This is a genomic window from Exiguobacterium sp. SL-10 (assembly GCF_004337025.1).
Taxonomy (GTDB): domain Bacteria; phylum Bacillota; class Bacilli; order Exiguobacteriales; family Exiguobacteriaceae; genus Exiguobacterium.
Window position 1 is genome coordinate 56,105 of sequence record NZ_SJUP01000007.1, and the last position, 88,920, is coordinate 145,024.

Here is an 88,920-nt window from a genome sequence, read left to right on the forward strand (position 1 = left end):
ACGGACCGTACTCTTGCTCGGCCGGTAAATAAACCGGCCGCTCGGCCCATTTGACCTTCCCATACAAGGGACGCACGCTTTTGGCAATCAATTCGAGCAACGTCGATTTCCCGCTCCCGTTCGTTCCGATACAGATGGTCAGTCCCGCCTGCTTCGCCTCGTAGGATACATGCTCGACCGCATAGGAAGCCTGCAACGGATGGCGATAGGACACGTCCGTCACGACAAGTTGGGGCTGACTCATGGTCGGATTGACGTGAAACGCGTCGGACGGGGTATGTTCGCGCGCCCTGTCCGTGTATGCAATTCGAACGCCGAGCCCGGTCAACCTGTTGAGCAACATCGTCAAGTGCTCGACCCGAAACCGATCCAAATGTTGAAACGGTTCAATCAAGACGAGCGCCTCGGATGAATCGGCGAGTGCGTGAGCGATGCGGACGAGTTGCCGTTCCCCACTTGAGCACTCGTCGAATCGCTTATGAAACAGATGATCGATTTGGAGAAGAGCAGCCAGTTCGGCTCCTCGCAGGGCATCACTCCCAGAAATGAGCGATGCGACTTTTCCGGCAAGCGGGGTGTCGAGGCGAACGACTCGCGCTTGTTCTTCCCTCACCCACTCCTCGAATTCTTCATGTCCGTCTGCCAAGGATAACCAACGCATCGCGCACCCCTCCCTTCGTCAAATATGGATATAGTAACCAAACGACCGGTGTGACCATAACCGCTGTCGCCCCGAAACCAGTGAGGACGAGGCATTGGACCCAGTCATGTCGTTCGAAGCGTCTCATCCGATTCGTCACATATACCGGCTCGAGGCGTTGGCTGTCGATGCCAACGACGACGGCCTCTTGCCAGTCACGTCGCGGATGACTGGCCAACGATAAACGGACCGCCCGTTCCATCGTCGGGACGAGCGCCCATCCTCCATAGAGCAATCGTGTCGAGCGCGGCCATTTGTTCAAGAACGGCAATAAGCGCTCGAGGCGCATGAACCGGTTCACCCAGATCATGCCGAACAAAAATGCGGATAATGGAATCAATTGATTCGTGATCCCCTTGAGAGAAACGTTCCACCCGAAAACAATCGGTGCTAACGAGATTAGCACGAACGCAGCCAATACACCGAGCATCGCCAGCGGAAACCGCCGTTCGAGGAGCAACAAGACGACAAGTCCAAACAGGAACCAGGACGAGTCATTCAAGTATGTCAAAATATACAGATGGGCCACTAAGAAAAAAAGGAGCGTGACCGGATGTCTGCGCTCCCAATCTGCCTCATTCGAAGAAAGAAATCGCATCTTCTTCGAAACGCCATTGAATGATATCGGTCGATTCGACTTCTTTGGCCCCGGCGCCTTCGTCGCCCGGGCTTCCATTAAAGGCGTAAACCCAGCCTGACGCTTGACCGGCCGACTTCTCTTCGATACCGTCGATTCCCGTCACATATGTCATTTCCCCGCTGCCGACCGATTCGATGTCGAGTTCGGTCGCTTCGAGGGCATCGAGTACCGTCGCCCCGTCCTCTAAACAGACGCTCTTCTCATTGAATAACGTCTCCTCGGTCGAAGCATCATATACGGAAATCGTCGGTTCGACGTCACAAGCTGCATTTCCGTTTGTCGATTGTTCCCCGCCGCATGCGGTCAAAAGTGGGACGAGTAAACTCATCAGGAATAGTTTTTTCATTGGTCGGTCAAATCCTCTCGTTGATGGATAGAATAATTGTAAAGAATCGTATATTTTTCACCCGTCGTTCGGCCCTCTCGTGTCAGTCCCGATAATTGGATGCTGTTCGCGAGCACAGGTTCGCGTTGCAACCAGAACTTGACGAGCCTGCGGTCTCGATTGATCATCAGCATCGACTCGTTCTCGAACGTGTACATGTCGTAGAGACCGTCAAACGAGAATTGGAGAAGCGGTGCATCGACTCGGTCCGCAAATTCTGACCAAGGCGTTTCACGTACGGCATCAAGCATGTGTTCAAAGTCGACCAGCTTCTCGAAAAACGCTCCACCAGAATCCGTATTCAGCTCGTCGACTTGGCGATATGTCAGCTCTCCAGACTCGTCATAGTTGATTCGAATCTGTTGAAACGAGTTCGCGCGCTCGACCATGAGTAAATACTCGAGAGAGCGCAAATCACCGGACTCAGTAAACACGATTTTGCTCCGATCGAGCTTGATTGAATCGCTATTGATGCGGCGCAAAATATTGTCCGTCATCCGGTCAAACGTCTCGTCTTGAATCGACACCGCCCCGATTTGTTGCGACTCCGCCCGAAACTCAGATTGATCAAACAATGGGACGAACAAAAGAACAATGAAGAAAAAGAAACCGACGAGGGCGCCATACCATTTATAGCGACTGTTCCGTTTCGGGAAAAATAAGAATGACATGAGAAAACCGATTGGGATGTGGAACCCTCCAATCGGAAACGACACGATTCCGAGTAAAGAGAAAAATAAAAATTTAAAGAAAAAGTTCGGTTCGGGTTCTTTCAGTTGATTCAAGCGTAAACCTAGCAACGTACTAATGACAAAAAAACCAAGCCATACGTATAGTTGTATCGTCACGTTAATCCCCCACTGTATACTCGAAGAAGTCATTGGCGACTAAGCAATGTTCGAACACGGTCCGGACTTCATCTAAAAATTCATCATCCCGCCCTTGATAGCGGGCCGAGATATGGGTGACGATCAAGCAGTCGGCTTGAACCGTCTTCGCGAGCGTCGCCGCCTCGACCGTCGTGGAGTGACCGTATTGACGGGCGAGCTTTGCCTCTCCGTGCATGAACGTCGCTTCGTGGACGAGCACATCAACCCCTTCGGCGAGGGAGACGGCGTTCGGACATGGGACCGTGTCCCCAAGAATCGCCACGATTGGTCCACGGACCGCTTCTGTGACGTATTCTTTAGACAGATAGGTTTTCCCTTCAAACTCGAACGTCTCTTCCTGCTTAATTGTCCGATAAATCGGACCGCTCGGAATCCCGAGCGCCTTCACTTTATCGACGAGAAGCGCTCCCGGCCGTTCAGGTGCCTCGATCCGAAAGCCGTACGACGGGAAACGATGTTCCAGTTTTTTAACCGTGACAAGATGACCGTCCTGTTCGAACGTATCGCCGTCCTCATACTCCACAATCGTCAAGTCATAACCGAGATACGACCCGGTCACTTTCATCGTCAACTCGAGCCACTTCTTGATTCCCTTCGGGCCGTATAACGTGAGCGGACTCGATCCATCGAGCGCTGAACGCGTCGACAAGAAACCGGGCAGGCCGAACACATGGTCACCGTGGAGGTGGGTCACCCAAACGGCTGAGACTTTGCGCGGTTTGATTTTCGTGTGGAGCATTTGGTGCTGAGTTGCTTCCCCGCAATCGATGAGCCACGTCTGTTTCGAAAGCGTGAGCGCCAGACCAGAAACGTTCCGCTGTTTCGAGGGCATGCCAGATCCGGTTCCTAAAAATTGTAACTTCATCTTTAATCGGCAAGGATACCCCTACTTCAATCGTGTCCCGGGCACAGCCCGACGATAAGTGGGGGGAGGAATTGCCGCCGGGGTCGAATCGGGCACGTCCGACCCCATGAACGGCACCGCCATCGATCCCCGGCTCCTACCTTGCCTCCTCCCTCCTACAACTTAGTTTTTAAACCATTCATGACGGGAAAATAATACTACTCCCATTGAAAGGTGGTGAACACGTTGTCCACTATCACTGCAAAAATACAAATCTACATCCAAGACTCTCAAGCCGCTACTCTGAGGGCAACGATGGACGCGTACCGGTCGGCCTGTGACTGGCTGTCGGGACACGTCTTCGAGACGAGGGACCTGGATCAGGCGAGTCTCAACGACTCGCACTATGCCGAGATCCGCCAACGCTTCGGCCTGAAGAGCCAGATGGCCCAGTCGGTCATGAAGACGGTGGTAGCACGGTACAAGTCGGCGAGGTCGAACGGGCACGCGTGGTCCCGGGTCGAGTTCAAGCGCCCCGAGTAAGACCTCGTCTGGAATCGCGACTATTCGCTCACCCGGGACCGGTTCAGCGTGAACACGCTGGACGGCCGGATCAAGCTGGACTATGCGCGCAAGGGCATGAGACGGTACTTCAACGGGACGTGGCGGTTCGGCACGGCCAAACTGGTGCACAAACACGGGAAATGGTTCCTGCACATCCCCGTGACGAAGGCGTTCCCCGAACTCGACGACGCCCATATTACCAACGTCGTCGGCGTGGACCTCGGCATCAACTTCCTGGCGGTCACGTACGACAGCCAGGGCGAGACCACCTTTTACGACGGGCATACAGTCAAACACAAGCGAGGCACGTTCAAAGCCACCCGCAAACAGCTGCAACGACGGCAGACCCCGTCGGCCCGCAAGCGGCTGAGACAGCTCGGCTCGAGAGAAAACCGTTATGTGACCGATGTGAACCATCAGGTCACGAAGGCACTCGTCTACCGGCATCCGAGAAGCACGTTGTTCGTGCTGGAGGACCTGACCGGTATCCGTGCCGCCACAGAGAAGGTGCGCGCGATGAACCTGTACCGGAAAGGCATCGAACACATCGGTGCAGGTGCCACGGGAGCATGACTCCCGTGGCAGGGGCGAGGTCGACCGTCCCGATGTTCCGCCACGCGAAGGTAGGAGGTGCACGAGCGCCGTCCGCACTACCGGGCAGGAACGAGCGTAACCGTACTCTACGAGGGTAGAGGCGCCGTCGAGGACTCGACGGACGCAAGCCCCCGCTTCAAACGGACTGTCAGTTCGTTAAGTGGTGGGTTGTTGACAAATAATATTGTCCTTTCTACTAGTCCATTCCATGCTATACTGTAGGCAATCGTTGATAAAGGATGTGATCCGTGATGAATAAAGTTGAACATTCCGATTCGATCTATGAACTGATCCGGGAACGGGCGACTTCAATGAATCGCAAACACCAACAAGAACTAGGCACCTCAATCCACATTCACGACATAGCGATGGAACTTCACTGTTCAGACGAACTCGTCTTGGAATCGTTGGAGTTCGCCGCATAATCACGCGAACACATAGGAAGAGCCGACATCACGTCGGCTCTTTTTCATTTCGTTTTCGATGCCGCGACGTGCTCGACAATTTGAACGACATATTCAACCAACTTGTATAGCTCGACAAGAGGCATCCGCTCGTTCGTCGTATGAATCTCTTCATAACCGACAGCGAGGTTGACGGTCGGAATCCCGCCCCCAGCGATGACGTTCGCGTCTGAACCACCGCCTGAATGTAAAATACGGGTCGGACGTCCGATAGCCGCAGCCGCCGCTTTCGCGACTTCGACGACTTCGTCCCCTTCTTCAAACTTGAAGCCTGGATACATAATGTCGATGTCGACTTCGGCCCGGCCACCATGTGTAGCTGCCGCCTCCATGTAAGCTTGTTTCATCGACTCGGCTTGGGCTTCCATTTTCTCATGGATGAGCGATCGCGCTTCAGCAAGCACCTCGACGTAATCACAGACGATGTTCGTGGCACGACCGCCCTCGAAACGTCCGATATTCGCAGTCGTCTCGTCATCGATCCGTCCGAGCTTCATCTTCGCAATCGCCTTCGCAGCAATTTGAATGGCCGAGACCCCTTTTTCAGGAGCGACACCGGCGTGTGCCGTCTTACCGTAAATTCTAGCGTTCACTTTCGCCTGAGTCGGAGCTGCGACGATAATGTCGCCGACCGGACCGTCCGAATCGAGCGCGAACCCGAACTTCGCGTCAATTTTCGAGAGGTCGAGTACTTTCGCCCCGACGAGACCTGATTCTTCGCCGACCGTGATGACGAACTGGATTTGACCGTGCGGAATCGCTTGTTCCGTCAATACGCGAACGAGTTCGACCATCGCCGTCAAACCGGTTTTATCATCCGCCCCGAGAATGGTCGTCCCATCCGTCACGACGTAACCGTCTTGAATACTCGTCTTGATCGCTTTACCTGGTGTGACCGTATCCATATGCGCCGTGAAATAAATCGGGTCGACGCCTTGTTTTGTCGCCGGTAGCGTGATGATCAAGTTGTTACCTGAATGAGCCGTTTTCGTCGACGCATCGTCTTCATAGACGTCGCATCCGAGCTCTGTGAAGACCGCCTTTAAATGCTCACAGATGACTGCTTCTTCTTTCGTCTCTGAATCGATCCCGACCAGTTGTAAAAATGTGTCAAGCACTCGTTTCTCGTTTACCATGAAAACATCCCTCCATCCAAACATTTCTAGGTTATTATAACAAACTCGTGCCGTTTGCACGAACCTTTTCCATTCTGTACAATGAGGACAAACACATTTGGAGGAACGTCATGAGTAAGAAACAGAAAAAGCGCCAACGCATCATTCAAATCGGTGTCGTCGTCATCGTATCCATCTTTTTATTGAGCACGTTTTTGTCCGGGGTGGCCATGTTCCTGTAACAACAGGATATACCGCTCTTTCAAAATCAAGTAGCTCTTCACGTCCGACAAAATATTTAGTAGCGACGAACGTACCTCAAATTCCTCACGTGACGTGGGGAGAGGTACGTTTTTTCGATAATGGTCGATGGTCTCCTCAAGCTCCCTCAAGAACGTCGAAGCATCGGCCCGTGGATTGACATTATCCCCGACACGTCGGAGGAACGTCGCCACCGGTTTGGCCTCATTGACGACCATCGTGATCTCACGGGAGTTCTCGGCGATGCGCTTCAAGATGTCATACTGCCGTTCCCGCATCCGGAAATACAAGTAGTCCATGTCTTCGTTCCGCTTCCCAATCGAGTTCCCCATCCGACGGAGCGCGAGGTCTTTCCCTTGTTTCAAATAATCCCGCGTCTTCAACAGCATCATCGAATGGTCGTTATAGACGCCCGTCTCGACACAGGCCGCCACGTCATAAAAATGGACAGCGAGGGCGCGGTCGATGTTGTCCTTGATGCGTTCGATTTCTTTATCGAGTGTCGGCATATACATGTTGACGACGAGCCCGACCCCGACGCCGATAGCGATCAATAACAGCTCGTTCACGAACAAATCGAACGAGAACCGTCCTTCCGTATACAAATGAGTCAAGATGACGACACTCGTGATCATGCCGTCCTGCAGTTTGAGTTGTTGAACAAGCGGGATGAACATGACAAAATAAAGTGTGAGCGTCGCCGGTGAATAACCGAGCAAGGTGAACATCAATGCCCCCATGCCGATCGCAATCAGGCTGGCCATGACCCGCTCATAGGAAGCCCGAAACGACTTTTTCCGTGTCTCCTGAATACTGAGGATGGCAATGATAGCTGCGAAGACGTAGTAATCGAGATGAATCGTCTCGGAGATGAGCATGGCGATTCCAGCTGCTGCTGCCGTCTTGAGCGTACGTGATCCGATTTTCATAAAATCTCCTCCTCTCTCACAAAATTGTTCACTAGTTTCTTCCGTTTGGCAATCCATATGTTTGGAAGTGATCGTATTGAAAAGAAAAAAACGTGGCGTGATTCCCACGCTGCTCACGCTCGCCCTCGCCGTTTTAGGTTTCCTATGGCTCCAAGACCGTCCGAGCGGGTCGTATACCGTTCAGACCTATGACAACGGGGACGTCTCGACCCGGACGTTCGAATCGCTCGATGAGGCGCGCGCCTACATGGAACGCGGGGGCAACCGCGCCCTACTCGATGCGTCAGGCGACGTCATCGATTTCACGGGCACCGGCATCGCGGTCACCCCGACCGACCGAATCACAAACCTATATCAGGACGCCGAGTTTAAGAAACGGCAGTCCTATGTCGCCGGTGGAACACGTCTCCGTCTCATGCAGACGGGCGACAAGCATTTGTTGGTAAATATCTCTGGGGCCGACGTCTACGTGAAGCCGGCCGACATGACGCTTTACCCGGACGCCGTCGTCGAGCGGCGCGGCTTCTATCAGATGCAGGACGGACAAGTGTTCCATACCGTCGAGGCGAACGGCAATTTGGCCGGGACGTTTCTCGTCGGACCGGCGCCGCAACAGTCGTCCGACCGCTATTACACGGAAGACGTACGCGACGTGTTCGATTCGCCGTATCAATTCGCTTCAATCGCGTCGAAGGCACCGTATTCGGCTCGCGAGCTCGACGAGTTCCTCGAATCACTCGACGATAGCCCGCTTGCTGGGAAAGGCGACGCCTTCAAGGACGCCGAGGCCGAATTCGGCATCAACGCCTTGTTCCTCATGGCGGTAGCCGGACACGAGTCCGGTTTCGGTACGTCTGCCATCGCCCGGGAAAAAAATAACTTGTTCGGCTTCCAAGCAACCGACAACGATCCGAGCGGAAATGCGGCCTCTTACCCATCCGTCGAGGCGAGCATCGATGCGGCGGCGCGACTATTCGCCGAAAAGTACGTAACAGGCGCCTATGAGCGGGGACCGTTCCCTGGCAATAAACAAGAAGGCGTCAACGTCTTTTACGCCTCGGACCCGTACTGGGGCGAGAAAGTCGCCGGGACGATGTATCGCATCGACCGCGACCTTGGATTGTCTTATTTAAAACAGCTCCAATGACGGCCCAAGCGGCCGTCATTTTTTTGCAGGAATCCCCCCTTCGCTGAGCGAATACCTAAATGAACGACCATTCATTTCAAAGGGGGATTTGTATGAAAACGATTTGGATCACGGGCGGCTCATCGGGGATGGGCAAAGCGATGGCGCTAAAATTCAAGACAGAAGGGTGGAACGTCGCCATCAGCGGCCGGAACGAGGAACGGCTGCAAGAAGCGATGGGTGAGCTCGAGGCCATCGGGGCCGGAGCAGCCATCGCCGTCCAGCACGATGTGCGCGACTATGAGGCGTGCACGCAAGCACTCGACCAAATCAGTGAACGGTTCGGATCGGTGCATGCGCTCGTCAACAACGCGGCTGGCAACTTCGTCTGCCCGATGCTCGACTTGACGCCAAACGGCTGGACGAGCGTCATCGATATCGTCTTGAACGGGACGTTCAACTGCACCCATGCGCTCGGCAAGCATTGGGAACGGGAGCAACTGCGTGACGGCTCGATCATCAATATGGTCGCCTCCTACGCCTGGCAAGCGGGGGCCGGTGTGGCACCAAGTGCTGCCGCCAAAGCCGGTGTGCTCAATTTGACGCGCACACTCGCCGTTGAATGGGGGTATCAGTTCGGGGCACGCGTGAACGCGATCAGTCCAGGTCCAATCGAGCGAACAGGTGGAGCCGACAAGCTCGCCGTCCACGTCAAGGAAGTCGAACGCATCCGCCGTAATGTGCCGCTCGGACGGTTCGGGACACCGGAAGAGATTGCCGACCTCGCCTTTTGGATGGCGTCGGACGAGATGCGCTATTTGAACGGAGAATGTATCTCGCTCGACGGCGGCCATTGGCTCAATAAACATCCATTCTAACCAAAAAACGGCCGAGGGATTCCTCGGCCGTTTCATATGTCTTGCCCCGTCCATTCCGCTTCGAACCGGTCCAAAAAAGTAACCATGAACGCGTGGCGGTCCCGGGCGATTCGTCTCGCCCGCTCCGTATGCATTTGATTCGCGAGCCGGAGCAACTTCTCCTCGAAGTGAGCGACCGCGCTTTTCGGGTCATCTTCGCCGTGGAGGCTATTGCCCCGTGCGCCGGCAAATTGGAACGTCCGGGCGATGCCGATTGCCCCGATCGCGTCGAGCCGGTCGGCGTCTTGCAACATCGCGCTCTCGCGTGACGACGGGGATCGTCCTTTTGAAAAGGACGCCTCTTCAATCATCGTCAGAATGTGAGCCCGTTGATCGGGATCGAGTGTCAACGTGTCGAGATGACTTGCGACGAGACCTTTGTCACGACCGAGCTTCTCATCCTCGACATCATGTAAGAGTGCAGCAAGCGTCAAAGCGAGACCGTCGACCGCCTCTCCTTCCGCGAGATGCGTCGTCAAACGGCGGACACGGTCGAGATGGGCCATGTCGTGGCCGGTATGGTCTCCGCCATGCAGCTTCGCCACGTACCGTTCAGTTTCGAGTATTGCTGGATGCAACATCAAATCTCAATCGTCGTATTCGGCTCGATCAAGAGACCGCGTTGATGCAATTGATCGCAGAACGCCCGGGCGTCTTGTTTGATCGGCGGGAACGTATCGAAATGGATTGGGACGACTCGTTTCGCTTGAAGCCAGTGCGCCGCATCGAGCGCGTCGGTCGGCCCCATCGTGAAATTGTCTCCGATCGGAAGGAAGGCGACGTCAATCTCGAAGCGTTCACCGTATAGTTTCATATCTGAGAATAGTGCCGTGTCCCCGGCGTGATACACCGTGAGCGCATTCGTCTCGATGATGAACCCGCCCGGCATGCCCATATAGACCGGGACGTCTCCCATATCAAGACTCGAGCTGTGGAACGCCTGCGTCATCGTGACACGGCCGAACGGAAACGAATGTCCGCCCCCGATATTCATGCCGTGCACCGAAAAGCCTTTCTTCTCATAGTATGTTGCCAGTTCGTGCGTCGCGACGATCGTTGCACCCGTCTGTTTCGCAATCAATTCGACGTCTTCGATATGATCAAAATGAGCGTGGGTAAGCAGGATATAATCTGCTTTGATGCTCGCCGGATTGACGTCTGTATGCGGGTTGCTCGTCAGGAACGGGTCGATCAAGACGGACGTCCCGTCGAGATCGAGTTGTACGGTCGCGTGGCCATAGTATGTGATCTTCATCGAAATCCTCCCTTTCTGATATCAGATGGAACGTTTCACTTATAAGACTTTTTCTAAGAAGCGTTTCGCACGGTCGGTTTGTGGATTGAGGAGCAGGTCGGCCGGTTTGCCTTCCTCCATCAAGATGCCTTCGTCGAGGAAGAGGACGCGGTCCGCCACTTCGCGGGCAAAGCCCATCTCGTGCGTGACGACGACCATCGTCATCCCAGAATCGGCGAGTCCTTTCATGACGTCGAGCACTTCGTTGACCATTTCCGGGTCGAGCGCTGACGTCGGCTCATCGAACAACATGACGTTCGGCTCCATGGCGAGCGCCCGGGCGATGGCGACACGTTGCTTTTGTCCGCCCGACAATTGACTCGGGTAGGCATCAATCTTCTCTGATAATCCGACGCGTTCGAGGAGCTTTTTCGCCCGTTCGATCGCCTCGGCCTTGCTCACTTTCAACACATTGATTGGTGCGTACGTCAAGTTGTCGAGCACGTTCATATGCGGGAACAAGTTGAACTGTTGAAACACCATCCCGATATTTTGTCGTGCTTTCGAGACATTGGCGCCTTTCTTCGTCAACTCATAGCCGTCGACGCTGACCGTACCGCTTGTCGGCACCTCGAGCATGTTCAAACAACGGAGGAATGTCGACTTACCGGAACCAGACGGACCGATGACGGCGACGACTTCCCCTTTCTCAATCGATGTCGTTATGCCTTTGAGTACTTCGAGGTCTCCGAATTGTTTGTATAAATCGTTTACTTGTATCATCTGCCATCACTCTTTCTAAGCCGTTTTTCTAGACGTTGACCAAGATACGTCAACACCATCACTATTGTAAAGTATATCACACCGGCAAACAGGAGCGGTTCAAAGTAGATTGCCTTTTGCCCACCGACGATTTGCGCCCGGCGCATGATGTCGAGTACGCCGACCGTCGAGACGAGCGCTGATTCTTTCGTGAGCGTGATCATCTCATTGACGAGGGCCGGCAAGATGTTTTTGAACGCCTGCGGTAAGATGATTGACCGCAGTTGTTTGACGTACGGAACACCTAGCGCGTCCGATGCTTCCCACTGTCCTTTATCGACTGCTTGAATCCCGGCCCGAATGATTTCCGAGATGTAGGCTGCCGAATTGAGTGAGAAGGCGATGACAGCCGATTGGTACGGTGTCGTGATGAAACCAGTCAACTGTGGCAACCCGAAATGGATGATCGCGAGTTGCAAGATGAGCGGTGTCCCACGGAACACGGCCGTATAGGCGTGCCCGATAAAATTGACGAGACGGTTCGGGACGATTTTGAATGTGGCAACGACGATCCCGAGCGTGACCCCGAACAATGCCGAGACGAGCACGACTTGAAACATGACCGGGATCCCTTCGAGAATATACGGGATAGAATCATAAATCCGACTAAAATCCATTGTGAGTTCCTCCTAAAAAAGGCTGACTGATGTTTTCAGTCAGCCTTCTCCAATCTTTATTCAGCTGGTGCTGCTTCTTGTTCGAACCATTTTTGAGCCAACTTCTCGATTTCTCCTGAGTCGATCATCTTGTTCAATTCTTCGTTGAATTGATCGCGGAGTTCATCGTCCTTACGGAAGGCGGCGGCAGAACCGGCCTCTTCCTCGTCGACGATTTCAAATGTCGTGAGTTCGCTGTCTTGATCAAGATATTTCTTCGCGACCGTGTCCTCGATGACCATCGCATCGATCCGACCAGTCTTGATTTCCTGGATGATTTCCGGGATTTTGTTCAAGGCGACAACTTCTGCGCCCGGGATTTGTTCTTTGGCGATCCCTTCTTGGATTGAACCAAGTTGGACCCCGACTTGCTTCCCGTCCAAATCTTCAAGCGTCTGGATGGCATCCCCTTTTGATAAGATCAAGTTTTTCGCCGTAAAGTAGATGTCTGAGAAATCAGCGTTCTCTTTCCGTTCTTCCGTCGGCGTCATACCCGCCATGACGAAGTCAACTCGACCGGCGTTGAGCGCTCCGAGCAGGCTACCGAAGTCCATATCTTCAATTTTTAATTCATAACCCATGTTTTCAGCCACTTGCTTGGCGATATCGATATCGAAACCGACGATCTCATCGCCGTTTGCCGTATCGACGAACTCATATGGGAAGTAGTCCGCACTCGTGCCCATGACGATGACCTTATCCTCCTCGTCGGTCGACGTAGTGCCTCCTTCGTTCACGTCTGCCCCGCAAGCTACCGTAAAAGCGGCGAGACTCGCGATACATAATGCTAGAAAACCTTTTTTCATCTTCATCGTCCCTTTCTTCACATAGGATGAAATTATCAGAACTTTAACAAAATTATGACATATATGTGAATGGTGCTCAACTGTTCTTCGACTCATCATATGTCCGACTTGTTCTTCAACCACTATATACACATAATTATTACTTGTAAAGTATATTCATGCATAAAACATAAAAAAATACGGTCACATTCGCTCGTAAGCAAAATAAGTGACCGTACCGTTGTCGCGAGAGCCATAGGGTTGCACCCGTTTGACCGACGCGATCGGGATGGTGCTATACACGTGGGGGTAGCGTTCCCCGTCCTCCTCAAACTCGTAGTGGAGCAGGCTGCCGAGACGTCCGACATGGAACGAGACGAGCACGACTCGCTGTCCATGATAGTGCCGACGCACGAATTTACCGATTTGTTGCGGGGTGCAACAACGAATATACCCTTCCGTCTGGAGGGTCGGTTCATTGATCTCACCACGCGACAAGGCGATCGTATATTCGGCCTCGCTCATGATTTTGACGACTGGTTCCATCTCATCGTTCCCTTCTTAAGGAAAAGCGCAAAGGCCAGGCCTCTGCGCTCACTTCTTAGGCGTAGTAAATATCGAACAACGTCTGTAACTGCTCGACGAGCTCCTCGGCCGTCGATGACTCGATCGTGCTCCGTTCGACCATCGTGACGATATTGCCGTCTTCTAACAGCGCGATCGATGGTGACGACGGGGCGTAACCTTCGAAGTATTCACGGGCGCGGTCAGTCGCTTCACGGTCTTGACCAGCGAACACAGTCACGAACTGGTCCGGTTTGACGCCTTCCATCTTATTCACGTACGCTGCTGCCGGACGAGCGATGCCACCAGCACAGCCACATACCGAGTTGACGAGCACGAGCGTTTTGCCTTCTTTCGTTAACGCCGCGTCGACTTCTTCCGGTGTCGTGAGTTCTGTGTACCCTGCAGCGCGTACCTCATTGCGAGCTTGTTCGACTACATCTTGAAAGTATAATTGAAAATCCATATTGTTTCCCCTTTCGACTTGCGTCTGTTCTTTCTTATTTTACGTCTAGTGGATCGGTTAGGACAAGTCTATCGCTCAATTGTCCTTCGAGGAACGGTGTCGCGTTCAACAGCGTCTTGAAGGCCACATAGCGGGCCCGCGCTTCAGCGGTCGCTTCCCGGTTCGTCAAATAGGCCCGGATGAGGATGTTCTTCGGCGTGTGCTCCATATCGATGAACTCGAGGAGTTGCGCCTCATAGCCGACGAGTCCAAGTAATTCGGCCCGAATCGAATCGGTGGCGAGCGCCGCGAACCGTTCTTTGACGAGTCCATGCTGCAACATGACGTCAAGGCTCGGTGCCTCAAGTTGACGGTTCAATTCTTTTTGACAACACGGCACGCTCAAGATGACTTTCGCCCCCCAACGCACGGCACGAGCGAGCGCCATATCCGTTGCGACGTCGCACGCATGGAGCGTGACGACCATATCGACCGCCGTTTCGCCTTCGAACTCGTTGATGTCCCCGACGAGGAACTCGAGACGTTCATACCCAAGGTCGCGCGCAATCCCGGCACATTCCTCGATGACTTCTTTCTTCAAATCGAGTCCGGTGATATGGACGTCATAGCCTTTCATTTCATGCAAGAAGTGATAGAGGGCGAACGTCAAATACGACTTCCCTGAGCCGAAATCGAGAATTCGGATGGTCCGGTCGGTCGGTAAATGTTTGATCGAGTCTTCGATGAATTCAAGGAAGCGGTTGATCTGTTTGAATTTGTCATACTTTTGGCGCTTCACTTTCCCATCCTCGGACTGGACGCCGAGTCGGATCAGGAACGGTACCGGCTCATCGAGCGGCAACACGTACTGCTTCTCGCGGTTATGACTCAGCTTCACTTGTTTGACGGCCGTCTCGCGCTCTTTGAACGTCACTTTGAACTTTTTAGACAGTTGAAAATGGAACTCGGACGCCTTCAACTGGAACTGTCCTTGGCGGAACGTCTCGAGCAATTCATCGAGTTCGATGACCGCCTCGTCCGGTGTGAGATTTTTATGTTTCATCACCCGTTCAAATTGGTATTCGAACTGTATATGGTACTCGCCTTTCAACAGGAGCGGCTTCAATTTGACCCGGCGTAAATCGTTCGATTTTAGACGGGGTTGGCTGATTGTCGCCGTGACGAGCTCGTTCTGGCGAATCACATCAGCCAGCCGTTCGGTTAATGCTGTATATTCCACTGCGTTCATCCTTTTTTTCAATAGTTTCGAAACTTTTAGTCACGTGTATTCGTACATACTATTACACGAACACGTGCAAACGTCAAAGGAGGATCATTGTATGTTCAAAAAGTTATTATCATCGATCGGAATCGGTGCCGCGACGGTCGATACGCGACTTACCGAGAGTGCTTGCGTGCCAGGCGGGAAGCTCGACGGCGTCGTCCATATCAAAGGTGGCAACATCGAACAATCGGTCGACCGGATTTACATCTTTTTCAACACGCTTTATAAACATGAAGTGAACGACAAGACGACGTACTCGACGTTCACAATCGAAAAAATCTCGTTGAACGAGGCGCCGTTCATGATTGGTCCCGAAGAAGTGAAAGAAATCCCGTTCACGATCGACGTGCCGTTCAACACGCCGATTTCGGTCAGTCAGTCGAAATCATGGATTGAGACCGGGCTCGATATCGCTCAAGCCGTCGATCCGAAAGACGAGGACTCAATTCTCGTCAAACCAAATCACGCGCAACAAGTCGTCCTCGACGTGCTTGACGATATCGGCTTCCGCTTGAAAAAAGCCGATACGGAGATGCTTCCGGCCCGCCATCGTTCTGGTCGCCTCCCGATCGCCCAAGAACTCGAATATTCACCGAACGGGACGAGCTATGGGCGCAAACTCGATGAGCTTGAAGTCGTCATGCTTCAAACGGAGTCTTCCCTTGACCTATTGATCCAAGTCGACAAGAGCGTCCATAATCTCGGCAGTCTGTTCGCCGACTTGACCGGGACCGACGAGTCGACACACCGCCTCAGCTACACGAACGCCGAGCTCGCCTCGCCCGAGCGCATCCGAAGCGACCTCGAGACGTTGATTGAACGTTCCATCTGAACCATGCAGCCACGGAAACAGATCCGTGGCTTTTTTGATACGAAAAATCCTGCCCTCGGTCGAAGGCAGGACGTGAATCAGTAGAGCGTATACGTGTCCGGGTCGATCGATTCGAGCGACTGCTTAATCGCCTGCAAGAATTGACCGGCGACGAGACCGTCGAGGACGCGGTGGTCGACCGACATACACAAGTTGACCATATCACGCGCCGCGAACATCCCGTTCACCCAAACGGGACGTTTCACGATCGACTCGACCGACAAAATCGCCGCTTGCGGGTAGTTCAAAATCGGCGCAGATTGAATCGAACCGAACGCACCGGTGTTATTGATCGTGAACGTGCCGCCGCGCATCTCGTCCGCTTTCAAACGGTTGCCGCGGGCACGGGCCGCCACGTCTTGAAGGGCGACAGCGAGCCCTTTGATGTTCTTCTCGTCCGCATGTTTGATGACCGGCACGTAGAGGGCATCGTTCGCCGCGACGGCGACCGATAGATGGATGTCTTGGTGGACTTTGATGTGGTCGCCCGCCCATTCCGAGTTCATCATCGGGTGTTTTTTCAGCGCCTCGATGGCCGCCTTCATAAAGAACGGCATGAACGTCAGTTTGACGCCTTCCCGTTTAAAGAACTCGTCTTTCAATTTAGCCCGGGTCGTGACAAGGTTCGTCACATCGACTTCGATCATGAGCCACGCATGCGGGGCCTCATGTTTCGAGCGGACCATGTTGTTGGCGATCGCTTGACGGACACCTGCCGTCGGAATCAACTCGACGCGGTCCGATGAGACGTCAGGAGCTGTCGTTACCGACGCCGTGACAGCCGGTGCGGCGACCGTCTCAGGTACGTCGAGCTTCGTTTGTGTCATCGTCTCTTGGACTGGTGCCTGCGTCGCCGCTTCCTGCTTGACCGGACGGCCTTCTGACAAGTAGCGGAGGACATCTTTGCGCGTGATGCGACCACCGAGGCCACTGCCGTCGAGTTCGTTCAAGTCGATCGCGTTCTCATTGGCGAGTCGGATGACGGCTGGCGAGAAACGGCCGTTATTCTGTTTTCGTGGCGCGGCCGACGCTGCAGTGACCGTTTGCTTCGTCTCGACCGGTGCCGCTTCGACTTGTGCCGGTTCTGCTTTCGCCGGCGACGACTCGCCACCTTCGACTTCCATGACGAGGACCGGTGTGCCGACGGCGACCGTGTCCCCTTCACTGATTAAAATCTGTTTCACGATGCCGGCACTTGTCGCCGGAATCTCAGCGGTTACTTTATCGGTCATAACCTCGGCGAGTGGCTCATACTCCTCGACGCGGTCACCTGGTTTGACGAGAAACGTTGTAATCGTCCCCTCCGTGACACTTTCCCCGAGCTGTGGCATGTTAATTGACTGTTCCATATGACCCCTCCTTAAAAGGCGGCGAGCTGACGAGCCCGCTCCGCGATTTTTTCAGGGGATACGATGAAGAACTTTTCCATCGGTGGTGCATACGGCATCGACGGAACGTCAGGTCCCGCCAGACGCTCGATCGGCGCATCGAGTTCGAACAGCGCTTTCTCCGCGATGATGGCCGCAACTTCCCCGATGATGCTGCCTTCTTTATTGTCCTCGGTGACGAGGAGTACTTTCCCGGTCTTTTTGACGGCTTCGACAATCCCCTCTTGGTCGAGCGGATAGATCGTGCGCAAATCGAGGATGTGCGTGCTGATGCCTTCGGCTTCGAGCGTCTTCGCCGCTTCCTGGGCCATATGGACACACAGACCATACGTGATGATTGTGATGTCGTCACCTTCCCGCTTGACGGCGGCCTTGCCGATTTCGACCGTATAATCGTCGGTCGGAAGGTCGGCTTTCAAGAGGCGGTACGCCCGTTTATGTTCGAAGAAGAGGACCGGGTCGTTCGAGCGGATGGCCGACTTGAGCAATCCTTTCGCATCGACCGGATCAGATGGGATGACGACTTTGAGTCCAGGCGTCGAGTTGAACATCGCCTCGACCGATTGGGAGTGATAGAGCGCGCCATGAATCCCGCCGCCGAACGGTGCTCGGATGACCATCGGGCACGTCCAATCGTTATTTGAACGGTAACGGATTTTTGCCGCTTCGGAGACGATTTGGTTGACCGCCGGCATGATGAAGTCGGCGAATTGCATTTCGGCGATCGGACGCATGCCATACATGGCCGCCCCGATTCCGACACCTGCGATCGCGCTCTCGGCGAGCGGCGCATCGATGACGCGGTCCTCGCCGTACTTCTCAATCAAGCCTTGCGTCGCGCGGAACACACCGCCTCGAACGCCGACATCTTCCCCGAGCACGAAGACGTTCTCATCGCGTTCCATCTCTTCGTGAATCGCTTCGTTGATCGCTTCAATAAACGTTTTCATCACATTTCCCCCTCGTACACATGGTCCATCGTCGATTCAGGAGACGCATATGGTGCCTTATCGGCGTATGCAGTCGCCTCATTGACTTCACGATCGACATTCGCCTCGATTTCTGCGAGTTCTTCCTCGGTCATGACGCCATCTTCAATCAAACGCTTCCGGAACAATTGATTCCCGTCGCGATTCTTAAGGTCAGCCAACTCTTCGACCGAGCGGTACGCTTTGTCATCGTCATCCGACGAGTGCGGTACGAGACGTTCGACTTCGGCTTCGATGAGCGTCGGGCCTTCGCCGCGAAGTGCGCGGGCGCGGGCTTCTTTCACGGCGACATAAACGGCGATCGGATCTGTCCCATCGACCGTGACGCCCGGCATCCCGTAACCTTTGGCGCGGTCAGATACGCGCTCGCAAGCGAGTTGCTTCGAGAGCGGTACCGAGATGGCGTATTTGTTGTTCTCACAGAACAAAATCACAGGCAACTTATGCACGCCCGCGAAGTTTGCACCTTCGTGGAAGTCACCTTGGTTCGATGAGCCTTCTCCGAACGAGACGAACGTGACGAGCTCTTCTTTTTTCAGTTTGGCGGCGAGCGCCACACCGACCGCATGCGGCACTTGTGTCGTCACTGGAGACGAGCCCGTCACGATGCGATGCTGTTTCGAACCGAAATGGCCCGGCATTTGACGGCCACCTGAGTTTGGGTCTTCCGCCTTGGCGAACGCCGACAACATCAAATCGCGAGCCGTCTGTCCGAAGTGGAGGACAACGGCGACATCACGGTAATACGGAAGAATATAGTCCGTCCCTTTTTCGAGCGCGAACGCCGCCCCGACTTGGGCCGCCTCTTGTCCTTGACACGAGACGACGAACGGGATTTTTCCGGCACGGTTCAATTTCCACATGCGCTCATCGATTTTACGGGCACGGACCATTGTCTCGTACATCGCACCGAGGTCTTGTTTCGTCAATCCTAGTTCCTCATATGAATTCACAGTCATCTGTTCCATTCTGTTTCCTCCTTAGGCGTGAATCGGTAATCCGTCAACGGCCAGTGCCGCTTCTTGGAACGCTTCGCTCAGCGCCGGGTGAGGATGGACGAGTTGGCCCATTTCCCATGCCGTGGCGTTCAAGACGAGAGCGAGTCCGCCTTCTGTGATCAGTTCTGTCGCTTTTGGTCCGACGATATGCACACCGAGCAGGTCGTCCGTTGACTTGTCCGACACGAGTTTGACGAATCCGTCCGCCTGTCCTTCGATGCGGGCCTTGCCGAGGCCGTTGAAGCGATACGTGCCCGTCTTCACTTCATGCCCGGCTGCTTTGGCACCTTCTTCGGTCATGCCGACCGATGCGACTTCCGGCACCCCGTACACGCAACGTGGGATCAACGCATAATCGAGCGGAGTCGGCTCGTGACCGAGAATCGTCTCGACCGCCTTCACACCTTCTGCCGAGGCGACATGGGCGAGCTGGAGCTTGCCGATGCAGTCCCCGATGGCGAAGATGTGACGTTCTTTCGTCCGATACTGTTCATCAACTTGGATGACACCGTTCTCGACGACAATCGATGTGTTCTGTAACCCGAGATGTTCCGTATTGGCGACCCGTCCGACCGAGACGAGCACACACTCGACCGAGATCGTCTCTTCGCCGACCACGAGCGAGACAGCATCGGTTGCTACTTCTGTACGCTCCGGGTCGACGGTGACGTTCTTCAACACACGGACGCCCCGTTTTTTCAGGAGTCGCTCGACTTCCCGTGACACCGCCTTGTCTTCGAGCGGCAACAGACGCTCCCCGACTTCAATCAGCGTGACCTCAACATCAAGGTCGATAAGCATCGAGGCCCATTCGACACCGATGACCCCACCGCCGACGATGGCGATGGATTCTGGCAACTGCTCAAACTGAAGCAGGTCGTCCGAGTTCAAGATGCGTGTATGGTCAAACGGCAGGCCTGGCAGTTCGCGCGGAATCGACCCTGTCGCGATGATGAGCTGGTTCGGCAAGATGAGTTCGGACTCCCCGGATTCGTCTTCGACCGCGACCGTTCCCGGCTGCGGCGAGAAGATACTAGGTCCCAAAATCGATGCCTTTCCGCGAAACACCTCGATTTTACCTTGCTTCATCAAGTGCTCAATACCTTTTTCTAGTCCCGCGACCAAGTCGCGTTTGAACGACTGGGCCCGCTCCATGTTGAACGTGACGGCCTCTGTCTCAACACCGTACGTGCTCCCGTGTTTTGCCGTCTGATAGACGTGGGCCGCTTTCAACAACGCTTTCGTCGGGATGCAGCCTTTATGTAGACATGTCCCGCCGAGTTTCTCGGCCTCAACGATTGCGACAGTTTTCCCGGCTTGGGCCGCCTTGATGGCTGCGACATATCCGCCAGGACCGCCGCCGATGACGACGATCTCAAATTCTCGTGCCATGTGTATCCCCCTCATATTCTCGAACTGCTTCTTCATGTCGAATGGCCCGGAGTGCGCCTTCGGCGAGTGCCTTCAGCTCATCTTCGCCCGGATAGATGTGGACCGGCGCCAAATAGCCGACGCGCGCACTGATTTGCTCGGTCAGCCAAGTCGAATAGGCGATGCCACCCGTCAACAGAATCGCGTCGACGTCGCCGCGTAACGTGGCGCCATGTTTGGCGATTTCCTGGGCGACGCGGTATGCCATTGTCTCGTAAAGAAGAGCGGCCTGTTCATCGCCATCTGCCATGCGCTGTTCGATCTCGATCGCGTCGAACGTTCCGAGGTGGGCAAACAGCCCTCCGCGTCCGACGATTTTCTGTTTCATTTCCGACTCTTTATACCTGGTACTATAACATAGTTCTACTACCTGTCCAACAGGAATCGAGCCGGCCCGTTCCGGTGCGAGCGGCCCATCGCCGTCGAGTCCGTTGTTCACATCGATGACGGCCCCTTTGGCGTGGGCCCCGACTGTGATACCTCCTCCGAGATGGGCGATAATCAAGTTGAGTTGTTTGTAATCGCTTCCATTTTCGGCTGCGAAACGTTTCGCGACCGCCTTTTGATTCAAGGCGTGAAAGATGCTGCGACGATTGATCTCTGGTATTCCCGTCTCACGAGCGAGCGGGCCTAGCTCATCGACGACGACTGGATCGACGATGAAATTCGGTACCTGAAATAATTCACCGAGTTTATAAGCAAGTAATCCACCCAAGTTCGAGGCATGCATCCCGAAGCGACCGCTCGCCAAGTCTTCCCGCATGAGCGAGTTGACGGCGTACGTCCCCGATGTCATCGGGGCGAGCAAGCCGCCGCGACCGACGATCGCGGACAAATCTTCGCCCGCGATGCCCGTCTCAGCCAATAAGTTCCGCACTTCACGTTCACGATATGGCAGTTGCTCCGGAAGTGACAATCCTGTGACGTCGGCTTCGTGACGGACGGTACGAGATAACATCTCGTCCGCTCCGTCAAACAAGCCGACCTTCGTCGACGTCGAACCCGGGTTGATGGCGAGAATGAGCTGTCGTGTCATATCAGCGCCCACCGAGCAAACTCTTTTCGACTTTCAAGAACTGGCTGCGCGAGCGCGACATCATCTGAATCCGCTCCTCTGCCATCTTCTCGGCGGCGACATGCGTCGGTACCCCGTCGCGTTCAGCGATCTCGAAGACGCGCTGCATGTTGTCATAGATGAGTTCGACTTTCTTCATCGCCCGCTCACGGTTATAGCCTTCGAGCTCGTCGGCCACGTTGATGACACCGCCCGCGTTGATGACGAAGTCTGGCGCGTAAAGAATGCCGCGCTCCTCGAGCATGTCCCCGTGACGATCCTCGGCGAGTTGGTTGTTCGCAGCACCAGCTACGATTTGGGCTTTAAGCATCGGAATCGTCTTGTCATTGATGACCGCTCCGAGCGCACACGGGGCAAAGATGTCACAATCGACCGCATAAATTTCGTCCGGTTTGACGACCGTCGCGCCGAAGTCCGTCTCAGCACGTTTGAGCGCTTCTTCGTTAATGTCGGTGACGACCAAGTGTGCCCCTTCTTCATGCAGGTGACGGCACAAGTTGTAGGCGACGTTCCCGACGCCTTGGACAGCGACCGTCTTGCCGGCGAGCGAGTCCAAACCAAACTTCCATTTTGCCGCCGCTTTCATGCCACGATAGACACCGTACGCCGTCACTGGAGACGGGTTACCGCTCGAGCCGAACGCAGGGCTGACGCCGGTCACATAATCGGTCTCCATGTGGATGAAGTCCATATCGGCGACCGTCGTGTTGACGTCCTCTGCCGTGATATAACGGCCACTTAGTGATTGCACGTAACGACCGAACGCTCTGAACATCGCCTCTGACTTGTCCGTCTTCGCATTCCCGATAATGACGGCCTTGCCGCCCCCGAGATTGAGCCCAGCCGCCGCATTTTTATACGTCATGCCTTTGGCGAGACGGAGGACGTCCGTGAGCGCCTCTTCTTCCGAGGCATAGTTCCACATGCGCAGCCCCCCGAGTGCAGGTCCGAGCGTCGTGTCATGAATTGCGATAATCGCCTTCAATCCTGATGCCTGGTCTTGACAAAAGACGATTTGCTCATAGTCCTCCGCCTGTAAGACGTCGAAAATACGAAAGCGTGGTTCCATGTTTGTTTCCATCATTAATGATTCCTCCATAAGTTTATTTTTTGGCATGTAAGAGCGCGAACGCGAGTGAGTAAAGCTTGGCCTCGGCCGTATCGGCCCGGCTTGTCAAAACGACCGGTGCGGCCGCGCCGACGACGATGGCCGCCACGCTCGCTCCGGCAAAATACATCATCGACTTATAAAGGACGTTGCCGACCTCTATGTATGGGACGAGCAATAAATCGGCTTGTCCTGCGACCTCGCTAGCGATGCCTTTTTGTTGGGCAGCGACCATATCGACGGCATTGTCGAGCGCGAGCGGTCCGTCGACGACACAGCCTTTGATCTGGCCGCGCCGGTTCATCTGACTGAGCAGTGCAGCGTCGAGTGTCGCTGTCATCTGCGGGTTAACGACCTCGACCGCCCCGATCGCAGCCACTTTAGGCGACACGTAACCAATGTCATGCATCGCCGCAACAGCGTTGTGAATGATCTCGACTTTTTCATCGAGTGTCGGGGCGATGTGGATCGCGGCATCGGTCACGCCGATCAGCCGTTCTCGATTCGGGATTTGGAACAGAGCGATATGACTGAGTGTTCGGTTCGTCCTCAGTCCCGCCTCGCGGCTGAGCACAGCTTTCATAAACGTCGATGTCGCGACCATTCCTTTCATGAGCACATCGGCTTCCCCTGTCTTGACGGCGAGCGTCGCCCGTTTGGCAATCTCTTTGTCGCCCTTGACGTGGATGATGTCGACTGCATCCTCGTCGATGCCCTGTTCGTCACATAACCGTTTGATTTCTCGGGCATCCCCGATCAGTTTAAACCGAGATAATCCGTGATCGGTCGCGAGCTTGACGGCGCGGATGACTTCTAAGTCGGCCGCCCCAGCAATCGAGACGGTTCGCCCGTGCAGCTGTTTCGCTTGTTCGAGCATCCGTTCAAAATTCATGTATGTCCCCCCTTGCCTGTCTTCTCTTATTACCATGCAAGTTTGATGCCAACTTTGAAAGCGCTTTAATTAGTGGACTACCATGCATTTATTTGCTTAGTATGAAAATATGTGCAGGTAATTTATTGCATACGGTCAAGTTTATTATACAGCGTTCGGATTGAAATGTGTAAGCGACGTGCCGCTTCCGACTTATTTCCGTCGGCCTCTTCGATTGCCCGTTCAATCAAATCCCGTTCATAACGAGCGACGGCGTCGTTAAGAGACAGGGCGTCCACCGGCCGCGTCGAGGTGACACGGGTCGAGAGTTGGAGATGGTGCGGGGTGATCCACTGATCCGCACTCGCCATATAAATCATCGCCCGACCAAGCACGTTCTCGAGTTCACGGACGTTGCCTTTCCAGTGTTGACTCTTCAACAGCTCGGTCGCCTCTAGGTTCACACCGCGCACGCTGCGGCCGTACTCTTGATTCAACTTGCGGACGATACGCTCACAGAGCGGTTCGATTTCCTCGAGCCGGTCCCGGAGCGGCGGAATATGGATCGGCATCCGGTTAATCCGGTAGTATAAATCCTCGCGAAACGTTCCATCGGCCACTTTCAGTTCGAGATCGGCGTTCGTCGCCGCGATGATTCGCACGTCGACCGGGATCGCACTCGTGCCTCCGACTCGGACGATTTCATGCTCCTGTAAGACACGTAGCAATTTGACCTGGACATCGACCGGCAACTCGCCGATCTCATCGAGGAAGAGTGAACCGCCATCGGCCTCTTCGAAATACCCGACCTTACCGCCTCGTTTCGCCCCGCTAAACGCTCCATCCTCATAACCGAATAGTTCGCTCTCGAGGAGCGTCGGCGAGATGGCGGCGCAGTTGACACGGACGAACTTTTTATATTTGCGGGGAGACTCGCCATGGATGGCATGGGCGAACAACTCCTTACCTGTTCCCGACTCACCTCGGATGAGCACGGTGACAGGGGTGACGGCGGCGAGCCTAGCCTGTTCGATGACAAATCGCATCTTCTCGCTCGTCGCGATGATATCGGCGAACTGATATTTCGCCTCAAGGTTTCGGATCCGTGTCTTTGCTTCCTGCAACTCGTCCCGGAGCGCCCGGATTTGGGACACGTCCCGGATGACGCCGACCGAACCACGCAGTTTTCCTTCGACGATAATCGGTTCGGCGTTAACGAGAATATCTCGGCGTGTCGCACCGATTTGCATCCGGATGTCACGGACGCCTTGCCCCGTCGAGAGGACTTTTAAATGGACGCTCTCCTGCATGCCAATGTCCGCTGTCGCCGGCTTGTCGACGACGTCTTCTTTTTTAAATCCCGTCAGCCGTGTATAGGACGGATTGATCAAGATCGTGTTCCCGTTATGGTCGGCGACCGAGATCGCCTCGCTCGTACAGTCGATAATCGCCTCAAGCATCTGTTGGTTCTGCTTCAAGCGTTCGACGACGATCCGAATAAATTCCCCAGGCAAGACGACCGCGTCCACGAAATGTTCTTTTAACTCATCAAACGTCTCAGTGCGGCCCGTCGTCTCAATGACGAAATCGAGGCGCTTATCGGCACACACCCGCCAATCTCCAGCCGTTTTGATGCCGTGGTTACGCGCGAGTTGCACACCTTCGGCCGTTGCTTCCGGGTCGATGACGGCGACGACCGTAACGAGCGGTGAGTCGAGCAACATCTTTAGCACCTCGGTCCCGCCTTTCCCCGCACCGACAATCATCAATCGTTTATTCATTCTCACATCCCCCATCTTACCTTTCTTCATTCATGCTACTGAACCTAAACTGATTTCGCAACCTCCTAAAAAAGGCCGTGTCGACGTATGTATTTTCTGTTAAAATAATGAGTGTTAAGGAGGAGATCCTATGCGCATGATCGCACTGCTGATCTTGATCATCCCTGGCCTGCTCGGTGTCTATGGCATCAAGTTACTCCGCGACAGCTTCTTCCTCAAAACGAGCGTCCCATTCTCTTGGATCGAGTCGGTGGCAGCCGCCTCAATGCTCCAAGGTACGTTCGGGCTGTTAATCGCGATGGGCGGGATTGGTTTTGTCGCAGGTTATATCTTCAATCGTGACAAGAAAACAGGCAAAGTACCGCGAATAGATTCTTGAACACAAAAAAAGGTTCCCAAACTTGACTTCATTTCAAGTGCGGAACCTTTTTATTCATATTGAATTGTGATCACTACGGATGATCTCCTCTCCTACTTGCTACAATCTTGTGACATGAGGTCCAATGGTCTTCTTAATGAAGAAGTTTGAAAGAAATTAGTAACTGCCGTCTTGCGTGAACGGAAATGTACCCATTCTAGTTACTAACGAATATTCATCGGGTCATGTCGAACCATCCATCGTGAAGTCGAACGCTTGCCATAAACTGTTCAACGGTTGACAACACTCCTTTTGGTCAACTGAACGATTCGTTTTCCCCGGACATAGTCCCTAGCTTCGAACTGATGCCGGAATCGCCTCGCAAATGAGCGTGCGCCGCGACCTCTCGTCGGGACGATGACGATTTGAGATGTCGTTCACACCTCTGAGCTATTGACGGATAGCGGTCCGAGATGATTTCTTGCTCTAACCTGTTCCGGAACATGTTAGAAAGCGTTCATCTGACGCTCGTCCAAGTAACTTGGTACACCTTTATTATAACAAGTTCCTCTCGATTTGCAAGCGCTTTCTTTAACAAAGTAAAAGAAAATCAGGAGGAGACCTCCTGATCATTTCATTGCTGTTTAAATGATTGATACGTAACAAAATAAGAAATAAACTCGGAATTTTTCGGACTACGCTCGCGCTCCGGCCGCCCATCGAACATTTCGTGGTCGCGCATCCCGTTCTCCCACGCCGTTTTGATGGCATGGCGCATCGCTCGTTCCACACGGGAAGATGTCGTCTCATGTTCTTTCGCAATCATCGGATACAGTTCCTTCGTAATCAATCCGAGCAGTTCTTGACGCTCCCGGACATAGACGACAGCTTGACGAATGTATTTGAATCCTTTGATACGCGGTGAAATCCCAAGTTGTTGCAACAACAGTGAAATGTCGAGTTCTTCTGGCGACATCGCCTCGAACTCTCGACTCGAACCGGCAGCGAGTTCACGAATTTTCGTGATCAATTGTTGAATGTTGAACGGCTTGACCAAAAAGTAAGATGCGCCGAGTTGAACGGCCTGCTTCGTCACTTCATCTTTGCCGAACGCACTGAGCATGATCACTTCCGGTTTGGCGTTCGCCAATTCCGTCTGTAACCGTTCGAGGACGCCGATGCCGTCCAGATGCGGCATGATGATGTCGAGCAGGAGTACATCCGGTTGGTGTGTCTTGACGACGTCTAAACATGCCTCGCCGTCGTAGGCGGTCCCGACGACTGTTAAGTCGTCTTCGGACTCGAGTTGGCGGGTCAACAAATCGACGATTTCTCGATTGTCATCCGCGATGCATAATGTGATCAATTAAGACACCCCTTCGATAAACTTCCGTTTTAATTGGAGAGACATAGTGAGTAGCTCCTCCACATGTCGTTTCGTCAAATCCGTCATCTGTGCCCCGGCAATCATCCGTCCTAGCTCATCGACCCGTTCAGCATGCCCGAGCGTCGAGACGTTCGTCTTCGTGCGCTCATCTGTTTCCATTTTCGTGATATACAAATGTTGATCCGCCATAGCGGCCACTTGGGCCAAGTGGGTGATGCAGAGCACTTGTGATCCGACCGATAGACGGAAAATCTTCTCGCCCATCGCTTGCGCGACCCGCCCCGACACGCCTGTATCCACTTCGTCGAAGATGATGGACGCGACACCGACCGTTCGAGAGAAGATTGACTTCAAAGCGAGCATGACCCGGGACAATTCACCGCCCGAGGCAACTTTCGCGAGTGGCTTGAACGGTTCGCCAACGTTCGTCATCATATAAAACTCGACTTGATCGAGTCCGTCCGCTTTGAACGGCCCTTCTTTGAACCGGACTTCGAACTGGGTCTTCTCCATGTACAATTCCTTCAGTTCACGCTGAATCGCTTTCTCGAGCTCGGTCGCTGCTTGTTTGCGGGCCGCCGATAACGCCATTCCTGTCATACGGACCTTCTCTTCGAGACGGGCAAGACGATCTGATAGTTCTTGCAGATGTTCTTCCCGATTCGTCATCGATTTTAACTCGTTAGCGATTTTTTCCCCATACGTGATGACCTCGTCGATTGTGGCCCCGTATTTTCGTTTCAATTGTTGGAACAAGGCGAGCCTCGTCTCAATCTCATCGAGCCGAATCGGGTCGAATTCGAGCGAATCGAGCTGATCTCGCAATTGGAACTTTGCGTCTTCGAGCAAAAAATAGGCGTTTGAGATTGTCTCCGCCATCGGCGCGAGCGATGTCGACAGCGCGGAGGCTTCCTCCATCTCACGCATGGCGATGCCGATTTGGTCGAGTCCTTTCGCCTCATCCGCGACCGCCTCATACGACAAGCGGACGTGTTGATGAATCCGTTCGAAATTGGCGAGCTCGTTCCGTTCCTCGGTGAGCGCTTGCTCTTCACCGACCTTCAGCTCGGCCGCCTCGATCTCATTCGTCTGGAACGCGAGCAGGTCCATGCGTTGGGCCAACTCTTGCTCGCTTTGACTCAATCGTTTCAACTCATCGGCGACGTTCTTCCAGTCGACGTAAGCGGCGCGATAATGCTCGAGAAGCGGAGCGAGTTCGGTTTCAGCGAAGCTATCCAAAATGCCGAGATGGTATTCGGCATCCATCAAATGTTGGTGCTCATGCTGGCCGTGAATATCGACAAGTAGCCGTCCAAGTTCGCGAAGTGTCGACAACGGCATCATCTTGCCGTTGACACGACAGACGCTTTTCCCGCTGCTATGTAAATCGCGGCGCAAAATGACGGTCCCTTCTTCGATTTCGATGCCGTATTGGGTCGCCGCATCGATGATCGGATGGTCCGGTTCGACGTTGAACAGCCCTTCGATCTCCGCCTTGTCTTGTCCATAGCGGACGAATTCGCTCGAACCACGGCCCCCGACAAGCAAACCGATGGCATCGAGTAAAATTGATTTCCCGGCCCCAGTCTCCCCTGTCAATACGGTCATCCCACGGTTGAACGTGATATTCAGTTCATCGATGATCGCAAATTGTTTGATCGATAGTTCTGCTAACATACGATAATTCACCTCATAACATTCCGAGTAGTCGTTCGATGATTCGTTTCGCCTGGTCTTCGTCACGAGCGATCATCAAGATCGTGTCGTCCCCGCACACCGTTCCGATTAATTCATCCCATGACAAATGGTCGATCAAGACACCGATCGCATCCGCATTACCCGGCAACACTTTCATGACGACCAAGTTTTGAGCCGAGTCGATCGAGACGAAACTGTCCCCGAGGATCCGCTTCATCTTGCCGAACGGGTTGAAGCGCTGATCGGCAGGAAGACTGTACTTATAGCGCCCGTCGTTGAGCGGCACTTTCACGAGATGAAGCTCTTTGATGTCTCGTGACACGGTCGCTTGTGTCACCGGATATCCGGAGCGATGGAGCTCGTCGACGAGCTCATCTTGTGTTTCGATTTCACGATTGGTCACGATTTCTCGAATCTTAATCAAGCGCTGTCCTTTATTCATACTCGCTGACACCTCATTTTATGTTTCACATACTCAGTATCATTCTAAAGTATTGTCGAAAAAAGGTCTAGCATTCGCAGGATGATTTCCCGAGTCGGTCGCATCCGCGCATAAAAAAGCTACAGACGAAACGTCTGCAGCTCAAGCGTTCTTTTTCAATTGCGCGTAGGCGGCGTCGATGACCGCACTCACGTCGAGTCCGGGATCAATTCCGCCGACGCCGGTAAAATGGGCGAACAATAAGAACTCGATGTTCCCGTCCCCACCTGTGATCGGCGAAAAGTCAAGACCTGCCACATGAAACCCTTCCGATGCGAAATGGCGGACCATATCGTCGACGACACGTTCATGGATGGCTCGGTCCCGGACGATGCCTTTTTTACCGACATCGGCCTTCCCGGCCTCAAATTGTGGCTTGACGAGCGCCATGACGATCCCGTCCGGCTTCAAAATCGTCTTCAACGGTGGGATCATGAGCCGAAGTGAGATAAACGACACGTCAATCGTCGCAAAGTCTGGCGCTAGCGGGAACTGTTCCGCAGTGGCGTGTCGGAAGTTCATCCGCTCCATGACGATGACGCGGTCGTCGCTCCGTAGCTTCCATGCCAATTGGTTATAGCCGACATCGACGGCGTACATTTGCGTCGCCCCGTTTTGGAGCGCACAATCCGTAAATCCGCCTGTCGATGAGCCGATATCGATGCCGATTTTTCCACCCACGTCGAACGGGAAGACTTGGAGCGCTTTTTCAAGCTTCAGTCCGCCCCGTCCGACATATGGCAACACTTGACCTTTCACTTCGAGCGGGATGTCGTCGAACACCTTGTCCCCCGCCTTATCAAGCCGCTCGGTCCCACTATAAACGAGACCGGCCATGATGGCCCGTTTCGCTTTCTCTCTCGTCTCCGCTAAGCCGCGGTCGACGATGAGCACATCTAGTCTAGTTTTCTTTCGTTTTTCCATAGTTCCTCACACATTCTGTCGATTTGTCACTTGAACGAACTGCTGAACCGAGTCAGCGATTTGCGTCGGACGGAGCCCAATTTCTTCGAGCAACTGATTGACGCCGCCATGTTCGATATAGCGGTCCGGAATACCGAGTCGGAGCACACGCGGGAACTGTCCGGCATCGCTCGCATGTTCGAGCACACTGCTACCGAATCCACCGGCGAGCGCTGCTTCCTCTAACGTGACGAGCGGGATGCCTTCCGCATATAAAGCGGAGAGCATGGCGTCGTCGAGCGGTTTAATCGTTCGAGCGTTGATGACACGGACACTCACATGCCCTTCGAGGAGAGCACGGACTTCGAGTGCGTCCTGCACTTGTGGGCCGAATGTCAAGATGGCGACATCCGTCCCCTCCGCGACCGTCTCCCAGACGTCGAGCGGCAATTCGCGGAGCGTCTCGCTCATCGGCGTGCCGATCCCTTCGCCACGCGGGAACCGAACGGCAATCGGACCATCATCATATTTCAGCGCTGAATAGACGAGATGCTGCAATTCTTCCTCGTCTTTCGCCATCAAGATGCGAATGTTCGGGACGTGACGCATAAAGGCGATATCGAACACGCCTTGGTGCGTTTCCCCGTCCGCTCCGACGAGACCGGAACGGTCGATCGTGAAGACGACGTTCAAGTTTTGACGGCAAATGTCGTGCACGAGCTGATCATAGGCGCGTTGGAAAAACGTCGAGTAAATCGAGACGACTGGTTTCAGCCCTTGTGTCGCTTGTCCGCCGGCCAATGTGACCGCATGCTGTTCGGCGATGCCGACGTCAAACATGCGCTCTGGGAATTGTTTGTTAAAACAATCGAGTTTCGAACCGACGCTCATCGCTGGCGTGATGAGTGTCACCCGCTCGTCCGTCTCAGCGACTTTTGTGATCGTCTCAGCAACGACCTTCGAATAGCTCGGTCCTTTGACTTTCCCTTTGATGACTTCACCCGATTCGATTTTGTATGGCCCGAGGCCGTGCCACGTACCGACACCGTCGAGTTCGGCCGGGCGGTAACCCTTGCCTTTTTTTGTGATGACGTGGACGATGACCGGCCCATCAATTTTCTTGGCATACTCGAGCGTCTCAAGCAGATCGCGTAAATCATGACCGTCCGTCGGCCCGAAGTACGTGAAACCGAGCTCTTCGAAGAACGTCCCTGGGATGAGCGCTGATTTCAGCATATCCTTCACACGTTCTCCGCTCCGTTCGAGCGAATTGCCGACAATCGGGATATGTTTGATGAGCGCCTCGACTTCCTCGCGAGCGTGCTTCAATTTACGTGACGACCGCATCCGGCCGAGCATGTTGTGCATCGCACCTACGTTCGGAGCGATGGACATCTCGTTGTCGTTCAAGATGACCATCACGTTTTGTTTCTCGGCGCCGATATGATTGAGCGCTTCGAGCGCCATCCCCCCTGTGAGCGCTCCGTCCCCGATGATGGCGATCGCCCGGTCGTTCGAGCGTCCCTTCAATTCGTTCGCGATGGCGATTCCCATCGCGGCCGATAAGGAGGTCGAGCTATGTCCCGTCTCCCAGACGTCGTGATCACTCTCACAACGTTTCGGGAAGCCGCATAGCCCGTTATATTGACGGAGCGTGTCGAACTGATTCGTCCGTCCTGTCAAGATTTTGTGGACGTATGCTTGATGCCCCACGTCCCATACGAGTTGGTCTTTCGGACTGTCAAATACACGGTGCAAGGCGAGCGTCAATTCGACAACCCCTAGGTTTGGCCCCAAATGCCCTCCCGTTTCAGCCAATTTTTCAATCAAAAACCGTCTGATGTCTGCGCCGAGTGCTTCTAACTCGGGTACCGACATCCTTTTTAAAAATGACGGGTCTTGAATGGATGTCAAGTCCATGATGACCATCCTTTCTCCTGTCTTATTACTGATTCGTACCTTATATTTTACAAGAATGTGTCCATAGATGCTATACATTCACAAAAACAAAGGTGACACGATGTGCTCATCGTGTCACCGAGATTAATGATTGCGTCGTACGACGAAGTCGAGAAGCTCCCGTAAACGCGGGGCATCGACCGACAATGCGGCCAAGGCGGCCTCACTTTCCATGACTTCCTGTTCGAGCGCTTTTTTCGCTCCGTCGAGACCGAGCAACTTTGGATACGTCGCTTTGTCGTTGCCTTCGTCCGAGCCGACTCGTTTCCCGATCAGCGCCTCATCCCCTTCGACATCTAAAATATCGTCTTGGATTTGGAAGGCGATCCCGAGATGTTTTCCGAACCGTCCGAGTGCCAGGCGGTCCGTCTCCGAGGCATCCGAAAGAATCGCCCCTGCTTCAAGGGCGTACACGAGAAGCGCCCCGGTCTTTCGTTCATGAATCGATTGAAGGGTCGACAACGTCACGCCAGTACGTTTTTCAGCAAGCATGTCATCCAGCTGACCACCGACCATGCCGGCACTGCCTGCCGCCTCACTGAACCGTTTAACGAGGGCAACGATTTTCGTCGCTTCCAAATCGGCCCGCGCCAAAAGATGAAACGCGTCCGTGAGCAAGGCGTCCCCTGCGAGAATCGCCGTCGCCTCGTCAAATTGACGATGGTTCGTCGGACGGCCTCGGCGGACGTCATCATCATCCATCGCCGGAAGGTCATCATGGATGAGCGAGTACGTGTGAACCATCTCGAGGGCGACAGCCGCTTCATGGCCGAGCGCCCGTGGACGGCCGTATGTATCGAGGACGGCGTAAAGAAGAGCCGGACGAATCCGTTTCCCACCCGCGTCGAGAGAATAGGTCATCGATTGAAATAAACGCTCCGGCATGAAAGACGGGTCGAGCAAACGACGTGTCGCCTGTTCGACCTCTTCTTTCCATGCCTGTAGATGCACTTGCATGCTCATACTGCGCCTCCTTTTTCACGGAGCGTGCCGTCGAGTTCAAGGATTTCGTCCATCTTTTGTTCCGCCGCCGTCAATTTAGTTTGACAGAGGGCCGACAATCGGACACCTTCCTCATACAGCGTCATCGCTTCTTCAAGGGCGACTTCTCCCGTCTCGAGTTGCGTCACGATTTCCTCGAGCCGGGCGAGTGCCGCTTCAAACGTCAGTTCTTCTTGTTTCTTCGCCATCGTGTCTCTCCTTCACTTCCGCGACGGCATGGCCATCCCGAAATCGGATCGTCACCACACCGTCATGTAGTTGTTTGACATCTTTCACGTACGTCCCGTCCTGTTCGACGAACGTATAGCCTCTCGCGAGAACGGCGAGCGGGCTGACAGATTCCAATCGACCTGCCAACCGCGCGAATTGATCCGTCGGTCTCTCGAGCGGTCGAATGCGTTCCAACCGTCCTTCGTATTGACGGAAGCGGTCGTCTTGCGCTCGGAACACTTGCATCAGATTGCGGACATCGAGACGTTGCGCCGATGCTGCGAAACGGTGCCGCGCGTGCGTCACTTGTTTCGTGGCACTTTGTTCGAGTCGAATCTCGGCTTGGGCGAACCGTTCACGTTTTTGCATGATCGTATAACGAGGTGATTTTAAGCCGTAACTGTTTTTCATGCGCTCGACTCGTTCGCGAAGCGAGGCCATTTGAGTCGTCACGACCCGCGTGAGTGCGCGGCTTAATCGTTCCACGTCTTTCCGTTGCGCTTCGATCGTGGCCGTCGCGAGTTCCGCCGCCGCTGTCGGCGTGGCCGCTCGTACGTCGGCGACAAAATCAGCCAGCGTGAAATCAGTCTCATGGCCGACGGCCGAGATGACAGGGATCTCGGAGTGGTAAATCGCCTCGACGACGACGTCCTCGTTGAACGCCCATAACTCCTCGATCGACCCGCCGCCGCGTCCGACGATCAACACGTCGCAATCGGTGCGTTCGTTCATCCAGCGAATCGCACTCGCCACTTGCGGAGCGGATTGATCCCCTTGCACAGCGACGGGCGCGAACGTGATCGCCACGTGCGGTGCCCTCCGTCTAAGCGTCGTGGCGATATCGTGGAGAGCCGCGCCTTTCGGCGAGGTGATGATGCCGATGCGCTCTGGGAAGGCCGGCAGCGGACGTTTCCGTTCCGCTGCGAACCAGCCCTTCGCCTCGAGCTCACGCTTTCTCGCCTCATACCGCTCGAACAACATACCGATGCCGTCTTGCCGCATGAGTTCGACGTACAATTGAACATCACCCGTCGACTCATACATCGTCACCCGGGCGACGACGACCACGTTCATCCCGTCCGTCGGCTCAAAATTGAGCGTTCGGGCGTCACGTGAGAACATGACCGCCTTCATCCGGGACGTTTCGTCTTTGAGGGTGAAGTAGCAGTGCCCCGAGGCGTAACGTTTGAAATTTGAAATCTCGCCGATGACGGCGATGTGTTGCAACACCGGGTCACCGTCGAGTTGACGTTTCACATAACGGACGACTTCGGAGACTTGAATCGGATTAGCCACGTGAGGCGACCTCGACCGTATTGTGCATGAGCATCGTGATCGTCATCGGACCGACTCCACCCGGAACTGGAGTGATGGCGCTCGCCACGTCACGGACGCCTTCAAAGTCGACATCCCCGACGAGACGACCGTCGACGCGGTTGACACCGACGTCAATGACGATTGCTCCCGGTTTGACCATATCGGCTGTGACGAGACCGGCCCGACCGACAGCGACAATCAAAATGTCAGCTTGGCGCGTCATCGACCCGAGATCATTCGTCTTCGAATGGCAGTATGTCACGGTGGCCGATTCGTTCAAGAACAACATCCCGACCGGTTTCCCGACGATTTGGCTGCGACCGACGACGACGACGTGTTTACCGACCAAGTCGATCTGCGTCTTGACGAGGTGCAGAATCCCGTGAGGTGTACATGGCAATAGTGTCTCGAGACCGAGCATCATCTTCCCGACGTTCGTCGGGTGGAATCCATCCACGTCTTTGTCCGGTGAGATGCGCATGATGACGCGATTCTCATCGATATGCTTCGGCAACGGCAACTGCACGAGAATCCCGTGCAATGCGTCGTCCGCATTCATCGAATCAATGAGTTCGAGCACTTCACGTTCTGAAATCGTGTCATCGAAGCGAATCACTTGTGAATCGATGCCGATGTCAGCCGCCGCCCGTTCTTTCCCCCGGACGTAGCTGTGGCTCGCCGGATCATCCCCGATTAAAATGACTTTCAGTTTTGGAACGATGCCGCGCGCGCGCAGCGCGCTGACCCGTTCCTTTAACGTCTCCCGATATGATGCTGCGATTTGTTTCCCGTCGATCACTACTGCCATCTCTCTCATCCCCCGTTGTCTTAGGTTTCTCTGTAGTTGGTGTGGTGTCTTCTCTGTTTGCCTGACGCGTTTTTCTCTTTATTTTACGCTTTGATGATGTTTCCGAGCACGCCGTTAACGAGCTTGGCCGCTTCTTCATCGGCGAACGATTTGGCGAGTTCGACCGCCTCGTTGATCGTCACTTTGTCCGGAATCGTCTCGACGTAGAGCAACTCGTACGTCGCCATGCGGAGAATCGTCCGCTCGACATTTCCGAGACGATCGAGTCTCCAGTTTTTCAAGTTTTCGACGAGCAATTCGTCAATCTCGTCTTTCTTTTCTAACGTCTCCACGACGAGTTGTTCGTAAAATGGATCGGAGTCCATGCCATCGAGGGCAAATTCGATGGCCTCGTCTACCTCAAGTTTTGATACTTCGATTTGAAAAAGCGTTTGAATCGCTTTTTCCCGTGCTTCATGACGTTTCATTCAGATACTCTCCTTTTGCATGCTTTCATTTTGATAGTTTAGCATAACGCCTCCATAAATTCAGTACAAAAAACCAGGAAGCCCAAATAATGTTCGGGCTTCCTGGTCAGGATCATTTCGTGAGCGTCATTTCTTTTTCGACAAATTTCGTGTCGAACGCACCCGCCCGGAAACGTTCGTGGGCCATGACTTGTTGATGGAACGGGATCGTCGTATGGATGCCCGATACCGTGAACTCATCGAGCGCGCGAAGCATCTTCGCGATCGCCTCTTCCCGTGTCGGTGCGTGAACAATCAGTTTCGCGACCATTGAATCATAAAACGGTGGAATAACGGCACCGGCATAGAGACCACTGTCGACCCGGACGCCCATGCCGCCAGGAACGATATACTGATCGATTTTACCGGCCATCGGACGGAAGTCCGCAAACGGGTCTTCTGCGTTGATCCGGCACTCGATCGAGTGCCCGCTGAACGTGATGTCCGACTGGCTGATGGCGAGTGGATGACCGAGCGCGACTTCGAGTTGCGCTTGGACGAGGTCGAAGCCGGTAATCATTTCGGTGACCGGGTGTTCGACTTGAATCCGCGTGTTCATCTCCATGAAATAAAACTCGTTCACTTCCGGGACGTAGATGAACTCGATTGTGCCCGCACCCGAATACTGAATCGCTTTGGCCGCTTTCACGGCCGCGTCGCCCATCGCTTGACGGGTCGTCTCATCGATCGCCGGAGACGGTGCTTCCTCGACCAACTTTTGCATCCGACGCTGAATCGTACAGTCCCGCTCCCCGAGGTGGATGACGTTGCCGTATTGATCCGCAAGCACTTGCACCTCGACATGGCGGAACGACTCGATATATTTCTCCAAATAGACGTCGCCGTTACCGAACGCCTGCTTCGCTTCTTTACGCGTGTCGGCGAGCCCTTTGACGAGCTCTGTCTCGTCGTAGGCGACACGGATTCCGCGCCCGCCACCACCGGCCGTTGCTTTGATGATGACCGGATACCCGATTTCACGGGCGAGTTCGACCGCTTCCTCGTCAGTGACGACACCGCTCGATCCCGGGACGACCGGTACGCCCGACTCGATCATCGTCCGCTTCGCTTCGTCTTTTATGCCCATCTTCCGAATCGCATAACTGCTCGGTCCGACAAATTGGATGCCGCACGCCTCGCTCATCTCGGCGAATTCGGCGTTCTCGGCCAAGAAGCCATAACCCGGATGAATCATCGTCGCATCGACCGCGCACGCGACCGACAGGATGTTCGGGATATTCAAATACGAGTCTTTCGACGGGTTCGGTCCGATGCAATACGCCTCGTCAGCCAGACGGACGTGCAACGCCTCGCGGTCTGCTTCCGAGAAGACGGCGACCGTCGGAATATTCAACTCTTTCGCGGCGCGGATGATCCGGACCGCGATTTCTCCACGGTTGGCAATGAGTAGTTTCATAGACACCTCACTTCACGCTGAAGAGCGCTTGACCGTATTCGACTAAATCGCCGTCAGCGACGAGGATCTCGACGATCTCCCCGCTGATTTCCGCTTCGACGTCATTGAACAGTTTCATCGCTTCCAAAATACAGACGATTTGTCCAGCTTCGACGCGATCGCCGACTTGCACATATGCGTCTTTGTCTGGTGCCGGACGCGAATAGAACGTCCCGACCATCGGTGATGTGATTGTGCGCAAGTTGCTCGGCGCAGGGGTTGGGGCCGCTTCTGGTTCGGTCTCAACGCCCGGCGCAGGCGCTGCGACCGGGGCCGCGTGCACGATTGGTGTATGAGTAGCGGCGAATTGTGGGGCCGCTTCTTTTTTCAATGAAAGTTTAAACTCCGACGTCTCGAGTTCCAGCTCGTGGACGGACGTCTGATCGAGCAATGTTATCAGCTCTTTAATCTGTTCGATTTGCATGAAATAACCCCCTATTTATACCTGGTACTAATCTCTACTCTACTATAACTGGTCAGACCAGTGAATGCAACGACAAAAAAAGGGCCCATTCCGAAGAATGGATACCCTTTGTTTTACCCGTTATAGCGCCCTGTAAAATCGCCTGTGCGCGTGTCGACTGTTACTTTTTCGCCTGGCTCAATGAAGAGCGGCACTTGGATGATGTGGCCCGTCTCGACTGTCGCGTTTTTCTTCACGTTCGATGCCGTGTCGCCTTTGACGCCTGGGTCGGCTTCGACAATCGTCAAGACGACCGTCGTCGGGAGCTCGATGCCGAGAATTTCGCCATCGTAATCTGCGATGCTCACTTCCATGTTTTCAAGCATGTATGGAAGCGCCGCTTTTACTTGCTCGCCCGTGAGTTCGAGTTGCTCATACGACTCTGTGTCCATGAATACGTATGTGTCGCCCATCGGATAAAGGTATTGCATACGCTTACGCTCGATGTGCGCACGTTCGATGCGTTCGCCACCACGGAACGTCGTCTCTTGAATCGCGCCCGTGCGCAAGTTACGCATCTTCGTACGGACGAAGGCTGCGCCTTTACCTGGTTTGACGTGTTGGAACTCGATGACTTGCCAAATCGACCCGTCCGATGTTTTGACCGTTAATCCTGTTTTCAAATCGTTAACTGATACCATGTTGATTTCCTCCTAAGATGAGCTGAGACTCAAGCCTCAATCGTAATTAACTCTTTCGGCGACTGCGTGAGACGGAAGTTTCCAGTCTCGGTGATGACGATATCGTCCTCGATGCGACATCCGCCGATTCCGGCGATATAAATGCCCGGTTCGACCGTCACGACCATCCCCGGCTCGAGCACCGTCTCTGAACGGAACGATAGTCCTGGCGCCTCGTGGACTTCCATCCCGAGGCCGTGTCCTGTTGAATGTCCGAAGTATTCACCGTAGCCGGCTTCTTTAATCACGTCACGCGTCAGCGCGTCCGCCTCGATGCCCGTCATGCCGGCTTTTGTTCCCTCGACGCCTGCGAGTTGCGCGCGAAGCACCGTGTCATAAATGTTGCGCAACTCGTCGGAGATTTCGCCGACAGCGAGCGTACGCGTAATGTCCGAGCAGTAGCCTTGATAGTAAGCCCCAAAATCAAGCGTCACGAGCTCGCCTGCTTCGATGACCTTGTCACTGGCCACACCGTGCGGCAATGCCGAACGATGGCCCGAAGCAACGATCATATCAAATGATGACGAGTCGGCACCTTTTGCCCGCATGAACATCTCGAGTTCATTCGCGACTTCTTTTTCAGTCCGGCCTGGGCGGATGAACGACTGGATATGCGTAAACGCCGCATCCGCAATCGCCGCAGCTTCCTTCATTATCTTAATCTCTGACTCATCCTTAATCAAGCGTAGCTTTTCGACGATGCCTGACGTCTCGACGAGCTCGGCATTGACGTCTTTTTCATACGTCCGGAATTGACCGACCGTCATGTCATCTTGCTCGATACCGAGGCGCGCGACCGCTTCCTGATCGACGACATCTGCGACTGACTTGATGAGCGACGTCTTATGCTCGATGATGTCGAATCCTTTCACTTGGCTCGCGGCCTGTTCTGTATACCGGAAGTCGGTGATGAAGCTCGCCGTCTTCGCTGTGATCACGAGGACGCCACTTGACCCGGTGAAACCCGACAAATAGCGAATATTCTCCCGTTTCGTCACGAGTAATCCGTCAATTCCGTTCGCTTCTAGCTGAGCTTGCAGTTTGCTGACCCGTTCAATCATGTCGATTCCTCCAATGTTCGATCAATGCCTGCAACGCGAGCGTGTAACTCGTCAACCCAAAGCCGCTGATGACACCGAAACAGACGGCGGCGAGCTTGGATTCATGACGAAACGACTCTCGTGCATGCACGTTCGAGATATGTACTTCGACGACCGGGGCCTTGATGGCGGCGATGGCATCTCGGAGCGCGATCGACGTATGCGTATACGCCCCGGCGTTGAAGATAACCCCTGCATAATCATACGCTTCGTGCAGGGCATCAATCAGTTCGCCTTCATGGTTGGATTGGACGAACGTCAACTGGACGTCATCTGGCGCGGCGAGTAACAGCTCCGCCGTCAGCCCCTTCAATGAAACGTCACCATATACGTCCGGTTCGCGTCTTCCGAGTAGATTCAAATTCGGCCCATTCAAGACAAGTATATGCACAAGTCTCCCCCCCCTGTTCGTCAAGTCGCCTCTATTGTAACAAATTTAACGGTTGTAGCGACAATTGACGTTCATCTGGTTTCGTTTTTCGGACGAATCACGGTATAATTCAACTATATAACTGTAGGAATCGAGGAAATGCCATGAAAACTAAACCACTGATCCCTGTTGGAGGCCAAGCGCTTGTGGAAGGCGTCATGTTTCAAGGACGCGCCGAGAGTGCCTCGGCCATCCGCCGGAAGGACGGGTCCATCGAAACGTTCCAGCAACCCCGTATCCTCGTCCCTTGGGTCCAATCTTTAAAGAAGGTCCCGTTCCTGCGCGGCGTGGTCGCCTTATACGAATCGCTCAAAAACGGTTCCGCCCACATGAATTTCGCCAGTGATCGTTATGACGTCGACCCGAGCGAGGACGAGGCAACGAAGCCGGATGAAAAGAAACAGAATATTTTGATGGTCGTCATGATCGCGATCGTCGGGATTATCTCGTACGTGTTTGGCAAGCTCATTTTCAACGTCACGCCGGCACTCCTCGCCGCCATGTTCCAAAGCGTGCCCGCCTTGTCCGGTCACGTGATTCAAAACCTCCTCGAAGGGGGAATAAAATTAGTATTGCTACTCAGTTACCTCTATTTGATTTCTTTGACGCCACTCATTCGCCGCGTGTTTCAATATCACGGTGCTGAGCACAAAGTTATTAACTGTTATGAGTCCGGACGACCGATCACTGTGGAGAACGTCCGTTCGAGCTCACGTCTCCACTATCGTTGTGGGTCAAGCTTCATTCTATTCACTGTTTTCGTCGGCATCGGTGTCTATATGGTCGTCCCAATCGATCCGCTTTGGGTTCGACTCGTCAGCCGCATCGCCTTGTTACCGGTAGTCATCGGCATCTCGTTTGAGGTGCTTCAATTTACAAACCGTTTTCGTGAACATCGCTTCCTGTCCGTCCTCGGCAAGCCGGGACTATCGTTACAGCTGTTGACGACACGCGAACCGAACGATGATCAAATCCGCGTCGCCATCGAGGCTTTCGAAACATGGGAACGTTCAGAACTTGGTCAACCGGCCGTGCAAAGAGAGGGATAAAGAGGAGGAAAGCACCATGATCAGACAAAGAATCGGAACGACCGCTGCCACGATCGTGTTCATCTTAGGATTCATCGGAGTCGGACATATGCTCGCGACCGACCCCGGTCGATTGTTCAGACAGTTGCTCTTCATCGGTATTTTCGGGTTAATCTTCTACGTGATTTACCGTGTGTTCATGGCGCCTAAAATCTCAGCCGAGGATGTACGGTACCGGAAGACGGCCCAGGCTTCAAAAAAACGGATGCAACGGCCAGGTGCGAACCCTAAAGTGAAGCCATCCGCTACGACGAAAAAGAAAGTAAAACCCGGTTCGAACGTGACGAAGCTCTCGAAGCGCCCTACCCGTTCGACGCATCGTAGTGACGCCCCTCACCTTACCGTCATCGAGGGAAAAAAAGGCAAGAAGAAAAAGAAAGCGAATATGTAAAAACGAACCAGGTCGCCACGGGCGAACTGGTTCGTTTTTTGTCGTGATTCGAAAATCAATCCGTTTCGACGAAGCCGATATACGGAAGGTTACGATATTGTTCGGCATAATCGATCCCGTAACCGATGACGAACTCATCCGGAATCTCGAAACCGACGTAATCAGCGTCGAGCGTGACGAGTCGGCGAGCCGGCTTGTCGAGAAGTGTACAAATCTTCAATTGTCCGGGTTGATGCAACGTCATATGCTGACACAAGAATTTGAGCGTCTGCCCTGTATCGATAATGTCTTCAATGATGACGACGTACTTCCCTTCGACATCGAGATCTAAATCTTTACGGAGTTGGACGTTCCCACTCGAAACCGATTTCTTCCCATAAGAAGACGTCGCGACCGTGTCTAATTGGACACTGCCCGTCATTTGCCGCATCAAATCAGCTGCGAAGACGAGCGACCCTTTCAATACCGCCACGAGGACGATCGGTGTCCCGGCCGCATCCCGTTCGATTTGTTCGGCGAGTTCCGCCACGCGTTGTTTGATCTGTGCCTCGTCAAACAGTTTCCCTTTGATTTGAATATCCATCATGTCGGCGATTGTTCGCCGTCACCCCCTTATCAGTCTTAACAGCACCCATTCTATCATAAAACGAGCTAAAAAATAGACTTCACTTCATAATTTAAAAGTGATTGTTCGGTTTTCAGTTACATCCACGTAGAAAAAGACCGCTTCCGATTCAAGTCGTCGGAGCGGTCATTTGGGCTTACTCATCGTCCGTCTGATTCAGTTCTTGGAACGCACGAAACTGGGCCATCAATTCAGGCTTATCTTCAAAAAATTCGACGAACTGGGTCATGCAGTCGAGCGTATTCGAGCTCAAATGGTGCTCGATCCCTTCGACGTCTTCGTAGACATGAGCCTCGTCGACACCGATCAAGCGCAAAAATGATTCAAGCATCGCATGACGCTCGACGAGACGCTTTCCAATTTTTTGGCCTTTTTTCGTTAACATGAGTCCTCTATATTTCTCATAAATCAAATAGTCTTCCCGGTCGAGCTTTTGCACCATTTTCGTGACAGAGGAGGGATGCACCCCTAAATGTTCGGCGATATCGGACACGCGGGCGTATCCTTTCTCGACCATTAGCAAATAAATTCGTTCTAAGTAATCTTCCATACTCGGTGTCGGCATGGGCGTAGCCTCCCCTTATGTTCCGTTCTGCAACCTCTATTTTAACGTAACCTTCTAGAAACCGAAAGCAGAACGGGTAAATCCATCAGTCAATCATTGTCTCATGACCTTAAATTCTTTATAATGGATGTTGGTGAAACTTAATAGAGAAAGGGAGAACATCAATGGGAATCGAAACCATCCTCGTCATCATCCTATGGGCTGCGCTCATCGCATACATCGTTTGGCGTTTCTTGCCGGCACGCGGTTTGAAGAAAATGAAACAAGAAGAGTTTCGTGCGTCGCTTCGTAAAGGTCAATTGATCGATGTCCGTGAACCGAACGAGTACAAGGGAGGCCACATTGTCGGCGCCCGCAACATCCCGGTCGGACAATTGAAACTCCGCATGAAAGAACTTCGCAAAGATCAACCGATCCTCATGTATTGCCAAGGCAAGTCACGTTCGAACCAGGCGGCCAAGCTGCTTATGAAAAATGGCTATACCGACATCTACATGCTCGACGGTGGCTTCAAGAATTGGAAAGGGAAAGTCAAAAAAGGCTGACCCGGATGCATACGTCCACTCCTCACTCCGAGGAGGGACGTTTTTTAATTTAAGAAGAAAAAAAACCGCTCGCACGGTGCGAGCGGTTTCGATTCAATTGATTGATGAGGGTTGGCGTCGTTCGTATTTGAGCACCGGTTTCCGAGCGGCAAGCGTCTCGTCCAACCGTTTGATGACCGTCGTATGTGGGGCCGTCTGAACGATTTCCGGATTCTCCTCCGCCTCTTTCACGATTTGGAGCATCGCGTCGCAAAACGCATCAAGCGTCTCTTTCGACTCCGTCTCCGTCGGCTCAACCATGATGCACTCCTCGACGTTGAGCGGGAAATAGATCGTCGGTGGGTGGTAGCCGAAATCGAGCAATCGTTTGGCGATGTCGAGCGTACGTACGCCGAGCGCTTTTTGGCGTTTTCCAGACAAGACGAACTCGTGCTTGCAGAACGTATCATACGGGACATCAAACGCGTCCTTCAAACGAGCGAACATATAGTTGGCATTTAATACCGCTTCACGCGAGACGCGCGTCAACCCTTCCGCGCCCATCGTCTTGATGTAGCTATAGGCCCGGACATTGATGCCGAAGTTCCCGTAGAACGGTTTGATGCGTCCGATTGACTGCGGACGGTCGTAGTCGAGCGTGAAACCAGACTCGGCGCGACGTGCGATCGGCGTCGGCAAGTATGGAATCAAGTCGCGTTTCACCCCGACCGGACCAGATCCCGGACCGCCACCGCCGTGCGGGCCTGTGAACGTCTTATGCAGGTTCAAGTGGACGACATCGAAACCCATATCCCCAGGACGGGCGATGCCTAGAATCGCGTTCGAGTTGGCGCCGTCGTAATAGAGTTTACCTCCGGCCTCGTGCACGACTTTGGCAATCTCTAAAATGTCAGCCTCGAACAGGCCGAGCGTGTTCGGATTCGTCAGCATGAGCGCTGCCGTATCGGCGCCGACTTTCGACTTCAAATCATCGAGATCGACAAGGCCACGCGCATCCGACTTCACCGTCACCGTATCGAAACCGGCGACGACGGCCGAGGCCGGATTCGTCCCGTGTGCCGAATCCGGAACGAGCACTTTCGTCCGGTTCATGTCCCCGTTATGATGATGGAACGCCTTGATGAGCATGAGCCCGGTCCATTCCCCATGGGCACCGGCTGCCGGTTGCAGCGTCACTTCATCCATGCCGGTGATCTCAGCAAGTTGTTCTTGCAGGTCGACCATAAGTTCGAGCGCCCCTTGAATCGATTCAACCGGTTGCAACGGGTGGATATGCGCAAATCCAGGCAGACGGGCCATATCCTCATTCACTTTTGGGTTATATTTCATCGTGCATGACCCGAGCGGATAAAACCCGGAATCGACCCCATGGTTCCGAGTCGATAGCGACGTATAATGACGCACGACATCGAGTTCCGACACTTCCGGCAGTTCCGCCGCTTCTTGACGGATCATTGATGCCGGCAAGAGCGACTCCAAATCGACTTCCGGCACAGTCGGCGTCGGCAAGTTGTAACCTGTTCGTCCTGCACGTGACACTTCGAAAATTAATGTTTGTTCGTGTTGCATCACTTCATCCCCCCAACCACTTCAACAAATTGATCGATTTCTTCTTTCGTCCGAAGCTCCGTCGCACAGAGCAACATTTGCGTCTGGCGCTCTGTTTCATACGAGCCGAGCGGCAAACCGCCGATGATGCCTGCCTCGAGCAGATGACGCGACACGTGCTCCGCATCGACCCCGAAGTCGACGACGAACTCGTTGAACATCGGTCCTTCATCGACAACCGAATAGCCGGCAGTCTTGAGCGCTTCTTTCATATAATGGGCCGTTTGAATGTTGCGTACCGCCATGTCACGAATCCCATATTTCCCGAGAGCGGACATCGTAATCGATGCCGCGAGCGCATTGAGCGCCTGGTTCGAGCAAATGTTCGACGTCGCTTTGTCACGACGGATATGTTGTTCCCGGGCTTGAAGTGTCAGGACGAAGCCGCGCTTGCCGTCCTCATCGACCGTCTGTCCGACGAGACGTCCCGGAAGTTTGCGCATGAGCGCTTTTTTAACGGCAAAGTAACCGCATGATGGACCGCCGAAGCTTTGCGGAATCCCGAACGGCTGGGCGTCACCGACCGTGATGTCGGCACCGAGTGCGCCTGGCGACTCCAAGACTCCGAGCGCGAGCGGGTTGCTCGACACAACGAACAGGGCACCCGCATCATGGGCCGCTTTCGCAAGGGCCGTCAAATCTTCGACACGTCCATAGAAGTTCGGATATTGGACGACAAGACACGATGCGTCTGTTAAATCCATGCCCGACATGTCGGTCACCCCGTCGCTCACATCTGTGTATTCGACCGTGAGTCCCGGACCACCAGCATATGTTCGGATAACGTCTTTCGCTTCCGGATGGACTGCGCCCGAGACGATGACACGTTTTTTCTTCGTATGGGCACTCGCGAGATACGTTGCTTCAGCGAGGGCTGTGATGCCGTCGTACATCGACGAGTTGGCCACGTCCATGCCCGTCAATTCGCAAATCATCGTTTGGAATTCAAACATCGCTTGGAGTTCACCTTGCGAGATTTCCGGTTGGTACGGCGTATAGGCTGTATAAAACTCGGAACGGAGAAGCATGTGGTTCATGACGCTCGGTGACAGGTGATCGTACATGCCCGCCCCAAGGAAACTCGGGTTCGATTTCGTATGCATATTCTTCTCGGCAAGTTTCGTCATGTGACGGACGAGATCGACTTCTGGAAGTGGGGCCCCGATCGCAGCCAAAGAGGCAGTCTCACGGAGCGATGCCGGAATATCCTCGAGTAAGTTCTCGATCGACTCGACACCGATCGTCTGCAACATGTCACGCTCGTCTTGCTCAGTCATCGGTAAATAGCGAAATTCCATTCTGTTCATTCTGAATCCCCCTGTATCATTTACGTTTATAGAACGGTGTTGGCACACGTTCGGCTTCTATTTTTTTACCCCGAACCTCAACGATAAAGTGTGATGCGTCCGCGTAACGTCGATCAACGCGGGCCCAAGCGATCGATTCATTCACGGTCGGTGGCATCGTACCGGTCGTGACGACGCCAATCGTCTCCCCGTCGACTTCGACCGTCGCGCCTTGACGAGCGATTCCACGGCCTAGCAGACGCAGGCCGATCAAGCGGCGTGGGATGTCTTCTTTCTGATTCACGAGTGCATCTTTGCCAATGAAATCGGTGTCGAGTTTGACGGCAAAGTTCAAGTTCGCCTCGAACGGGGTGACCGTCTCATCGAGCTCGTGACCGTAAAGCGGGAGACACGCCTCAAAACGAAGCGTGTCGCGGGCGCCGAGCCCACACGGCGTAACACCTTCTCGCTCTAACGCCGACCAGATCGCAGCCACGTCTTCGGCTCGGGCGTAGAGTTCAAATCCGTCCTCACCCGTATAGCCACTGCGTGAGACGATCGTCGACACGCCGGCGACGTCACCAGTCATGAAACGGAAAAATTTGATGTCAGATAGCGGCAAGTCCGTCAATCGGCCGAGCACTTGCTCCGCCATCGGTCCTTGAACCGCGATTTGACCATAAGCGTCAGACTCATCACTCACTGTGACGTCACCAACCACATATTGGCGGACGTGCGCCACGTCTTTTTCAATGTTTGAGGCGTTGACGACGAGCCAAAACGCATCTTCATCGAGTCGATAGACGAGCAGGTCATCGACGACACCACCGTCCGGCAAGCAGAACAAGTTGTACTGCGCCTGGCCAATCTGTAATTTCGATACATCATTGGTGACGAGACGTTGCACGTTCTCGAGCGCATCTGGTCCTTCGATGCGAATCTCCCCCATATGCGATACATCGAACATACCGACCTCGTTCCGCACCACTTGATGCTCTTCTTTAATCGACGAGAACATGATTGGCATCTCGAACCCCGCAAAATCCACCATCTTCGCCTTTACGGAAATCAAATCATACAAAGGCGTACGTTTTAACGATACTTTCTCCATATTATCCCCCAATCCCGAACGTAAATAATGTATTACGCGAAATATTTCGTTTTCTATTCCACTTTATCAATTTTCCATGGCTATGCCTAGCTAAATTGGGCAAAAATAAAGAGGATTGAAAACGAAAACGTTTTCATCCTCATTATTTCATATTTTGCTCTCAGTGGAAACGTCTGGGCTTTCGATTCCCGCCGTCCGTTTGATTTCTTTCGTCAGTCCGACGGTCGCCTGTTTCAGTTCCATCGTCTCGTCTTTTACTTTAACGGAATACGCCTTCATCTGCCTCACCGATGCGTTGACCGTATCAACGTGTTGCTTGATCTCATTGACGAGACCTTGGATGACGTTCGCACGAATCTGGAAGCGCTCCGTCAAACGGGTGACACGCCGCAAATCTGTCTTCATTTTGTTACGGTACAATAAAAAACCATACAAGCCGAGCCCGACTAGCGCGAGCACGATGATGCCGAGATTGATCCAAATCATGTATTTTCCTCCTTCAATCGATATAACGTATGCGCGATCGCTTCAGTACTAAGCGAGGCGTCGAGCACGTAATCGGCACGCGCATAAAGCGGCCGACGTCGTTCGTATAACGCTTCAACGGCCACTTTTCCGTGCCGGACGAGAGGCCGGTCCGAGTCCTTGATTCGGTCCCAACACATCTCGTACGGTAAATCGAGCGCGATGACGACGCCATGTTCCCGCATCCAATCGAGATTTTCGTCCCGTTCGACGATGCCGCCGCCGGTCACGACATACGCGGCGTCCGCTTGTTGCAAAAGCTTACGTTCTTGCAGGCGAAACGCCTCTTCCCCGTGACGCTCAAAATACGTCGGGATGTCCATCTGTGCCTGCGTTTCGAACAGTTCGTCCAAATCGACGACGTGATTCGATTTTTCAAGATATCGTTTCAAGCTTGATTTACCTGTACCCATAAACCCGATGATATAAAACGGTTTAGTCATCGAAATAAATCACCTCTTTGTGTCGTTCTCCGGTCTCAAGGCGAATATCGACCGCGACCACCCCACTGCCGAGCGGTCGACAGTTAATCGTCCCGGTCGGTTTCGTCACCGTGACGGCGGTCTGTCCGCAGGACCGTTTAGCGACCATGACGTGCGATTCGAAGCGGATCGCCAAAATATCGAGTCCGAGCCGTTCGGTACTCCGTTCCATATCAGTATACCAAAACATCGCCCCACCGAGTAACCACGTCAAAACGATTAGCGTCGACATCACAAAGTATCCGCCCGCATGCACATCACGCTCTTCTCGCGAGGACCTGTCGCGTCGGTCCATTGGATGCGGAACCCCTCTCCTATCGGTTCGACCCGATACGTCTCGATTCCTCTCAAAAATAGTAAATTCCCTCCTTCGTCTCCGACCATGACCAAGTTTTGATTGATCTGCTTGAGCGTCCAGGACCACGTCGTGTCGTCCGGTCGTACATACGTGCCAGCGAGACGTCCCGACACGACGTCGCAATCCCGGCTATCGAAAAGCCTTCGGACAATCAGTTGAGGTGTCGTCGCCACCGCTTCACGCGGTTGCTCGTAAAACGCTTGTCCGAGCGCCAAAAAATGAACCGTCAACCCGACGAATAATGGAATCAAAAGCAACGTGAAGCTCACCTCAAGTAACGTGAATCCCCGCTCAAAGCGTCGGGAGACACAGGTCTTCGTCACATATTTCTTGGCGCCCGCTCGGTTCGATTGCATCGCGCAACACCTCCCCTTGTAACCGTTCGTAGCGCCGAACGGTCGTTTCAAGACGGTCGACCCGTTCCGTCGCGGCCTCGACAAATGGTGCAACGACACCGACCCACGCCAAGAGGAGCGCCAGACTGAGACAGATTTCCCAAAACGTGACACCTTGCTCATTGTCCGTCAACGCGAAGCACCTCCGGTTCATACGTCCCCATTCTAAACTTCAACGTCACCATCGTCGCTCCCGTATAAAACTTCCACTGCCCTGCATACGTCGCCGCTGTACGTGAGAAGACGATTTCACTCGTAGCCGGGAGACTCATCTCGACACCATCCGGCACGACGCGCGATGCGATCGGCGTCATCCCACAAGAGATTTGATAGCGCCGCTCTTTTATATACCATCGTAGACGCGGCACACACGATTCATCGGCGGCGACGTATGGATATTGACCAACCTCGTTAATATCGTTCACAAGTGCCTCGGTAAAATCAAACAGGGCCAATCGATCCATCGAGCGGACAATCGGGGTCGTCATCAAAAGCAGGAGCGACAAGATGACGAGGACAGATGCCATCTCGACGAACGTATATCCGTCTCGCCTCATTGTTTCGTCAACGTACCTGTCGTCGGGGCGTACGTATAGACGATCGATTGGCAGCTATACTCGAGCGGACTCTCCGTCGAGGCACGTTCAAGCACCGCCAACGTCTCCGGATAAGCCTTGTGTTCTGCATAGTACAAGTTGATCTCTGACTCGACGATGCGGACGCTCCCTTCACAACTGACACTGTCCGCCCGGGATTTCCCGTCTGACATCGAGGGGACGAGCAGCAACAGTAACACCGAGATGATGAGTAAGACGGCAGCCATTTCGACGAGCGTGAACCCTTGTTCTGATTTGAATCGTGTCATGTTGTTGTTCCTCCTTGTTATAGTTGGGCCATGATCAGTTTGACCGGCAAATAAATCGTGTAGAACATCATAGTCACCATCACCGTCAAAAATCCGTATAATAACGGCTCGGCCTTGGTAATCAATTGTTTCCAATACAACTCCATCTCTTCAAATACAAGGTCACGATGCATCGTCATAATCGATCCGAGCTCACCGCTCACCGTACCGACGCCGAACAAACTGACGACCTCATGCTCGAGCAAGCGTTCCTGCCGGGCCGCCTCTTCGAGTTCAAGACCGTCCGACATGCGCTCATGGATTCGTCTCGCAATGGCAGCGACTTCCCCTTCACCCCGAGACAAACGTTCGATGACATGGCGGACCGAACCTTGTCCTTCGCTTAAGAGCGATAACTCACTGACGAACAAATACGTGATGTACAACCGTCTACCGCGTTCGACGATACGTAACGGTACGAGCCGACCTCGTCTCCCGTTCCAGTAGAGGCCCACCCCGGTCATGAGCAAGCAAACGAATAGTCCCGGGAAAAACCAACGGGACAACAGAATCGCGTTTACCCCACCGAGCGTCTCGACGTCCACCATCGACAACAGTTTCGGGAAAATATAAAGTGCATAGATTGCCCCAAGCCCAAGCAACATCGTTAAAATCACGAGCGGATACCGAGCCAACTGCTTGAGCTCTTGCTGCAAATTCCGGCGCATCGTCGATAAGACGAGCACTTGCTCGAGTCCTTCTAAAAAGTGATGGCCCCGCTCCGCTGTGACTAGCATTTCGCGCATTCTCGGGTCAATGACGAGTTGTGAGAACACTTCGGCAAGCGGACGACCTTGCTCGAGTCGAAGCCGCATGTCGCGAATCACTTGTTTCGCTCTCCCCCGTTCATGGAGTTCGAGTGTTTCGAACGTCTTTTTCAAACCGACGCCGCGTGCCTGTAGCCTCAGAAAGCGGCGAATCGTGAACAAGTCTTTACTCACCTGGTCTCGGACCATGAGCAACTCACCTCCTCTTCCCGGTGCAGAATGCACCAATGACGGGCGACCTCCATCTTTCCAACGAGCTGTTCAAGCCGATGTTCGCCGTCCTCGACACTCGCCGTATGAAACGTCGCGATCGTCAAATGCCCACTGAGCGCCGCGTCGTGAGCCACCCGCAACTCCTCACTCGTCCGGATTTCACCGATGACGATGACATCGGGGTCGGCACGAAGCGTTTCTTTCAATAGGTTGCCGTGATCAAGTCCCGCTTTCGGGTTGACCTCAAGCTGAATCACTCCCGGCACTTGCTTTTCCGGCGGATTCTCGATTGTCACAATCCGACGTCCGGTCAAACATTGCAAAAAAGCATAGAGCACCGTCGTCTTCCCCGCACCCGTCGCACCACCAATCAACAACAGCCCTTGCCGGAGCGAAGCCAGTCCCAACAAGCGGTTCACATCCTTGTCGTCTAATAATTCCGATAACTGAAACGAGGCGTTCGGGAGTCGCCACGACATGAGCGTATGGTCGAACGAAGGTAAAAACGTGACCCGAATCGCGTCCTCTGTCCCGACGTACATGCCAGACTGGGGCACGCGATGATCCGTCTCCGTTAACGAGCACCAATATTTCATATGTAATGTCAAGCGTTCATAGTCAACCCGTGTCATCGACTCTAGCCGATGCAAGAACGTCCCGTGACGAACTTGAACCATCACTTCGTCTCCGTACGGCATAAAATGAACATCGCTCGCATTGAAATTTCGCGCCGCTCCCACGACACGCTCGATCACTCGTTTCATCTCCACCACCTCAATAAGAGCATAAAAAAAAGCCCACTCATTGGAAAGTGGACTTGTGTCAGGATACGTTTGCAGTTGTTGATTCGAAACGGCGGGCATACGCTTCGATTGTGGCTTTATCATAGCCGACAATGACTTCGTTGCCATCAGTTAAGATTGGGCGTTTCAATAGTTTTGGATTATCGCTCATCAGTTTGAGCAATTCACTTAATTTCAAGTCTTCGACATCGATGTCCAACTGTTTGAACGCCTGACTTCTCGTCGCGAGCAGCGAGTCGACACCGTTCTCACTGAGTGCCAAGAGCGTCATCAATTCATCTACCGTCGGGGCATTCCGGAAAATATGGCGCTCGTTCACCTCGAGGTGTTGCTCTTGTAAAAACGCTTTCGTCTTACGGCATGAGGTACAGCTCGGGTACGTATAGAACATCAATTCATTTGCCATTTCAATACCTCCTTTAGAGTTGAGAAACAAGTCGTTCGTAGTGTGTAAGTTGATTATACAACCTTATACCCGTTTTGTACATAGTTTGTACAAGTTTTTTATTTTTTTGTACAACTTTGTCCGACGTGATTATTTCACATATTTTTCACGATTATTTTGCTCAATTCACACGTTTTCATAGCATTTTTCTGAATGTGTTGGTAAAATAGTGAATGAGAATGGAATAATGCACGTATGGGGGGATTAACATGGCGAGAATGTTCCGTGTCCTAGGCTTTTGGACTGGGTTGATCGCGGCGCTTGCTTTCGTGGGCGCACTCGGTGGAGATCAAAGCAGTAGCGAACATAGTGGTGACTTCGTCGTAATGGGTCTGGTCTTTTTAGCTCAAACTATTTTCTTCGTCGCACTAGGCTACTTGAAGCTCACTGAAAAAACGTATGTATACGTATTCGGCGCATATTTGACTGTCTTCTTCGTCGTCTTCACGTATTGGAGTAACTTCCAAATGTAAAAAAAGATTGTCTCCTCGCGGGACAATCTTTTTTTATTCATCGCTCGAAAAAGGGATTCGTTCGAATCTCGGCCTCGAGCGTCGTCTTCGGACCATGTCCAGAATAGAGGACGGTCTCGCCCGGTAACAGCTGACGCATCCGATCGATCGACCCGAGTAACGTGGCTTGGTCGCCACCGAACAAGTCGGTACGGCCGACCGACTGTTTGAAAATCAAGTCCCCGCAGAAGGCGACACGTTCGGCTGGGAAGTAGAGCGTGACGCTACCAGGCGAATGGCCTGGCGTGTGGTGTAACTCGATTGTGAACGCGCCGATTTCAAGCGTTTCCCCTTGATAAACCCGTTCAGCCGGGCGCATCGATGAACTCGGGAGGTGAAATTTTGTCGCCCCGTTCTTCTCGTCGTCCATCAACCACGTCCGTTCCGCTTCATGGACGAATACCGGCACGGGATAACGATCACGCAGGGCATCAATGCCACCGATGTGGTCAAAGTGGGCGTGTGTCAATAAAATGGCGTTCAAGCTACCGAAGCGTTCGACCGCTTCAAAGAATTTTGGATCGTCCGTACCCGGGTCGATGATGAGCACCGTTCCGTCTTTCTCGAGCACGTATCCATTTTCCTGGGCCAAGCCCGATGTGATTCTTACTATATTCATTTAGAACACCTCCACACTCATTCTAATCGATATTGTGGCAAAATTGTAGCGGAGGCTTTCTTTGCTCGACAGCGTCTACATTATCGGATAAAATAATAATGATATTTCAGTGAAATTTTTATGAATTTCATGACGTATAATAAAGGGGGAACTCGTCATGCATTTGTATGAACCATTTGGATGGATCTCGCTCATCGTTGCACTCGTTGCAATCTGGGGAATGGCCCGTTCGTTTAAGAAGCGCCAATTCTTTCCACTTGCTTTCGCCGCGATTACTGTACTCGTATTTGGATTCTTCGGCGTCGCGACATTGATTTACGGTGGAATCCCAAGCTAATGACATGTAGCGTGAAGACGACCTCGGTCGTCTTTTTTTGTATAACAAACAGCGCCGTCCCGGCTAATCGGGACGGCGCTGCCGCTTACTCTTCGGTCTGCTCTTTAAAGCGGAGCAAATCCGAATAGATTAAATCATCATTCAGTTGGAGAATCTTTTCTGCTTCTTGACTATCAGGCCCACAGAGCGAGGCGTCCTCGACGGCTTCTCCACTCGATGCGTCATAGCATGTCGATTGTGTCCAGACGTACTCCTCAGTGATAACGGTACCGTCACGGAAGATGGCGCGGCTCGTCCGGTCTTCCGATAACAAGTCGCTTCCGAAGCCGATTGTATCCGACGTATCGATCCCGAGCAAATGAAGAATCGTCGGTTTCATATCGACATGACTTCCAATCGTCTCATGGACTTTGCCCGATGTTTGACCTGGTAAGTGAACCGCAAACGGTACTTGCTGTAGCTTAGCCACGTCAAACGGTGTCAGCTCCTCTTTTCCGAGCAGGTCGGCCATCGCATCGTTATGGTTCGTTGAGATGCCATAATGGTCACCATAGACAACGAAAATCGTGTCATCCCACATCCCGTTCGCCTTCAACTCGTCGATGAACAAGCCGAGGGCATAATCTTGGTACGCGAGCGCCTGCGGGAAATTGTTGAGCGTCGTCGAACTCGTCTCAAATTTCGGGACGAGCTCATAGTCTTCGCTCGGCATCGTGTACGGGAAGTGGTTCGTCAGTGTGATGAACTTCGCATAGAACGGTTCCGGCAACTCTTCGAGCATCGGAATCGACTGTTCGAAGAAGCTATCATCGAGAAGTCCCCATTCCGTCATGTCCTCAGGATTACCGAGGTCATAACTCTTCTCATCGAAGAACTGATCGACACCGATATTCTTATACATCAAGTCCCGGTTCCAGAACGATTTGTTGTTGGCGTGGAACACGGCCGAGTAATAGTTATCTTCCTTAATCAATTCAGGTAGCGCCTGGTACTCGTTGTCGGCGTTCGTGAAGTAGACGGCGCCACGCGGAAGACCGTAAAGCGAGTTATCGAGGGCGAACTCGGCGTCCGACGTCTTCCCTTGTCCGACCGTATGGTAATAGTTCGGCCAGTAGTGAGATTCTTCAATCAGTTTGTTCAAGTTCGGTGTGATGTACTCACCGTTCGAGGCTTTCATATTGTGTGTAAAGTTCTGGGCCGACTCGAAGGAGACGACAATCACATTTTTACCTTTATATTTTCCAAAGTAATCCGGGTTCGGTGCTGCGTAGTGTTGGCGGGTATACTGTTCAATCTTTGCGAGTTCCGACTCATCAGCCATCGCTTTTTGAGCCGATGTCTTCGTTTGAAGCATCGCATCATAGACGTGGAAGTTGAACGTTCCGATATTTTTGACCAGCAGCTCCCGGTCGAATGAACGTGTCAACAGTTCAGGACGTTCGGTTTCAGCAAGCGACAAATTGAACAAGAACACGACGACCGCCGTCGCGAACGTCACGAGCGCTCTCCGGTGAGAGGCAGCCGTCGCAGTCGCGTTGATGCGCCAGAGGATGAATGGTAAAACGAACACGTCCCCAAGGATGATCAAATCTTTCCATTCCAACAACGACGTGAACGACGTTGATAACGTCTCCATGTTCGACGGTTGCAAGATGACAGGCATCGTCAAGTAGTCGGTGAATTCGCGATAATAGACAGCATCTGCGAACAAGATGAACGATGCCGCAGCATACAGCATGTACAGTACCCATTTCTGCTTATTTCCTTTAAAGAAGAAACTGAAAGCGAATAGGAATAAAGTGGAGCTGATCGGGCTGATCAACAAAATAAATGCTTGTGCGGTGTTATCAATCGGAATATTAAAGAAAAATTGGTAAACTACGTACGTCTTCGTCCAAAGTAATAGCGAAAAGATCCAAAATAACCGATATTCTTGAAACGAAGCGCGGACCGTGTCATTCAGTCGCATAGTAAGCTTCGAAAAGCCCTGAGATGACTTCATCGGACGGCCTCCTCCTCTGCTCAACGGGTGACGAGTTCAACGGACTCGGTGCCCCTATTTTTTTATAAGTCCAAATGGCTTGTTATCCATTTCACGTACGATAACAGTCCAGTATCAAGTCCAAATCTTACCCCTTTTTTAACAAAAAATCAACTGTACCATTACAAATTTTACATTATCCCATACCCGTTCCATATGAAAAACACGCCTGCGTCAAAACGCAGGCGTGCCAGGATGATCCTTATACACGGGTCGGCAAGAAATGCTTACGGGCTAGCCACGCACACCCAATGACACCGGCATCGTTCTCGAGTTCCGCAATTTTGAACGTGGTCGAGGTGTAGACGCGTTCGAGGGCGAACCGCTTGAACTGCTCATCGAGCGGCTCGAGCAGCGCTTCGCGTGCTTTCGAAACACCACCACCGATGACGATCATTTTCGGATTCAACGTGTTAGCGATATTAGAGATTGTCAAGCCGAGATATTCGGTCATCTCCTTGACGACTTCAGTCGCGACGGGATCGTTCGACTTGAAGGCTTCAAATACGTCGCGTGCCGTCACTTCTTTCAACTCGTTCAACGATGTCGTTCGATTTTTACGCTTTTGGAGCGCCAATCGAGCGATGCCTGTCGCCGAGGCGATCGTCTCGATACAACCTTTGCGTCCGCAACCGCACATGACGGCTTTCGACTCGTCTCGTTCCACAGTGATATGACCAATCTCTCCAGCCATTCCCGACGCACCATGGACGATATTTCCATTCGTGATGACACCTCCACCGACACCCGTGCCGAGCGTGATGGCGAGCAACTCGGATGCACCTTCACCAGCGCCCTTCCACATCTCACCGAGTGCGGCAGCGTTCGCATCGTTCTCTAAGACGGCCGGCAACCCGACCGCTTTCTCGAACTCACTGACGAGCGAGAAGTTTTTCCAACCGATGTTTGGCGAATATTCGACGACTCCTTCTGAGAAGTTGATGAATCCTGGCGCCCCGATTCCTGCCCCCGCGAAGTCATCTTTCGCTTTACCCGATTTTTCTAGATAAGCTTCGAATGAAGCAGCGATATCAGTTGGAATATGTACCCCGTTATCACGTATGTCCGTCGTAATCTCCCACTTGTCGGAAATGATCCCGTTCATATCGAGAACGGCCATTTTCACTGTCGTTCCACCAATGTCGATGCCTAATAACCACTTCATATGTTCCACTCCTCATCTCGATTAAATCGCTTTCATCCCATAGTTTACACTATTAAACCCCTAGTGCAAACCTTTGCACTAGGGGTTTTTCTGTCAATCTATTGAATTTTTCAGTTCATGCGTCAAAATGATTTTGGCTGTATCATACTCCCGTTGTTCAATCATCCCACCGGCATGCAATTCGTCGAGTTCCATCATCATGAGCCCAATTTCAGCGTCGCGTTCGCCGATATAAATAATCGTCCCGAATGATTTCAAGAATTGCTGAACATCATAAAAATTTCTCATCGTCCGTCCTCCATCGTCGTGAGCACATAACGATAGAGCAGCTCCCGTGTCGCCTCGAGCGATTTTATATGCGTACGCTCATAGCTATGGCTCGACTCAATACCTGGTCCAACGAGTGCGTGGCGTACATCGAAGCCGGCACTGATTGCTGCCGAGGCGTCGGATCCATAATATGGATAAATATCAACTTTATAAGCGATTTCGTGTTCACGACAGAGCGTGATAAACTGGCGACGTAACCCAAGATCATAAGGACCAGACGAATCTTTTGCACAGATTGAAACCGTATATTCGTCCGAGTGCTGTCCGTCACCAAGCGCCCCCATATCGACTGCGATATATTCAATCACAGCCTCCGGAATTCCAGCGTTCCCTCCAAAACCGACTTCTTCATAGTTCGAGATTAAGAAATGAACGGGATGTGGTAGTTCCGCCTCGACAAGGTCTTTCGCCAAATCGAGCAAGATGGCGACCGATGCTTTGTCGTCGAGATGACGTGATTTGATATAGCCCGTGTCCGTTTGACGGAAGCGTGGATCGAAAGAGACAAAGTCACCGACCTCGATGCCAAGGGCACGCACTTCTTCAGCCGAGTGCACATCAGCATCCAATCGAACCTCGATATTGGATGCCGTTCGTTCGGCGCTATTCGTGTCCTTATACACATGGACGCTTGATTGATGAATCAGAATCGTTCCTTCAATCGGCTCGACCGCCTCTGCATGAACTAAGCAGTTTTCCCCTTCAATCGCGGTCCAGGCGTAGCCCCCAACTTGTGTCAAACGTAATCGACCACTCGGCAAAATCTCTTTCACCATCGCCCCGAGCGTGTCGACATGAGCCGTCAATAGACGCGCCTGATCAGACTTCCCGTCAAACGTCGCAAGGAGCGCCCCTTTATTCAAGCGTTTTGTAGCGACGCCAAGATTCGTGAGTTCTTGCTTCACGAAGCCGATCGCCTCATCCGTCATGCCGGATGGACTTGGAATTTCAACCAGTTGCTGCAACGTTTTAATCATATCCTTACTCCTTTGTCATTGATTATAGCCGAACCAAAATAACGCTCCAGATGCCACGAGCACGACCAATGTAAACAACAGGCGGCGTTTTTTCACATGTTCATCCGGCAATCCGACCACTCCCGCCATCAGAAACCCACCGACAAGCCCCCCCGCATGTGCGGAATGGTCCAAGCTTGCACCAAGGACGAAAGCGAGTCCTACGTTTAATCCTAACATAATAAACAGCGGTGGGCCGAGCGTCTTCATAAATAACGAACGGTCTCGGAGACCGAAATACAGGAGTGCCCCGACGAGGCCAAACAGTGCCCCCGATGCGCCGGCCGAGATGGCTTCACTGAACGCGTAGGAGGCGACCGTAGCGATTACACCTGCTAACAAATATATCGTGACGAAGCGGGGCGAGCCGTACATCCGTTCGACGAGTGGACCGAGCGACCAGAGCGCGAACATATTGATCGCGAAATGGAACCACCCAATATGAAGAAACATTGGTGTGACCAGGCGCCACCACTCCCCTGCGTCGATGAGCGGATTGACTTTCGCCCCAAAGCGAATGAGCGTATTCGGATCGAGCGTCGAACCAATCGATTCGGCAAACCACATGACTAAGAACGTCACGAGCATAAGGCCATAGACGAACTGTGGTTTCCCAAAGGCGAACCGTTGCTTCAGTTCGTTCTTCCGCTGTTGGTCGAGGGCGACGGCACGTGGTCGATACGATATTTCTGCTTCTGCGCATGGCCTCATCTCGAGTTTCACTTTCGCTGCAATCGGGAACTTGAGCGACGATAGCCGCTCTTCATCGACGAGCGGGTCGCCGTATATGTGGACGTTCAGCTTCTCACGACCGATGCGGGCCAAACGAAACGAGTTCATGGCCGCCTCGATGTCTATGGCGACATGGTTCGCCCACGCCTGATCCGTCCGTATATAGAGGTGATAGACGTCCCCCGCTTTCGTGTCGAACAATAAAAGTGCGCGCGAAGGTTCTAAGACGCCCTCAATTCGGCCTCCTGCTTCGACTTCACGATACACATCCTCCCAAAAACAAGCCGGTTCAGTCATCAATGGTCACCTCCTTCTTTATTTTCATTTTAAAGCAATATACCGTTGCCGACAAAAGAGAGCCTCTATCTAACGTGTCAAGAAAAGCGGGATGACCAAAAAACCGTAGCGGCAAGAGCCGGCTACGGTCATGAGCGAACGACAAGTCGTTCTTATAAGACAGGTTGCATCGTTTTCAACAACACTTCTGCTGAATGATGCATCTTCTGTTTCTCTTCTTCTGACAACTCGATCTCCACGACTTGACGGACACCTTGACGGTTAATAATCGCCGGTACACCGATGTGGATGTCGTTCAAGCCGTATTCACCATCTAAGTGTGCGCCGACCGTCAACAATGTGTTCTCGTTGCGGAGCACGGCTTTAACGAGACGGAGCAGACCGAGACCGATGGCGTAGTATGTCGCGCCTTTGCGCTCGATGATATGGTAAGCCGCGTCACGGACGTTGACGTAAATATCTTCGAGGTCTTCCCATGTGTACTCGTCGTTCTCTTCAAGCAATTGTTCAACCGATTTCCCGTAAATACGGGCGTTGCTCCAGGCCGCGAACTCGGTGTCACCATGCTCACCCATGATGTAGGCATGGCAGTTACGTGGATCGACGTTAAAGTAATCTCCGAGCATATAACGAAGACGTGACGTATCAAGCACCGTTCCTGAACCGAAGACACGGTGTTTCGGTAGACCTGAGTATTTCCAAGCCAAGTGTGTCATGATGTCGACCGGGTTCGATGCGATGATGATGATGCCGTCGAAACCAGACGCCATGATGTCCCCGATCATCGATTTCATGATTTTCGCGTTCTTCTCGACGAGATCAAGCCGTGTTTCACCTGGTTTTTGCGGAGCTCCAGCAGTGATGACGACGATATCTGCTGCACCACAGTCCGTGTACTCCCCTGCCCATACCCGCATCGGTGATGAGGCGAATGAGACCCCATGGTTCAAATCCATTGCTTCCCCTTCGGCTTTTGCTTTGTTGATATCGATAATGACGAGTTCCTCACAAAGACTAGCTGTCGTCAACTGGTACGCAAAGCTAGCACCGACCGCTCCGGCCCCGACAAGCGCGACGCGTGTTACTTTTGCATGATTTAATGTTTCCATATTGATTCTCCACCCTTCGAACAATCTGTTTCATGTTTTTGTTTTGTCTGTTACATAAAGATTGTAACATCATTCACAAACACTCACTACTAAGGAAACCGTTTTCACTTTGGCAATATTGTGACAATATTCACATTCATTTGAAACATCTTCACTGACTGTACTACCCTCATCGCAGCAAGAGGAAACTAATCGCCGCGGCCGAGGCAATCGCCAATATATTGACGGCATCATTGCCAAGAAAGCGCCAGCCTGACACGTATGACGTCGGCTCGTGATGATGGACTTTCTTCTCGGTCAGCTTGCCACACACTTGGCATCGAAACTTGCGTTGGACCGTCGCGCCAAGGAGTGTATCGACGACGCTCCCTGTCAGGCCGAGTGCAATCAACAATCCGGCGAACGCCAAGCTGATATCGATGAACGGTAGCGACGCGCCGATGATCAACGTCGCCCCAGCAATCGACATGAACGTCCCGAACAAAGACACCCCACCGCTCGTTCCCGGCTCGACTTCACGGAACGTCAAGACGGAGCGTGGTTTTTGTTTGGCGAGGACTCCAAACTCAGAGCCCCACGTATCGCTCGTCGCTGCCGCAATCGAAGCGATATACGCGAACAGCCAGGCATCGCTCGGAACAAGAATCATACCGAGCGCTGTCGCCATTCCGACGCCACCGTTGGCGAGAACTTGCACAAAGTCACGAGGGCCAGATTTCTCAACAATCTCATCGACCGGTTCTTTGTCGCGAGAACGGTATTTCGAGGCGAGCGATGATGTTGAAAAGAAGACACCGAGTAAATAGAGCCCGAACCAACCAAAGCCGTACCCGATGACCGTACCCGTCACGACCGTCAAGACGGCACCGGAGCGGGTCAAGGAACGCAGACGATAGCCGGCAAAAGCTACCAGGCAAGTTACAAGGAAGATTGCGAGCATAGAATCGTTTCCCTTTCCGTCACGATAAATTCGACAGGAATGTCGTGTGGCTCGATCGGAACCTCATCGAGCAGTTGGACATCATAGGCCAACGAGACGGTGACGCCTTCGTACGACGCTAAAAAACGATCGTAATAGCCACCACCCCAACCAATCCGATACCCGGACCGTTCAAAGACGCGTCCCGGGACAATACATACATCGATTGCCCGCGTCGTCGCGGACGTCGTCGGTTCTAAAATACCCATGACACCCGGCTCAAGGTCTTCGAACGAATGAATTTCATGGAACGTGAGTCCCTGTTTCGTAACTTTCGGCACGAACACCGATTTTCCTGCTTTCCATGCTGAACGGATGAGCGGGAGGGTATCGATTTCCAAATCGAGAGCGAGCGTGACGGCCACGGTGTTTGCCTCTCGCCAGACTTCTAGTCCGGTCAATGTATGTATGATGGCACGATCCCGGTCCGCCCGATCGCCGAGCCCAAGAATTTTTTGATGAACGCTTTGACGGAGCTGTTGTTTTTCAATCAATGGAATTCCCCCTTGTTCAAAAAAAAGGCCGCCACATGAGTGACGGCCAGTCTCATTATTTCACTTCGCGGTAAAGCGTGTGACGACGGAGACGTGGGTTGTATTTGCGCAATTCGAGGCGCTCTGGGTTGTTACGTTTGTTTTTCTTCGTGATGTACGTGCGATCGCCTGTTTCTGTGCAAGCTAGTGTGATTTTAACGCGCATTTCTTTCACTCCCATCTTACTGATGTTGTATCAAGTGCTTTTGCTTTACAGTCTAAGCATACTCAATTATCCTACCAAGTTTTATTTGAAAAAGCAAGGTTATTTCGTGTTCTTTTTCAAACGTTTCTGCCCGTATGGCGAAGCATCGAGCGGCAGGCAGGTTTTTACGTTATCGCCAATCGGATAGCGCATTCCGACTTCCTCGGTCGACAGTTGTTCGCAAATAAAGACCGTATCGGCTTCAGCGAGGATGCTGCTCTCGATTCGATGGATTGCGTCGAACAGTCCGCCGTGTCCATGCGGATTGCGGGTCGTTTCAAATGACAACATAGTTGAGTATAACGGAACTTGTAGTGCTTTCGCAAGTGAACGTGCCGCTGTAATCGTCATCCAATCAAATTGATGGATCGCTTTGAACACGACTTTCGAGCCAAGTTCATGTACGAGTTTGACATAAGCCACGTTTTGGGCCGCGACTTGGTTCATTACGTGCTCCAAGAACGGGCTTGTAAGGCGCACACGATACACGTGCACGTGGTTATGACGTTCATACTCGGGAAGACCTTCCTTGAACGGTGTCAAGACGTAGACGGTCTCCCCTTCCGCGGCTCGTGCCTCGACTTCGTCGATGACACGGCGACCCAGGTCACCGACGACGTTGCCAGTAAATTCTGGCGTCAAGACGAGAATGGCTTCATCCACTTGACCACGCTCTTCGGTCACATAAAAATCGTGAGGTGACAGGAACGTGTCGATGTCAATGTCCACGTCATCCAGGAACGGATACGCGCGATAATGATCAGCGAGCAACTCGTCTGATAGCTTGTCTTGGTAAAGCGCCGTCTCCAATTCAGCAAACAGGCGCGTATGCTCACGGAAGCGTTCCGCTGCATATTGGGCCGTCGTCTGGCCATCGAGGATGAACGCCCAGTCACTTGACACAGCGAGCACGTAATGGCGAACGAGTTGGATGAGCGCACGGTCGACGAGAGGCGACTTATGACGATAGTCGGCCACGTCTTTAACGAGTTGCGTCTCCATCATGTGTAAATGACGTAACATCCATTCGTTGCGCTCGTTGATCCAAACGTCGCCATAACCTTTACGTCCCCAGGTGTTCATGGATACGTGAACCGTCTCAAGGTCCTGGAAGTGGCGCTCGAGGAACAACGCAGGCGTGATCGTCTCGATTCCAAACTCTTCGAGTCGCTCGGCGACTTTTCCGAGGAACTCAGGACCTTCAAACCACCAGTGCCCGAACAACTCGGCATCGAACGGCGCCGTGACGAGAAACGGCGGGAACATTTGTCCACCGTGTGCCTCGAGGTGCCCTTCGAGCGTTTGCGCGAAATCGAGAGCGTGGTTGTCAATTTGATGCTCGGCCCAGGCACGCACGTAGAAATCTTTTTCGTCCGTGTCACCCGTGATGCGGTGCATCTTCAAACCCGTATCGAAGCGAATTCCTTCCGGGTGCATGAACGCCTGGATGTATTCCCAGTCCCGATCGTAGGCAAGGTCGCGATAGAATTCGCGATAGTCCGGATGACCCGGATAGCCAATCATCGAGCTCCAAATTTTCCCGGAGATAATTTGGTCACGCGGGAACAAGGCGACGCCATGCGGCGAATAGACTGGGGCGCCGATGCCTTTATCCGGTGTTGGATCGGCGTCGAGCAAGGCGTGCTCATCGACGAACGTATAACGAACGCCTTCCTCGTACAAGATGCGGTCGACACCTGGCGTGTAGGCGCACTCCGGCAACCAAATGCCGGTCGGCCGGAACCCGTAATGACGCTCGAAACAGTTCAGGCCTGTCCGAATTTCCGCGCGGGCGGCCTGATCGGTGTACAAGTGCGGGTTGAAGCCGTGCGTCGCCGTACACGTGATCATATCGATGAACCCTTGCTCCCGATATGTACGGAAGGCGTGGTTCAAATTCTTTTCCCAATGGAGGAACGTGTTTTTCAAGTCGAGGTAGCGCTGACGATAAAAATGAAGCGCATCGACTTCTGGCTCGCTCCGACCTTCGGCGAGCTCGATGTCAATCAATTCGAGCATCTCATCCAAATGTTCGACATAGCGATCTTGCACGAGCGGGTCGGCGAGCATCTCGACGACGGGTGGTGAGATGCTGACCGTCCAATGGAGCGGCTTTTGCAGACGGTCGACTTGCCATAGAATCGGGATATATGTCTCGGAGATGGCTTCATACACCCATCTCTCTTCTAAGCGGTGCTTCTCTTCATGTCTCACGTACGGAAGGTGGGCATGAAGGACGAGTGAAAAATAACCAGGTTTCATTTAAAAAATCCTCCTCAGCGCACGAATCGGTATGCGGAATATTTAGGTAATGTGTCGAGAAGTTCAGGAGACTCGACTTCTCCGTATTGCCAACGCCGCACCGGTTCGGCGAAACGACCGTGTCCAGCCGGCTCCGCACGTGGTGTATCGATTGGTGAGGATGCGAGTAACGGCAGAAACTCCCCTTCCATCGTCCGAATCCCGAACTCGAATACATATGTCGTGTTCGGATCGAGCGGTCGGACGAACCAACTGTTTGTCATCTCTGGCAATTCGAACGTATATGACCGGTTCGCATGTCCGCTCGCGTAATCGAGCAGCGTGATGTCAAGGATACGAAACGCTTTTGGTAAGTCTTCCCAAGGACGCATGAATTGCATCGACAGCGTCTCTTTGACACTGTCCGACACTTCCCAGAAGACGTAGACGGCGTTCGGCGATTGGACGACCGCATGCATCAAGTCTTGATCATAGCGGTCTGGGAGCTTCCAGAACCCTTCTGGACCTTTGTCAAGAAGCGGTGATTGGATTGGGTCCTCATGTTGCAGTGTCGAAGCGACCTGCTTCACAGATGAGGCGGGTACTTGCTTCAAGTTAGATGTCATTGCTTTCTTCGCTTTCTTCCCTTCGGTCTTTCGTTTTGGTGCAGCTACCGGCTTCGCCGGCTCCCCGTGTTGGGATCGCCATTTGCGCCAAGCGTATTGGACTTTCCCGATTGGCATATCTAATTGTTCTGCAATCTGTTTTAGCGTTAGTCCTTGTTGTTTCAAGGAAACGATTTTCTCTTCCATTTTATATGTGGCTCCCTTCTAAAAAAAATCCATGTGTTCTATTATTCGCCTCTAATCCGTGAATTCCTGCACAAAAAAAGTAAAGAACAACTGGTCTGTTGTTCTTTACCACTCTTCTTACTGATTTAAATCATAATGTTTCCCTTTTTCAAGGAAAATGAGGTGTTCACCGAAATTAGTCACGTGATCGCCCATCCGTTCTAAATAGCGGGCAATGTTCGAAAACTCATAAACGTCGTTCGTTCCAACAGTCATCGTTGGCACAGAGCTCATATATTGTTTGATTGTCTGCAAGTTCAACTCATCGATGACTCTGTCCATCTCGTTCAATTCACGTACTCGGCTGACCTCACCTTTTCGGTATGCACGTGTGGCGAGCTCGAGCATGTCGATCAACTGCTCGGCCATCTGCTTGAGCGGTTTGATATCGAGGACGTATGGGACATGCTCGATACGACCGACTGCTTTGGCAATGTTTGTCGCATAGTCTGCAATGCGCTCTAGGTCTGTTGCTGACTTCATTGTTACAATCAAGCGACGAAGATCGGTCGCGACCGGTTGCTGTTTCGCAATGAGTATAATCGCCTCATCGTTAATTTCGAGTTCTAAGTCATCAAGTTCGTTATCGTTGTCGATAACCATTTGGGCTAACTCGAGGTCACGCTTCTCAAGCACCTCGATAGCGGTAGCCGTCTGGCGCATCGTCAAGTTCGCCAGGCGAACGACTTTATCTTCTAGTTCGTTTAACTTCATATCAAAGAATGTGCGATTTTGTGCCATGATTGTCTCCCCTTCTTAACCGAACCGGCCAGAAATATAATCTTCAGTCCGTTTGTCCGTTGGATTCGAGAAGATCTTATCGGTCGCATCGAACTCGACAACTTCTCCGTTCAAGAAGAACGCTGTTTTATCCGATACACGAGCCGCTTGTTGCATGTTGTGTGTGACGATAATGATCGAGTACTGCTCTTTCAACTCCTGGACGAGCTCCTCGACTTTGAGAGTCGAGATTGGATCGAGCGCTGACGTCGGTTCATCCATGAGGATGACGTCTGGCTCGATGGCGAGCGTTCGGGCAATACAAAGTCGTTGCTGTTGACCACCCGAGAGGCCATACGCGTTCTCGTTCAAGCGATCTTTCACTTCGTCCCAGATGGCAGCGCCACGTAACGAGCGTTCGACAATTTCATCGAGCACTTTCTTGTTTTTGATGCCGTGTGTCCGCGGTCCGTAAGCGACATTATCATATACCGATTTCGGGAACGGGTTCGGCTGTTGGAACACCATTCCGACTGACGTACGGAGATCTTCGACTCTATAGTCACGGTTGAAGATGTTGCGTCCATGATACAAGATTTCACCATTCGTACGAACCGATGGCACGAGCTCGACCATCCGGTTCAACGTCTTGATGAACGTCGACTTCCCGCACCCGGACGGACCGATGATGGCCGTCACTTCGTTTTGCTTGATGTCGAGGTTGACGTCGATCAATGCCTGATCGTCGCCATACCATAAGTTCAAGTTGTTCACGACATAGGCACTGTCTTTTTGCATCACGGTCTCGTTCGGTTGGGTCGTCGTTGTATTCACTTCATGATCTCCTTTGAGTTCTTTTTGTTTCATCATCTCGAGAGTCCTCCTCGTTTACTGCTAAGACTTAATGTCGATTTGTATATTTATTGCGGATATAGATGGCAGCCGAGTTCATAATAATCAACATCGTCATCAAGACGATGATGCCGGCTGCGGCCAAGTTTTGGAATTCTGCTTGTGGACGGCTCGTCCAGTTATAAATTTGAATCGGGAGCGCCGTGAAGTCTGAGAACACACTGCTCGGCGTCGTTGAAATAAACGTCGCGGCACCGACCATGATCAGCGGAGCCGTCTCACCGATGGCACGTGATACGGCCAAAATAATCCCTGTAATAATCCCTGGAATGGCTGATGGCAAGACGACGTTGAACGTCGTCTGCCACTTCGAGGCACCGAGCGCGAGTGATGCATGGCGCAACTCCATCTTGACAGACCGGAGTGCTTCTTGCGACGCGACGATGACGATTGGCAAACTCATCAGTCCGAGCGTCAGAGCACCGGCCATAATTGAATTCCCGAGTTCCATGACCCGTACAAAAATTGTCAATCCGAGCAATCCGAATACGATGGATGGGACGCCCGCCAAGTTTGAGATGTTCACTTCGATAAATGAAGTGACACGGTTTTTTGGAGCATACTCTTCCAAATAGATGGCGGCACCGACACCGACGATGAACACCATCGGGACGATGAGTAGCATCAACCAAAACGTACCAACTAAGGCAGGATACAACCCGGCCTGTTCAGGACGACGCGACGGGAAGTTACGCAAGAAGTCGAGATTGACCCAACCTCCACCTTTGGAAATGACATCATAAATCAATGTCGATAAGACGAGTAGGGCGAAGACGAGCCCCGCCAAAAAGATGTATTTGAAAATCTCATTCAATTGAAGACGGCGTTTGATTCGTTGTGAAACCGAATCACGATCCATCAAGTTCTTCGTATTCTTGAACTCACTGTTCGGTAATGCCATATTAGTACTCCTCTCTGAAGCGGCGCGTCACCCAGTTGGCGAATAGGTTCATCACGAGAGTGAATACGAACAATAGCGCACCGACCGCATAGATACTGTAATATTCGATTGTCCCGTATCCGGCGTCGCCTTTGGCGATTTGGACAATATACGCCGTCATCGTCTGAATCGCGTTGAGCGGGTTGAACTCGAAGTTCGGCTGTGACCCACCGGCGATTGTCACAATCATCGTCTCACCAATGGCTCGGCTCATCCCGAGGACGATCGACGCGATAATCCCTGAGAGCGCAGCCGGCATAACGACTTTGATGGCAACTTCTAGACGTGTCGCACCAAGACCCAGTGCTCCGTCACGAATTTTCTTCGGCACGGCACTCATTGAGTCTTCCGAAATGGAGGCGATCATCGGGATAATCATAATCCCGACTACGATTCCTGGGCTAAGGGCGTTGTAGATTTGAAGACCCGGAATCAACGCTTGCAAAATCGGTGTAACGAATGACAAGGCGAAGAATCCAAAGACGATCGTCGGAACGCCCGCAAGCACTTCAAGGATCGGCTTCAAAATTGTACGAGCGCGTTCAGACGCATACTCGCTCAAGTAAATCGCCGATGCCAATCCGAGCGGGACGGCAACAATCATGGCAATCACAGTAATTTGAAGTGTCCCCATGACGAGTGCCCAGACGCCGAAACGTTGATCGGCACTAAGCGGGTACCATTCGGTCGAGCCTAAAAATTCGGCGACCGGCACGCGCTCGAAAAACTTGAACAGTTCAAAACCGAGTGTGAACGCGATTCCGACCGTCGTGACGACCGAAACGAATGCGCTCAAGAATAATAAGAACGGCATGACTTTATCAAACACGTTCGTCGTACTGTATTTCTTTTTCTTATTGGCTTCAATCATCTCTCGAATTGAAGGCCCATTGTTTGGTTGGTTCATCTCGTGTATCGCTCCCTACCTCTTCATACTAGAAAGCACGGCGAGAAGGCGAGAGCGACTCTCACCTTCTGCCTCCTGCGCTATTTACTCGCCAGCGATCTCGTCGATCACGTCAGCGTTCTCATCGTATCGTGCTTGTTCCATTCCGACATAACCGACTTCTTCTGAAAGGGCTGCTGCATTTTCATTCAAGAAGCGTGTGTAGTCAGCGACTTGCGGCTTATCTTTCAACGACGCGTTGTTCACGTATGTGTAAATCTCACGTGAGAGCGGGTATGAAAGGTCGTTGATTGTATCTGTCGTTGGCTCGATGCCTTCGACGTTCAAGGCGCGGAGCGTATCTTTGTTTTCAATATAGTACGCGAAACCGAAGAATCCGATTGCACCTTTCGTGCCGGCAACTCCTGTTACGAGGACGTTGTCGTCTTCTGATAACTGTGCATCTTCACGAATGTCTGTGTCGTCAAGGACCGCTTCGTTGAAGAAGTCATACGTTCCTGAGTCTTTACCAGGTGAGAAGAATGAAATCTCTTCATCCGGCCAGTCTGAACGTACATCTTTCCACGTTTTCACGTTTGAATCCGTCCACATTTTGTTGAGCTCATCGATCGTGATGTCTTGTGCCCAGTCGTTCTCTGGGTTGACGACGAGTGAGAGGCCATCAAGTGCTACTGCAAGTTGTGTGTACTCAACGCCGTTCTTCTCGGCCTCAGCCGCTTCTTCTTCTTTAATTTCACGCGATGCGTTCGAGAAGTCTGTTTCACCAGTTACGAAGCGTTTGAATCCGCCGCCCGTTCCTGAAACACCGACTGTGACTTCAACGTCTGGCTGTTCAGCTGAATACTCTTCAGCCACGGCTTCCATGATTGGGAATACGGTAGACGAACCGTCCATGACGACTTTACCTGAAAGTGCGTCCCCTTCGGCTGCGCCGTTTCCTTCTTCATTGTTTCCACACGCGGCACCGATGATGGCCACCGAAGTGATTGAAGCGACTAAAGCTGATTTTTTCATCCAAGACATTTCTGACGTCCTCCTTGAGTTTGCTTTGATTTGTGTTGTAGCTTGCTTGTTCTGTCCTACAATTAACATCCTAATAAACTACTATTAACGAGAAATAAACGGAACGTAAAAGAATTGTAAAGACGAAAAAAAGAAGTCACCGAAGTGACTTCTTTACTGGAGCTGTGCTTCTACATCTTCTAAATCAAAATACACTTTCATGATATCGTGGGCGACACGGGTATTGACGCCTTCTGCCTCGAGGCCTGGCATGATGATGGCCCAAGCGATCTCCGGGTCATCATACGGCGCCCAGCCGACGTGGTTCGAGTTGAGTGTCTTAATCGGTTCCCCGTTCGCATTGCGTTTTGCCTGGCCGTCCGGTCCTTCCGCGATGGCTTGGGCCGTCCCTGTCTTACCCGCCGCCGTCATTCCCGTCTGTTGCAAGATGCGCGACGTCCCGTCCTCGACCCCTTGACGGAACCCTTGACGAGCCCGCTGAAGAAATTCATCACGAATATCGACTTTATTGAGCGCGTTCGGTTGGAACGTGCTGACGACTTGTTTGTTCGATTCGTCAAGCGATCCGGGTTCGATGATTTCTTTTAACAAATGTGGTTGAATCCGGTAACCGCCATTCGCAAGTGTTGATGTGTACTGAGCAAGTTGAATCGGCGTATACGAAATATACTGACCGATCGACATGTCCATGAGGAGCGTGACACGGTCCGGGACACTGCGGAAACCAATCGACTCGTATGGAAGATCGATCCCCGTCTCGATACCGAGCCCGAACTGTTTGTAATAATGCTCCATTGTGTTGAACGCCTCGGTCACATTATCCCCGACGATTTGCCCAGTCGAGTAATAATCAGCGAGCCGAAGGGCGATTTGGAACATGTAAATGTTCGAGGACAATGCAAGCGCATCAAGGTCGTTGATATTCCCCATATTCCGGTACGACGATTTGAGCGACGATCCGATACGGATCGGCGTGTCGTAAATATATTCACCTGGTTGGATGACTTCCTCTTCCAGGCCAAACGCCACCGTCGCCCCTTTGATTGTCGAACCGATTTGGCTCGCACGAAGCACCGTACCGGTTGATACATCCTTAAATTCGTTTGTCTTCAAATCGAGTTCTTGTCCCGAGAGGGCGAGCAGTTCTCCCGTCTTCGGATTCATGACGACGACGAAGGCACGGTCGAAGTGCGGGCTGCCCGAACGACCGGCACGAATCGCCTTCTTCAAAATCTCATCCACTTCTTTTTGGAATTCGATGTCCGTCGACAAAATGATATCTTTCCCTGGATTACCGCTGACTCGAGTCGGTTCTCCGACCGGCTCTCCTTTATATGTCGTGAACACGTCATAAGCCGGGGTACCGCGAAGGATTTCTTCATATTGTTGTTCGAGATAAGACGTGCCGACCCTGTCGTTCAAGCCGTACCCTTTTGCTTGATACGAGGCACGTTGTTCGGCCGGGATTTGACGATAACTTCCAAGGAAGCTCTGGAACGTCTCTCCGAACGGGTAGTCCCGCTGGTAATAAGGTTCGACGCTGACGCCAGGGAGCAATTCCAAATTTTCTTCGATCAATGCCATCTCTTTCGGAGATGCTCCGATTTTTATGACTTGCGGATCGAGCGCGTAGCCCGACTCCATATTATGCTTGATCGCGATGATTTCTTCGGTCGCATCATCGAACGTGATCTCTGCTTCCGTAATCGAATCAAGCAACAATTGATCGACGTCTTGGTTGGATAGAGCGGCCCGTTCTTCTTCCGGGAGATCGGCCAACAGTTTCTGGACGCGTTCTTGTGAGCGTTCAGGATCGATGGCAATCCAATAATCCTTACGGTCACGTTCCGTCACTTTTCGATCCTTCTCTGGAACGTCGACGATGTCAGCGAGTTTGATGGCGACATCGAGTCGCTCTTCCGTCTTCGTCACTTGAGAGCGACGATACATGACCGAGTAGTTTGAAATCGTGTCGGCGAGCACTTGGCCGTTCCGGTCGTAAATCTTGCCGCGCGGCACCTCATATTTTATTTTACTCGATTCCGTCTTCTGCACTTCCCGGGCAATCAACTCTCCGTTGACGATTTGAACGACACCTAAACGAAAAATGAGCGTCGCAAATAAAATGAAGACGATAAAGAACAGTAAGTTCAATCGTAAAGGCAAGTGGTTGCGCCGTTTCTTCGGCACTTTCACACGGTGTCTGGCCAATTCAGTTGTCTCCTTCCTGATTCGTTTCTTCTATAAGTATAGGTGACATATATGTCGATGATCTTTCTATTTTTAGACTCGATTTTCACTATATCATAATTTGTTTACAAATTAATGAAATGTAGAAAAAATCCCGAGATTCATGAGAATCCCGGGACAGTGTCATTATTTTGCGTCGGCGTAGAGCTTCGCGACGTAATCCCAGTCGATGACATGGAAGAACGCTTGGATATAATCCGGACGACGGTTTTGGTAGTTCAAGTAGTACGCATGCTCCCAAACGTCAAGACCAAGGATTGGCTGAACGCCTTCCATGATCGGTGAATCTTGGTTTGGTGTCGATGTGACTTCGAGCTTACCATTTTTCACGACGAGCCAAGCCCAACCAGAGCCGAAGCGAGTCGTTGCCGCTTTCGTGAACTCGTCTTTGAAGGCATCGAAGCTGCCGAACGCTTCGTCGATGGCAGAAGCGAGTTCGCCTGTCGGTGCGCCGTTCTCATTTTTCTTCAACAATTTCCAGAAGAATGAGTGGTTCCAATGACCGCCACCGTTGTTGCGGACCGCTGTTTGAATGTCAGCAGGAAGTGAATCGAGATTTTGAAGCAACTCTTCGAGTGAAGAGTAGTTCACGTCTTTTCCTTCGAGTGCATTGTTCACGTTCGTGACGTAAGTGTTGTGGTGTTTCGTGTGGTGGATTTCCATCGTGCGTGCGTCAATGTGTGGTTCAAGTGCATCGTATGCGTAATCAAGTTGTGGTAATTCAAATTTAGCCATAACTAAAATCCCCCTTAAAATTGGTTTGAACAACGTTCGTTCTAAATGTAACAGATTTGTGACGGCTGACTCAATTGTAATGCTTCACTCGACGTCTTGTTCTGGCAACGCCCATACCGAAATCGACCCTGCCGCCACTTTAAATACCCCTTTTCCGTCTTCATCAATCTCGACGACCTCATCGACGGTCTGGGTCAAATCGACCCATTTCTCACCGGCTCGATGTTCACCGACGAACATCTGTTTCTCCGCTTCGTCGTTATTCGAGATAATGACGGCACAACCTGAACGCTCGATCTCCTCGCTACCGTGTCGGACCCAGCCGATGACGTGCTCGTTATCGAAGTAGTCGTCTTGTTGGCCATAGGCTTTTTCGCGTCGGGCGTAAAGAAGCGGGTCGATGGCCGATTTTTTACCTTCGGCTGGATGCGGGCCGTTGATGCCGTAGTAATCGCCGTAAAAGACACATGGATAACCGTCTTGGCGGAGCAAAATCAGACCGTAAGCACTCTGCTTGAACCAATCTTCGACCCATGACTCAAGCGCCTCGGCAGGTTGTGAATCATGGTTATCAACGAACGTCACCGAGTGAAGCGGGTGGGACTGGACGAGTGTATCATCGAAAATTGTCCGCAAATCGAACGACGCCCCTTCAATCGAAGCCCGTTGCAAGTTGTAGTGGAGCGGTACGTCGAACAGATCGACGTGGTAGTCAATGTTGTCTAAAAACTCACGACATGATTCGAGTTCAGACTTCCAAAACTCACCGACCAAGTAGAAATTCTCGCCTTTTTCGGCTTTCATCGTCTGACTGAATTCTTTGACGAAATCATAGTTGATGTGTTTGATCGCATCGAGACGGAAACCGTCACACTTCGTCTCCTCGATGAACCACTTGCCCCAGCTGAGCACTTCTTCTCGCACTTCCGGGTGATGATAGTCGATATTGGCGAACATTAAATAATCATAGACGCCAAACTCATCGTCGACGTTATCGTTCCACTTTTTATTCTCACCTAAGATGAAGAAGATGCCGCTCTTGTCGTTCGCAGCGTCATAATCCGTCCCGTTGAAATGATGGAAGTTCCATTTAAACGATGAATATTTATCATTTCGTTCTTTATAATCAAACTTCGTCCATCCTTCAATCTCGAACGGCTCTTCCGACAATACGTTCGTCCGGTCTTCCGGGTCGACTTCTAACACGTCAAACTTCTCGGTCGCATCGGCGCCTGCTTTATGGTTTAAAACGACATCCATATAGACTTGCATCCCAAGCTCTTGGGCGTGTTTCGTCGCTTCGAGCAATTCTTGCTTCGTTCCATATTTGGTGGCGACCGTTCCTTTTTGGTCAAACTCGCCTAAATCATACAAATCATAGACACCATATCCCGTATCCTCATCACTTTGACCTTTTGTGACCGGTGGCAACCAAAGTGCGGTGATTCCTGCTTCTTTCAATTCAGAAGCACGTTCTTTCAATCGCTTCCAATGCTTTTGGTCAGCCGGGACATGCCATTCAAAAAATTGCATCATCGTATGATTTCGTTCCATCTCGCTTCGCCTCATTTCATATTTTTCAAAAAACAAAATGCTAACGGATATTTACCCATGACTTCGGATTTGAAAACTAAAAATGAAAACAAAAAAACAGCTTTCATCTGAAAGCTGTTCACAAATGGACCCTGTAGGACTTGAACCTACGACCGGACGGTTATGAGCCGTCTGCTCTAACCAGCTGAGCTAAGGGTCCTAATTGGTAGCGGCGGAGGGAGTCGAACCCACGACCTCACGGGTATGAACCGTACGCTCTAGCCAGCTGAGCTACACCGCCACGTTGTTATACAGTAATAATATACTGAATGTAGGCGTCACTGTCAATCAAAAGTCACATCTAACCAAAAAGTCCCTCTGGCTCATTTGAGCCAGAGGGACCGTTCGATTACACGATTCCTTCGTTTGCATCTTCAAGCGTTATTTCTGTGATGTTCATGGCGTGGTCACCGATCCGCTCCAAGTTTGAAAGCATATCGACGAAGAACATCCCCGCTTGACCGTCACACTCGCCTGTATTCAAGCGGACGACGTGGTTTTTACGGAATTGACGTTCAAGCATATCGAGTTTCGCTTCCATCTCGATGACTTGACGTGCTTCGACCATATCTCCGCTCGCAAGCGTCTGAAGCGATTTCTCGAGCGTGGCACGTGTCAAATCGTACATCTCTGTCAACTCTTTTTGCGCTCCGGCCGAGAGTGTGATGCGCGTTGCCGTCTTATAGTCAATCAACTCGATGATATTCTCAACGTGATCACCGATTCGTTCGATGTCGTTGATGGCATGCATGAGTGTCTTGTGTTCTTGTGATTCTTGTTCTGTCAAATCGACAGCGGCAAGTTTCACGAGATAGTCTGTAATTTTAGCATTCAATGAGTTGAGCGCGTCTTCAATGTGCGCCGACTTCTCAGCATGTTTCTTATCGCCAGTTGTCAAATAGTTACGAGCCTCGTCAAGGCCAAGTTTCGCAAAGTCGCCCATGCGGATGACTTCATATTTAGCTTGTTCGACAGCGATTGACGGTGACTGTTGGATGAAGATTGGATCCAAATGTTGTGCTTTTGTATCGACAATTGAATCTTCACCTGGTACGAACTTCGTCACGATCCATGCGATCGTTCCGATGAACCAGAACTGGATGAACGTGTTGACGACGTTGAACGTCCCGTGAGCGAAAGCGATCTGCATCTTGTCTTCGATTGCTAAGAGATCTGTGATCCAGTAAATATATTGCGTGAACGGAATCAACAAGATCATGAAGATCGTTGTTCCGATCAAGTTAAAGATAACGTGGGCAGCGGCTGCACGACGGGCCGCGACCGAAGCACCAATCGAAGCAAGAATCGCCGTGATCGTCGTCCCGATGTTATCCCCGAATAAGACCGGGAGTGCGGCGTCGAGTTGAATCGAGCCACCGGCATACAACTCTTGCAAAATCCCGATCGTTGCTGATGACGATTGAACGATGACCGTGAAGACCGTACCGACGACGACGCCGAGGAACGGGTTGTCACTCATCGATTGCGTCAAATCGATGAAGTATTCGCTCGAGCGAAGCGGCTTCATACCACTTCCCATGAGTTCAAGACCGTAGAACAGCATCCCGAAACCGAAGAAGATTTGACCTAAATGTTGCAACTTCTCTTTTTTGAAGAAGAAAAGGAGAACCGCACCGATAGCGATAATCGGCAACGCGTAAGCGCCGACATCGAAACCAATGATAAACGCGGTTACTGTCGTCCCGATGTTCGCCCCCATGATGACCCCGATTGCTTGACGGAGCGTCATGAAGCCGGCGCTGACGAGACCGACCGTGATGACCGTTGTACCTGACGATGATTGAATCAAGACCGTTACAATGATCCCGGCTAGTACTCCGAGGAACGGATTCGATGTATACTTATCAAGGATGTCGCGCAGGCGGTTACCTGCTGACTTTTGAAGGCCGTCTCCCATCGACTTGATACCGAAGAGGAAGATCCCTAATCCTCCAAAAAACATGAATAACATTTCTTGCAAATTGTATTCCACGATTTTTGTACTCCTTTTGATTATGAATTAGTTGTGTTTGCTTGGTTTTTTATTGCCCTACTCATTATGCCCGCATCCCCCATTCGATGTAAACAGGTTTAATGTTAAGGTTTTATTAAACCACTGTATGAATTATGTGTGTTTTTCGATTTTTGTACTATAACAGATAGGGGTTTGATTTTATGTTCCAAACGACGTCACAGTTTCTACGCCACACCCTGTACCCGACCAAGCAAGCGTTACGCCTTCGCCTTGCCCCGCTCCACGCCTATATGTTGGCAAGTCTCGTCTTGACGGTTGTGGTCACGTTGCTCGATTACATCGTATTACAGCCCGATTTCTTTTGGCCGATGTGGATGTTTTTACATGGCTTCGCCATCTTCTTCTTCTATATGGTGTTCGTCGCGCTCAGTGCCCTTCTCGTCCAACTCTTCACAAAATGGCGCACGAAGAACAAATGGCCGTATCGACAGGCTTGGCCGTATGCGGTCGCGATGACGATGATCCCAGTCCTCTTCCTCGTCATCTTGTACCATGCTGCTCCTCCATTGACTTGGCTCGGTGTTCTCTTGTCATTCGTTTACTTGATTGTTCCGTTGCGTCACATCCCCATCAAATTGAAGTCATCAAAAAAGCCGGATCACGCGCGCATGCGTTGAACCGGCTTTTTCTTATAGGGTCGGGGCCAAATCAGATAATACGGTTTGAAGCCGTTGACTTTGGTTGCCCAAGTCGACCCCTGCGCCTTGTAACGTCTGTTGCACGTCCGACCAACCCTCGACGCCCTCATATAATTCGTCTAATTTACGTTCGAGTGCCACACCGACTTCTTTTAATTGCTCATTTGCTTCCGCCATATGTAGTAATTGATGTCCCGTGGCGGTCGTTTGCTCGGTGATGGATTGGAACTGCGTCATTTGCCTTCTCACTTCATAATCGATTGTTTCAATCCCGCCTTCAACACGGTGCAACGTCTCACCCAAATAAACGATATCCTCTTCGAAGTGCTTCATCTCATTAAATATCTCGGCACGCTCCAAGCGAATGGCTTCAATCGCAGCTACGGCTGATAGTGTCGACTCATTCGTGATTTTCGCCAACTGTCCGACCTCATGGGCGACGACGGCAAATCCTTTCCCATGTTCCCCAGCTCGCGCCGCTTCAATCGAGGCATTGAGTGCCAACATCTTCGTCGCCGCCGCAACGGACAAAATCTTCTGAAGTGCGTCATCCGCCTGTTCAGACGTTGCTTCACTTTCTAATAACCGGTTTTGAACCGCACTCGCTTTTCTTGCGAATCGCTCGCTTGCACCTTTGACGGTCGAGAATGATTCAATCTCTGTCCTGATCGTCTGTTTCAACGCCTCGGCCCGCTGATCAACCGAACTAATCTCTTGTTCGAGCGAACGGACGTGTTCTGCCAAATCTGTAAAGCGATGCGTCGATTCGTTCGTGAATGACTGATATGACTGACTCGTCGACGCGACCGTTGCGGCAACTTGTTTGAATCCAGTCACTTGCTGTTGATTTGCTTCCAGTTGTCGCATAAATACAGGAAGGCTCGATTCAAAAGCGGTCGACGTCTCGAGCATTGTCATCAACGAACGTTTCCATAGCCCGATAAACGTATTGTATTCTCGTTCCAAACTTCTCATCTCAAATGATTTTGCGTGAAGTTCGACCTCTGAGAACGAACGCGTGGCGACTGACTCGCGAAGCCGTACTACAAATGCCGTCAACGGTTTGAGCTCTCGTCGGATCATGAACGAGAATAAACCGATCATCATGACGAGCATGATGGAGATGGCGACGAGGACGAGTTCTCTCAAATTCCACATCGTGCCGAGCACCGATTGTTTGGTGACGACAATCGCATAATGGGCTTTCAACTCGGGAATCGGTGCCGTGACGATAAACACGTCTTTTTGTTCGCTCACACTCACATCGTTCGATATGATGTCGTCGATACGATTCATGAACCGATCCTCGACTTGTCGACCGCTCAATTGCTCGATTTCTGTGTCGCGCAATAAATATTGACTGGCTTCTAGACCATCCCCTGATAAAATAGAAGCCTGTTGCATATACATCGACTTCAACGCCCGGTTCAACACTTTTTCATTCGCGACGTACGCTCCATATGTCGTCTTGACCGTCTCTCGGACGACGGTTGCTTCACGATGTAGCCGTTTCTCAACTTCGCTCGTCAACAACTGCTCCGCTTTCAAAGCGAACCATCCGAACACAGTTAAAAAAAGGGCGAGCATGACCGGCATCAACGTCCACAGCAAGCGACGGCTCATCGTCCTCTCCTTCTGTTGATTCCTACTCCATATTCGTTTCAATCGTTCAAACATTATACATTCCACCTTTTCAGACGTCATTTCTCTGAATATATCGGTCTTCAGACGGTGGAAAATTATAAAGCATCTGTTAAGATAACGTTAGCGTTTTGTAAGAGCACACCGATCAAGCGCTTGCCGGGTGCTTTTTTACAAACATTTCGTTATGATAATAAGGAAACCACTCATCTTAAATCGATTGGAACCTTTCCAAAAGAAGGAGATTACGTATATGTCAGAAATTTTGCATCGTTCATTAACCCGTCCGATCCGTGTCGGCAACCTCATCATCGGTGGATCCAACGAAGTCGTCATCCAGTCGATGACGACAACGAAAACCCATGACGTTGAAGCGACTGTCGCTGAGATTTTGCGCCTTGAAGAAGCGGGCTGCCAAGTCGTCCGCGTCGCTTGTCCGGATGAGCGCGCGGCTGACGCCCTCGCTGAGATTAAGAGCCGCATCAACATCCCGCTCGTCGTCGATATTCACTTCGACTATAAACTAGCGCTTAAAGCCATCGAGAGCGGTGTCGATAAGATTCGCATCAACCCGGGTAACATCGGTCGTCGTGAGAAAGTCGAAGCGGTCGTCAACGCCGCTAAGGCGAAAGGCATCCCGATCCGCATCGGTGTCAACGCCGGCTCACTCGAAAAGCAATTCCTTGAGAAGTATGGTTATCCGACAGCCCAAGGAATGGTCGAGAGTGCCATGCATCACGTTAAAATCTTAGAAGACCTCGGCTTCTATAATACGATTATCTCGCTCAAGGCGTCTGACGTAAACTTAGCCCTCGAAGCATACACGCTCGCGGCCAAGACGTTCGACTACCCGCTCCACGTCGGGATCACTGAATCAGGCCCGCTCTTCTCGGGGTCACTCAAGTCAGCGGCCGGTCTCGGGGCAATCCTTTCGCTCGGAATCGGTTCGACCGTTCGCGTCTCGCTATCTGACGACCCGGTCGAGGAAATCAAAGTCGCCAAAGAAGTGCTCAAATCGTTCGGTCTCGCGGCCAACGCGGCGACGCTCATCTCGTGCCCGACATGCGGCCGCATCGAAATCGATTTGATTTCGATCGCGAAAGAAGTCGAAGAGTATATCCAAAACATTAACGTCAACATCAAAGTCGCTGTCCTTGGCTGTGCGGTCAACGGACCGGGTGAAGCACGCGAAGCCGATATCGGCATCGCCGGTGCCCGTAACGAAGGCTTACTCTTCCGTCACGGGAAAATCATCCGTAAAGTGCCGGAAGCTACGATGGTCGAAGAGTTGAAAAAAGAAATCGACGCTATCGTCGCCGAAAAATTGGCGGCTCGTGAACTTGAAGAGCAAGAGCTCGCCAACCAATCCAACTAATCCTTCGCCCGCTCGGTTGCAACCGAGCGGGCTTTTGGTACAATAGGGGTTATGAGCAAGGAGGGACGAAGATGCACATTGGAATTGACCTCGACGGAACCGTCACGGATCCGCAAAGTTGTTTTCATTATATGAATGAGGCACTCGGATACGCGATCGACTTTCACCAGGCGACCGAATACGAGTTGCATACGTATACAGATATGACACAAGAAGCGTTTTGGCGTTTCATGATCGAACAAGGGCACGAGGAAGCGATTTATCGTCGCTCACTTCCGCATTCTGAAGTGAACGCCGTCTTATGGAGCATGCGTCAGGACCATCGCATTCATTACGTCACGGCCCGGAGCGAGGCCGTACGCGCCGTTACCGAGGAGTGGATTCGACAGCATGAGCTCCCACTCGACTCCCTCATCATGACAGGGAGCCATGACAAGGTCGGTGTCGTCAAACAACTCGATCTCGATCTGTTCATGGAAGACCGCTACGAGAATGCGATTTCCATCCACGAGCAGACGTCGATCCCGGTGCTGTTGTTCGATGCCCCGTATAATCGGAAACCGCTACCGACCGGTGTCAAGCGAATCTCGTCTTGGAACGAGGCCCAGCATATGGTGCGCCACTTGGCGACGACGAATTCAATCACCATTTAAAAAAGAGGAATCCCGAGTGGATTCCTCTTTTTTAAATGCGTCCGATTGCTTCGATGACATCAGTCGCAAGCACGCTCGCGGGATGCATCTGTTGGCTCGCCTCACGTGCCGCGAGCGCATGCCAAAGCACCGCTTGTTCGTTCGGGCAGGTTTCGGTTTTGATTCGGTCTGTCCTTGCCCAAAGTGCGAGCAACATCCCAGTCAGCACATCGCCGCTCCCACCTTTTGAGAGTGCCGCGGCCTCGACCGTATTGACCGCTCCCGTCCCGTCTGGTTTCACAATAAGCGTATGCGTCCCTTTCAGGATAAGATGAATCCCGTGTTGGCGTGCGAAGTCTGACGCGATACGGAACCGATCTGCTTCAATCTCGGCGACAGATCGCCCCGTCAAACGAGCGAACTCCCCCGGATGCGGCGTCAACGTGAGCGGTCCACTTGCCTCGAGGTGGCTCGTCGTCAAGGCGCCTGCATCGACGATGAGCGGCTTTGATTGACGGTGGACGGTTTGCCATAGTCGGTCCAATCGTTCATCATCGACGAGGCCTGGCCCAATCGCTGTGGCCGAATATTCCTTGTCTGGTACTTCATCCATGCCATAATACATCGCCTCCGGTAAGCTCGAGGCCATGATATTCGCTTCCTGCGGGATGGCCAAATCAAGTAAACCTAGCCCGGTCCGAAGCGCCGATCGAGCCGCCAAGAACGGGGCACCGATCAAATGGCGACTCCCACCAATTAAACGACCGTGTCCATACGTATTTTTATGACTGTACAAATCCCGCTCGAGCAGGGCGCGATCAAAATCTGAAGCCGTCAACACGCGCCATGTTGACGTGTGTGGTAGCCCGATATCGATGACCTCGACCGTACCGTAATAGGAAGCGGTCCGTTTTAAAAAAGCGCTCCGTTTATGGCCGTGGAGCGAAAACGTCATGTTCGCCTCAACCGCGTGTCCGTCAAAGTTGATTGCGTCGTCACTCGGAACACCGGACGGGACATCAACGGCCACGATAGGCGCTTGTTGCTCACGCATCCATGAGATGACCTCTCTTGCCGTTCCAGTGACTGGCCCATGAAAGCCTACCCCGAATAAGGCATCGATGACGTGATCGGCATCATATGGCTCATGAGTGACCGTAACGAACCCTCGCGCGTACGTCGCGTGCTGTTTCGCCTCGTCCGACTTTGGATTGCCGAACGGGGCATAAACGGAGACCGTATAACCTCTCTGCGCCAATTCCCGTGCTATGACCCAACCGTCTCCTCCGTTATTACCAGCACCACAGACGACGAGGACGGACGATTGTGGCGGGAAGATCAGACGCGCCGCTACAGCTGACGCTGCCCGTTCCATCAAGACATCCGCCGGCATCCCTTTCCGGAGCGCCGCCTCATCGGCCTGCTTAATCTCGGTTGCTGTGTAAATCATCTCGACTCCCCTCTCCTGATTCGACAAAAAAGGGATTGTCGACACAATCCCTTTGTCACTTACATTGTTTACAATACCCATAAATCTCAAATTTATGATCGACGACTTCAAAATCAGGATCGAGCGTCTCGACGTAGCGCATCGGACAGAGCTCGAGTAACTTCGTTTTGCCGCAACCGCGACAAATGAGATGGTGATGGTGATGATTAGCACCGCACGTGACGCGGAACGCCTTCTCTCCGTTCAACTCGGTCGCTTCAAGCAAACCTTCTTCAGCGAACGACTTCAAGTTGCGGTACACCGTGTCAAAACTCATCGTCGGATGTTTCGAGCGCATATAGTCGAGGACATCCTTGGCACTGACGTAACGCTCTTCCGCCGCGAGAAAGGCAAACATCTCGATTCGTTTCGGTGTCACTTTAAGCGACGACGATTGCAGACGGGTCAACTGTTCAGTTTCCTTCATAACGAACCTCCTTTTTTCGAGCGAGTCCAATCCGTTCGGCCAACATGACAATCGCTAAAATCATGACGGCGAGCAAAACGATGACACCACCCGGGGCAACATCGAGCTCGTAGGCGAGCACGAGCCCACCAATCGTCGCGACCTCACCGAACACAATCGACCAAACAATCGTCTGTTTAAAGCTGTTCGTGAACCGGAGTGCGGCCGCGACCGGTAGCGTGATTAGACTCGAGACGAGAAGCGTACCGACGATGCGCATACTGACAGCGATGACGAGTGCGACGACGAACATAAACAACACATGGAGCATCGTACTAGGCAGGCCTGACACTTTCGCCTGCTCTTCGTCGAACGATAAAAATAAGAGCTGTTTATAAAACACGATGATGACGAGTAACGTAATCCCGGCCACCGATAAAATCAACCAAATATCCGATAGACTGACAGCCGAGATGGAACCGAACAACAATGTCGACAAATCGATGGAAAACCCGCGCGACAGCGAGATAAAGATGGCACTGAATCCCATTCCAGCAGACATCATGATCGGAATCGATAGTTCTTGGAAGTGCACATACTTTCCGCGGAGCCAATTGAGGCCGAGCGCGGCGAGCACGGATACGAGTGTTCCGAGATAAAGCGGGTTCAAGTCGCTGAACAATAAGATGTATTGTCCGAGAAACAGACTGAACGATATTCCGGCAAGCGTCATGTGTGAGAGCGCGTCGGCAATCAAACTCATTCGTCTGACGACGACGAACGAGCCGATGAGCGGTGCGGTGAATCCGATGACGACGGCTGCGATGAACGCATAACGTAAAAAGCTGTACGTGAAGAGATCGGTGATCATGACGTACCTTCGTGGACGAGCACTTTGACCGGATATGGCTTAATCGCGGTCCACTCCCCGAGCTCACTATACTCTTTCAACCCGCAATTGCATGCCATCCGCCCACGGTCGAGATGGACGACTTTTGTGACGAGGTCCGTGACGACGTTCAAGTCGTGCGTCACGAGAATGAATGTGCACGTCGTATGTTCACGCAACAAATGGAGCACTTCGTAGAAGTCGCGCAAATGTTTTTGGTCGACTCCGACCGTCGGTTCATCCAAAATGAGCAAATCTGGCTGATTGACCATGGCCCGGGCGATAAAGACGCGCTGTTGTTGCCCACCTGACAGACTGCCGATCTTCCGATGCCGAAACTGCCACATATTGACCGTCTCAAGTGCGTTCTGAATGGCGGCTTTGTCTTCGACGTTCAACCGTTTGAACAAACCAAGCCGTCCATAGCGCCCCATGGCTACGACTTCCTCGACTGTCACTGGAAACCCCGAGTTAAACGACGCGGCTTTTTGGGAAACGTAACTGATACGGGACTTGTCTTTAAACTGGCCTTGAGGGCGGCCGAACAGTTCGACCGAACCGGTTTGTGGCGCTAAAAGGCCGAGGATGGTCCGGATCAATGTTGATTTACCGGAACCGTTCTCCCCGACGACGGCAACGAAGTCGCCTTGGTGTATGTCGATGGACACGTCCTGTAGCGCGGCGGTCCCATCGTAATGATAGGAAACATGATCTAGTTTTACGACAGATGTCGTCATAAGCTACCCTTCTCTCATATGATAAATCGTAATCATTTCTACTTGCTTGGCGTCTGTATTATACAGAATATTAGTCGACGCTTCAAGTATGTGGCGATGGGAGGAAGCCGAAGGGGCATCTTTATGAAATCAATATGTCTTTTTAAGATCTTCGTTGTACACTAGAGATAACGCAGAGGGGGTTTTTCCGTGGAGAAAAAGCTAGCAGTCATCGATATCGGATCGAACTCGATTCGTAACGTCATCTTTGAAGTAAACGGATACGGCCAGTATTTCGAGCGGCTGAACGTAAAAGAAGTGGCACGGTTATCGAGCCACATTACCGAAGACAACGAACTGTCCGATGTCGGCATCGAGGCGCTCATCGAGACGCTCGATCATTTCAACCGTTTGAACGAACATCATGAAGTGAAAGAAGTGCTGCCCGTCGCGACGGCCGCTATTCGTAATGCCAACAATTCCGACGCCATTTTAGAAGAAGTACGACGCGCGACGGGCATGGAGATTCGCCTGTTGAGTGACTATGAAGAAGCGTTTTATGGCTATTCGGCTATCATCAATTCGACGTATATCGAAGATGGATATTCGGTCGACATCGGTGGTGGTTCGATGGAAGTGACATACTTCAAAGACCGTGAACTCGTCTTCTATCACAGCTTTCCATTCGGAGCGGTCACATTGACCGAGGATTTTATGGAAGGCGACGCACTCACGAAAGACGAACGAAAGCACCTCATCTCATTTTTAAAGAAATCGTTCAAAGATGTGGACTGGCTCGTACCACACGGCATCCCACTTGTCGGAGTTGGTGGAACCGCTCGAAACCTCGTCCGGGTTGAACAGTCGCTGTCCTTGTTCCCGCTTGAAGGCATCCATCAATATACGATCGGAGCCGACCGCCTACATGATGTCGTCGATGAACTCATTCAAATGTCGAGTAAACAACTCGGTCGACTCGACGGGTTGTCGAAAGACCGCATCGATATCATCGCCCCGGCCGTGACCGCCATCGATGAACTGGCGAAGTATTTGAAAGTACCTGAGTTCATGATGAGCAACAACGGGTTGCGTGAGGGCTTATTCTACGAATATTACTTAAAAGAAAACAATCGTGTCCGCTTCGGCGACGTCAAAGAAGAAAGTTTCCGTCACTTCGAGAAACAGTATGACGTCGATCCGATCCGGCACAAACATTTAATTCATTTGGCCCGCCAAATCTATACAGGTCTAATCGAGACGAAAACGATCAAACCGAAACCGTTCGAACCCGGCCTGTTAGAAGGGGCCTGTCGCCTCGCCTATGTCGGGGAATATATCGACCACAACAATAAAAGTGACCATACGTTCCACTTGATCACGACGAATGACTTCAAAGGGATGAACAACGAGGACCGACTCGCACTCGCCTTAGTGACATCATATAAATCGCGGCGCCTGCTCGAACAACATATTGAGGGCTTCCCCGAATGGTTCGATTCAAAGATGCTGAAGAGCTTAGAGTTGCTCGGCTCGATCGTCAAGCTCGTCGACGCATTCGACTTGACCGAACGACAAGTCGTCGAAAACATCGACGTCGACGCGACAGACGACGGGCTCGTCTTCACGCTTCATACGAACACGTCGCCACGATTTGAACTGCAGCGTGGCATTCGCCATAAAAAACATCTTGAACGTGCCATCGACCAATCCATCGAGTTACGTGTAGAGGAGAGAGATTTATGACCGTCTATTTACCCGAACACTTCAATAACCGTGAACTCAGCTGGCTGAGCTTCAACGAACGTGTCCTACAAGAAGCGATGGACGAACGCAACCCGCTCATGGAACGGTTAAAGTTCCTTGGAATCTTTAGTTCGAACCTTGATGAGTTTTATATGGTCCGTTTTGGCGGATTGAAAGACGAGGTACTCGCCGGGTTCAATCGCCCGGAAGACAAAGCCGGTTTGACACCAAAACAGCAGATTAAAGCGATTTCGATTAAAGCGCAAGAACTCGTCGAAGTTCAATACGCGACGTATAAAAAAATCATCAAACAGCTCGCTTCGGAGAATGTACGCTTTTTACGGCCAAAACATTTGAACAAAGAGCAACTCGACTTCGTCAAGCTATATTTCCGGACTCACGTCTTCCCGGTTTTGACACCAATCGCCGTCGACGCCTACCGTCCATTCCCGATGCTGTTGTCTAAATCACTCAATATCGCCGTCGAGATCTCCTCGACCGATGAAGGCAAGAAACGACTCGCCCTCGTCCAAGTACCGGCCGTATTGCCACGTTATCTCGAGCTTCCGACCGAGGATGAGGAACATACGGATTTGATGTTGCTCGAGGACGTCATCATCCAGTTCATCGACTCGTTGTTCAAAGGTTTTGAAGTCGAATCGACGATGCCGTTCCGAATCACCCGTAACGCCGATATGCCCTTCCACGAGGAAGGAAGCCGTGACGTACTTAAACAAATTGAAAAAGAGTTGAAGAAGCGGCGCTATGGTGTCGCGATTCGCCTTGAGGTACAGCAACGGTCGCTCAGTAAGGAGCTATTGTTCATGCTCCAGGACGTGCTTGATTTGCACGACCGTGACATCTTCCTCGTCGACGGTCCGATCGACTTGACGTTCTTATTCGGAGTTTACAATAAAATCGGCATCGAGTATGACGACATGATCAACGAGACGCTCATCCCGTTCGTCCCGGAAGGACTCGAGCCAGGGAAAGACTTGTTCCAAGCATTACTCAAACAAGACTACTTGCTCCACCACCCGTTCCATTCGTTCGATCCGGTCGTCCGTTTTATCGCTCAAGCCGCCAAAGATCCGAACGTGCTCGCGATCAAGCAGACGCTCTATCGTGTCTCAGGCGATTCTCCAATTATCAAGGCGTTGACCGATGCCGCCGAGAGTGGGAAACAAGTGACCGTCCTCGTCGAATTGAAGGCCCGGTTCGACGAGGAGAAGAACATCCAATGGGCGAAACAACTCGAGAAGGCCGGCGCCCACGTCATTTATGGCTATAAAGAGTTGAAGACCCATTCGAAAATTACGCTCGTCGTCCGTATTTTAGAAGGTGGAGTGTTGCAACGGTTTCTCCATCTCGGTACCGGTAACTATAACGACTCGACCGCAAAACTGTACACGGATATCGGCTTGTTGACGACAAATGAAGAGCTCGCCGAGGACGCGACCAATTTCTTTAACTGGCTCTCGGGCTACGGCGAACGGCCATCGTGGCACAAGTTCGAGACGTCACCGGACGACATGCATGATTTCTTCCTTCAAAAGATTGACGAAGAGATTAAATTGCACGAGAAATACGGGAATGGCCGGATTGTCGCCAAGATGAACTCGCTCACCGACAAACCGATTATTACGAAACTGTATGACGCCTCGCAGGCCGGGGTCAAAATCGACTTGATCATCCGTGGCATCTGTTGTCTGCGTCCGGGCATTAAAGGTATCTCAGACAACATCCGTGTCGTCTCCATCATCGACCGGTACTTGGAGCATTCGCGCATCTTCTACTTTTATCAAAACGGAAAAGAAGACTTGTATTGCTCTTCAGCTGACTGGATGACGCGTAACATGCGCAAACGAATCGAAATTTTGTTCCCGATCCTTGACGCGGCACATAAATCGTATATCAAAGACATGCTCGCGCTTCAACTCGTCGATAACGTGAAGGCTAGAATCCAGCGCGCCGACGGCAGCTACGTCTATTTGAAACAAGAGGCCGGACAAGAACGGATTCAATCACAAATTATCATCCATCAATATACGGGCGGCCGTTGGAACAATATCCCGAGCGTGTTTGAGCGTGAACCGTCGAACTGGGCCGAACGAGAAGTTCTTCGCTTACGGGCTGAAAACGAGAAAATGACAGATGACTGATGTTAGACTTCTCAAATGAGAACGAACATTGTATAATGAGTTCGGTTACCTGTTAGTAAAGCGTTTTCATCTCGATTATGGAGGAATCATTCATGCAAGAAATCTTATTGTCATTGCTCGCTGGTCTCATTTGTGGCATGATTTTCACGGCCTTGAAGTTGCCGCTCCCTGCCCCGCCGGTTCTACCGGGCGTCATCGGCATCTTCGGCGTGTTTCTTGGAATGAAAGTATACCAATTCGCACTTGCGAACTGGCCATTTTAATTCAAAAAAAGAAGCCCTCGGGCTTCTCAGGCTGTTGACGAACCCATTCGCTTTTGGCGAATGGGTTCGTCTTTTTTTGTGTTCAACGAGCTCGAGGCGCTCTGCCCGACATAAAATTGAATAAATGCTATGTAGACGGTCGTTTTCGGCCAACAGGTTGGCCAGTTTCTTCATATTTTGTGCGGTCGCTGCCACCAGGTTGGCGCGGTCCACCGCCTCTTTCCCCCGGTAGAACGTGAAGCGGAGACCGTGGAGCTCCTTCCCGTCGGCGAACGAGCGCTCC

At 52.2% G+C, this 88,920-nt stretch carries 97 protein-coding genes, 2 tRNA genes and 1 pseudogene (1 of these 100 running past the window's edge); 18 read left to right on the forward strand and 82 right to left on the reverse strand.

The features are described from left to right. The 5 genes in view from EVJ33_RS09435 to rnz are tightly spaced (at most 1 nt apart) and all read right to left on the reverse strand, a layout consistent with a single transcriptional unit that may run on beyond the window. On the reverse strand, positions 1–661 hold the 5' portion of the coding sequence (locus tag EVJ33_RS09435; RefSeq protein WP_131436538.1) for an ATP-binding cassette domain-containing protein. 302 nt of this gene lie to the left of the window's left edge; only the first 661 of its 963 coding nucleotides appear in the window; it begins with the start codon at positions 659–661; its stop codon lies off the left edge, out of view. Beyond that, positions 630–1,298, reverse strand: a complete 669-nt coding sequence (locus EVJ33_RS09440) for a hypothetical protein (RefSeq protein WP_131436540.1) — start codon at positions 1,296–1,298, stop codon at positions 630–632. The genes EVJ33_RS09435 and EVJ33_RS09440 overlap by 32 nt, the downstream gene beginning before the upstream one ends. Continuing rightward, a complete protein-coding gene (locus tag EVJ33_RS09445) occupies positions 1,276–1,686 on the reverse strand; it encodes a DUF4430 domain-containing protein (protein ID WP_131436542.1) in 411 nt (136 codons plus the stop codon). Before EVJ33_RS09445 ends, EVJ33_RS09440 begins: the two co-directional genes overlap by 23 nt. Continuing rightward, complete coding sequence (locus EVJ33_RS09450; RefSeq protein WP_131436544.1) at positions 1,683–2,573, reverse strand: hypothetical protein; 891 nt, start codon at positions 2,571–2,573, stop codon at positions 1,683–1,685. The genes EVJ33_RS09445 and EVJ33_RS09450 overlap by 4 nt, the downstream gene beginning before the upstream one ends. A gap of 1 nt (position 2,574) precedes the next feature. Beyond that, positions 2,575–3,480: a ribonuclease Z gene (gene rnz, locus EVJ33_RS09455; RefSeq protein ID WP_131436546.1), complete on the reverse strand. Its 906-nt coding sequence runs from the start codon at positions 3,478–3,480 to the stop codon at positions 2,575–2,577. A 294-nt stretch (positions 3,481–3,774) separates the two neighbouring features. Here rnz and EVJ33_RS15620 point away from each other — a divergent pair, with 294 nt between their 5' ends. The 3 genes from EVJ33_RS15620 (at position 3,775) to EVJ33_RS15555 (ending at position 5,042) form a co-directional block, all read left to right on the forward strand. Beyond that, positions 3,775–4,002, forward strand: a complete 228-nt coding sequence (locus EVJ33_RS15620) for a hypothetical protein (RefSeq protein WP_236634587.1) — start codon at positions 3,775–3,777, stop codon at positions 4,000–4,002. A 48-nt stretch (positions 4,003–4,050) separates the two neighbouring features. Next, positions 4,051–4,596: a transposase gene (locus EVJ33_RS15625; protein ID WP_236634588.1), complete on the forward strand. Its 546-nt coding sequence runs from the start codon at positions 4,051–4,053 to the stop codon at positions 4,594–4,596. 272 nt (positions 4,597–4,868) lie between these two features. After that, on the forward strand, positions 4,869–5,042 hold the full coding sequence (locus EVJ33_RS15555; protein ID WP_167491781.1) for a hypothetical protein: 174 nt from the start codon (positions 4,869–4,871) through the stop codon (positions 5,040–5,042). 44 nt (positions 5,043–5,086) lie between these two features. Here EVJ33_RS15555 and EVJ33_RS09465 read toward each other — a convergent pair whose 3' ends face one another. Both EVJ33_RS09465 and EVJ33_RS09470 read right to left on the reverse strand, forming a co-directional pair. Beyond that, positions 5,087–6,217: a M20/M25/M40 family metallo-hydrolase gene (locus tag EVJ33_RS09465; RefSeq protein WP_131436548.1), complete on the reverse strand. Its 1,131-nt coding sequence runs from the start codon at positions 6,215–6,217 to the stop codon at positions 5,087–5,089. A 179-nt stretch (positions 6,218–6,396) separates the two neighbouring features. Next, a complete protein-coding gene (locus EVJ33_RS09470) occupies positions 6,397–7,386 on the reverse strand; it encodes an aromatic acid exporter family protein (RefSeq protein ID WP_131436550.1) in 990 nt (329 codons plus the stop codon). Between the two features lie 67 nt (positions 7,387–7,453). Here EVJ33_RS09470 and EVJ33_RS09475 point away from each other — a divergent pair, with 67 nt between their 5' ends. Beyond that, a complete protein-coding gene (locus EVJ33_RS09475; protein WP_236634594.1) occupies positions 7,454–8,533 on the forward strand; it encodes an N-acetylglucosaminidase in 1,080 nt (359 codons plus the stop codon). A gap of 92 nt (positions 8,534–8,625) precedes the next feature. Next, positions 8,626–9,390, forward strand: a complete 765-nt coding sequence (gene fadH, locus EVJ33_RS09480) for a 2,4-dienoyl-CoA reductase (RefSeq protein ID WP_131436554.1) — start codon at positions 8,626–8,628, stop codon at positions 9,388–9,390. A 32-nt stretch (positions 9,391–9,422) separates the two neighbouring features. Here fadH and EVJ33_RS09485 read toward each other — a convergent pair whose 3' ends face one another. The 8 genes from EVJ33_RS09485 to EVJ33_RS09520 form a co-directional block, all read right to left on the reverse strand. Beyond that, positions 9,423–10,007 carry an HD domain-containing protein gene (locus EVJ33_RS09485; RefSeq protein WP_236634589.1) on the reverse strand — a complete coding sequence of 195 codons (585 nt, stop codon included), beginning with the start codon at positions 10,005–10,007 and terminating at the stop codon, positions 9,423–9,425. Between the two features lie 2 nt (positions 10,008–10,009). After that, entirely contained in the window at positions 10,010–10,684 is a 675-nt protein-coding gene (locus EVJ33_RS09490) for a metal-dependent hydrolase (protein ID WP_131436558.1), read from the reverse strand. 39 nt (positions 10,685–10,723) lie between these two features. Next, entirely contained in the window at positions 10,724–11,446 is a 723-nt protein-coding gene (locus EVJ33_RS09495; RefSeq protein WP_131436560.1) for an amino acid ABC transporter ATP-binding protein, read from the reverse strand. Further along, entirely contained in the window at positions 11,443–12,102 is a 660-nt protein-coding gene (locus tag EVJ33_RS09500; RefSeq protein WP_131436562.1) for an amino acid ABC transporter permease, read from the reverse strand. The genes EVJ33_RS09495 and EVJ33_RS09500 overlap by 4 nt, the downstream gene beginning before the upstream one ends. 56 nt (positions 12,103–12,158) lie before the next feature. Then, complete coding sequence (locus tag EVJ33_RS09505) at positions 12,159–12,947, reverse strand: transporter substrate-binding domain-containing protein (protein ID WP_131436564.1); 789 nt, start codon at positions 12,945–12,947, stop codon at positions 12,159–12,161. Positions 12,948–13,130: 183 nt separating this feature from the next. Then, entirely contained in the window at positions 13,131–13,472 is a 342-nt protein-coding gene (locus tag EVJ33_RS09510) for a DUF952 domain-containing protein (RefSeq protein ID WP_131436566.1), read from the reverse strand. Positions 13,473–13,527: 55 nt separating this feature from the next. Further along, a complete protein-coding gene (locus EVJ33_RS09515; protein ID WP_034777946.1) occupies positions 13,528–13,956 on the reverse strand; it encodes a BrxA/BrxB family bacilliredoxin in 429 nt (142 codons plus the stop codon). A 34-nt stretch (positions 13,957–13,990) separates the two neighbouring features. After that, the gene (locus tag EVJ33_RS09520) at positions 13,991–15,175 is read right to left on the reverse strand and encodes a class I SAM-dependent methyltransferase (RefSeq protein WP_131436568.1); all 1,185 of its coding nucleotides are present in this window, start codon (positions 15,173–15,175) and stop codon (positions 13,991–13,993) included. 100 nt (positions 15,176–15,275) lie between these two features. On the opposite strand from EVJ33_RS09520, the gene EVJ33_RS09525 reads away from it, so the two are divergent. Continuing rightward, the gene (locus EVJ33_RS09525) at positions 15,276–16,052 is read left to right on the forward strand and encodes a sporulation protein (protein ID WP_131436570.1); all 777 of its coding nucleotides are present in this window, start codon (positions 15,276–15,278) and stop codon (positions 16,050–16,052) included. A 77-nt stretch (positions 16,053–16,129) separates the two neighbouring features. On the opposite strand, the gene EVJ33_RS09530 is transcribed toward EVJ33_RS09525, so the two are convergent. The 8 genes from EVJ33_RS09530 to EVJ33_RS09565 form a co-directional block, all read right to left on the reverse strand. After that, a complete protein-coding gene (locus tag EVJ33_RS09530) occupies positions 16,130–17,440 on the reverse strand; it encodes a dihydrolipoamide acetyltransferase family protein (protein ID WP_131436572.1) in 1,311 nt (436 codons plus the stop codon). A gap of 11 nt (positions 17,441–17,451) precedes the next feature. Further along, a complete protein-coding gene (locus EVJ33_RS09535) occupies positions 17,452–18,429 on the reverse strand; it encodes an alpha-ketoacid dehydrogenase subunit beta (protein WP_131436574.1) in 978 nt (325 codons plus the stop codon). Beyond that, positions 18,429–19,427: a thiamine pyrophosphate-dependent dehydrogenase E1 component subunit alpha gene (locus tag EVJ33_RS09540; RefSeq protein ID WP_029595280.1), complete on the reverse strand. Its 999-nt coding sequence runs from the start codon at positions 19,425–19,427 to the stop codon at positions 18,429–18,431. Before EVJ33_RS09540 ends, EVJ33_RS09535 begins: the two co-directional genes overlap by 1 nt. 21 nt (positions 19,428–19,448) lie before the next feature. After that, the gene (lpdA, locus tag EVJ33_RS09545) at positions 19,449–20,858 is read right to left on the reverse strand and encodes a dihydrolipoyl dehydrogenase (RefSeq protein WP_131436576.1); all 1,410 of its coding nucleotides are present in this window, start codon (positions 20,856–20,858) and stop codon (positions 19,449–19,451) included. Next, positions 20,842–21,933, reverse strand: a complete 1,092-nt coding sequence (gene buk / locus EVJ33_RS09550; RefSeq protein ID WP_131436578.1) for a butyrate kinase — start codon at positions 21,931–21,933, stop codon at positions 20,842–20,844. Before buk ends, lpdA begins: the two co-directional genes overlap by 17 nt. A 1-nt stretch (position 21,934) precedes the next feature. Further along, complete coding sequence (locus EVJ33_RS09555; RefSeq protein ID WP_131436579.1) at positions 21,935–23,056, reverse strand: Glu/Leu/Phe/Val family dehydrogenase; 1,122 nt, start codon at positions 23,054–23,056, stop codon at positions 21,935–21,937. Between the two features lie 19 nt (positions 23,057–23,075). After that, the gene (yqiS, locus tag EVJ33_RS09560) at positions 23,076–23,972 is read right to left on the reverse strand and encodes a phosphate butyryltransferase (RefSeq protein ID WP_131436581.1); all 897 of its coding nucleotides are present in this window, start codon (positions 23,970–23,972) and stop codon (positions 23,076–23,078) included. 122 nt (positions 23,973–24,094) lie between these two features. Then, on the reverse strand, positions 24,095–25,732 hold the full coding sequence (locus tag EVJ33_RS09565; protein ID WP_131436583.1) for a sigma 54-interacting transcriptional regulator: 1,638 nt from the start codon (positions 25,730–25,732) through the stop codon (positions 24,095–24,097). A gap of 130 nt (positions 25,733–25,862) precedes the next feature. Between EVJ33_RS09565 and EVJ33_RS09570 the strand changes: the two genes are divergently transcribed. Continuing rightward, positions 25,863–26,111 carry a DUF2627 family protein gene (locus tag EVJ33_RS09570; protein WP_131436585.1) on the forward strand — a complete coding sequence of 83 codons (249 nt, stop codon included), beginning with the start codon at positions 25,863–25,865 and terminating at the stop codon, positions 26,109–26,111. 613 nt (positions 26,112–26,724) lie between these two features. Here EVJ33_RS09570 and spo0A read toward each other — a convergent pair. The 15 genes from spo0A to aroQ form a co-directional block, all read right to left on the reverse strand. After that, positions 26,725–27,456, reverse strand: coding sequence for a sporulation transcription factor Spo0A (gene spo0A, locus EVJ33_RS09575; protein WP_131436587.1), 732 nt, complete (start codon positions 27,454–27,456; stop codon positions 26,725–26,727). Next, complete coding sequence (gene recN / locus EVJ33_RS09580; protein ID WP_131436589.1) at positions 27,457–29,154, reverse strand: DNA repair protein RecN; 1,698 nt, start codon at positions 29,152–29,154, stop codon at positions 27,457–27,459. A 13-nt stretch (positions 29,155–29,167) separates the two neighbouring features. Next, positions 29,168–29,617 carry a transcriptional regulator AhrC/ArgR gene (ahrC, locus tag EVJ33_RS09585; protein ID WP_131436591.1) on the reverse strand — a complete coding sequence of 150 codons (450 nt, stop codon included), beginning with the start codon at positions 29,615–29,617 and terminating at the stop codon, positions 29,168–29,170. Positions 29,618–29,758: 141 nt separating this feature from the next. Continuing rightward, positions 29,759–30,580 (reverse strand): TlyA family RNA methyltransferase, encoded by an 822-nt coding sequence (locus EVJ33_RS09590; protein WP_131436593.1) that lies wholly within the window; start codon positions 30,578–30,580, stop codon positions 29,759–29,761. A 6-nt stretch (positions 30,581–30,586) separates the two neighbouring features. Beyond that, positions 30,587–32,479 (reverse strand): 1-deoxy-D-xylulose-5-phosphate synthase, encoded by a 1,893-nt coding sequence (gene dxs / locus EVJ33_RS09595; RefSeq protein ID WP_201739692.1) that lies wholly within the window; start codon positions 32,477–32,479, stop codon positions 30,587–30,589. Positions 32,480–32,602: 123 nt separating this feature from the next. Further along, positions 32,603–33,481 carry a polyprenyl synthetase family protein gene (locus EVJ33_RS09600; RefSeq protein ID WP_236634590.1) on the reverse strand — a complete coding sequence of 293 codons (879 nt, stop codon included), beginning with the start codon at positions 33,479–33,481 and terminating at the stop codon, positions 32,603–32,605. After that, on the reverse strand, positions 33,478–33,708 hold the full coding sequence (xseB, locus tag EVJ33_RS09605; RefSeq protein ID WP_131436597.1) for an exodeoxyribonuclease VII small subunit: 231 nt from the start codon (positions 33,706–33,708) through the stop codon (positions 33,478–33,480). Before xseB ends, EVJ33_RS09600 begins: the two co-directional genes overlap by 4 nt. Further along, positions 33,677–35,026 (reverse strand): exodeoxyribonuclease VII large subunit, encoded by a 1,350-nt coding sequence (gene xseA, locus EVJ33_RS09610; protein WP_131436599.1) that lies wholly within the window; start codon positions 35,024–35,026, stop codon positions 33,677–33,679. The genes xseB and xseA overlap by 32 nt, the downstream gene beginning before the upstream one ends. Continuing rightward, on the reverse strand, positions 35,019–35,855 hold the full coding sequence (folD, locus tag EVJ33_RS09615) for a bifunctional methylenetetrahydrofolate dehydrogenase/methenyltetrahydrofolate cyclohydrolase FolD (protein WP_131436601.1): 837 nt from the start codon (positions 35,853–35,855) through the stop codon (positions 35,019–35,021). The genes xseA and folD overlap by 8 nt, the downstream gene beginning before the upstream one ends. Before the next feature lie 83 nt (positions 35,856–35,938). Further along, positions 35,939–36,322, reverse strand: coding sequence for a transcription antitermination factor NusB (nusB, locus tag EVJ33_RS09620; RefSeq protein ID WP_034777985.1), 384 nt, complete (start codon positions 36,320–36,322; stop codon positions 35,939–35,941). Positions 36,323–36,434: 112 nt separating this feature from the next. Then, positions 36,435–37,778 carry an acetyl-CoA carboxylase biotin carboxylase subunit gene (gene accC / locus EVJ33_RS09625; protein ID WP_483297309.1) on the reverse strand — a complete coding sequence of 448 codons (1,344 nt, stop codon included), beginning with the start codon at positions 37,776–37,778 and terminating at the stop codon, positions 36,435–36,437. Positions 37,779–37,785: 7 nt separating this feature from the next. Continuing rightward, complete coding sequence (gene accB / locus EVJ33_RS09630) at positions 37,786–38,241, reverse strand: acetyl-CoA carboxylase biotin carboxyl carrier protein (protein ID WP_131436605.1); 456 nt, start codon at positions 38,239–38,241, stop codon at positions 37,786–37,788. A 113-nt stretch (positions 38,242–38,354) separates the two neighbouring features. After that, complete coding sequence (efp, locus tag EVJ33_RS09635; protein WP_131436607.1) at positions 38,355–38,921, reverse strand: elongation factor P; 567 nt, start codon at positions 38,919–38,921, stop codon at positions 38,355–38,357. A 29-nt stretch (positions 38,922–38,950) separates the two neighbouring features. Beyond that, positions 38,951–40,018 carry a M24 family metallopeptidase gene (locus EVJ33_RS09640; protein WP_131436700.1) on the reverse strand — a complete coding sequence of 356 codons (1,068 nt, stop codon included), beginning with the start codon at positions 40,016–40,018 and terminating at the stop codon, positions 38,951–38,953. Then, positions 40,014–40,451, reverse strand: coding sequence for a type II 3-dehydroquinate dehydratase (gene aroQ / locus EVJ33_RS09645; protein ID WP_131436609.1), 438 nt, complete (start codon positions 40,449–40,451; stop codon positions 40,014–40,016). Before aroQ ends, EVJ33_RS09640 begins: the two co-directional genes overlap by 5 nt. Positions 40,452–40,594: 143 nt before the next feature. On the opposite strand from aroQ, the gene EVJ33_RS09650 reads away from it, so the two are divergent. Continuing rightward, positions 40,595–41,539 carry a DUF1385 domain-containing protein gene (locus EVJ33_RS09650; RefSeq protein WP_131436611.1) on the forward strand — a complete coding sequence of 315 codons (945 nt, stop codon included), beginning with the start codon at positions 40,595–40,597 and terminating at the stop codon, positions 41,537–41,539. Between the two features lie 16 nt (positions 41,540–41,555). Then, positions 41,556–41,969: an SA1362 family protein gene (locus tag EVJ33_RS09655; protein WP_131436613.1), complete on the forward strand. Its 414-nt coding sequence runs from the start codon at positions 41,556–41,558 to the stop codon at positions 41,967–41,969. Between the two features lie 55 nt (positions 41,970–42,024). Here the strand turns inward: EVJ33_RS09655 and hpt are convergent, their stop codons facing one another. Together hpt and mntR are read right to left on the reverse strand one after the other, a co-directional pair. Further along, on the reverse strand, positions 42,025–42,552 hold the full coding sequence (hpt, locus tag EVJ33_RS09660) for a hypoxanthine phosphoribosyltransferase (protein WP_131436702.1): 528 nt from the start codon (positions 42,550–42,552) through the stop codon (positions 42,025–42,027). A gap of 178 nt (positions 42,553–42,730) precedes the next feature. Continuing rightward, complete coding sequence (gene mntR / locus EVJ33_RS09665) at positions 42,731–43,159, reverse strand: transcriptional regulator MntR (protein WP_131436615.1); 429 nt, start codon at positions 43,157–43,159, stop codon at positions 42,731–42,733. A gap of 164 nt (positions 43,160–43,323) precedes the next feature. Here mntR and EVJ33_RS09670 point away from each other — a divergent pair, with 164 nt between their 5' ends. Next, the gene (locus tag EVJ33_RS09670; protein ID WP_131436617.1) at positions 43,324–43,704 is read left to right on the forward strand and encodes a rhodanese-like domain-containing protein; all 381 of its coding nucleotides are present in this window, start codon (positions 43,324–43,326) and stop codon (positions 43,702–43,704) included. A gap of 93 nt (positions 43,705–43,797) precedes the next feature. Here EVJ33_RS09670 and gcvPB read toward each other — a convergent pair whose 3' ends face one another. The 13 genes from gcvPB to EVJ33_RS09735 all read right to left on the reverse strand — a co-directional run bounded on the left by gcvPB (position 43,798) and on the right by EVJ33_RS09735 (position 52,562). Beyond that, a complete protein-coding gene (gcvPB, locus tag EVJ33_RS09675; protein WP_131436619.1) occupies positions 43,798–45,273 on the reverse strand; it encodes an aminomethyl-transferring glycine dehydrogenase subunit GcvPB in 1,476 nt (491 codons plus the stop codon). Continuing rightward, complete coding sequence (gcvPA, locus tag EVJ33_RS09680) at positions 45,273–46,610, reverse strand: aminomethyl-transferring glycine dehydrogenase subunit GcvPA (RefSeq protein ID WP_131436704.1); 1,338 nt, start codon at positions 46,608–46,610, stop codon at positions 45,273–45,275. Before gcvPA ends, gcvPB begins: the two co-directional genes overlap by 1 nt. A gap of 25 nt (positions 46,611–46,635) precedes the next feature. Next, positions 46,636–47,709 (reverse strand): glycine cleavage system aminomethyltransferase GcvT, encoded by a 1,074-nt coding sequence (gcvT, locus tag EVJ33_RS09685; RefSeq protein WP_131436621.1) that lies wholly within the window; start codon positions 47,707–47,709, stop codon positions 46,636–46,638. Positions 47,710–47,856: 147 nt separating this feature from the next. Further along, positions 47,857–48,195: a hypothetical protein gene (locus EVJ33_RS09690; protein WP_131436623.1), complete on the reverse strand. Its 339-nt coding sequence runs from the start codon at positions 48,193–48,195 to the stop codon at positions 47,857–47,859. Continuing rightward, positions 48,192–48,677 (reverse strand): shikimate kinase, encoded by a 486-nt coding sequence (locus EVJ33_RS09695; RefSeq protein ID WP_236634591.1) that lies wholly within the window; start codon positions 48,675–48,677, stop codon positions 48,192–48,194. The genes EVJ33_RS09690 and EVJ33_RS09695 overlap by 4 nt, the downstream gene beginning before the upstream one ends. Further along, a complete protein-coding gene (locus EVJ33_RS09700; RefSeq protein ID WP_131436625.1) occupies positions 48,670–48,951 on the reverse strand; it encodes a hypothetical protein in 282 nt (93 codons plus the stop codon). The genes EVJ33_RS09695 and EVJ33_RS09700 overlap by 8 nt, the downstream gene beginning before the upstream one ends. Continuing rightward, entirely contained in the window at positions 48,948–49,430 is a 483-nt protein-coding gene (locus tag EVJ33_RS09705) for a prepilin-type N-terminal cleavage/methylation domain-containing protein (RefSeq protein WP_161566926.1), read from the reverse strand. Before EVJ33_RS09705 ends, EVJ33_RS09700 begins: the two co-directional genes overlap by 4 nt. Then, positions 49,366–49,602 carry a hypothetical protein gene (locus tag EVJ33_RS09710; protein WP_131436708.1) on the reverse strand — a complete coding sequence of 79 codons (237 nt, stop codon included), beginning with the start codon at positions 49,600–49,602 and terminating at the stop codon, positions 49,366–49,368. The genes EVJ33_RS09705 and EVJ33_RS09710 overlap by 65 nt, the downstream gene beginning before the upstream one ends. Next, positions 49,589–50,026, reverse strand: coding sequence for a prepilin-type cleavage/methylation domain-containing protein (locus tag EVJ33_RS09715; RefSeq protein WP_131436629.1), 438 nt, complete (start codon positions 50,024–50,026; stop codon positions 49,589–49,591). Before EVJ33_RS09715 ends, EVJ33_RS09710 begins: the two co-directional genes overlap by 14 nt. Continuing rightward, positions 50,023–50,334: a prepilin-type N-terminal cleavage/methylation domain-containing protein gene (locus EVJ33_RS09720; protein WP_131436631.1), complete on the reverse strand. Its 312-nt coding sequence runs from the start codon at positions 50,332–50,334 to the stop codon at positions 50,023–50,025. Before EVJ33_RS09720 ends, EVJ33_RS09715 begins: the two co-directional genes overlap by 4 nt. Positions 50,335–50,351: 17 nt before the next feature. Then, on the reverse strand, positions 50,352–51,329 hold the full coding sequence (locus EVJ33_RS09725; RefSeq protein WP_131436633.1) for a type II secretion system F family protein: 978 nt from the start codon (positions 51,327–51,329) through the stop codon (positions 50,352–50,354). Further along, positions 51,311–52,117 (reverse strand): ATPase, T2SS/T4P/T4SS family, encoded by an 807-nt coding sequence (locus tag EVJ33_RS09730; protein WP_131436635.1) that lies wholly within the window; start codon positions 52,115–52,117, stop codon positions 51,311–51,313. The genes EVJ33_RS09725 and EVJ33_RS09730 overlap by 19 nt, the downstream gene beginning before the upstream one ends. Before the next feature lie 58 nt (positions 52,118–52,175). After that, entirely contained in the window at positions 52,176–52,562 is a 387-nt protein-coding gene (locus EVJ33_RS09735; protein WP_131436636.1) for a Spx/MgsR family RNA polymerase-binding regulatory protein, read from the reverse strand. Between the two features lie 248 nt (positions 52,563–52,810). Between EVJ33_RS09735 and EVJ33_RS09740 the strand changes: the two genes are divergently transcribed. After that, complete coding sequence (locus EVJ33_RS09740; protein ID WP_021067727.1) at positions 52,811–53,074, forward strand: DUF2626 domain-containing protein; 264 nt, start codon at positions 52,811–52,813, stop codon at positions 53,072–53,074. Positions 53,075–53,111: 37 nt separating this feature from the next. On the opposite strand, the gene EVJ33_RS09745 is transcribed toward EVJ33_RS09740, so the two are convergent. Continuing rightward, positions 53,112–53,732 (reverse strand): MBL fold metallo-hydrolase, encoded by a 621-nt coding sequence (locus EVJ33_RS09745; protein ID WP_131436638.1) that lies wholly within the window; start codon positions 53,730–53,732, stop codon positions 53,112–53,114. Positions 53,733–53,889: 157 nt separating this feature from the next. Between EVJ33_RS09745 and EVJ33_RS09750 the strand changes: the two genes are divergently transcribed. Then, positions 53,890–54,069, forward strand: coding sequence for a DUF2759 domain-containing protein (locus EVJ33_RS09750; protein ID WP_131436640.1), 180 nt, complete (start codon positions 53,890–53,892; stop codon positions 54,067–54,069). Positions 54,070–54,154: 85 nt separating this feature from the next. On the opposite strand, the gene EVJ33_RS09755 is transcribed toward EVJ33_RS09750, so the two are convergent. The 22 genes from EVJ33_RS09755 to EVJ33_RS09860 all read right to left on the reverse strand — a co-directional run bounded on the left by EVJ33_RS09755 (position 54,155) and on the right by EVJ33_RS09860 (position 76,641). Beyond that, positions 54,155–56,071 (reverse strand): LTA synthase family protein, encoded by a 1,917-nt coding sequence (locus EVJ33_RS09755; RefSeq protein WP_131436642.1) that lies wholly within the window; start codon positions 56,069–56,071, stop codon positions 54,155–54,157. A 241-nt stretch (positions 56,072–56,312) separates the two neighbouring features. After that, entirely contained in the window at positions 56,313–57,275 is a 963-nt protein-coding gene (locus EVJ33_RS09760; RefSeq protein WP_131436644.1) for an ROK family glucokinase, read from the reverse strand. A gap of 93 nt (positions 57,276–57,368) precedes the next feature. Then, positions 57,369–57,563 (reverse strand): YqgQ family protein, encoded by a 195-nt coding sequence (locus EVJ33_RS09765; protein ID WP_034778034.1) that lies wholly within the window; start codon positions 57,561–57,563, stop codon positions 57,369–57,371. Then, positions 57,560–58,582 carry a M42 family metallopeptidase gene (locus tag EVJ33_RS09770; protein WP_131436646.1) on the reverse strand — a complete coding sequence of 341 codons (1,023 nt, stop codon included), beginning with the start codon at positions 58,580–58,582 and terminating at the stop codon, positions 57,560–57,562. The genes EVJ33_RS09765 and EVJ33_RS09770 overlap by 4 nt, the downstream gene beginning before the upstream one ends. 15 nt (positions 58,583–58,597) lie before the next feature. Further along, positions 58,598–59,650 (reverse strand): rhomboid family intramembrane serine protease, encoded by a 1,053-nt coding sequence (locus EVJ33_RS09775; RefSeq protein ID WP_131436647.1) that lies wholly within the window; start codon positions 59,648–59,650, stop codon positions 58,598–58,600. Positions 59,651–59,802: 152 nt separating this feature from the next. After that, complete coding sequence (locus tag EVJ33_RS09780; RefSeq protein ID WP_131436649.1) at positions 59,803–60,759, reverse strand: L-lactate dehydrogenase; 957 nt, start codon at positions 60,757–60,759, stop codon at positions 59,803–59,805. Positions 60,760–60,928: 169 nt separating this feature from the next. Then, the gene (locus tag EVJ33_RS09785) at positions 60,929–61,699 is read right to left on the reverse strand and encodes a DUF92 domain-containing protein (RefSeq protein ID WP_131436651.1); all 771 of its coding nucleotides are present in this window, start codon (positions 61,697–61,699) and stop codon (positions 60,929–60,931) included. Beyond that, positions 61,678–62,232, reverse strand: a complete 555-nt coding sequence (locus tag EVJ33_RS09790) for a 5-formyltetrahydrofolate cyclo-ligase (RefSeq protein WP_161566927.1) — start codon at positions 62,230–62,232, stop codon at positions 61,678–61,680. The genes EVJ33_RS09785 and EVJ33_RS09790 overlap by 22 nt, the downstream gene beginning before the upstream one ends. A gap of 55 nt (positions 62,233–62,287) precedes the next feature. Continuing rightward, positions 62,288–62,452: a 50S ribosomal protein L33 gene (gene rpmG / locus EVJ33_RS09795; RefSeq protein ID WP_255313299.1), complete on the reverse strand. Its 165-nt coding sequence runs from the start codon at positions 62,450–62,452 to the stop codon at positions 62,288–62,290. 84 nt (positions 62,453–62,536) lie between these two features. Further along, positions 62,537–64,738: a glycoside hydrolase family 57 protein gene (locus EVJ33_RS09800; protein ID WP_131436655.1), complete on the reverse strand. Its 2,202-nt coding sequence runs from the start codon at positions 64,736–64,738 to the stop codon at positions 62,537–62,539. Positions 64,739–64,752: 14 nt separating this feature from the next. Continuing rightward, positions 64,753–65,529: a DUF4912 domain-containing protein gene (locus EVJ33_RS09805; protein ID WP_131436657.1), complete on the reverse strand. Its 777-nt coding sequence runs from the start codon at positions 65,527–65,529 to the stop codon at positions 64,753–64,755. A 117-nt stretch (positions 65,530–65,646) separates the two neighbouring features. Beyond that, complete coding sequence (phoU, locus tag EVJ33_RS09810; protein WP_131436659.1) at positions 65,647–66,309, reverse strand: phosphate signaling complex protein PhoU; 663 nt, start codon at positions 66,307–66,309, stop codon at positions 65,647–65,649. A gap of 15 nt (positions 66,310–66,324) precedes the next feature. Next, on the reverse strand, positions 66,325–67,086 hold the full coding sequence (gene pstB, locus EVJ33_RS09815) for a phosphate ABC transporter ATP-binding protein PstB (protein WP_236634595.1): 762 nt from the start codon (positions 67,084–67,086) through the stop codon (positions 66,325–66,327). A 103-nt stretch (positions 67,087–67,189) separates the two neighbouring features. Then, complete coding sequence (pstA, locus tag EVJ33_RS09820) at positions 67,190–68,101, reverse strand: phosphate ABC transporter permease PstA (protein WP_131436663.1); 912 nt, start codon at positions 68,099–68,101, stop codon at positions 67,190–67,192. Position 68,102: 1 nt separating this feature from the next. Continuing rightward, on the reverse strand, positions 68,103–69,047 hold the full coding sequence (gene pstC / locus EVJ33_RS09825; RefSeq protein ID WP_131436665.1) for a phosphate ABC transporter permease subunit PstC: 945 nt from the start codon (positions 69,045–69,047) through the stop codon (positions 68,103–68,105). A gap of 84 nt (positions 69,048–69,131) precedes the next feature. Further along, entirely contained in the window at positions 69,132–70,070 is a 939-nt protein-coding gene (locus EVJ33_RS09830) for a PstS family phosphate ABC transporter substrate-binding protein (protein WP_131436667.1), read from the reverse strand. A gap of 153 nt (positions 70,071–70,223) precedes the next feature. Next, positions 70,224–72,281, reverse strand: a complete 2,058-nt coding sequence (locus EVJ33_RS09835) for a peptidoglycan D,D-transpeptidase FtsI family protein (RefSeq protein WP_201739694.1) — start codon at positions 72,279–72,281, stop codon at positions 70,224–70,226. Between the two features lie 165 nt (positions 72,282–72,446). Then, positions 72,447–73,055: a superoxide dismutase gene (locus EVJ33_RS09840; protein WP_128122266.1), complete on the reverse strand. Its 609-nt coding sequence runs from the start codon at positions 73,053–73,055 to the stop codon at positions 72,447–72,449. An 84-nt stretch (positions 73,056–73,139) separates the two neighbouring features. Beyond that, positions 73,140–74,609, reverse strand: a complete 1,470-nt coding sequence (locus EVJ33_RS09845) for an alpha-amylase (RefSeq protein WP_131436669.1) — start codon at positions 74,607–74,609, stop codon at positions 73,140–73,142. 125 nt (positions 74,610–74,734) lie between these two features. Then, positions 74,735–74,808 (reverse strand) — tRNA-Ile (locus EVJ33_RS09850). 4 nt (positions 74,809–74,812) lie between these two features. After that, positions 74,813–74,889: transfer RNA gene (locus tag EVJ33_RS09855), tRNA-Met, on the reverse strand. A 108-nt stretch (positions 74,890–74,997) separates the two neighbouring features. Then, on the reverse strand, positions 74,998–76,641 hold the full coding sequence (locus tag EVJ33_RS09860; RefSeq protein WP_131436671.1) for a Na/Pi cotransporter family protein: 1,644 nt from the start codon (positions 76,639–76,641) through the stop codon (positions 74,998–75,000). A gap of 182 nt (positions 76,642–76,823) precedes the next feature. On the opposite strand from EVJ33_RS09860, the gene EVJ33_RS09865 reads away from it, so the two are divergent. Then, entirely contained in the window at positions 76,824–77,300 is a 477-nt protein-coding gene (locus EVJ33_RS09865) for a hypothetical protein (protein ID WP_236634592.1), read from the forward strand. Positions 77,301–77,312: 12 nt separating this feature from the next. Here the strand turns inward: EVJ33_RS09865 and EVJ33_RS09870 are convergent, their stop codons facing one another. Then, complete coding sequence (locus tag EVJ33_RS09870) at positions 77,313–78,944, reverse strand: methyl-accepting chemotaxis protein (RefSeq protein WP_236634593.1); 1,632 nt, start codon at positions 78,942–78,944, stop codon at positions 77,313–77,315. Between the two features lie 271 nt (positions 78,945–79,215). Between EVJ33_RS09870 and ispG the strand changes: the two genes are divergently transcribed. Together ispG and EVJ33_RS09880 are read left to right on the forward strand one after the other, a co-directional pair. After that, positions 79,216–80,337 carry a flavodoxin-dependent (E)-4-hydroxy-3-methylbut-2-enyl-diphosphate synthase gene (ispG, locus tag EVJ33_RS09875; RefSeq protein ID WP_021065716.1) on the forward strand — a complete coding sequence of 374 codons (1,122 nt, stop codon included), beginning with the start codon at positions 79,216–79,218 and terminating at the stop codon, positions 80,335–80,337. 71 nt (positions 80,338–80,408) lie between these two features. Beyond that, positions 80,409–80,990, forward strand: coding sequence for a 5' nucleotidase, NT5C type (locus EVJ33_RS09880; protein ID WP_131436675.1), 582 nt, complete (start codon positions 80,409–80,411; stop codon positions 80,988–80,990). A 31-nt stretch (positions 80,991–81,021) separates the two neighbouring features. On the opposite strand, the gene EVJ33_RS09885 is transcribed toward EVJ33_RS09880, so the two are convergent. From EVJ33_RS09885 to EVJ33_RS09900, 4 genes are read right to left on the reverse strand one after another with little or no spacing between them, the layout of a single operon-like run. After that, on the reverse strand, positions 81,022–82,419 hold the full coding sequence (locus EVJ33_RS09885; RefSeq protein WP_131436677.1) for an NAD(P)H-hydrate dehydratase: 1,398 nt from the start codon (positions 82,417–82,419) through the stop codon (positions 81,022–81,024). Between the two features lie 55 nt (positions 82,420–82,474). Beyond that, positions 82,475–82,885, reverse strand: a complete 411-nt coding sequence (locus EVJ33_RS09890) for a Fur family transcriptional regulator (RefSeq protein WP_131436679.1) — start codon at positions 82,883–82,885, stop codon at positions 82,475–82,477. After that, complete coding sequence (locus tag EVJ33_RS09895; protein ID WP_131436681.1) at positions 82,872–83,735, reverse strand: metal ABC transporter permease; 864 nt, start codon at positions 83,733–83,735, stop codon at positions 82,872–82,874. The genes EVJ33_RS09890 and EVJ33_RS09895 overlap by 14 nt, the downstream gene beginning before the upstream one ends. Further along, positions 83,732–84,490, reverse strand: a complete 759-nt coding sequence (locus EVJ33_RS09900; RefSeq protein WP_131436683.1) for a metal ABC transporter ATP-binding protein — start codon at positions 84,488–84,490, stop codon at positions 83,732–83,734. Before EVJ33_RS09900 ends, EVJ33_RS09895 begins: the two co-directional genes overlap by 4 nt. 189 nt (positions 84,491–84,679) lie before the next feature. Here EVJ33_RS09900 and EVJ33_RS09905 point away from each other — a divergent pair, with 189 nt between their 5' ends. From EVJ33_RS09905 to EVJ33_RS09915, 3 genes are all read left to right on the forward strand, one after another. Then, positions 84,680–86,212 carry a Ppx/GppA family phosphatase gene (locus EVJ33_RS09905; RefSeq protein WP_131436685.1) on the forward strand — a complete coding sequence of 511 codons (1,533 nt, stop codon included), beginning with the start codon at positions 84,680–84,682 and terminating at the stop codon, positions 86,210–86,212. Beyond that, positions 86,209–88,374: an RNA degradosome polyphosphate kinase gene (locus EVJ33_RS09910; protein WP_131436687.1), complete on the forward strand. Its 2,166-nt coding sequence runs from the start codon at positions 86,209–86,211 to the stop codon at positions 88,372–88,374. The genes EVJ33_RS09905 and EVJ33_RS09910 overlap by 4 nt, the downstream gene beginning before the upstream one ends. A gap of 92 nt (positions 88,375–88,466) precedes the next feature. Continuing rightward, positions 88,467–88,637, forward strand: coding sequence for a DUF1427 family protein (locus EVJ33_RS09915; RefSeq protein ID WP_021065708.1), 171 nt, complete (start codon positions 88,467–88,469; stop codon positions 88,635–88,637). 153 nt (positions 88,638–88,790) lie between these two features. Here the strand turns inward: EVJ33_RS09915 and EVJ33_RS15630 are convergent. Continuing rightward, a pseudogene (locus tag EVJ33_RS15630) lies at positions 88,791–88,920 on the reverse strand (transposase); the annotation flags it as partial.

Excerpts from the sequence above, each read along its gene's own strand:
- EVJ33_RS09440 (WP_131436540.1), bottom strand. The coding sequence starts at position 1,298 with ATGCGATTTCTTTCTTCGAATGAGGCAGATTGGGAGCGCAGACATCCG.
- EVJ33_RS09445 (WP_131436542.1), bottom strand. The coding sequence starts at position 1,686 with ATGAAAAAACTATTCCTGATGAGTTTACTCGTCCCACTTTTGACCGCA.
- rnz (WP_131436546.1), bottom strand. The coding sequence starts at position 3,480 with ATGAAGTTACAATTTTTAGGAACCGGATCTGGCATGCCCTCGAAACAG.
- EVJ33_RS15620 (WP_236634587.1), top strand. The coding sequence starts at position 3,775 with ATGGACGCGTACCGGTCGGCCTGTGACTGGCTGTCGGGACACGTCTTC.
- EVJ33_RS15555 (WP_167491781.1), top strand. The coding sequence starts at position 4,869 with ATGAATAAAGTTGAACATTCCGATTCGATCTATGAACTGATCCGGGAA.
- EVJ33_RS09465 (WP_131436548.1), bottom strand. The coding sequence starts at position 6,217 with ATGGTAAACGAGAAACGAGTGCTTGACACATTTTTACAACTGGTCGGG.
- EVJ33_RS09470 (WP_131436550.1), bottom strand. The coding sequence starts at position 7,386 with ATGAAAATCGGATCACGTACGCTCAAGACGGCAGCAGCAGCTGGAATC.
- fadH (WP_131436554.1), top strand. The coding sequence starts at position 8,626 with ATGAAAACGATTTGGATCACGGGCGGCTCATCGGGGATGGGCAAAGCG.
- EVJ33_RS09490 (WP_131436558.1), bottom strand. The coding sequence starts at position 10,684 with ATGAAGATCACATACTATGGCCACGCGACCGTACAACTCGATCTCGAC.
- EVJ33_RS09495 (WP_131436560.1), bottom strand. The coding sequence starts at position 11,446 with ATGATACAAGTAAACGATTTATACAAACAATTCGGAGACCTCGAAGTA.
- EVJ33_RS09500 (WP_131436562.1), bottom strand. The coding sequence starts at position 12,102 with ATGGATTTTAGTCGGATTTATGATTCTATCCCGTATATTCTCGAAGGG.
- EVJ33_RS09505 (WP_131436564.1), bottom strand. The coding sequence starts at position 12,947 with ATGAAAAAAGGTTTTCTAGCATTATGTATCGCGAGTCTCGCCGCTTTT.
- EVJ33_RS09510 (WP_131436566.1), bottom strand. The coding sequence starts at position 13,472 with ATGGAACCAGTCGTCAAAATCATGAGCGAGGCCGAATATACGATCGCC.
- EVJ33_RS09515 (WP_034777946.1), bottom strand. The coding sequence starts at position 13,956 with ATGGATTTTCAATTATACTTTCAAGATGTAGTCGAACAAGCTCGCAAT.
- EVJ33_RS09525 (WP_131436570.1), top strand. The coding sequence starts at position 15,276 with ATGTTCAAAAAGTTATTATCATCGATCGGAATCGGTGCCGCGACGGTC.
- EVJ33_RS09530 (WP_131436572.1), bottom strand. The coding sequence starts at position 17,440 with ATGGAACAGTCAATTAACATGCCACAGCTCGGGGAAAGTGTCACGGAG.
- EVJ33_RS09535 (WP_131436574.1), bottom strand. The coding sequence starts at position 18,429 with ATGAAAACGTTTATTGAAGCGATCAACGAAGCGATTCACGAAGAGATG.
- EVJ33_RS09540 (WP_029595280.1), bottom strand. The coding sequence starts at position 19,427 with ATGACTGTGAATTCATATGAGGAACTAGGATTGACGAAACAAGACCTC.
- lpdA (WP_131436576.1), bottom strand. The coding sequence starts at position 20,858 with ATGGCACGAGAATTTGAGATCGTCGTCATCGGCGGCGGTCCTGGCGGA.
- buk (WP_131436578.1), bottom strand. The coding sequence starts at position 21,933 with ATGACACGACAGCTCATTCTCGCCATCAACCCGGGTTCGACGTCGACG.
- EVJ33_RS09555 (WP_131436579.1), bottom strand. The coding sequence starts at position 23,056 with ATGATGGAAACAAACATGGAACCACGCTTTCGTATTTTCGACGTCTTA.
- yqiS (WP_131436581.1), bottom strand. The coding sequence starts at position 23,972 with ATGAATTTTGAACGGATGCTCGAACAAGCGAAACAGCTGCACGGGCGA.
- EVJ33_RS09565 (WP_131436583.1), bottom strand. The coding sequence starts at position 25,732 with ATGAATAAACGATTGATGATTGTCGGTGCGGGGAAAGGCGGGACCGAG.
- EVJ33_RS09570 (WP_131436585.1), top strand. The coding sequence starts at position 25,863 with ATGCGCATGATCGCACTGCTGATCTTGATCATCCCTGGCCTGCTCGGT.
- recN (WP_131436589.1), bottom strand. The coding sequence starts at position 29,154 with ATGTTAGCAGAACTATCGATCAAACAATTTGCGATCATCGATGAACTG.
- ahrC (WP_131436591.1), bottom strand. The coding sequence starts at position 29,617 with ATGAATAAAGGACAGCGCTTGATTAAGATTCGAGAAATCGTGACCAAT.
- EVJ33_RS09590 (WP_131436593.1), bottom strand. The coding sequence starts at position 30,580 with ATGGAAAAACGAAAGAAAACTAGACTAGATGTGCTCATCGTCGACCGC.
- dxs (WP_201739692.1), bottom strand. The coding sequence starts at position 32,479 with ATGGACTTGACATCCATTCAAGACCCGTCATTTTTAAAAAGGATGTCG.
- EVJ33_RS09600 (WP_236634590.1), bottom strand. The coding sequence starts at position 33,481 with ATGAGCATGCAAGTGCATCTACAGGCATGGAAAGAAGAGGTCGAACAG.
- xseB (WP_131436597.1), bottom strand. The coding sequence starts at position 33,708 with ATGGCGAAGAAACAAGAAGAACTGACGTTTGAAGCGGCACTCGCCCGG.
- folD (WP_131436601.1), bottom strand. The coding sequence starts at position 35,855 with ATGGCAGTAGTGATCGACGGGAAACAAATCGCAGCATCATATCGGGAG.
- nusB (WP_034777985.1), bottom strand. The coding sequence starts at position 36,322 with ATGAAACGTCATGAAGCACGGGAAAAAGCGATTCAAACGCTTTTTCAA.
- accC (WP_483297309.1), bottom strand. The coding sequence starts at position 37,778 with ATGAAACTACTCATTGCCAACCGTGGAGAAATCGCGGTCCGGATCATC.
- accB (WP_131436605.1), bottom strand. The coding sequence starts at position 38,241 with ATGCAAATCGAACAGATTAAAGAGCTGATAACATTGCTCGATCAGACG.
- efp (WP_131436607.1), bottom strand. The coding sequence starts at position 38,921 with ATGGTATCAGTTAACGATTTGAAAACAGGATTAACGGTCAAAACATCG.
- EVJ33_RS09650 (WP_131436611.1), top strand. The coding sequence starts at position 40,595 with ATGAAAACTAAACCACTGATCCCTGTTGGAGGCCAAGCGCTTGTGGAA.
- EVJ33_RS09655 (WP_131436613.1), top strand. The coding sequence starts at position 41,556 with ATGATCAGACAAAGAATCGGAACGACCGCTGCCACGATCGTGTTCATC.
- hpt (WP_131436702.1), bottom strand. The coding sequence starts at position 42,552 with ATGGATATTCAAATCAAAGGGAAACTGTTTGACGAGGCACAGATCAAA.
- mntR (WP_131436615.1), bottom strand. The coding sequence starts at position 43,159 with ATGCCGACACCGAGTATGGAAGATTACTTAGAACGAATTTATTTGCTA.
- EVJ33_RS09670 (WP_131436617.1), top strand. The coding sequence starts at position 43,324 with ATGGGAATCGAAACCATCCTCGTCATCATCCTATGGGCTGCGCTCATC.
- gcvPB (WP_131436619.1), bottom strand. The coding sequence starts at position 45,273 with ATGCAACACGAACAAACATTAATTTTCGAAGTGTCACGTGCAGGACGA.
- gcvPA (WP_131436704.1), bottom strand. The coding sequence starts at position 46,610 with ATGGAATTTCGCTATTTACCGATGACTGAGCAAGACGAGCGTGACATG.
- gcvT (WP_131436621.1), bottom strand. The coding sequence starts at position 47,709 with ATGGAGAAAGTATCGTTAAAACGTACGCCTTTGTATGATTTGATTTCC.
- EVJ33_RS09690 (WP_131436623.1), bottom strand. The coding sequence starts at position 48,195 with ATGATTTGGATCAATCTCGGCATCATCGTGCTCGCGCTAGTCGGGCTC.
- EVJ33_RS09695 (WP_236634591.1), bottom strand. The coding sequence starts at position 48,677 with ATGACTAAACCGTTTTATATCATCGGGTTTATGGGTACAGGTAAATCA.
- EVJ33_RS09705 (WP_161566926.1), bottom strand. The coding sequence starts at position 49,430 with ATGCAATCGAACCGAGCGGGCGCCAAGAAATATGTGACGAAGACCTGT.
- EVJ33_RS09715 (WP_131436629.1), bottom strand. The coding sequence starts at position 50,026 with ATGAGGCGAGACGGATATACGTTCGTCGAGATGGCATCTGTCCTCGTC.
- EVJ33_RS09720 (WP_131436631.1), bottom strand. The coding sequence starts at position 50,334 with ATGACACGATTCAAATCAGAACAAGGGTTCACGCTCGTCGAAATGGCT.
- EVJ33_RS09725 (WP_131436633.1), bottom strand. The coding sequence starts at position 51,329 with ATGGTCCGAGACCAGGTGAGTAAAGACTTGTTCACGATTCGCCGCTTT.
- EVJ33_RS09730 (WP_131436635.1), bottom strand. The coding sequence starts at position 52,117 with ATGAAACGAGTGATCGAGCGTGTCGTGGGAGCGGCGCGAAATTTCAAT.
- EVJ33_RS09735 (WP_131436636.1), bottom strand. The coding sequence starts at position 52,562 with ATGGCAAATGAATTGATGTTCTATACGTACCCGAGCTGTACCTCATGC.
- EVJ33_RS09740 (WP_021067727.1), top strand. The coding sequence starts at position 52,811 with ATGGCGAGAATGTTCCGTGTCCTAGGCTTTTGGACTGGGTTGATCGCG.
- EVJ33_RS09745 (WP_131436638.1), bottom strand. The coding sequence starts at position 53,732 with ATGAATATAGTAAGAATCACATCGGGCTTGGCCCAGGAAAATGGATAC.
- EVJ33_RS09750 (WP_131436640.1), top strand. The coding sequence starts at position 53,890 with ATGCATTTGTATGAACCATTTGGATGGATCTCGCTCATCGTTGCACTC.
- EVJ33_RS09755 (WP_131436642.1), bottom strand. The coding sequence starts at position 56,071 with ATGAAGTCATCTCAGGGCTTTTCGAAGCTTACTATGCGACTGAATGAC.
- EVJ33_RS09760 (WP_131436644.1), bottom strand. The coding sequence starts at position 57,275 with ATGAAGTGGTTATTAGGCATCGACATTGGTGGAACGACAGTGAAAATG.
- EVJ33_RS09765 (WP_034778034.1), bottom strand. The coding sequence starts at position 57,563 with ATGAGAAATTTTTATGATGTTCAGCAATTCTTGAAATCATTCGGGACG.
- EVJ33_RS09770 (WP_131436646.1), bottom strand. The coding sequence starts at position 58,582 with ATGATTAAAACGTTGCAGCAACTGGTTGAAATTCCAAGTCCATCCGGC.
- EVJ33_RS09775 (WP_131436647.1), bottom strand. The coding sequence starts at position 59,650 with ATGACTGAACCGGCTTGTTTTTGGGAGGATGTGTATCGTGAAGTCGAA.
- EVJ33_RS09780 (WP_131436649.1), bottom strand. The coding sequence starts at position 60,759 with ATGGAAACATTAAATCATGCAAAAGTAACACGCGTCGCGCTTGTCGGG.
- EVJ33_RS09785 (WP_131436651.1), bottom strand. The coding sequence starts at position 61,699 with ATGCTCGCAATCTTCCTTGTAACTTGCCTGGTAGCTTTTGCCGGCTAT.
- rpmG (WP_255313299.1), bottom strand. The coding sequence starts at position 62,452 with ATGGGAGTGAAAGAAATGCGCGTTAAAATCACACTAGCTTGCACAGAA.
- EVJ33_RS09800 (WP_131436655.1), bottom strand. The coding sequence starts at position 64,738 with ATGAAACCTGGTTATTTTTCACTCGTCCTTCATGCCCACCTTCCGTAC.
- EVJ33_RS09805 (WP_131436657.1), bottom strand. The coding sequence starts at position 65,529 with ATGGAAGAGAAAATCGTTTCCTTGAAACAACAAGGACTAACGCTAAAA.
- phoU (WP_131436659.1), bottom strand. The coding sequence starts at position 66,309 with ATGGCACAAAATCGCACATTCTTTGATATGAAGTTAAACGAACTAGAA.
- pstB (WP_236634595.1), bottom strand. The coding sequence starts at position 67,086 with ATGCAAAAAGACAGTGCCTATGTCGTGAACAACTTGAACTTATGGTAT.
- pstA (WP_131436663.1), bottom strand. The coding sequence starts at position 68,101 with ATGGCATTACCGAACAGTGAGTTCAAGAATACGAAGAACTTGATGGAT.
- pstC (WP_131436665.1), bottom strand. The coding sequence starts at position 69,047 with ATGAACCAACCAAACAATGGGCCTTCAATTCGAGAGATGATTGAAGCC.
- EVJ33_RS09830 (WP_131436667.1), bottom strand. The coding sequence starts at position 70,070 with ATGTCTTGGATGAAAAAATCAGCTTTAGTCGCTTCAATCACTTCGGTG.
- EVJ33_RS09840 (WP_128122266.1), bottom strand. The coding sequence starts at position 73,055 with ATGGCTAAATTTGAATTACCACAACTTGATTACGCATACGATGCACTT.
- EVJ33_RS09845 (WP_131436669.1), bottom strand. The coding sequence starts at position 74,609 with ATGGAACGAAATCATACGATGATGCAATTTTTTGAATGGCATGTCCCG.
- EVJ33_RS09865 (WP_236634592.1), top strand. The coding sequence starts at position 76,824 with ATGTTCCAAACGACGTCACAGTTTCTACGCCACACCCTGTACCCGACC.
- EVJ33_RS09870 (WP_236634593.1), bottom strand. The coding sequence starts at position 78,944 with ATGAGCCGTCGCTTGCTGTGGACGTTGATGCCGGTCATGCTCGCCCTT.
- ispG (WP_021065716.1), top strand. The coding sequence starts at position 79,216 with ATGTCAGAAATTTTGCATCGTTCATTAACCCGTCCGATCCGTGTCGGC.
- EVJ33_RS09880 (WP_131436675.1), top strand. The coding sequence starts at position 80,409 with ATGCACATTGGAATTGACCTCGACGGAACCGTCACGGATCCGCAAAGT.
- EVJ33_RS09885 (WP_131436677.1), bottom strand. The coding sequence starts at position 82,419 with ATGATTTACACAGCAACCGAGATTAAGCAGGCCGATGAGGCGGCGCTC.
- EVJ33_RS09890 (WP_131436679.1), bottom strand. The coding sequence starts at position 82,885 with ATGAAGGAAACTGAACAGTTGACCCGTCTGCAATCGTCGTCGCTTAAA.
- EVJ33_RS09895 (WP_131436681.1), bottom strand. The coding sequence starts at position 83,735 with ATGATCACCGATCTCTTCACGTACAGCTTTTTACGTTATGCGTTCATC.
- EVJ33_RS09900 (WP_131436683.1), bottom strand. The coding sequence starts at position 84,490 with ATGACGACATCTGTCGTAAAACTAGATCATGTTTCCTATCATTACGAT.
- EVJ33_RS09910 (WP_131436687.1), top strand. The coding sequence starts at position 86,209 with ATGACCGTCTATTTACCCGAACACTTCAATAACCGTGAACTCAGCTGG.
- EVJ33_RS09915 (WP_021065708.1), top strand. The coding sequence starts at position 88,467 with ATGCAAGAAATCTTATTGTCATTGCTCGCTGGTCTCATTTGTGGCATG.